Below are 115343 nucleotides of genomic sequence, written 5' to 3'. Positions count from 1 at the left end.
GGCCAGCGCGGCGGCGGCGCCGGTGAGCGACAACGCGCCCACCACGACGAGGGTGCCGCGGTGGGCGCGCAGGTAGGGCAGCAGAGCGGCGAGTCCCGGCGTCGGGCCGGCGTCGGCGGTCATGACCGAACGGTAGCCGGGCACCGCACCGGGGTCGGGCCCCGGTCAGCCGGTCAGCACCACCTGCAGCTCCGAGCGGCGACGCTCGGCCAGGTCGGTGAGCAGCGCCGGCGCCTCGTCCAGCGGCACCACCGCGGAGACGAGATGCTTGCGGATCTGGTCGCCGTACTGGCGCAGCAGCTCCACCGTCTCCGCGGAGAGCCGCTCCCGGTCCCAGGTGGGGGCCAGCCCGCGCGGCACCCGGCCGATCTGCGCGCAGCGCAGCGACAGTCCGTTGTGGTGGAACTCCTCGCCGAGCCGGACCGCGTCCGCGCCGCCCTGGTAGAACGCCAGGTCGATCACCGTGCCCTGGGGCCGCAGCAGCCGCAGCGCGAGCTGCAACGCCCAGTCCTGGCCGCGGCACTGGAAGACCACGTCCGCGCCGCGGTCGCCGGCGGCGTGGTTCCACCGGGTCTTGAGCACCATGGCCGGGTCGTCCGCCTCCGGGTCGAGCGTCTCCAGGCCGAGCGCCTCGGCCACCTGCCGGCGGGCCGGGGTGGGGTCCACCACGACCACCGAGGCGGCCCCGTGGCGGCGCGCGAACAGCGCGGTGAGCAGCGCGACCACGCCGCTGCCGACCACCGCCACCCGGCGGCCACGGACCCCGTCGCCCAGCGTCCGGACGTCGGCGCCGCACAGGTCGGCGGCGGCGTGCAGCAGACCGTTGGCGCAGATCGGTCCCATGTGCGCCACGTAGACGCCGAGCAGCGGATCGAGGTCGTCGGGCAGCGGCACGAACCGTTCGGCGACCGGATCGGCCACCCAGCCGCTGCGGTGCCCGTACGTCATCGCGCCGACCGTGCCCACCGTGACCGCCGGGGTCCGGCTCTCCACCACGCGGCCGACCTGCATGTAGCCGAGCCGGGTCACCGGGTACGGGGTGCTCGCCCCGCCCGGCTGGAACAGGCCGAGACCGGCGTTCCAGGTGACGTGCAGGTACGGGTTGGTGCCCTTGACGTAGCTCAGTTCGGTGCCGGCGGAGACGCCGCTGTAGAGCGTCTCCACCCGGAACGTGCCCTCGCGCAGCTCGGGCGCGTCCTGCTCGACCAGCTCGACCCGGCCCGGGCCGCTGACCACCACCACCCGGTCACGCATCGACTGTCACCCCCGCGTCGGCCACCGCGGCGGCGGGCCGGGCCGCCGGGCCGGTCGGCAGCGCCACCGGCCGGCCGGTCCGCGCCGACTCGGCCACCGCGAGCGCCAGCCGTTGGGTGCGCAGCGCCTCGGCGTACGGGACGCGGACGTCGTCGCCGACGCCGCGGACCGCGTCGACGAACGCCCGGTCGACGGCGACCCGCGCGTCGTCCGGGTCGGCGGGTACGTGCCGCTCGCCGTCGGCGTCGGCGATCGTCAGGCCGTCCTCGGCCAGTGACAGCGCCAGCCCGTCGGCGAGGATCTCCAGGCCGGCCCGGTGCTTCCAGGTGAGCACGCAGGCCGCGGCGAGCGTGCCGACCGCACCGGAGTCGAACCGCAGCGTGGCCGCGGTCACCGAGTCGATGTCGGCGCCGTCGACCGGTGGCGGGGTGCCGTCGCCGTACGCGGTCACCTCGGTGACCTCGCCGACCAGCACCCGGATCAGGTCCAGCACGTGCGCGGCCTGCTCCACCACCGGACCACCGGACCGGTCCCGCCGCGCCCACCAGGCCACCGGCGGCACCTTGTCCAGCCAGGCCCCGTTGACCATCCGCACCGGACGGTCGGCGAGCAGCCGCCGGGCCTCCTCCACCACGCGCAGGTAGCGCCAGTGGTGGCCGACGCCGGTGCGCAGCCCGCGCTGCTCCACCAGCGCCGCGACCCGCTCGGCCGTCTCCAGGTCGACCGCGACCGGCTTCTCCACGAACATCGGCACGCCGGCGGCGATCACCGCCTCCTCGGCCGGGCCGTGCGCGAACGGCGGCACGCAGACGTACACCGCGTCCGGGCCGGCGGCGAGCAGCTCGGCCACGTCGGCGAAGACCCGGCCGCCGTACGTGCCGGCGAGTGCCTCCGCCGCCGCCGGCGCGACGTCCGTCACGCCGAGTAGTTCCACGTCCTCGAAGCTCGTGAGCACCCGGGCGTGGCGTTGCGCCACCCCACCGGCCCCGACCAGTCCCACCCGCATCCTGCCGCCCTCTCGACGTGACTGAAAGACTGCGGACAGCACTCCCCCCGCTGCTGACGCGGCAAACGCGACCTCGCGCGCAACGTGACGTTCATCCCCGTGATCACAGCGTTGGGCAGGATCGGTTAGCGCGGGTCCGGAACTGGGAAACACATACTTGCGATTCCGCAATCAATGGGGGGTGCCCGTGCGGGAATCAGATTCGATCGTCTCACCTGTGGTGGAGGCGTGGGCCACGTACCGCACCAGTGCGGCCGACGACTGGCCGGCCGACCGGCTGGTGCGGGCCAAGGGAACCAGCCGGGTCAGCGTGGTGCTGCCGGCGCGTGACGAGGAGGCCACGGTCGGCGCGATCGTGTCGACCATCCGTGAGCACCTGATGGACCGCGTGCCGCTCGTCGACGAGCTGATCGTGGTGGACTCCCGGTCCACCGACCGGACCGCCCAGGTGGCCCGCGCGGCCGGCGCCGAGGTGGTGGGGCAGGACGCGATGACGCGCGGGCTGCCGCGGCTCACCGGCAAGGGCGACGCGCTGTGGGCCGGACTGGCCGCGGCCGAGGGGGACGTGGTCGCGTTCGTCGACGCCGACCTGCGCGAGTTCCGGCCGCACTTCGTCACCGGGCTGCTCGGGCCGCTGCTCACCGACCCGAGCGTGGAGTTCGTCAAGGGCTTCTACCACCGGCCGCTGGTCGGTGCCACCGGGGTCGAGCCCGACGGCGGCGGCCGGGTGACGGAGCTGATGGCCCGGCCGCTGCTCAACCTGTTCTGGCCGGAGCTGGCCGGCTTCGTGCAGCCGTTGGCCGGCGAGTACGCGGGCCGCCGCACCGTGCTGGAGCGGGTGCCGTTCGTCACCGGGTACGGCGTCGAGACGGCCATGCTCATCGACCTGCTGGAGCTGGTCGGGCTGGACGCGCTGGCCCAGGTCGACCTGGGCGAGCGCAAGCACCGGCACCAGGACACCGCCGCGCTGGGCCGGATGTCGGCGCAGATCATGCTGACCGCGTGGTCCCGGCTCCAGCGGCGCGGCTGGGCGATGCCCGGGACGATGCCGACCCCGCTGCTCACCCAGTTCCGCCGGGGCGGCTCGGAGGCCCTGCCCAACCTGGACCGGGAGATCGTGGTCAACGACGTCTCGGTCGAGGAACGCCCGCCGCTGGCCCAGTTGCGGCACCGCGTCCCGCGCCGCCGGGTCGCCGCGTGAACCCGACAGCCGAGAGAAGAGGCAGCGCATGACGCTCACCGTGCTGATGAACGCCGGCCCGTGGCTGTCCGTGCCACCGCCCGGGTACGGCGGGATCGAGAACGTGGTGGCCACGCTGGTGCCGGAGCTGCGCCGCCTCGGCGTCCGGGTGGTGCTCGCCTCGGTGGAGAGCAGCACGCTGCCGGTCGACGAGAAGATCGCGGTCTTCCCGGACGGGCAGTTCCACGCGTTGCAGCGGCCGTACAACCAGGTCTGCGGCGTGTCCCAGGCGCACCTGGCGCACGTGGTGCGGGCGGTGCACGCCCGCGACGACATCGACCTGGTGCACGACCACGTGGAGGCGGTCGGGCTGGCCACGCTGGCCGCGATGGGCCCGGACGCGCCGCCGGTGCTGCACACCCTGCACTGGGACCTGGCCAAGCATCCGGAGCTGTACGGCAACCTCGACGGCGGCGACCGGGTGCGGGTCAACGGGGTGTCGGCCTCGCAGCTCGCCCGCGCCCCCCGCGCGCTGCGGGAGCACTCGGTCGGTCACGTGCACCTGTCCACCCCGCTGGCGGTCGACGCGGACCGCCGTCCGGCGACGCCCAAGGGCGACCACGTGGTGATCCTCGGCCGGATCAACCCGGGGAAGGGGCAGGACCTGGGCGCCCGGCTGGCCCGGGAAGCCGGCTTCCGGCTGGTGCTGGCCGGCCCGGTCGGGCCGTACCACCGCCCGGAGGACCTGGCCGCGGCCGGCGACGAGGCGCGGCAGAACCCGGACGTGCGGTTCTTCCACGACCACGTCGCCCCGTACGTCGACGGCGACCGGGTGCGCTGGGTCGGCACGGTGGCCGGGCAGGAGCGCGACGACCTGGTCGCCTCCGCGCGTGCGTCGTTGTTCCCGCTGCGCTGGGAGGAGCCGGGCGGCACGGCGGTGGTCGAGTCCCTGTCGCTGGGCACGCCGGTGGTGGCCACCGCCCGGGGCTGCCTGCCGGAACTGATCGAGCACGGCCGCACCGGCCTGCTCACCGCCGACGAGGACGAGCTGGGCGACCTGGTGCTCGCCGCCGGCCGGCTGGACGCCGACGAGTGCCGGCGCGAGGCGGCCGACCGGTTCACCCCGGCCCGGATGGCCGAGCGTTACGTCGCGCTCTACGACCGGGTCCGCCGGGGCGCCGCACGCCCGTTGCAGCCGGCCTGATCAACGGCACACCGCCGGCCCGGCCGCCTCTCCCGCGGCCGGGCCGGCGTTTGCCGCCGGTGGGTCGGGGAAACCGTCGGCTTCCCCGCGGTGGCGAGGAGGCCGGCGTGACGAACTCGATGGCGCACTCCCGGGCGCGGCGCAACCCGGCCGACGGCCGGGCGCCGGTACGCCGGGCCGCCTCCGGTTTCGCGGTGCTCCTGTTGCTGCTCGGCGTGCTGGGCTTCGTGCCGGGGATCACCAGTTCCTTCGCCGACCTGCGGTTCGCCGGGCCGGCGTCCGGCGCCCGCCTGCTCGGCCTGTTCCAGGTCTCGGTGCTGCACAACGTCGTCCACCTCGCGCTCGGCGTCGCCGGCCTGCTGCTGGCCCGCACCGTGACCCGTGCCCGGGCGTTCCTGGTCGGCGGCGGCGCGGTGTACCTGGTGCTCTGGCTGTACGGCCTGGCCGTCGACCGACGTACCGAGGCGAACGTCCTGGCGGTCAACCGCGCCGACACCTGGCTGCACCTGCTGCTGGGCCTCGCCATGCTGGCGCTGGGTCTGCTCGCCGCCCGCCGCGACCACCACCGCTGACCCGCGCCCCGTCGACCTCCGAAGCGGGAGGGCCGCAGGTCGGCTCCGGGTCGACGGGCCGATCCGGCGCGCTCCGTGCGGGCCGCGTGGCGCCGCCAGCGTGACCTGCGACGGGACGCGCCGGATGGCCGGTTTCGGTGGTTCGAACGGCGGGTACGTCGGTAGCCTCCCGACGAGTTGGAAACGAGGGCCCGATGTCGACCCGGATCAGGTGCGAGGTCCGCGACGAGTCCCCGGTCACCGTCGTACGGCTGGCCGGGCTGCTCGACCTGGCCACGATGCGTGTGGTGCACGAGGTGCTGGACCGCTGCCTCGCCGCGCAACCGGACGCGCTCGTGGTCGACCTGGAGGAGATCGACGTCACCGACCCGCTGGCGCTGTCCGTGTTCGCGGCGGCGGCCCGGCGGGCGGCCGACTGGCCGGCGGTGCCGATGGTGCTCTCCGCCCCGCCCCGGGAGACCGCCGCCTGGCTGAACGAGACCACCGCCTGCCGGGTGGTGCCGGTGCGCCGGGACTGCGCGGAGGCGACGGCGCTGGCCGGCACCGCTGCCGCGCCCCGGCTGCGGGCCCGCCTGGAGCCGGTCGCCGGGGCCTGCCGGCGGGCCCGGGAGCTGGTCACCGAGGCGTGCGGCCGGTGGAACGTGCCGGAGCTGGCCGGCCCGGCCTCGCTGGTGCTCAGCGAGCTGGTCGGCAACGTGGTCCGGCACGCCGGCACGCCGATGCACGTCACGCTGACGCTGCGCCGACCGTATCTGCGGGTGGCGGTGATGGACGGCAGCCCCGCCGAGGCGTACGCGGCGACCGGCCGTGACCCCCGCGAGGAGGGCGGCCGGGGACTGATGCTGGTGCGGGAGCTGACCCAGCGCTGGGGCAGCACGCCGGTGGGCGCCGGCAAGGTCGTCTGGGCCATGCTCCCGGCGAACTGACCGAATTCTCCGCTCTCGCCTGGTTTCATGGGTAGCGGGGACGGGTACGCGCGCCCGTCCTGTCTGTCGTCACCTGGGGTGAGATGCCATGCCCAAGCGAGTAGTCACGGATCCGGCACACGACCGGGGGCCGGCGATCCTCGCGCCGGCCCGGTTCGGCGGATACCCCGGCCCGGTCCGGGAGGCGGTGAAGGGCAACTCGCTGTGGCGGTTGCTGCGCTCCACCGACGCCAAGTTGATCGGCCTGCTCTACCTGGGCACCTCGTTCGCGTACTTCATCATCGGCGGCTTCATGGCGATGCTGATCCGCGCCGAGCTGGCCCGGCCGGGGATGCAACTGCTCTCCCCCGAGCAGTACAACCAGATGTTCACCATGCACGGCACGATCATGCTGCTGCTGTTCGCGACGCCGATGGTGTTCGGGTTCGGCAACTACCTGGTGCCGTTGCAGATCGGCGCGCCGGACGTGGCGTTCCCCCGGCTCAACGCGTTCGCCTACTGGCTGTACTTCTTCGGCGCGGCCATCACGGTGGGCGGGTTCTTCACGCCGCAGGGCTCGGCGGACTTCGGCTGGACCGCGTACACGCCGCTGAGCACCGCGCAGCACTCGCCCGGGGTCGGCGCGAACATGTGGGTGGTCGGGCTGGCCGTCTCCGGTCTGGGCACGATCCTCGGCGCGGTCAACATGATCACCACGATCCTGACCCTGCGCGCGCCCGGCATGACCATGTTCCGGATGCCGATCTTCACCTGGAACCTGCTGCTCACCAGCGTGCTGGTGATCTTCGTGTTCCCGCTGCTGGCGGCCGCGCTGTTCGCACTCGCCTCGGACCGGATCCTGCACTCGCACGTCTACGATCCGACCACCGGCGGGCCGATGCTGTGGCAGCACCTGTTCTGGTTCTTCGGGCATCCCGAGGTCTACATCATCGCGCTGCCGTTCTTCGGCATCATCACCGAGATCATCCCGGTCTTCTCCCGCAAGCCGATCTTCGGCTACACCGGGCTGGTCCTCGCCACGCTCGCCATCACGGTGCTGTCGATGGCGGTCTGGGCACACCACATGTTCGCGACCGGCCAGGTGCTGCTGCCGTTCTTCAGCATCCTGAGCTACCTGATCGCGGTGCCGACCGGGGTGAAGTTCTTCAACTGGATCGGCACCATGTGGAAGGGACAGCTCACATTCGAGACGCCGATGCTGTTCGCCGTCGGCTTCCTGGTCACCTTCCTGCTCGGCGGCCTGACCGGCGTGCTGCTGGCCAGCCCGCCGGTCGACTTCCACGTCACCGACTCGTACTTCGTGGTGGCGCACTTCCACTACGTGCTCTTCGGCACCATCGTGTTCGCCGCGTTCGGCGGCATCTACTTCTGGTTCCCGAAGATGACCGGCCGGCTGCTCGACGAGAGGCTGGGCAAGATGCACTTCTGGACCATGTTCCTCGGCTTCCACGCCACGTTCCTGGTGCAGCACTGGCTCGGCAACGAGGGCATGCCCCGCCGGTACGCCGACTACCTGCCCGGCGACGGCTTCACCGGGCTCAACGAGATCTCCACCGTCGGGTCGTTCGTGCTCGGCGCGTCCACGCTGTTCTTCGTCTACAACGTCTGGAAGTCCTGGCGGTACGGCGCGATGGTCACCGTGGACGACCCGTGGGGGTTCGGCAACTCGCTGGAATGGGCCACCACCTGCCCGCCGCCGCTGCGCAACTTCGACCGGATGCCCCGGATCCGCTCGGAGCGGCCGGCGTTCGACGCCAAGTACGGCCCGCTCGTCTCCGACCTCGGCCGCGACCTGCCGCAGCGGACCACCAAGCCGCCGCAGAGCCTGGCCGAGGAGCTGCACCACGTCGCCCGGACGCCGGAGTCACCGGCCGCCGAGGGCGCGCACGGCGCCCGGGAGGCCGTCGAGTACCAGCCCGCGCCGCAGTCCGGCGCCCGGCCGGTGGACGTGCCGGAGCCCGAGGACGTGCGCCGCCCCAGCTTCGAGGAGACCGACGAGCCGGAGGAGACGATCCTCGGCGCCCCGCGCGAGGACCAGCCGAACGAGAGGTGGCGGCACCCGCGCGGCCACGGCGACACCCCGGACAACTGAAAGGAGGGGCCCCCGGTTAACGCCTCCGGCAGAGCAGGGGGCCCCGCTTAACAGCCGGCCGCGCCACCGCGCCGGCTCGCCGAAGGCGGCGGCCGGCGCGGGGGCGGGGTTGCTCAGTCGGCGGCGGGCAGGCCGGCGGCGGTGAGTGAGCGGCGTACCGCGGGCTGCACCCGGGTCAGCCGCAGCGGCACCCCGGTCCGGGCGGCGGCGTCCCGGCCGGCCATCAGCGCGGCGATCCCGCCGGCGTCGAAGCCGCCGGCGCCCACCAGGTCGACCACCACCTCGCGGGGTTGCCCGGTGACCGCCTCCAGCACCGCCCGGCGCAACTGGTCCGCGCCGGCCCGGTCCACCTCGCCGCCGACCTCGACGACCACCCGGTCGCCGTGCTGCCGCACCGAGATCCGGGATCTTGCCGGCTCCGCCTCGGCCGTGCCGTTCTGCCAGGGCGGCGGCGCGTCGGCGAGCATCGCCTGGCGTAGCCAGGTCAGCGCCCGGGACAGCAGCCGGGACACGTGCATCTGGGAGATGCCGAACCGGGCCGCGATCTCGGCCTGGGTCTGGTTGCCGTAGAAGCGCATGGCGAGGATGCGCCGCTCCCGCCAGGGCAGTCGGTGCAGCAGGCCGCTGACCGTGACCCGGTCGTCGACCGACTCCAGCGCGTTGTCGGACTCGCCGACCAGGTCGCCGAACTCGGCCGAGCTCTCGCCGCCGACCGGTGCGTTGAGCGAGGCCGGGCTGTAGCCGGCGGCCGACTCCAGCGCGGCGAGGATCTCCTCCTCCGGCGTCTCCAGTCGCTCGGCCAGCTCGGCGACCGACGGGGCCCGGGACAGCTCGCTGGTCAGCGTCGCGGTCGCCTGCCCGACCTCGAGGATCAGGTCGCGCAACCGGCGCGGCACGTGCACACCCCAGGTGCGGTCGCGGAAGTGTCGTTTGATCTCACCGACGATGGTGATCGCCGCGTACGCGGTGAACGAGCCGCGCTCCGGGTCGTACCGGTCGACGGCGTTGACCAGGCCGAGGCGGGCGACCTGTTCCAGGTCCTCCAACGGCTCCCCGCGACCCCGGTACCGGCGGGCCAGCCGGCCGGCGAACGGCAACGCGAAGCGGACCAGGTCGTCCCGTGCCTCCTGCCGCCGCTCGGGTGGCAGCCCCTCGATCCGGGCCGCGTACGCGAGCGCCGCCGCGTCGAGGTCCTCCAGGCCCCGCTCGGTGGTCGGTGGGGTGGGTGTGGTGGTCTGTCCGAACATCCGCGCCTCCCTCGCCGAAGATCCCCCGCCCGGCCGGAACCGGTTGCGCGCGTGGTCGGGCCACGCCCCGGGTGAGGACGTTGGTTACGTGACGGATACGTCGGAAGCGGTGGCTGCCCGCCGCGCGGCGTCGTGGGCCGGGTCGCGGCGAGCGGTCTTCCCGCTCCGTAGGTACTCAATCACGGACCGTCGGTTCGCGAGGATGTTTCGCCAGGTTGGCCGGCGGGCCGTGCCCGTCGGCGTGGTGGCCCGCGCTCAGCAGACGAGCAGGCCCTGGTGGGCGCCCGCGTCCCGAAGCGCGGCGAGCGCCTCCGCCATCGGCATCGGCGGCGGCGCGGGCAGGTCGCAGGGCTGGTTGCGCAACACCTCCGTGGCACGTCGGGTCGGTACCGAGGTGACCGGGTATCCGCGGGCCGCGCCCCGGTCCAGGGCGCGCCGCCGGCGCCCGAAGCCGGCCACCGCCAGCCACTGGGACAGGCCGGCGAGCGCCGGGGAACGCAGGCCTGGCGGTTCCGGCAGCACGTCCACCGAACTGAACGGCTCACTGCCGGCGAGCCACCACTCGGCGCCCTGCACCCGACGCCGGGTGGCGTTCTCGCACCAGTAGGGCACCAGGCCGGCGCGCAGCACCTGCCCCGGGTCGAGCAGCCGGCCGCACTCCACCACCAGCCGGTCCCCGGTCTTGCCGGCGCGCCGCAGCCAGCGTCGGTAGAGGTCCGCGGTGGCCGCGCTCAGCGCGTCCGGCTGCGGCACGACCACCCGGTGCAGCGGGTGGCCCCGGGTGTCGCCCCATCCCCGGGCGCCGTGCTCGAAACCGGACTCCACGCCGTGTTCGGCGAACGCCGCCGACGCCGTGACCTCCGGGGCGCGCCAGCGCGTCTCGTCGCCGCCGGCCGCGTGCAGCACGTGGCGCAGCGCCGGGGCGTCCGGGTGGAAGTCGACCGGGTCGAGGCCGCTGGCCGGGCAGCCGGCCTGGAAGCTGTGGCCGCTGCCGTCGTCCCGCACCGGCCACGTACGCGCGTCGTGCAACAGCAGCACCGGCGCGGCCGGCTCCAGCCGGTCGGCCAGGAACCGCGCGTACGCCTCGGGCAGGGTCCGCCAGCGGACCGCGAGCGTGACCGTGGCGCCGACCGCCACACCCCGGCTGGCCGGGCAGTGCACCTGCCGCACGTGCACCCGGGGGTTGCCGGCGAGCAGCCGGCCGGCCAGCGCCGCACCGTGGTCGAGCGCGGCGTCCGGGCGGTCCACCGCGCCCCGGCCCCACTGCCCGGCGAGTTCGAAGCCGGCGGGCAGCCAGGGCACGCCGAGCGCCACCGCGAGGTGGGCCGCCGCACCGTGCGGCGAGCCGAGCACCGCCCCGGGCCAGCGCCGGCCCGGGTACTGGGCCACGAACCAGTCGGCCACCCGCTCGGCGTCGACGCGGGCGACCTGGGCGGCGGTGAGCGCCGCCCGGCCGGCCGCGCGGCCGGCGGCGACGCGTCGTACCGCCTCCGGGGCCCCGCCGAGCCGGGACAGCGAGCCGGCGTGACCGAGGTCGCCGCAGTCGTCGCCGCGCAGCGCCCGGGCGGTCGCGGCGACCAGGATCCGGGCCGCGCTGCCCGCCGCGACCACCCGGTCACCGGGCAACGCGGTCCCGGCCGCCGGTCCGCGCTCCACTCGTTCGCTCACCACGCGGGCCGGCTTCCCGTCCGTCTGGGGTCTAAACGGGTCATCTCCCCACGCGCCGGACCAACCCCCGGTCGGGTGCCGTCGCGCCGCTCCCCCGCCGCTGTGGGCGCAACGGCACGCCGGGTGCGGGTTTGGGCCGCGGCGGGACGGGCACTGCACCGCGCATGCCCGACGACCAGAGCGCCCCGGCGGCGACCATCACCCCGTACCGGGACGGACCGCTGCTGGTGCGCGGCGACTTCGCGCTGGTCACGCCGGAGGGCGAGCCGATCGAGACGCGTCGGGGCACGGTGGCGCTGTGCCGCTGCGGCAAGAGCGCGATCAAGCCGTTCTGCGACGGCACCCACAAGGTCGCCGGCTTCCGCGCGCCCTGACCGCGCGGGCCAACGGGATCAGCGGGGCGTCAGGCGGCGGCCAGGGCGCCGGTGACCGGCCGCAGCGACGACCGTCCCGCCGACCAGGCGGACAGCAGGTGGGTGGCGAAGAGACGGTCCAGCGCCAGCGCGGCGGCGGCCCCGAACAGCACGTCCCCGGCGAGCGCCGGCTCCGCGCGGACCAGCCCGCCGCACAGGTCGTACGCCGCGATCTGCTCGTGCACCGCGTCCGCCTCGACGTGCTCGTCGTAGAAGCGGGTGGCGACCGCGTCGAAGCCCAGCCGGCGCAACCCGTTGCCGTACCGGCGGTTCGGTAGCGACGAGGTCATCTCGTACGCGGCCAGGTGGCCGAGCAGCGCCCCGCGCAGCCGCCGGTGCAGCCCGAACAGCGACATCAGGTTGTTGAGCGCCAGTGTCACCGCCGGCACCCGGTCCAGGTGGGCGGCGTAGCCGGTGTCCAGGCCGAGCCGGTCCATGGTGACCCGGAACAACTCCGCGTGCATCCGGTCCAGCCGGCCGTTGCCGTACTCGTCCATCTGGATCTCGACGAGCGCCGCCTTCGCCGGGCCGCCGAGCCGGGGCAACGCCCAGCTGTGCGGGTCGGCCTCCCGGAGGTGGTAGATCGAGCGGTGCGTGACGAACTCGCGGAACTGCGCCAGGTCGGCGCGGCGTTGCAGGGTGGCGGCGAGCGCGGGACCGTCGTCCGCGGCCACCACGTCGATCAGCGTCGCCGGCAGGGCGGCTGGCAGCACCGCCGGCAGCGGCCCGGCCAGCTCCCGCAGCGCCGCCATGAACGGGCGCTCCGCCCGGGCCCGCAGCGCCAGCAGGGACGGCTCCCACTCCCACTCGTCGGTCACGCCCCGCCACCCGCGATAGTGCAGCTCGTAGCAGAGGAAGAGGGTGAGCTGGAGGTCCTCGTCGGTCAGCGGCGCCGCCGCCTCGTCGAACCGGTCGCCCCACCCGGCCGGCAGCGTGCCGGGCGACCCGCGCAGCGCGGTGAGCAGCGCGGCCGAGACCGGCCCGCGGGCCGCCGGCAGCGGGGCGGGACCGTAGCGACGATCGGTGACGATGGACAAGCGGGACCTCCCGGGGACCGACGAACGCCTGGTCGCAGTGCCCCACCCGGGTCCGGCTAAACGAGGTCTTCGGCGGCGATGGCCCCGGCCTGGATCACCCGGTCCCGCACCCGCCGGGCCGCGTCGCCGTCCGTCATCAGGCCGCGCAGGTCGGCCAGCGCCGGCTCGGGCACGTCCAGCGGCACGGCCGGGTCCACCACCGCCTCCAGCACACTGGGCCGGTCCGCGGCGAGCACCTCGTCCCAGGCCGCTCCGACCAGGTCCGGCCGGTCCACCCGGACGCCGTGCAGCCCGAGCAGCCGGGCCCATCCGGCGTACGGCACGTCGGGTCGCCGGTCGCCCGGCGTACGTCCGCCGCCCACGCCGGACTGGTCGCGGTTGTTCAGCACCAGCACGACCAGTCGGGGGTCGCGCCACTCCGTCCAGTGGTGCGCCACGGTGATCAGCTCGGCCAGGCCGTTGAGCTGCATCGCGCCGTCGCCGAGCAGCGCCAGCACCGGCTGGTCCGACCAGGCCAGCTTGGCGGCCACCGCGTACGGCAGCGCGCACCCCATCGAGCCGAGCGTGCCGCAGAGCCGGGCCTGCACCCCGGGCGGCAGGTCCAGGTGGCGGGCGTACCAGTAGACGACCGAGCCGACGTCGACGGCGACCGCCGCGCGCCGCGGCAGCCGGGCGGACAGTTCGCGGAGCACGAGTTGCGGGTTGAGCGGCTCGGCCGGGGCGGCGGCGCGGTCGGCGGCGACCACCCGCCAGCGGTCCACCGCGCTCTCCACCATGCCGCGCCACTGCGTGTGGCGCCGTTCCGGCACCCGGGCCAGCAGCGCCCGCAGCGTCTCGCCGGCGTCGCCGACCAGGGGCACGTCGACCGGGTAGCGGGCGCCGATCCGCCGGCCGTCGATGTCGATCTGGATGGTGCGCACCTGGCCGGGCAGCGGGAACCAGTCGGTCCACGGATCGTTCGTGCCGACCAGCAGCAGCGTGTCGCAGCCGCCCATGAGCTGGGCGGCGGCGGTGGTGCCGACCTCGCCGAGCACTCCGGTGTGGAACGGCAGCCGCTCGTCCAGCACCGGCTTGCCGAGCAGCGACGTGGCCACGCCCGCGCCGAGCCGGTCGGCGAGCGCGACGACCTCCCCGGCCGCGCCGTGCGCCCCCTGGCCGACCAGCACGGCCACCCGCTGCCCGGCGCTGAGCAGCGAGGCGGCGGCGTCCAGGTCGGCGTCGTGCGGCAGCACCCGGGCCAGCGGCTCGCCGGGCGTCGCGGTGATGACGCCGGCAGTCGGTGGCAGCCGGTCGGGCACGGGCGTCACCTGCAACGCCCGGGGCAGCACCACGCAGGTCGGGCTGCGGGTCGCCGCCGCGGTCCGGAACGCCTGGTCCAGCAACGCCGGCACCTGGTCGGGCGTGCGACCGTACCGGACGAACTGGTTGCACACGTCGCCGAAGAGCCGGCTCAGCCCGATCTCCTCGTGCGCCCCGCCCAGCGGGCCACTGACGTCCTCCCCGATGATCGCCACCACCGGCTTGCTGTCCAGCTTCGCGTCGTAGAGGCCGTTGAGCAGGTGCACCGCGCTGGGGCCCTGGGTGGCCAGGCACACCCCGATCCCACCGGTGAACTTGGCGTGCCCGGTCGCCATGAACGCGGCGGTCTCCTCGTGCCGGGCCGGCACGAACGCCGGGTCGCCACCGGCGTCGTCGAGCGCGGCCAGCAGCGGGTCGAGCGCCGCGCCGGGATAGCCGAAGGCGCGCGGCACCCGCCAGGCCCGTAGCCGCTCGACCACCAGGTCGGCGACGGTACGGTCAGCCATCGTCCCGCCCCGGGGTGCCGGCGTCGACGTACCGCAGCACCGCGCCGACCCCGTCGGTCAGTTCCGGCGCCTCTTCCGGCGAGAGGACGGTCAGCTCCGCGTCGGTGCCGATCAGCGCGCGCAGCAGCGCGGCGTCGGCGCGTACCTTCTGCGGGTCGGCCACCGACATGTCGGCCAGTTGCGCCGGGTCGGTGGCGATCTCGGTCGGCTCGGGGCCGACCCACAGCTCGCCGTCGGCGGACGCGTCGTCGACGATCAGCATGGTGTCGACCTGGTTGCGTTGCAGCGCGGCGACCACCGCGTCGAGCCCGGCGCCGACGTCCTCCTGCACGCCGAACCGATCCAGCGCGGCGGCGATCCGCCGGTCGGCGACCTCGGCGACGGTCTGCACGGTGAGGTCGTCCATCAGCGTGTCCTCGGCTCCGCCGGCCCGCGAGCCGGCGTCGGTGCGGACCAGCACGTCCTGCCAGCGTTCCGGGAGCTGGGCGGCGATCATGCCGGTGGCCCGGATGTCGCCGGCCACCACGACCACGTCGGCGCCGACGCGGTCGGCCAGCTCGGCGGTGGCCGCGGCGGCGTCGCCGGCGTTGTGGTGCCACGCCTCCATGGCGGCCCGCTGGTAGCGGGACTGCGACCATCCGCCGGGCTGGACCCGGCGCACCTGGCGGCTCTGCCGGCCGGTCACCTGGGCCCGCCGGGGCACCCCGCCGGCGCTGACCGCCATCGCGTCGGCGCCGGTGCGGTCGGCCAGCACCCGCACCCAGGCGACCTGCTCGCCGCGCTGGGCGACCAGCGGCATGGTGTGCGGCAGCGCGGCCCAGGTGGCCAGGTCGCGCAGCGGCGGCGCGGAGAGGTACTCGGTGAGCACCACCCGGCCCCGGCTGGCGAAGACCGCGATGCCGTAGTCGCCGGGCATCGGCTGGTGCCGGCGGACCACCTCCTCAACCGCCTCGACGGTGACCTGATCGGCGCCCTGGGCCAGCAGGTCCCCCTTCAGGGCCCGCCAGCGCAGGTCGACCTGTGGACGCGAGTCGTGGGTGTCCCGGGAGGCGTCCAGGTAGACCGAGCACCAGGGCCCGGGACGGTCGTAGAGCGGGCGCAGGAAGGACAGCTGCATGCTCGACCCCTTTCCAGCTCGGCCGCACGCATACCCGCGCCCCGGCCGATGTCACCTTCCGGTCCGTCGGGCGTGACCGTTCGTTCATTCACGTCGTTCAACCTGAATGACCGATACCATCTGTGCACGGAACGGAACTCTCGGTGGTGAACATGGACACGGAGCTACACACCCGACGCGTCGTCCGCCCGACGGAACGCATCGTCACCGGGCGGCTGGTCCGGCTGATGGAGGGCTACGCCCGCGAGGTGCGGGTGGGGCAGCCGGTGCTGGTCACGGTCCTGACCGCGGCGGGCGTGGTGGGGCTGCTGCTACGGGTGCTCCGCGCGTTGCTCAGCAGCGGCGGCGGCGGCGCGAAGCGCAGCTTCAAGGACCTGAAGAAGGGGCCCGAGTTCCTGGTCACCCCGGTGCGGGTGCGCGACGCCGCGGACCGGCTGGTCGAGGTCGAACTGCACGGCCACCTGCCGCAGAGCGCGCTGCACCCCGGCGACCACGTGCAGCTCACGCTGCGCCCGCAGCGCGACGCGGACCTGCCGCCCCGGATCGAGCGGATCGTCAACCTGACCACCGGTCAGCTGCTCACCCCGCGTACCGCGACGCTCTGGTCGCACCTGGGCCCGGCGCTGCTGCTCCAGGCGCTGTTCGGCGTCGTCCTGGTGCTCGGCGTCGCCGCCTGCTCCGCCCTGACGTGAAAGGAGGGGCCCCCTTTTAACGTCTGCGGTAGAGGCGGGGCCCCCGCTTAACCACCGACATTCGCGAGCGGACGCTCGGCGGGAGCGGGGGCGGGGGCGTCGAGCAGGCCGCGGCGTCGCGCCCAGCGCTCGAACAGCACGGTGGCGAACGGCGGCACCGCGCTGGCCAGCGCCAGCCCGGTCCACACCAGCGACCAGCGTCGCCGTCGGGCCACCACGAGGACCAGCAGCCCGTACGCGACGAAGAGCGCGCCGTGGATCGGGCCGAACACCTGCACGCCGAGTTCGTTGCGCGGCGGCCCGTACTTGACCGCCATGCCGGCCAGCAGCGCCGCCCAGGAGCACGCCTCGGCGATCGCCGCCCACACGAACGCCCGGATCCACCCGTCGCGCATCACTCACTCCTTCTCCGTCGCGGCGGCCATGGTAGCCGGCCCGCCTGGCGACGAACTGTTAAGCGGGGCCCCCGCCTATGCAGAAGGCGTTAAAAGGGGGCCCCTCCTTGCCTCCCCCGGATGAGTGAGGGCAGTTCGGGGTACAGAAAAGATCCCTTAGACCTTTTCCTGACCCGTCACTCCGTGCGAGGTTGGGAAGACCAACGGTGACAAGGTGGTGACCATGGGCGAAGACGTCGGCGCGCGCACCTTCAGCCGGGAGGATAGGGCCCGCTACCGGGAGAAGGTCCGGCGCTGTCTGGACGTCTTCGCCGAGATGCTGCGCGAGTCCCGGTTCGACGTGGAGCGGCCGATGACCGGCCTGGAGATCGAGCTGAACCTGGTCGACGAGCGCTTCGACCCGGCGATGCGCAACGCCGACGTGCTGGCGGCGATCGCCGACGAGGCGTTCCAGACCGAGCTGGGCCAGTTCAACGTCGAGATCAACGTGGCGCCGCGCCGCCTCGCCGGCACCGGCACCGCCCAGTTCGAGGAGCACGTGCGGGCCAGCCTCAACGCCGCCGAGGAGAAGGCCCGCACGGTCGGCGCGCACATGGTGATGATCGGGGTCCTGCCGACGCTGCGCCCGGAGCACCTGACCGCCGAGTCGCTCTCCGCCAACCCCCGGTACGCGTTGCTCAACGAGCAGATCTTCGCCGCCCGTGGGGAGGACCTCCCGATCGCGATCAGCGGGGTCGAGCGGCTGGCCACCACCGCGGACACCATCACGCCGGAGGCGGCCTGCACCAGCACCCAGTTCCACCTCCAGGTCAGTCCGGCGCAGTTCGCCGACTACTGGAACGCGGCACAGGCGATCGCCGGCATCCAGGTGGCGCTCGGCGCGAACTCGCCGCTGTTCTTCGGCCGGGAGCTGTGGCGGGAGACCCGCATCCCGTTGTTCCAGCAGGCCACCGACACCCGGGCGGAAGAGATAAAGGCCCAGGGGGTACGCCCGCGGGTGTGGTTCGGGGAGCGCTGGATCACCTCGGTGTTCGACCTGTTCGAGGAGAACGTCCGCTACTTCCCGGCGCTGCTGCCGGTGTGCGACCCGGAGGATCCGGCGTCGACGCTGGCCCGGGGCGACGTGCCGAAGCTCGCCGAGCTGCGCCTGCACAACGGCACCATCTACCGCTGGAACCGGCCGGTCTACGACGTGTCGCGCGGGCGTCCGCACCTGCGGGTGGAGAACCGGGTGCTGCCGGCCGGCCCGACCGTGCTGGACACGGTGGTCAACGGCGCGTTCTACTTCGGACTGGTCCGGGCGCTGGCCGAGTCGGACCGTCCGCTCTGGTCGCAGATGTCGTTCAGCGCCGCCGAGGAGAACTTCAACGCCTGCGCCCGGCACGGCATCGACGCCCAGGTGTTCTGGCCGGGCCTGGGTTACCTGCCGGTGACCGAGTTGGTGCTGCGCAGGCTGCTGCCGCTGGCCCATCACGGTCTGGACCGGTGGGGCCTGGACCCGGCCGAGCGGGACCGGCTGCTCGGCATCGTCGAGCAGCGCTGCCTGACCGGCCGCAACGGCGCGACCTGGCAGGTGGAGACGCTGCACCGGTTGGAGTCCGCCGACCACCTGGACCGGCCGGCCGCGCTGCGCGAGGTGGTCCGGCACTACGTCGACCTGATGCACAGCAACCGTCCGGTGCACGAGTGGCCGATTCCCTGACCGGGTTCGGGCCGTCCCCCGGTGACCGGGGGACGGCCCGCGTGCGGTCTACGCGGTCGCGCAGATCGCGTACGACGTCAGGCTCCAGTTGCCGGCGAACGGATCCTCCTCGTAGGCGCCGGAGGTGACCGCGGTGGGCGGGGCGACGCTGCTGCCGTTGGGCCGGAAGTCGTCGACCACGCCCTCGCCGGTGACGCCGTTGAGTTCGTAGCCGGCGCCGGTGAGGACCTTGCCCGCCGGGCAGACCGCGATGGCGCTGCGGAAGTCGTTGGAGTTGCTCGCGCTGGTCACGGTGGCCCGCACCAGCCCGGGCACCGGGTTGGCACAGATCGCGTACCCGGTGAGGCTCCAGTTGCCGGCGAACGCGTCCGCCTCGTACGCCTCCACGGTGAGCGCGGTGGGCGCGGCGGCCACCCCGCCGTTGGGCCGGAAGTCGTCCACCACCGCCTCGCCGGTCGCGCCGTTGAGTTCGTAACCGGTGCCGGTGAGCACCTTGCCCAGCGGGCAGGACACGATGGCGCTGCGGAAGTCGTTGGAGTTGCTCGCGCTGGTCACCGTGGCCCGCACCAGCCCGGGCACCGGGTTGGCACAGATCGCGTACCCGGTGAGGCTCCAGTTGCCGGCGAACGCGTCCGCCTCGTACGCCCCGACCGTGACCGCCGTGGGCGCGGTCGCCACCCCGCCGTTGGGCCGCAGGTCGTCCACGATCGCCTCGCCGGCGGCGCCGTTGAGTTCGTAGCCGGTGCCGGTGAGAACCTTGCCCGCCGGGCAGGTCGCGGTGACGGTCTTGAAGTCGGTCGAGTTGGTGGCGCTGACCACGGAGATCCGCACCAGGCCGGGGACGGCGGCGGAGGCCGGGGTGGCGGGGGCGACCACCGCGACCGCGGCGGTGCCGCACAGGGCGAGGGCGAGCGTGGCACGGCGCCAGGGTCTGATGTGCTCGGACATGGGTTGCTCCTGTTCCCTACCGGCCAAGCGCGTGGTGGGCGACGGGCCGGGTGTACCGGAATGACGCCATCACGTTAGGTAACAGGGCGACCAGGGCATATCCAAGATCCGACTACGTTGGGTAGTCGACACTCGCCGCGGACATCGGGACTCGGGCACCGGTCACGGCGCGGGGAACGACCGGTCGCCGAAGAGGACACCCCGGGCCGCCGCCCGCCCGAGCGGCGTCCGCAGGAGCGTGAACGCCGCCGACGCGACGGCCGGGGTACGCACCTGGGCCAGCCCGTGCCGCAGCGTCAACCTGCCCCGGAACCGGCTCCGCAGGCTCGCGCCGTCGTAGCGGCTCACGACGTCCCGGCGACCCGTGCGCAGCGCCTCGTCGAGCACGACCGCGGCGTAGTTCGACAGCCGCAGGCACGGATCGAGGCCGCCGGCGGTGAGCGGACTGACCGCGCCCGCCGCGTCGCCCACCAACAGCCCGTCCGGACAGCCGATACGACGCAGCACCCCGCCGACCGGGATCGGCCCTCCACGCCGTTCCACCTCGTCGGGCCGACCGCCGGCAGGCAGCCCGGGGGCCGTGGCGGCGAACCGCCGCAACGCGTACCGCAGGCCACCGGGAAAGCGGTCGGCGTAGCCCGCAACCCCGACATGGGCGTGCCGGCCGTCGTTGACCACCCAGGCCAGATAGCCGGGCGCAAGCGTCGGGTCGAGCACGCAGTGGAACGTGGGCGGCCCGTCCCCCGCGGGAACGGTGAAGACCTCCTCGGCGCCGACCAGAAGGTGCCGGTTGCGGTCCAGGCGCAGATCCCGGGCCACTCGGGACCGGGCGCCGTCGGCACCGACGACGAACCGGGCCCGGACCTCGACCGGGCCACCCGGACCGGTCAGCGCGAAGGCCCCTTCCCGGCGACCGGCGTAACGGGTGCCGAGCGCGATCCGTACGCCGGCGTCGGCGGCGGCGCGAGCGGCGTCCGTGTAGAGGCCCGCCATGTCGCCCACCCGGTATTCGTCGCGCGCGCTGACCAGGGTCACCGGGCGACGCAGGCCGGGCGGGTAGAGCACCACCCGCCGGATGGGCGGCCCCAGGCGCCCGGCGGGCAGCGGGAAGTCGTCGAGCGTACGCCGCACGAAGATCCCGGTCGTCCGGATCGCGCCGGTCAGGGCGGGCCGGCGGTCGACCAGCAGCACGTCGTGCCCCCGCGCGGCGAGCAACGTGGCGGCGTGCAGCCCGGCCAGCCCGGCGCCGACGACCAGCACGTCCACGCTCACTCGAGCATTCATGCATCGAGTTTCGCTAGCTAGCTATCGAATGTCAATCGATTGGGCGGACCGTATGGAGGCCGCCTCAACCGGGGACGGCGACGAAGACCAGCGCGCCGAGCGCGGCCAGCGGCAACGCCACCGCCGAAGCGAGCAACCGGGTCCGGGCGGCGCGGGCGACGAGGAGGATCACCAGCGCGGCGAGCCCGAGGTCGATGGCCACGTTCCACCAGGCGCCGGGGTAGTAGCCGGTGCGCCCCCGTTCGGCGAAGCGCAGCGCCTCCTCGACGAACACGGCCGCCGGCAGCGCGGTCGCCACCACCCGCCGCCACCCGGACGACCGGGCCCAGACCCCGGCGATGCCGAACACCACGCCCGCGAGCACCCCGGACGCCATCCAGAGCAACGAGGTGGGCGCGGTGATCACGGCCAGGTCGTCACCCTGGAGCAGTGTCGCGGCCAGGTAGTAGCTGGGTACGGCGACGACCAGCAGGACCACGCCCGCCACGGCCGCCCGCAGCGCGCCCACCCGGACCCACCAGCCGAGCGCGAACGCGGCGACCGCCCAGGTGGCGGTGGAGTTGCCGAGTTCGGCCAGCGGGTACGGCACCCGCGTGATCCAGACGAAGTCGAGGAAGCCGAGCAGGAAACCGGCGAGGGGGGCGACGAGCGCCAGGACGCGACGGGTGGGCGGCATACCGGCGAGCATACTCGGTATGCACTCAGCGCATCGCTGCCAGGGTCGCCGCCGCAGCACCGGCCACCAGCGCGTCGTCCGGCGTCGGGCGCGGTCCGGGTGGATGCGCAGCCGGCCAGGAGGACGATCGCGAACGCCGCCGCTGCCTGCCGGACGTGCTTCATGGTGCTCCTCTCCACGCCGTCACACCGGCGGCGTCGACCGTCCTCAGGCGGGGGCGCACCGCTGACGCAGCGTGGGCACACCGGGCCCGGTCAGGTCATCGCAGTATGCCGCCCGGCCGGCCATCGCCATTGTCAGTGCCAGCGTGGTGCCGCTGACCAGCGGGCCGGCGCCGGCGGCGAACGGTCCGTCGGTGGCCGCCACCCGCAGCCCTCGGATGGCGCTGCGTCCGCTCACGGTGAAGTCCCGACCGGCGAAGAAACGGGCGACCGGCGTCACGGCCTCGACCGACGGCGTACGACCGAGGCCGAGCGGTCGCCGGATGTCCTGGGCGTGCACGACCACCTCACCGAGCCACGCCTCGGTCGGGCCGAACGTGGACGTGGTGCTGCGGATGATCCGACGGAACCGGTCGAGCGTCTCCGCCGGGTCGGCGCCCCGGTGCTCGGCCAGGCGACGGTCGTTGTGCTTGTCGAAGTCGAAGCGCGCGCCCAGCACGCTGGCCACCCAGCGTGCCCGGCCGACGCTCGCCGCCGCGGTCAGGTGCGCGACCACCTGCTCCACCGTCCACCGGCCGCACAGCGAACGGTGCGCCCACCGCGCCGCGTCGAGCCCGGCCAGGTCGTCGGCGAGGGCGGCCCGCTCGGCGTGCGCGAGCGCCCACAAGTCGCGTCGGGTGAGCGTCTCGGACATGAGCAACCTCCAGCGTCGGCCCCGTTCCCCCCACTCAGACCGCCCCCGTCCGGCGAACTCATCGCGAACCCGTTCACCGGGTCAGGCCGACCAGGGTCGCCAGGCGGGCCACGCCGGGTGGTACCGGGTGGGCGCGGGCGATCTCCGCGACGACGGTACGCGCCACCGGCCGCAGGCGAATCTCGGCCGGCGCGATGCCGTCCGCCTCCACCAGCGCCCGGCCGGCTCCGCGCAGGTCGCCCACCCGGACGTACGCCCGCGCGGCGTCCACCAGGTAGGCGGCCCGGAACTCGGTCGGCAGACGTCGCCACGCCTCCCTCCGATGCGCCCGCTCGTGCCGGCACACCGCTTCCCCAGCGTCACCCGACTCCAACGCCGCCACCACCCGGGCCACCTCGACGGCAGCCGGCCCGAACCCGCACCGCTGCGACTCGTCCCCGGACGGGTGTCGCGCGGCCATCTCGGCGGCTCGGACCAGCAACTCGTCCGAGCGGCGGACCTCGCCGCAGCCGGCGGCGGCGAGGCCGGCCTGAATCAGCAAGGACCAGTGCAAGTCGCTCACCGGCTCGGCAGAGATCGTCACGGTGAGGGCCAGTTGGTTCCGGCCCAACGCCCGGAGCGCCTCCCCCACGGACGCGACAGCCCGGACTGACAGCGCCGGATCATCACCCGCCCCGGCCACCGCCCGGTCGGCGGCCAGCCAGCCCAGATCCGCCTCCCCCAGCTTGACCAGCTCCGAGTGCCCGCTCGGCGAGGCCCGCGGCCCCGACACGGGCGTACGCCCAGGCGACCCGTTCCAGGAACAGCGCACGCCCAGTGGCCTCGGCGGCGTGCCGGCCACCGGCATGCGCCGACCGGGCCAGCGTGACAGCCACATGCTGGTCACCGACATTGGCCTCAAGGTAGGAAAGGCTGCTGAGGCAGTTCGCGGCACAGGCGGTGTCACCGCCCGCGTGAGCCGCGCGCATCCCGGCCAGGTGGTAGCGACGGGCTTCCGCCATCCGGCCCGAGTCCTCGGCGACGAAGCCCGCCAGTTGGCACAGGTCCGCGATGACGACCAGCAGCTCCCGGCCCACCGACTCGGAGTGACTGCTCTCCCGCAGCAACGCAACGGTCTCGGCCAGCTCGTCGGTGACCAACGTGTACGTCTCGCTTCCGCCAAGGTGATCGTCCAACCGGCGGAGCTGAAGAACCCGTCGTCGCACCCGCTCCACGGTGCTGTCACCGACGCGACGGCCGGCGTCCAGTTCGAGGCGCTGCGGCGGTTCGGCAATCAACCATTGGTGCGCCAGTTCGACGGCATTCTCCGAGGTGGGCGTCTCCGTGACGAGCAGGTCGGCCAGCCGTTCGACGTCGGACCGCTGCCAGGAACTACCGGAGACGACCGTCAGGCACTGTTCGTCCGGGCCCGAGATGGCGGCGAGTGCCACCAGGGCACCGCCCGCACCCAGTGCGCCGTCCAGCCGTTGAGCCACTTCCGGACTCGGAACCTTACGTCCGCAGGCGATGTCGTGCAGATAGCTCTTGCTTTAGTAGGTGCGCGTCGCGAGCGTGCGGTAGCTGAGTTCGCGCTCCTTCAGCAGAGCCCGGAGGCGAACAGCGAAGGGCGAAAGGCTCGCGGGCATCGCGGCTCCCAAGCGAGACTGACTAAATTTCTCCGCCAGGACTATACACCGAATACCGCATACCACGCAGCCCTTTCGTCCAGCGGAGTTATGGACATGCTTCACGACTGCGATTATTATGCGTTCGGCGAGCCAGGCGCAGCAGGCAACTGCATGATCGAGGGCAACCGCTGTGCATTAAACTCACCGGCGAATCACCGGGCGCAGTTTGAAGACATATCCGAAATCAACCCTCCCGCATCCGCCCAAACGCACTTGGCTTCAGCGTTCGAAGTGCTGGTCGAATGAAAGGGAGCACCTTTGTCGTCAACCACGACAGTCCCCACCTTGCCCTGAGATGACCAATCAACCTCAATCCGCCAATCCACGTCAAACTTCGACACAACTCCCGAAACAACGAAGCTTTCCGCTTCATCGATTGCGACCTGATAGGGAAATTTTGCCGGGTCAAGACGAGCGTCCGGCTCACCACTAATACTGCCAGTTGTTTTCGAAGTAACGGTGGGGGGATTGCGATCAAGATTTGCTTCTAAGTAACGATACTCAAAAGGCTCTCCACATAGAATATCAATCTCAGTTCCACGAACGGGCGATCGACGAGGTTCTAGCACTACAACGCGGATCCGATCAATAACCACTCGCGCCTGGGTAGTCCCCTGCACCGTAAGCACGACTTCATGGCGATTGCTGCGCACGGCTCCTGCTTGCCGTGCCCAGGCCGGCCAATCAATGGGCTCCCCAGCAGGTTCAGCAAGCCGGGACGGCTTCCCCGGCACCATCCACCCCTCCCGGCAGTATTCATCCGATTGTTGAACTGCTACGGTCAGCGGACCGGGCGCTTCCGGCGGTTGGCCTGTTTCCAAGCCTGCAGTCGTATTACCTTCGCCACCCGTCCGTTCCGGCTTAGTGAGCAGGGATGGAATTGCCGCAGCCGCTACGGCAGCCACTGCTGTGATGCCTGCGGCCGCCAGGGCGCCGAAGGTAGTCAGCCGAGCGATACGGCGGTTCTCGGAGGGCCTGGTCTGACCGGGGCGCCTTTGCTGAGGCGCTCTAGAGCGGGGCACTCGCAACCTCTCTGACGGTTGTCTACAAGGCACTGAAGGCGACTCGGTAGAAGCCGGAGAACTTCTCCAAAACGTCACGCCATCACGAACGAAAACTCAGCCGACCGGGATAGCGAATGGCCACTCAGGAGGCCATTCGCGGCCGGCTTCACGCCTCATCCGACCGCAGATCCTAGCGCAACCCAGGAGAGGATCAAATTCGCCCGCTTGGTCAGAGATTTCCTCTGCGAGGGCCATCGACTCTGCACATCGACATTTCGGCAGTCAGAAATCCGACAGCGACGCGCAGTCGTTCGGTTTAGGGGGATTCGGCAGAGCACGACTCCGGCCGTCTTGCCGCAGAAGGTGACGCCTGTGGACGGGGTGGGTGTCAAGGCCCGTCACGGGTCGGTCCGACGGCGACAAGCGCATGGTGAGTGCGGCGGGTCGCGAGACATTCACGGCGTTCCACATACCGTGTCGCTGGACAGTGAGCGGAACGCAAGGGGTCTCTACAGGGCTCCGAGGACACCCGTGCTGTTCTACTCACCGCTGCAGTCCTTGGGAAGCTCAGAGCGCGACGATCGCCGCGCTCTCCGCCGGCAGCTCGATGCCGCCGCGCATCACCGTCGCGCCCTCGGAGGAGGCGAGCAGCACCCGGCGTACCGCCCCGGGCACGTTCACCCGCTGCGGTCGCTCCGCCAGGTTGGCCACCACCAGCGTGTCGCCGCGTCGCACCACCAGGAACTGGTCTCCGTGGCGCACCTCGACCCGGTGCAGCCGCGGGTCGGACAGGTCTGGGCAGGACTTGCGCAGCGCGATCAGCCGCCGGTGGAACTCGTACATCTCGCGGTGGTCGGGCTTGTCCAGCTCGGCCCAGTCCAGCCGGGACCGCAGGAACGTCTGCGGGTCCTGCGGGTCGGGCACGTCGTCGGTGGCCCATCCGTGGTCGGCGAACTCGCGTCGGCGGCCGGTGGCGACCGCGACCGCCAGCTCCGGCTCGGGGTGGCTGGTGAAGAACTGCCACGGCGTGGTCGCGGCCCACTCCTCGCCCATGAACAGCATCGGAGTGAACGGCGCGGTCATCAGCAGCGTGGCGCCGACCCGCAGCATCCCGGTCGAGAGCGTGGCGGAGATCCGGTCGCCGGTGGCCCGGTTGCCGATCTGGTCGTGGTTCTGCAGGTAGGCGACGAACCGGTGGCCGGGCGTGCGCTGCCGGTCGACCGGGCGGCCGTGGCTGCGGTTGCGGAAGCTGGACCAGGTGCCGGCGTGGAAGAACGCGCCGGTCAGCACGTCGGTGAGGCACTCCAGCGAGCCGAAGTCACCGTAGTAGCCCTGCCGCTCGCCGGTCAGCAGCGTGTGCAGCGCGTGGTGGGCGTCGTCGTTCCACTGGGCGTGCAGGCCGTAACCGCCGGCCTCGCGCGGCGTGATCAGCGTCGGGTCGTTCAGGTCGGACTCGGCGATCAGCGACAGCGGCCGGCCCAGCGCTGTCGACAGCGACTCGACCTCGACCGCCACCTCCTCCAGCCAGTGGGTGGCCCGGCCGTCCGGCATCGCGTGCACGGCGTCCAGCCGCAGCCCGTCGACGTGGTAGTCGCGCAGCCACATCAGCACGCTGTCGACGATGTAGCGGCGCACGCCGTCGGAGTGCGGGCCGTCCAGGTTGACCGTGCGGCCCCAGGTGTTGCTCTGCTCGGCGAGGTACGGCGCGAAGCGCGGCGCGTAGGCCCCGGAGGGCCCGAAATGGTTGTAGACGACGTCGAGGATCACCCCCAGCCCTCGGGCGTGGGCGGCGTCCACGAACCGTTTCAGGCCGTCCGGCCCGCCGTAGGGCTCGTGCGGGGCGTACCAGCAGACGCCGTCGTAACCCCAGTTGTGCTCGCCGTTGAACGCGTTGACCGGCAGCAGCTCGACCAGGTCGACACCGAGCTCCACCAGGTGGTCGAGCCGGGCGATGGCGCCGTCGAACGTGCCCTCCGGCGTGAACGTGCCGATGTGCAGCTCGTACAGCACGCTGCCGGGCAGCTGCCGGCCGGTCCACGCGGTGTCGGTCCAGCCGAACGCCGCGTGGTCGTACACCCGGCTGGGGCCGTGCACGCCGGCCGGCTGCCAGGCCGACCTCGGGTCCGGCAGCGCCTGCTCGTCGTCGTCGAGCAAGAACGCGTAGTCGGCGCCCGGCCCGGCGTCGGGCGCCTCGGCCCGCCACCAGCCGTCCGGCCCGGGCCGCATCTCGTGGTCGGCCGCGCCGGGCAGGCGCAACCGCACCCGGGCGGCCTCGGGCGCCCACACCGTGAACTCGGTCATGCGGCGGCCTCCGCTGGATCGGTGGGTGCGAGGAGGGCGACGGGACAGGTGCTCAACAGATCGTCCAGGAGCACCTCCTCACCACTGTAGACCCGACCGGTGAACACGTCGGTCACCGGATGAACGGGAAGTGACAACGTCGTGCCCCGCCAGCCGCCGTCGCGGGCCAGCCGCACCGGCAGCCGGGTGGCCACCGCCATCGCGCCGCCCCGGTCGAACGCCACCGCGTGCGCGGCGGCCGGGCCGCGCGCCGGCACCGGCCGGTAGCCGGTGAACAGCTCCGGCCGGTCGCGGCGCAGCCGCAGCGTGCGGGAGACCACGAGCAGCTTGGCCGCGCCGTCCTCCGCCACCGTCGGCTGCCAGCCGGCGTCGAGCCGGGCCAGCAGCTCCCGGCGTACGGCGAAGTCGACCGGGCGGCGGTTGTCCGGGTCGACCAGGGAGTTCTCCCACAGCTCGGTGCCCTGGTAGGTGTCCGGCACGCCGGGCATTGCGAGCTGCACCAGCTTCTGCCCGAGCGCGTTGGACCAGCCGGCCGGCGTGATCTCGTCGACGAACGCGGTGATCTGGGCGTGCAGCTCCGGGTCGTCGTACATCCGGTCGACCACTGCGTGCATCTCGTGCTCGAAGGCCGGGTCGGGGTCGGCCCAGCTCGTGCTGACCGACGCCTCCCGGGCGGCCTTCTCGGCGTACCCGTGCAGTCGGTCCCGGTCCAGCGGCCAGGCTCCGACGGCGGTCTGCCAGAGCAGGTGGGCGAAGGCCGGGTCGGCCAGCGGCGCCCGGGACATCCAGTCGGTGACCCGCTCGGCCCACCGGTCGGGCAGTTCGCTCAGCACCGCGAGCCGGGCGCGGACGTCCTCGCCGCGCTTGGTGTCGTGGGTGGAGAGCGCGGTCATGCTCGCCGGCCAGCGCACGTGGCGGGCGGCGGCGAACCGGTGCAGCTCGGCCGGCGGCACCCCGAAGTGGGCCGGGCTGCCGCCCACCTCGTTGAGCGCGACGAACCGGCTCCACCGGTAGTAGGCGGTGTCCTCCACGCCCTTGGCCATCACCGCGCCGGTCAGCTGCGGGAACCGGGCGGCCAGCTCGTGGCCGGGGTCCCGGAGCCGGGCGGTGACCTGGTCCAGCACGGCGGTCAGGTCGGGTCGGCGGCGGCCGGCCTCGCTGCGGGCGGTGGCCAGGTGCCGGGCTCCCTCCGGCGGATAGCCGCGGTAGACCGGGAAGCAGGCGGCCAGCTCGGCCAACGCGTCGCGGACCTGCTCGCGGGGCAGCTCGGGCACGAGCGCGGCGAGGCGGGTCAGCTCGGCGGCGAGCAGCCGGGTGGCGGCCTCCAGCTTGGTGCCGTGGGTGAGGTCCTCCCAGGAGGTGTGCCGGCCGGTGAGCCGCCCGTCGAGCGCGGTGAAGTCCGGCTCGGCGGCCGGGTCGACGAAGAGGCCGGACACGGCGGCCAGCGCGTCGTAGCCGGTGGTGCCGTCGACCGGCCAGTCCGGCAGGTCCTCGCCGTACTCCAGGATCTTCTCCACCACCAGCCAGCGGTCCGGCGCGGCGGCGCGCAACCGGGCCAGGTAGCCGGCCGGGTCGCGCAGCCCGTCCGGGTGGTCCACCCGGATGCCGTCGACGTCCCCGGCGTCGGACCAGCGCAGGATCTCCGCGTGGGTGGCGTCGAAGACCGCCGGGTCCTCCACCCGCAGGCCGGCCAGGTCGGAGACGGCGAAGAACCGGCGGTACGTCAGCTCGGTGTCGCCGCGCCGCCAGTCGACCAGTTCGTAGTGCTGCCGGTCGTGCACCTGGCGGGGCGTGCCGTCGCCGGTGCCGTCCGCGATCGGGAAGCGGTGCTCGTGGTAGCGCAGCTCGCCGTCGACCAGCTTGAGGTCGTCCAGCGCGTCGGGGGCGTCGGCGAGCACCGGCAGCAGCAGCCGGCCGCGGTCCCAGTCGATGTCGAACCAGTCCGCGTACGCCGAGTCCCGCCCGGCCCGCAGCACGTCCCACCAGGCCGGGTTGGCTGCCGGCCGGGCCACCCCGGCGTGGTTCGGCACGATGTCCACGACCAGGCCCAGCCCGGCCGCGCGCAGCGCCCGGACCAGACGTTGCCGGCCGGCCTCGCCGCCCAGCTCCGGGTTGACCGCCCGGTGGTCGACCACGTCGTAGCCGTGCTGCGAGCCGGGGGTGGCGGTGAGCAGTGGCGCGGTGTAGAGGTGGGTGACGCCGAGCGCGGCCAGGTAGTCGGTCAGCTCGGCGGTGGCGTCCAGGTCGAAACCGGGCCGCACCTGGACGCGGTAGGTCGAACGGGGGGTGTCGGGCATGGTCAGGGCGTCCTCTCCAGGACCAGCAGCGAGCGGTCCGGCACGCACACCGTGCCGCCCGCCTCGACCACTGTCGTCTTCTCCGGATCCGGTTCCGCGGTGCTGATCACCAGCTCCCACCGGGGCCCGAACTCCTCCCCGGGCAGCGTGAAGTCCAACGCCGCGTCGTGCGCGTTGAACAGCAGCAGGAAGGAGCTGTCCCGGTGGCGCTGGCCGTACTGGCCGCGCTCCGGGATGCCGTCGCCGTTGACGAACAGGGCCACCGAGCGGCCGAAGTCGTTGCCCCAGTCCTCGCCGGTCATCTCCCGGCCGTCCGGGGTGTACCAGGCCAGGTCCGGCAGGCCGGAGCCGGCGGCCCGGCCGCCGACCGGCAGCCCGGTGAAGAACCGCCGACGGCGGAACACCTGGTGGCGGTTGCGGAACTCGGTGAGCCGCCGCACGAACGTGAGCAGCTCGTCGTCGGCCCGGTCCCAGTCCACCCAGGCCAGCTCGCTGTCCTGGCAGTAGGCGTTGTTGTTGCCGTGCTGGGTGCGGCCCAGCTCGTCGCCGTGGCCGAGCATCGGCACGCCCTGGGACAGGATCAGCGTGGCCAGGAAGTTGCGCCGCTGCCGCTCCCGCAGCGCGCGGACGCCCGGGTCGTCGGTGTCGCCCTCGACGCCGCAGTTCCAGGAGCGGTTGTGGCTCTCCCCGTCCCGGTTCTCCTCGCCGTTGGCCTCGTTGTGCTTGTCGTTGTACGACACCAGGTCGGTGAGCGTGAACCCGTCGTGGCAGGTGACGAAGTTGATGCTGTGGAACGGGCGGCGGCCGTCGTCCTGGTAGAGGTCGGCGGAGCCGGAGATGCGGGACGCGAACTCGGCGAGCGTGGCCGGCTCGCCGCGCCAGAAGTCGCGGACCGTGTCGCGGTACTTTCCGTTCCACTCGGTCCACTGCGGCGGGAAGTTGCCCACCTGGTAGCCGCCGGGGCCGATGTCCCACGGCTCCGCGATCAGCTTGACCCGGCCGACCACCGGGTCCTGCTGCACCACCTCGAAGAACGTGGAGAGGCGGTCCACCTCGTAGAACTCGCGGGCCAGCGTGGCCGCCAGGTCGAAGCGGAAGCCGTCGACGTGCATCTCGGTGACCCAGTAGCGCAGCGAGTCCATGATCAGTTGAAGCGAGTGCGGGCTGCGCACGTTCAGGCTGTTGCCGGTGCCGGTGTAGTCGACGAAGTAGCGCCGATCCTCCTCCGACAGGCGGTAGTAGCTCGGCGTGTCGATGCCCTTGAAGCTCAGCGACGGCCCGAGGTGGTTGCCCTCGGCGGTGTGGTTGTAGACCACGTCGAGGATGACCTCGATACCGGCGGCGTGCAACGCCTTGACCATGCCGCGGAACTCCTGCACCTGCTGGCCGAGCCGGCCCAGCGCGGAGTAGCCGTGGTGCGGGGCGAAGAACCCGATGGTGTTGTAGCCCCAGTAGTTGCGCAGCCCCAGGTCGACCAAGCGGTGGTCGTGCACGAACTCGTGCACCGGCATCAGCTCGACCGCGGTCACCCCGAGCCGCTGGAAGTGCTCGATCATCACCGGCGAGGCGATTCCCGCGTACGTGCCGCGCAGCTCCTCCGGGATGTCCGGATGCCGCATGGTCAACCCGCGCACGTGCGCCTCGTAGATGACCGAGTGGTGGTACGGGGTACGCGGCGGCTTGTCGTTGCCCCAGTCGAAGTAGGGGTTCACCACCACCGACTTCGGCATGTGCGGCGCCGAGTCAGCGGTGTTCATCCGGTCCGGGTCGCCGCCGACCTCGTAGTCGTAGACCGCCGGGCTCCAGGAGACCTCGCCGTCGACCGCCTTCGCGTACGGGTCGAGCAGCAGCTTGCTCGGGTTGCACCGCACCCCGTTGGCCGGGTCCCACGGGCCGTGCACCCGGAAGCCGTAGCGCTGGCCGGGCTCGATGCCGGGGATGTAGGCGTGCCAGACGTACGCGTCGACCTCGCGCAGCTCGACCCGACGCTCGGTGCCGATGTCCCACTCGTCGAACAGACAGAGCTCGACCCGCTCCGCCACCTCGGAGAAGATCGCGAAGTTGGTGCCCATCCCGTCGTAGGTGGCGCCGAGGGGGTAGCTGTCGCCCGGCCAGACCTGCATGTCGCTCCTTCGGCCCATGATCGTGAGCGCGCCGGACGGGCGGCCGACGCGCACGCCGTTGATGCCCCGCCGTCCCCGCCGCCAATCCACCCGTTCGGACGGTAACCGAAAGGTTCTGGTGTCGTCCGTCACGATCGACCGTTTGGAGGTGCGGGTTCGCGCCGGATGGACTTTCCTGGACCGCGGACGCGCGCCCGCGCGTGTCCACCCGGCCGCTCGGCCATTCCCCACCACCCGCCACACCGCCGCCACCGATGCCGGCGTGTCCCACCCTGCATGGACGGAGAACGACACGTGACCACTCTGCGGGTCGGCGCGCCTACCGCCACCGCGACGGACCGGCTCCACCGGCCCACCCTCACCTCCCGCCCGAGCGTGCCGCCGCAGTCCGGCGCCGCGTCCCGGAAGCGGCGCATCCTGATGCTGTCGTGGGAGTACCCGCCCGTGCTCGTCGGCGGCCTCGGCCGCCACGTGCACGCGCTCTCCGTCGCCCTGGCCGCCGCCGGGCACGAGGTCACCGTGGTCACCCGGCACGCCGAGGGCGCGCCGCTGGAGGAGTACGCCGACGGCGTACGCGTCGTCCGCGCCGCGGAGGACCCGGTCACGTTCCCGCTCGCCACCGGGTCGCTGCTGGCCTGGACCATGGCGTTCAACCACACGCTCACCCGGGCCGCGCTGCGCGCCGCCGAGTCCGGCGCGTACGACGTGATCCACGCCCACGACTGGCTGGTCGCACACACCGCCATGACGCTGCGCGAGCACCTGGACGTGCCGCTGGTGACCACCATCCACGCCACCGAGGCGGGCCGGCACCAGGGCTGGCTGCCCGAGGAGATGAACCGCACCATCCACGGCGTCGAGCAGTGGCTGGCCAGCGAGTCCGGTCGGGTGATCGTCTGCTCCGGCTACATGCGCGACGAGGTCGGCGCGCTGTTCGGCGTGGACGCGGCCCGGGTCGACGTGGTCCCCAACGGCGTCGAACCGCACCGCTGGCGGGTGTCCGCCTCGGCGGTCGCCGCCGCCCGGACCCGCTTCGCCGCCGACGGGCCGCTCGTCACGTTCGCCGGTCGGCTGGTCTACGAGAAGGGCGTGCAGCACCTGCTCGCCGGGCTGCCCCGGCTGCGGGACCGGCACCCCGGGCTGCGCGCGGTGATCGTCGGCGACGGGCCGTACAAGGCGGAGCTGGAGGCCGAGGTGCACCGGCTCGGGCTGGGCGGCACGGTCAGCATGCCCGGGTTCCTCGGCGGCACCGACCTGCCCGCGGTGATGGCCGCCTCGGACTGCTTCGCGGTGCCCAGCATCTACGAGCCGTTCGGCATGGTCGCGTTGGAGGGCGCCGCCGCGGGCGCGCCGCTGGCGGTGTCGCGTACCGGTGGGCTGGCCGAGATCGTCGAGCCGGGCGTCACCGGGATGACGTTCGCCCCGCAGGACCCGGACGGGCTGGCCGAGGCGGTGCACGCGCTGCTCTCCGACACCGACCGGGCCCGCGCGCTGGCCCGCCGGGCCCGCGCCATGGTGCACGAGCAGTACGGCTGGGCCGCGATCGCGTCCCGCACGGGCGCCGCGTATGCCGCCGCGATCACCGGCGACCCGGCGTTCACCGCCGCCCGCACCGAGCAGCGGATGGCCGCCGGCCGCACCCTCCCCCCGCTCCCCACCGGCAACCTCCTGACGGCCGCCGGCCTGCGGTGAAAGGCGGGGGCCCCGCTTAACGCTTTTGGTAGAGGCGGGGGCCCCGCTTAACAGCCGCACCCACCCGAGCACGCGAAAGGCCGCCGACCCGTGCGGGTCGGCGGCCTCACTCGTCGACGGTGTTAAGCAGGGGCCCCGCCTATACCAAAAGCGTTAAGCGGGGGCCCCTCCTTGCACGTCAGCGGTCGGCGGCGGGGACGTAGGTCCGCTCGGGGGCGCCGGTGTAGATCTGCCGCGGGCGACCGATCTTGGTCTCCGGGTCGTTGATCATCTCGCGCCACTGGGCGATCCAGCCGGGCAGCCGGCCCAGCGCGAACAGCACCGTGAACATCTTCGTCGGGAAGCCCATGGCCTTGTAGATCAGGCCGGTGTAGAAGTCCACGTTCGGGTAGAGCCGCCGGGAGACGAAGAAGTCGTCGGCGAGCGCGATCTCCTCCAGCTGCATCGCGAGGTCCAGCAGCGGGTCCGGCTTGGCCATCCGGCCGAGCACGTCCTGGGCGGCCTTCTTCACGATCGCGGCGCGCGGGTCGTAGTTCTTGTAGACCCGGTGGCCGAAGCCCATCAGCTTCACGCCGTCCTGCTTGTCCTTCACCTTCTGCACGAAGGTGCGGACGTCTCCGCCGTCGGCCTGGATCTTCTGGAGCATCTCCAGCACGGCCTGGTTGGCGCCGCCGTGCAGCGGGCCGAACAGCGCGTTCACGCCGGCCGAGACGGAGGCGAACAGGTTGGCGTTGCTGGAGCCGACCAGCCGCACCGTCGAGGTGGAGCAGTTCTGCTCGTGGTCGGCGTGCAGGACGAACAGCATGTCCAGCACGCGGGCGACGACCGGGTCGACCTCGTACTGCTCGGCCGGCACGCCGAACGTCATCCGGAGGAAGTTCTCGACGTAGCCGAGCGAGTTGTCCGGGTACAGCAGCGGCTGGCCGATCGACTTCTTGTAGGCGTACGAGGCGATGGTCGGGACCTTCGCCATCAGCCGCACCATGGACATCTCGACGTGCTCGGAGTCGAACGGGTCCAGGCTGTCCTGGTAGAACGTCGAGATGGCGCTGACGGCCGAGGAGAGCACCGCCATCGGGTGCGCCTCGCGGGGGAACCCGTCGAAGAAGCGACGCATCTCCTCGTGCAGCAGCGAGTGCCGCCGGATCCGCTCGCTGAAGTCGGCGAGCTTCGTCTGGGACGGCAGCTCGCCGTAGATCAGCAGGTAGGAGACCTCCAGGAAGGAGGACTTCTCGGCCAGCTGGTCGATCGGGTAGCCGCGGTACCGCAGGATGCCCGCGTCACCGTCGATGTAGGTGATCGCGGACGAGCAGGACGCGGTGTTGACGAAACCGGGGTCGTACGTGGTCATCCCGGTTTCCTTGAGCAGCTTGCTCACCCCGATCCCGGCGGGGCCCTCGACCGCGGACTGCACCGGCATCGACAGCTGCCCACCGGGGTGGTCGAGCTTGACTTCCGTCATCTGTTCCTCGCTTCGCCGGCAAGATCTTCGTTGAATTGCCTTCGCTTCTACCGTAATCACGGTATGGGGGACAACGCTCGGCATGGTTTCGCAGGTGAGGTATGCGTCACTGATTCCCGACCTGCCGGTGCGGAAACCGGCCGCCGGGACCGGTCAGGACAGGTCGAGCCGCCGCGGCGTCCCGCCGGCGTCGAGGCGGTACAGGTCGAGCCGGTTGGCGCCGGCGGCGAAGATCCGGTCGTCGGGGAGGAACGCGGCGAACCGCCGGCCGCCGGCGTCCGGCGGCACCACCGGCACCACGGCGCCGACCGTGCCGTTGACCGCCACCGCGAGCCGGGTGCCGTCCGGCACGGTGTCGGGCACGGTGCCCCAGACCAGCGCCGGCAGCCCTCGCGCCGGGTCGACCGCGGCGAACGCGGCCCGGTTCGCGACGGTGGCCGTGCCGCCGGGGGGCGCGCCGGAGAGCCGCGTGCCGACCAGCGGGTCGACGGCCGGCAGCGGCACCGGTGCGGGCACCCGGCCGGTGATCGTCACCGGCTGGCCGGGCCGGTCGTAGAAACGCTTGTCGGCCCGCGCGCGCGGAGCGGCCCGCGCCGGGACGCCGTCCATCCGCCAGGGCACCCGGACGTGGGTCTCGTCGGCGATGGTGGGCAGCAGGTCCACGTGCTCCCAGTTGCGGTCGTCGACCCGGCCGGCCCGTTGGCCGGGCTCCTTGACGAACATCGGCACCCAGGCCACCTCGTTCGCGGCGTGCGTGATGGCGTCCATCCCCCGGCCCTGCCAGTCCCGGCGGAAGCTCACCCCGTGGTCCGCGGTGACCAGCACCAACGCCTGGTTGTAGAGGCCGGTGGCGCGCAGCGTCCGTAGCGTCTCGCCGATCAGCCGGTCGGTGTAGCCGAGCTGGGCCAGGTGCCGGGCGCGGGCCACGTCCACCCAACCGGCGCCGTCGTTGGGCAGGTCCTCCGGCGCGTCGTAGTGCGCCCCGGACGGCAGGTACGCCCACGGTGAGTGCGGCATCAGCAGGTGCAGGAAGTGCAGCGTGGGGCGGTCGGCGGGGCGCAGCCCGGCGAGGAACGAGGTGAACCGGGCCGGCTGGTTGTCGTCGAGCGTGTCCCAGCGGAACTTCGGGTCGTCGGGCACCGGTTCGGCGGCGTCCAGCCCGGCCTCGGCCACGGTCTGCTCCCGGTACGAGTCCTCCGGGTCGACCCGGCTGTCCACCGGCGCGGTGAGCTGGCGCAGCAGCTTGCCGCTCTCCCGGGCCAGCACGCCGATCCCCTGCTGCGGGCTGGCCGGCTGCTCGCAGCGGCTGGGCGGGCAGAGCCGGGTGATGCTCTCCTGCGCCTTGATCTGGTAGAGGCCACCGAGCGCGGTGAACAGGTTGTCCGGGTACTGCGAGTAGTGCGGCGCCACGGCCCGGTCCGGGTAGCGGCCGGTGAGCATGGCCGGCAGCGCGTAGGGCGTCCAGCCGCTGACGCCGGTGGCGTTGCGGTACCACGTCGAGCCGGCGGCCAGCGCGGCGAAGTTCGGGTAGCGGGCGGCGTCGATCCGCCCGTCCGGGCCGAGCAGCGACACCAGCGGCAGCTCGTCCAGCACGATCATGACCACCGGCGGGTGGCTGCCCGCGCCGGCCGTGCCGGCGGCGCCGCCGTCGCCGCGGGGCAGCACCACCGCCGAGGCCGGCGACGCGAACAGGAACAGCCCGACGAAGACCACCGGGCCGGCCGCGGCCACCCGCAGCACCCGGCGCAGCGCCCGCCACCGCCGGTGCGCGACCGCCGCGAGCGCGCCGGCGCCGCCGGCCACCACCAGCAGCGGTACGCCCCGAAGCGGCGTCAGGTGGCGGCCCACCTGGACCGCGAGCGCGGCGAGCAGCAGCCCGATCAGCGCGGTGTGCACCGCCGCCCGGGTGACCCGGCCGCCGAGCAGCGCCAGGGCGCCGAGCGCCGCGAACGGCAGTGTGGGCGCCAGCGCGATCAGCGCGACCAGGAGCAGCACGTCGGCCCGGGAGGCGCGGTGGAACAGGAAGAAGTCGGGGCTGCGACCGAGCACGTCCAGCAGCGGCTGGGTGACCACGAGGCCGACCAGCGCCGACACCTCGGCCAGTCGCGCCGCCTCGGCCCCCCACGGGCCCCGCCGCCGGGGCGCGTCGGTGCCGGCCGGGCGGTCCCGTGGTGGGGCGAGGGTGTCCTCAGCCACCCATCACCACCTGGTAGAGCGTGCGGGTGCCGGAGGGCAGTTCGGCGCGCGCCACCACCCGCCCGCGGCGGGCCAGCAGCGCCTCGAACGCGTCCCACCGGTAGTCGGGGAAGAGGCCGTCCGGCTTGTTGGCCAGCAGCCGGCGGGCCATCGGGTCGTCCGGGTGGACGAACTCCACCACCAGGCTGCCGCCGGGCTCGGTGAGCGCGGCGAGCTGGTCGAGCACGTCGGGCAGCGGCACGTTCCGACCGATCGCCAGGTGGTGCACCAGGGCCAGGGCGAGCACCAGGTCGGCGCGTGCCCGGTCGACGAACGCGGCCCGCTCGACGCCGCGCCAGCCGCCGCCCGGCGACGGGTCGGCCAGGTCCATCACCAGCGGCAGGATCCGGCCCTCGCCCTCGTCGCGCAGCGCGCGGTAGAGCACGTCGACCACGCCCGGGTCCTGCTCGACGGCGACCACGTACGCGGCGTGCCGGGCCGCGATGCGGGCGTACCGGCCGTCGTTGGCGCCCAGGTCCAAGGCCGAGTGCGGGGCGGTGGCGGCCGCCGCCCGGTCGACGAAGTCCTCCTTGGCCTGCCGGTCCGGCACCGAGTACGCGCAGGTGCGCTGGTAGTCCGTCCAGTGGCTGTCGCCGGGCCGGTGGTCGAGCCGGCGGACCAGCCGGGTCAGCCCGCGTACGGTGGCCAGGGCCAGCTCGCGGGAGAACCCGGCGGCGCGGAGCTGGGCGCGGACGTCGCTGCTGCTGGCGTCGGCGTGGCGGGCCTGCATCGCGCCGTGCAGGTGCACGTGGGTGGGCACCCCGGCCCGCCAGCGGCGGGTGCCGGCGAACAGGCGGCGCATCTGGTCCGGCTCGACGCCGTCGATGCGGGCCCGCAGGAACGGCTGGAAGTCCAGCCCGAGGTGGGCCTGGATCAGCAGCGGGTAGAGCAGCGTCTGGCAGAACTGCCGGTAGCCGGCCCAGGGTTCGCCGTCGCGCAGCGCCTCGAACGAGCCGACGTCGATGAACACCGGCCGGGCGCCGCGCCACTGCACGTTGTAGGCCGACCCGTCCTTGGTGGTGAAGCCGGCCTCCAGCGCGGCGCGCAGCACGTCCAGGTGCAGCAACGCCGCGTCGCGCAGCATCGCGTACGACCACTCGTAGGGGTGGGAGACGAACGGGATGCGGTCGTGCCGCAGCACCGCGGCCCAGGGCACGTCGACCGGGGTCGGGACGAGTTCCTCGGTGCCGACCAGGTGGCCGGCGGCGGTGAGGTCGCGGAACAGGTCGCTGGCGGACAGCGCCCGCCAGTCCCGGGCGGACCGCTCGTCGAGGCCGCGCAGCACCTCCCCGGCCCGGTGGAAGACCCGGTTGCCGGGGTCGCGGAAGGAGCCGGGCTCGACGCGGACGCCGGTGTCGGGAACCGTCATGCCGTCAGCCCTGGTCGGTGGGCTGGCGACGGAACCGGGTCACCAGGCGCCGCCAGTAGAGCTTGGCGGCCACGGCCACTCCGGCCACCCCGCCGACCACCGCCTGCACGATGAGACTGCCGGATCCCGCGTCCAGGTAGGCCAGGTGCGTCACGGCTGCTTTCCTTCCCTCGCCGGTCATCGGAGCACCGCCCGGAACGCGAGCTTTACTCCTCAACGTCGGGCTTGTCCCCTACGGTACGCGCCTGACCGGACACGCGCGGCCACACCGGGCACTCCTCCCCCGTCCGATCCGTTCAAGACGCGCCGGCCCGGGGCCGCCTACCGTGGCGGCATGACACCGCAGTTCGATCTCGTCGGGACCGTCGTCACCGACATGGCCCGCACCCTCGACTTCTACCGCCGGCTGGGGCTGCCGATCCCGGCCGGCGCCGAGACGGAACCGCACGTGGAGGTCACCCTCCCCACCGGCGTACGGCTGGCCTGGGACACCGTCGAGACCATCCGCGGCTTCCATCCCGGCTTCACGCCGCCCGCCGGCAGCCCGCGGATGAGCCTGGCCTTCCGCTGCGCCGACCCGGCCGAGGTGGACCGGTGGTACGCCGAGCTGACCGCCGCCGGCCACCACGGGGAACTGCCGCCGTGGGACGCGGTCTGGGGCCAGCGGTACGCGGTCCTGCACGATCCGGACGGCAACGGTGTGGACCTGTTCGCGCCGCTGCCGGCCGGCTGACCGGCGCACGCCGCATCGTTCGCCGGCCGACCGGGCGAGCCACCCGGCCGGCCCCGCGCCGGCGCGCTCCGGCCCGCCGGTCAGTCGGCGGGCGGGGTGAGCAGCCGGGTCGGTGGGACGCCGGCCAGCTCGCGCACGTCGCGGGTGAGGTGGGCCTGGTCGGCGTACCCGGATCGTGCGGCGACCTCGGCGAGCGGCACACCGCGCCGCGCCAGGTCCAGCGCGCGCCGCATGCGCAGGATGCGGGCCAGCGTCTTCGGCCCGTACCCGAAGAGGGCCCGGCTGCGCCGGTGCAGCGCCCGCGCGCCGAGGCCGACCTCGGCGGCGGTCGCGGCGACCGTGGCCCCGGCGGCCAGCCGGGCGGCCACGTGCGCGCCGAGCGGGTCGGGCCCACCGGCGCTCCGGAGCCGGTCGAGCGCCGCTCCCTCCAGGATCGTGGCGCCCGCCGCCGACCAGCCCGTCACAGCCAGCTCCGCGGCCGGGCCGCCCGGGTCGGCCGTCGCCGCCTCGACCCGCTCGGCCAGCTCGCCGGCGGCGCGGCCCCACAGCTCGGCGAGCGGGACACGGCGGTCACGCAGTTCCTCGGCGGGCACCCCGACCACGGCCGGCCCGACGCCCGGGGGCAGCCGTAGCCCGATCCACCGCTCCCCCGGCGCCGAACGGCCCACCTGCGCGGTGCGATCCGGTCCGGCGACCAGCAGCCCGGACCGGCTGGACCACAGCAGGTCCAGGCAGCCGTCCGGCAGCACCCGCACCGTCCCGCCCCCGACCGCGACGCTCGCCCACCGCACCGCCCCCCAGCCCGCCTCCCGTTCTCGATACACCCCACCCACCCTGCCACCCCACCGTCGATCATGAAGTTGGCGGCAGTCTCCACGGCGTGTCGCCACCGCCAACCTCATGATCGACGCGGTGCGGGTCACGGGCGGTGGTGCAGTGCCAGGCGGAGCAGCAGGAAGCGCAGCGCGGTGGCGGCCAGGTTGGCCGCCACCAGGACGGCCAGTTCGACGGCGCGCGGCGGGACCGTGACGGCGTGCAGGACGGCCAGCGAGCCGCTGGTCAGGGCCAGGCCGAGCGCGAACGCGAGCAGCCCCTGGAGGTGGTGCCGGCCGGCGTGGCGACGGCCGGTGACGCCGAACGTGAGCCGACGGTTGGCCGCCGTGTTCGCCACCGCGGTCAGCAGCAGCGCCAGCAGGTTCGCCGGTTGCGCGCCGAGCGGGCCGCGGGCCAGCAGGAAGAGCACCAGGTACGCGAGCGTGCTGGCCACCCCCACCGCGGCGAAGCGGACGAGCTGGCCGGGCAGCCCGACCGGCACCTGGGCCGGGGGCGCCGGCAGCGGCGCGCGGCCGAGCTGGGCACGCAGCCGGGCCAGCGGCAACGCGCCGGTGACCAGCGCCCGAGCGAGGCGCCCGATGCCGCGCAGGTCGGCCAGGGCGGTGGCGACGATGTCGACCCGGCTGTCCGGGTCGTCCACCCAGTCCACCGGCACCTCGTGGATCCGCAGCCCGGCCCGCTGGGCCAGCACCAGCAGCTCGGTGTCGAAGAACCAGCCGGTGTCCTGGACCAGCGGCAGCAGCTCGGCCGCCACGTCGGCGCGGATCGCCTTGAACCCGCACTGCGCGTCGGAGAAACGCACCGCCAGCGTGCCGCGCAGCAGCAGGTTGTAGCCGCGGGAGATCACCTCCCGCTTGGCGCCCCGGACCACCCGGCTGGTGCGGGCCAGCCGGGTGCCGATGGCCAGGTCGGAGTGGCCGGACAGCAGCGGCGCGACGAGCGGCAGCAGCGCGGCCAGGTCGGTCGAGAGGTCCACGTCCAGGTACGCCAGCACCGGCGCCGGTGACACCGACCAGGCGGCCCGCAGCGCCCGGCCCCGGCCCTTCTCCGCCAGGTGCAGCACACCGACCTCGGGCAGCTCGGCGGCGAGCGCCTCGGCCACCGCCAGGGTGCCGTCGGAGCTGGCGTTGTCGGCCACCGTGATCCGGAACGGGTACGGGAACTGGGCGGTCAGGTACGCGTGCAGCCGCCGGACGCAGGGGCCGAGGTCGACCTCCTCGTTGTGGACCGGGACCACCACGTCCAGCACCGCGCCCTCGGCGGTGGGCCGGGCCTGCACGGCGGCCCGGGGCTCCGGCATGAGGATCATGGGTCAGCCCTGCTTTCCGCTGCTCAGGTCGTACACGGTCACCCCGTCGACGGTGGTCGCGGTGAAGTTCTCGGCCACCCAGGCGGCGATCTCGGTCGACGCGCTGCTGCCGCCGTTGGCCCGGAACCCGCCGCCGCCGAGGAACCAGTGGATCCGGCCGTCGGACACGTACCGCTGGAACTCGGCGAGCGTCGGCGACGGGTCGCTGCCGTTGAAACCGCCGATCGGCATCACCGGCTCGCCGGTGGCGAGCTGGTAGCCGGAGGCGTTGTTCGAGCCGATCGTGGCCGCGACCCAGGTGTAGTCCTCGGCGTCGGCCTTGAGCAGCGCCGTCATTTCGGCGCTCGGCTCGCGCGCGTCGAGCAGTCCGCCCGGGCCGCCGCCGCGTTGCCCGCGCCCGCCGTCCTGACCGGCCCCGCCGTTCGGTCCGGCCCCGCCGTCCTGACCGGTGCCGCCGTCCTGACCGGTGCCGCCGTCCTGACCGGTGCCGCCGTTCGGTCCGCCGGGAGCGCCGGGTGCCTGGCCGCCGTCGGGGAAGCCCGGGAACGCGCCGTTCCGGCCGCCCGGGAAGCCCGGGAACTGACCGTTCCCCCCGTCCGGGAAGCCCGGGAAGCCGGGGAACGCGCCGCCGGGGAACTCCCCGCCGCCCGGCATCCGCCCACCGGGGAAGCCGCCCCGGCCGAAGCCACCCACCACGTCGGGGCCCGCGTTCGGGATCGAGCCGGTGTGCGGGGTCGCCGCGGTCTGCACCGCGTACGCGGCCGGCCCGGCCACTCCCGCCGCCATCCCCAGCGCCGCCACCCCGGTCACCACCACGCGTGTCCACCACCGGCCCGCCCGGCCCGAGGTGACCAAGGAGTTCGCGTCACCGTGCGGCGCCCTGGCCGACCCGAAGTCCTTGATCACCGGGAGGTCGAGGAGCGCCAGGAGGACGGCGGCGGTCAGGCCGGTCGCCAGCACGGCCGGGCGCAGCCAGGGCTGCCAGTCGGGGCTACGGCCGAGCAGGCGCCAGGACCACCAGGCGGTGACCGCCAGCGTGCCGGCCAGCACCAGCGTGGCGGCGTATCCGCGCCAACGGTTCCGCGCCGGGACGCGCCCGGCGGGCGTGGTCGTCGGGACGGAGCCGGCGGCGGACCGGGTGGGCGCCGTGCGGGCCCGCCAGAGCTGGGTGGTCCCGATGCCGACCAGGGCGCCGACGGCGGGCGCCAGCGCGACCGTGTAGTAGGCGTGGAAGATGCCGGACATGAAGCTGAAGATCAACCCGGTGACCAGCAGCCAGCCGCCCCAGAGCAGCAGGCCGGTCCGCCGCCGGTCGGTACGCGCCGCCCGACCGGTCAGCCACAGGCCGGCGACCAGCAGGATCAGCGCCGCCGGCAGCAGCCAGGAGATCTGCCCGCCGACCTCGGTGTCGAACATCCGCAGCAGGCCGGTCTGGCCGGAGAACGGTCCGCCGCCCCCACCGCCCGGCCGACCGCCCCCGCCGACGCTGCCCACCTCGTCGCCGGTGATCCGGCCCAGGCCGTTGTACCCGAGCGTCAGCTCCAGGATGCTGTTGTGCTGCGAGCCGCCGACGTACGGGCGGGCGCTCGCCGGCACCAGCTCCACGACCGCCAGCCACCAGCCGGCGGAGACCAGCACCGCCAGCCCGGCCAGCAGCAGTTGCCGGATCCGCCGGCCGGGTCCGGTCGGCGCGGCCAGCAGGTAGACGGCGGCGAACACCGGGATCACCAGGAACGCCTGGAGCATCTTGGTGAGGAAGCCGAGGCCGACCAGCACGCCGGCCAGCGCGAGCCACCGGGTGCTCGCGGTCTCCACCGCCCGGACCGTGGCGTACGCGGCGGCCACCAGCAGGAACACCAGCAACGCGTCGGGGTTGTTGAACCGGTACATCAGCGTGGCCACCGGCGTGAGCGCCAGCACCGCGCCGGCGAGCAGGCCGGCCGTCGGGCCGTACCAGCGGCGGACGATCGCGTACAGCACGGCGACCGAGGCGACGCCGAGCAGCGCCTGCGGCACCAGGATCGACCAGCTGCTCAGCCCGAAGACACGGACCGACAGCGCCATCAGCCAGAGCGAGGCCGGCGTCTTGTCCACGGTGATCGAGTTGGCCGCGTCCGAGGAACCGTAGAAGAACGCCTGCCAGCTCTCCGAGCCGGCCTGTGCGGCAGCCGAGTAGAACGCGTTGCCCCAGCCGGAGGCGCCCAGTCCCCACAGGTAGAGCAGGCCGGTGGCGACCAGCAGGCCGACCAGGGCGGGACGCGCCCAGCGCGGGTCGCGGCCGGGCGGGTCCGCCGCGGTGGGGGCCGACTCCGGTACGGGGGTGGGGGCCGGCCCGGTCGCGGACGGTCCACCCGTCGGCGCGGTCAGCAGGCTCTCGGTTCTGTCCATGCCGGCAAGCCTCGGAGGGCCCGCTGACCCACCCCCGTGAACGACCTATGCGTCCGCTGTGGATCCCGGCAGCCAGACGGTGAACGCCGTGTGGCCGGGACGGCTGGCCACCTCGACCCGGCCGTGGTGGGCCTCCACCACGGCGGCGACGATGGCCAGCCCCAGGCCGGTGCTGCCGTGCGCGCGGGAGCGGGAGCTGTCGCCACGGGCGAACCGTTCGAACACCTCCGGTTGCAGCTCGGCCGGGATGCCCGGCCCGTCGTCGGTGACCCGCAGCTCCACGCCGTCCGGGGCGGGGGACAGCCGGGTGGTGACGGTGGTGCCGGCCGGGGTGTGCACCCGCGCGTTGGCGAGCAGGTTCGTCAGCACCTGGTGCAGGCGGTGGCCGTCGCCGGTGACGGTGAGCGGCTCGTCCGGCAGGTCGAGCTGCCAGTGGTGCTCCGGGCCGGCCACGTGCGCGTCGCTGACCGCGTTCACCGCCATGGCGGTCAGGTCGACCGGCTCGGCGGCCAGCGGTCGGCCGGAGTCCAGCCGGGCGAGCAGCAGCAGGTCGTCCACGAGGCTGGTCATCCGGGTGCTCTCCGACTCGACCCGGCGCAACGCGTGCGCCACGTCCGGTGGCACCTCCTGCCGGCCGCGCCGGGCCACCTCCGCGTACCCCCGGATGGCGGCCAGCGGCGTCCGCAGCTCGTGGCTGGCGTCGGCGACGAACTGGCGTACCCGGGTCTCGCTGGCCTGCCGGGCGGCGAGCGCGGCGGCGACGTGGCCGAGCATCCGGTTGAGCGCGCCCCCGACCTGCCCGACCTCGGTGCGCGGGTCGGTGTCGGCGGCCGGCACCCGGACCGACAGCGCCACCTCGCCCCGGTCCAGCGGCAGCTCGGCGACCCGGGCCGCGGTGGCCGCGACCCGGTTCAGCGGCCGCAACGTGCCCCGGACGATCAGCGCGCCGAGGCCGCCGGCGATGACCAGGCCGGCGCCGATCACCCCGGCCTGGGCGACGACCATCCACATGACCGTCTCGTCGACCTCGGACAGCGGGATGGCGAAGACGAGGACGTCGCCGTCGGGCATCTGCCGGGCCACCGCCCGGTAGTCACCGCGCCCGGCGAGCGCGACCGTGCGCGGCGCGTCGTCGGGACGGAGCCGGGCCAGCGGCGCCACCTCCCCCACCGGCACCGCGGCCGGCTGCGTGGCCGCCTGCCGGAACGCCAGGTCGACCTTCCCGTCGACGACCCGCGCCGCCACGGAATCGGCCGGGTAGCCGGGCGGGAACCCCGGGCGGAACGTGCTCGGTCGCTCCTGCGGCAGCTCGAACGGCGAGGGCTGCCGCACGTGTCGGCGGGACTCGCCGCCGGTGAGCTGGTCGTCGATCCGCCCGACCAGGAAGTGTCGCAGCGCGACAGTGGTCAGGCCGCCGATGCCGACGCTGACCAGCGCCAGCAGCGCCACCACGGAGAGCACCAGGCGGCGGCGCAGCGACCAGCCGGCCAGCCGGCGACGCAGCCGCCCGCCGTGGTCACTCCGCGGGCTTGAGGACATAGCCCGCGCCGCGCAGCGTATGGATCATGGGCGCGCGACCCGCGTCGATCTTCTTGCGCAGGTACGAGATGTACAACTCGACCACGTTGGCCTGGCCGCCGAAGTCGTAGTTCCAGACCCGGTCGAGGATCTGCGCCTTGCTGAGCACCCGGCGCGGGTTGCGCATCAGGTAGCGCAGCAGCTCGAACTCGGTGGCGGTGAGCGTGATCAGGGCGTCGCCGCGGCGCACCTCGTGGCTGTCCTCGTCGAGGCTGAGGTCGCCGACGGTCAGCACCGCCTCCTCCCGGGCGGCGACCGCGAACCCGGAGCGGCGCAGCAGGGCGCGCAGCCGGGCGATCACCTCCTCCAGGCTGAACGGCTTGGTGACGTAGTCGTCGCCACCGACGGTGAGCCCGGCGACGCGCTCCTCCACCGCGTCCCGGGCGGTCAGGAACAGCACCGGCACGCTCGGCGACTGCTCGCGCAGGCGACGCAGCACCTGGAAGCCGTCCAGGTCGGGCAGCATCACGTCGAGCACCACGGCGTCCGGCCGGAACTGGCGGGCGGCGCTGATCGCCGCCATCCCGTTGCCGGCGGTGGTGACCTGCCAGCCCTCGTAGCGCAGGGCCATCGAGAGCAGGTCGGTGAGCGTCGGCTCGTCGTCCACCACCAGCACGCGCACCGGCTCGCCGTCCGGTCGGCGCAGCTCGATCCGGCCCTGCGCGGCCTGCCCGTTCATGACCATGCTCCCCATCGTGGGCGCGCCGGCTGGACCGGCGCTGTCCCGTTCCTGTGTACCAGCTGTGCGGGGCTCCCGGTGGGTCGATCGAGGCTTCCCCGGCGGGCTACCCGGTGGTAACTTGCCGGCATGTCCATCGACGGTGGTCCCACCGGCCGGTTGGCCGGCCGGGTGGTGCTGGTGACCGGGGCGGCCCGGGGCATCGGCGCGCACACCGCCCGGCTCGCCGCGGCCCGGGGCGCACGGCTCTCGCTGGTCGGGCTGGAACCCGACCGACTCGCCGCGCTCGCCACCGAGTTGGGCCCCGGGCACGCCTGGTTCACCGCCGACGTCACCGACCAGGCCGCCCTCGCCCGGGCGGTCGACGGGACGGTCGCCGCACTCGGCGGGATCGACGCGGTGGTGGCCAACGCCGGGGTGGCGAACCGGGGCACCATCGCCGTCGGCGACGTCGAGGCGCTGGCGCACACCGTCCAGGTCAACCTGGTGGGCGTGATGCGGACGGCGGCGGCGACGGTGCCGGCCCTGATCGACCGCGGCGGCTATCTGCTGATCGTCTCGTCGGCGGCGGCGTTCGCCGCGCTGCCGGGCATGGCCGCCTACTGCGCCTCCAAGGCCGGCGTCGAACACTTCGGCACCGCGATCCGGCTGGAGCTGGCGCACCGCGGGGTGGCCGTGGGCACCGCCCATCCGTCCTGGGTGGACACCGACCTGGTCCGGGAGGCGCGGGCCGACCTGCCGGCGTTCGACACCGCACTGGCGAAACTGCCCTGGCCGATGCGGCGCACCACCACGGTGGCCGAGTGCGCCGAGGCGTTCGTCCGGGCGATCGAGCGCCGCAGCCGCCGCGTCTACGTGCCGCGGGCGGTCGGCGCGGTGCAGGCGGTGCGGTCGCTGCTGGTCAGCCCGCTGGCCGACCGCCTGGTGGGGCGCACCGCCCGGGTCACCGTGCCGTTGATCGAGGAGCAGGCCCGGGCGCTCGGCCGGGGTTTCGGGGTGAGCACGCCGCAGGTCCGGCCGTGACCGCCCCGGTGGAGGTGGTCTTCGAGCGGCGCGGCGCCGGGCCGGCGTTGGTGCTGCTGCACGGCATCGGCCACCATGGCGGCGCCTGGCTGCCGGTGCTGGACCGGCTCGCCGGGACGCACGACGTGATCGCCGTCGACCTGCCCGGCTTCGGCCGCTCCCCGGTGCCCGCCGCCGGCCTGCCCGCCGACATGCCCGGGCTGGTGGCCGGCATGGTGGAACTCTTCGCCGCGCTCGGGCTGGACCGGCCGCACGTGGCCGGCAACAGCCTCGGTGGGGCGATCGCGCTGGAGCTGGCCGCCATCGGCGCGGTCGCCTCGGCCACCGCGCTGTCGCCGGCCGGCTTCTGCACCGCACGCGAGCTGCGCTGGGCGCTCACCGTGCTCAGCCTGCACCGCGGCGCGGCCCGGCTGCCCGAGCCGGTGCTGCGTCACCTGTTCGCCGCGCCGGCGCTGCGGGCCCTGGCGATGGGCATGATCCTGGCCCGGCCGGACCGGTTGACGCCCGACGTGGCGCTCGCGGACGCCCGCGCGCTGCGCCGGGCACGCGCGTTCCGCGCCGTCGCCCGGGCCGGTCGGGGCTACGCGTTCGCCGGCACACCCGTCGTCCCGGTGACGGTGGCGTGGGGCACCCGGGACCGGATCCTGCCCTACCGACAGGCGGCGCTGGCCCGCACCCGACTGCCCGCCGCCCGGCACCTGGACCTGCCCGGCTGCGGGCACGTGCCGATGCACGACGACCCGGAGCTGGTCGCCTCGGTCATCCTCGCCACCACCGGCGTCCGGCCGGGCTGACCCGTCCGCGCCGCCACTTCCGGCGCGTCGCCGCCTCACTCGGTGGCGCCGAACGGGTCGGTGCGCACGTAGCGCATCGTCCAGCCCTCCGGGCCGGCCCGGTCACCCCGCTCGTAGAGGTGGTCCGCCACGTCGGTGGGTGGCTGCTCGGGGAGGCGCAGGATCCACCGGCGCGGCGGCGCGCCGTCCGGATCCGCCGGCAGGTCCCGGGCCACGTCGTCGGCCGGGCCGCCGACGAACCGTACGCGCACCAACGCCACCGCTCACTCTCCGTTCCGACGTCGACACTCCCGCTCGCGAAGCTACCCCGCCGGCCGGCCCGCTCCCGGCGGTTTGCACAGCTCGGAGCCCGGGTAGCGGGTCCGGGGGGACCGGACGAGACAGGGAGTGGTCGATGAGGACGCTGGGCGGGCGGTACGAGCTCGAACAGCGCGCGGCCGTGGGCGGCATGTCGGAGGTGTGGCGAGCACACGACCGGGTGCTGGACCGGACCGTCGCGATCAAGCTGATCTCGCCGGGGCTGGACGGCGACGCCGGTTCGGTGGACCGGATCCGGGCCGAGGCCCGCTCGGCGGCGCGCCTGGTCCACCCGAACGTGGCCAGCGTGCACGACTTCGGCACCGCCACGCTGCCGGACGGCCGGCCGGTGCCCTACATCGTGATGGAGCTGGCCGAGGGCGAGACGCTCGCCGCGCACCTGCGCGCCGGCCCGCTCGACTGGCGCATCGCGGTGCGGGTCTGCGCCGAGGTGTGCGCCGCGCTGGCCGCCGCGCACGGGCACGGCATCGTGCACCGGGACGTGAAGCCGGCGAACGTGATCCTCACCCCGTCCGGTGTGAAGGTGCTCGACTTCGGCATCGCCACCCCGGCTGGCGCACCCGACCACACCCCGGCGGGAATCGTGGTGGGCACCCCGGCGTACCTCGCCCCGGAGCAGCTCGACCGGCAGCCGGCCACCCCGGCAGCCGACATGTACGCGCTCGGCGTGCTGCTCTACTACTGCCTGAGCGGCCGGCTGCCGTACGACGCCGCCAGCACCACCCAACTGCTCGGCGTGCGCCGCCGCCTGCCGCCCCGGCCGCTGCCGGAGGTTCCCGGGCTGCCGGCCGAGGTGGCCGAGCTGTGCGAGCGCTGCCTCGACTCCGATCCCGCCGCGCGACCGACGAGCCCGATGGCCGCGCTGCTGCTGGCCGAGGCGGTCGACGCCCGCATCTACGTGCCGATGACAGTGGTGCTGCCCCGGCAGCGGATCGGCGAGACCTCGCCGTGGACCGGGCGGGCCGCCGCCGAGGCGACCGAGGCGATGGCCGTGGACGCCGCCACGAGCGGGCGGATCCGCTGAGCGTACTGCGGTTTCGCCCGTCGGCGGCCGGGAACGCCTGCCGGTGAGTGACGGGAGGAACGCGATGCCGGATCCGAGTTCCTGGCTGGCCGAGACGGCCACGGCGACCGCGGCGGGCGGTCACGTACGCACCGACGACGGCGGTCTGTCCTCCGCCCTGGCGTCCCCGCTGGCGCCGCACTGCTCCGGTCTGACGCCGGAGCAGTTGCTGGCCGCCGCGTTCGCCTCCTGCCTGCACCACGCCGCGGTGGAGGCGGCCGGCGAGATCACCGACGAGGCGCACACCGTGCAGGTGACCGCCGAGGCGAAGCTGGGTCGCGACGACGACGGCCGCTACCGGGCCGACGTGCACGCCGAGATCTCCTCGGCCGGGCTCAGCCGGGACCAGTTGGCCGAGTTGGTCGCGTACGCCGACCGGCTCTGGCCGTTCTCCAGCGGTGACCCGAGCCGGCACCGGCTCACGGTCACCCCGGCCGAGAACGGCCGGCACTGAGCGCCCGGCTCACCACCGGAAGCCGGCGGTCACCGCGCGGTGGTCGGTGTCCGGCGTGTGCACCACGCCGGCTGCGGTCGGGGTGAGCCCCCGGTAGAGCACGTGGTCCGGGCGGGTCACCGGCACCTCCGCCGGCCAGGTGAAGCCGAAGCCCTGCCCGGCCTCGGCCTGCGCGTCGCCGAGCAGTCGGCTCAGCGGGTCGAAGACCCGGTCGGTGGTGGCCGTGTTCAGGTCGCCGAGCACCACCAGCCGGTCGGCCGGGTCGGCACGGACGGCGCGGGCCAGCGCCGCCACCGTCTCGTCGCGGGTGGTGGTGTGGCCGGCGCGGGCGGAGCCGAGGTGCACGACGTACACGGTCAGGTCGCCCTGCGGGGCGGCCACCACGGCGCGCAGCGCGCGGTTCCAGCCCAGGCCGGTGTCCACGCCGTGCGTCTCGCGGATCGGCCAGCGGCTCCACAGCGCCACGGTGGAGACGGCCGTCCGGTGCGGGTAGCGGCCGGCCAGCGCGGGCGCGATCCGCTCCCCGTCGTCGACCTCCTGCAACCCGATCAGGTCCGGCGCGTCGGCGGCCAGCGCGCCGACGGTGGCGGCCGGGTCGGGGTTGCCGGCCCGCAGGTTCTGGCTGGCCACCCGCACCGCGGTCCCGTCGGCGCCGGCCGCCGGGGGCAGCCAGGCCCGGCCGAAGAGCCCGGCCCAGACCAGCGCCGGCACCAGCACGGCGAGCAGCGCGCGGCGGGAGCGGCGCAGCAGCGCCGCGAGCCCGAGCAGGGGTACGCCGAGGCCGAGCAGCGGGGTGGCGCTGTCCACCAGGCTGCCCAGGCCGTGCACGTTGGGCACCGCCCGGTGCCCGACCAAGAGCACGGTGAGCAGCACGGCGCAGGAAACGATGATCAGGCCCCGCCGTCCCCGCCGGCCGGCGGGCTCACCGGCGGCCCGGTCGTCGACCATCTGCTCCGTCACCGTCGGAATCGTATCGAGCGCCCGGGCGGCCGGTGCGCCGGATTCCGGTACCCGCACCGGCCCTCCGACGGTGGCGGGTGGGGACGGCCGGCCTCGGCGGGTCGGAGTGGATCACGTGGCCGGGCGACCCGGCGGCTCCTCCCCCGATCGGAGGAGGTCGCCTCGACGCGACGCGACGCCGGTCAGGCGCCCGGATCATCACGCTGAATCCGTCATGGCCGACTTGACGGAGACCAGAGGTTCGGCAGTTTGGTGATCCACTGACGGTTATGCGGTGGTGGATTCCGGCAAACTGTGGCGCATGCCACCAACCATCCCGATGGCAAACGCCGAGGAGCTTTCTAGCCTCGGCGGGTGCATCCCGACCACCGCGCCCCCCAGTCATCGCCCGCGAACCGCCCGGTTGGCCGAACGATCGACCCGGCATCGGCCGAACGGCGGGTGGGACGGCACCGCGCCCCGGAGCCACCCCGGCGCGGCGCGGCCCGCTCCGTCCCCGCCCGGATCGCGGTGGCCACCGGCGTCACCTGCTGCCTCGGCCTGATCGGCGTGGCCGGCGTCGGCGAGGCCGCCCCGTCGACCGTGGAGGTACGCGAGGCGCTCGCCGACCGGGCCGCCGTCGAGCAGCGCGCCTCCCGCGACTTCACCCGGGCGGCGCCGCCCGCCGTCGCCCCGGCGTCACCCGCCCCGGTCGCCACGCCGAGCCCGACGCCGGCCCGCACGACGCCACCGCGGAAGGTGGTCCGCCCGAAGCACCCGCGTCCCGTCGCCGGCCTCGACCAGCGGCAGATGGACAACGCGAAGGCCATCGTCGACGTCGGCCGGGACATGCGCCTGCCGCGCCGGGCGATGGTGGTGGCGGTGGCCACCGCCATGCAGGAGAGCGACCTGTACAACCTGGCCAGCGACGTGCTGCCCGAGTCGTTCGACCAGCCGCACCAGGGCAGCGGCTCCGACCACGACTCGGTCGGGCTGTTCCAGCAGCGCCCGAGCAGCGGGTGGGGCACGGTCGCCGAACTCATGCGACCGGCGTACGCGGCCCGGGCGTTCTACACCGCGCTGGCCGACGTGCCGGGCTGGGCGGACATGAGCGTCACCGGCGCGGCCCAGGCGGTGCAGATCTCCGCGTTCCCCGACGCGTACGCGAAGCACGAGAGGCGGGCCACCACGGTGGTGGCGGCACTGTCCTGAGGCCCGGAGCGTCTCACCGGCCGGCGGCGGCGGTGGGCGTGTCGGCGGGCACGCGGGCGCCGGAGAGGATCTCGTCGACCCGGGCCTCGCGGCGGCGGCGGGCCAGCAGCGCGGCCTCGAACTCGCGGCGTGCCCGCAGCGCCTCCGCGTACGCCGCCTCCCGCACCAGGCGGGCCTCCTCGCGCGCGGCGTCCAGCTCGGCGCGCGCCCGGGCCAGCAGGTCGGCGGCCGCCCGCTCAGCGGACGACGGGCCGGCCGGGACGTCGGCGTCCGACGGGTCGGCCGGCGCGGCACGGCGGCGCAGATAGTCGCAGAGGTGCCCCGCGTCCAGCCGGATGACGTCCCCCTCCCGACCCGCCCCCGCGACGCTCTCCGCACGCGCCGCCAACCGGCGCAGCCGCAGATCCAGCTCGTCCAGGCAGGCATCCACCTGACGCCGGTCGTAACCGGCCTCCACCACCGAGAACCTCATGCTGTCGCCCCCCAGGCAGCCGCCGTGCGTCCCCCACCTGACGATCCTGCGGGGCGGATCGGACCGCCGGCGGCCGTTCACCGGAAATGTTCAGCATCCGGACACCGGGACGCGCGGGTCGTCAGGAGCGCTTGGGGAGCACGACCACCCGGCCGAAGAACTCGTCGATGCGGCGCACCACGTCGTTGAAGTCGTCCAGGTCGATCGGCTTGGTCACGTACGCGTTGGCCTGGAGCGTGTAGCTGCTCACCACGTCCGTGTCGGCGTTGGAGGTGGTCAGCACCACGATCGGGATGCTCCGGAGGTTCTCGTCCCGCTTGACCTCGCCGAGCACCTGCCGCCCGTCCATCCGGGGCATGTTGAGGTCGAGCAGGATGACGTCCGGGCGCTGCGCCCCGGTGTGCCGGCCCTCGCCACGGAGGAACTCCATCGCCTCCTCGCCGTCGGCGACCACGTCGATGACCTTCTCGACGTCCGACTCCTCGAGCGCCTCCTCGATCATCAGGACGTCACCCGGATCGTCGTCCACCACCAGGATGCGGACGGGGCTCGTACTGGGCTGACCCATGGGGCTACCTGCTTCGTCTCGGGGAGGGCACCGGCCGCGCAGCCGGACGCTGGCGGGGAAATCTATCCGATCAGGAGCCGACCGACCGCGTCGGGTCGGCCGTGTCGTGGCGCAGCACCTCGGCCAGCCCGGTCACCTGAAGCACCCGGGCCACCCGGCCGGTCGCCCCGGTGAGCCGCAGCCAGCCACCGTCGGCGGCGACGAGATTGTCCCCACGGACGAAGGCGGCGATGCCCGTCGAGTCGCAGAACGTCAGCTCGGTGAGGTCGAGCAGCAACTCGCGGTGGCCGTCGGCGACCAGCCGGTCGATCTCGGCGGTCAGCCCCCCGGCCGTGCTCAGGTCCAGTTCACCGGCGAGCCGGAGGCAGGTGACTCCCTGGTCCCGCTGGGCGGACGTGACGGTGAACGTCACCGTGGCCCCTCTCACTCCCACCGCAGGCGAACCCTTGCAGTGCAGCAAGTATAGGGGGCGTCCGGGCCGATCCGGATCAGCGGCCCGCCGTCGCCGCCACCCGGCCGCCCACCACGGCCCGCCCCCGCTCCAGGAAACCGGCCGCGCGGGGGAAGTCCCGCAGCTGCTGTCCATAGTGGTCGAGCGTGAGACCGATCGCGCCCGCCGGCACACCGCGGCTGACCAGGATCTCCACCAACCACTCGACGAACTCGGCGAACAGCGTCCCGTCGTCCACATAGAGCGCGGCCGCCAGGAAGTCGACGATGTAGCCCAGATCGCCCACTGTCGAGTCGAGCTGCGCCGGCGTGTAGTCGACCACCGCCGGCACCCGCTCTCGCAGGTCGGCGAGGGCGCTGTCGATCAGCTCGCCCCGCCGCTTGACCAGGCTGGCGTACTCGTCGTCGGCGAGGTGGTCCAGCCGGGCGGGCGGCGTCGCGCGCAGCGCCCGGTCGTCGGCGACCAGGTCGGCCGCGGCCGGCGCGTCCGGCGCCCAGGCCACGCCGAGCACCCGCGCCCAGCGGCCGTCCGCGCCGAACCCGCGCCCGCCCACCACCACCGGCACGTCGGACCGGCGGCACGCCTCGATCATGCGGTGGGCATGCGGCAGTCGCATCGGCAGCGCGCAGGCCAGGGCCACCGCGTCGGCGTCGTACCGGTGCAGGTAGGACACCAGGTGCGCGGCCGGCACGCTGGCTCCGAGGAAGACCACCTGCCAGCCGCGCAGCCGCAGCACCTCGGCGACCAGCCGGGCCGGCAACGCGTGCCACTCACCGTCCATGCAGGCCATCACGATCCGGCCGCGGGTCACACGCGGATCGGCGTACGCGGCGACCGCCGCCACCACCCGCTCGCTGATGTGGGTGGCGGCGTGCTCCTGGGCCACGCTCCACTCGTTGCGCGCCCACCGCTCGCCCACCTCGGCCTGTGCCGGGGCGACCAGGTCGAGCAGCACCCGCTCGGCCGGTGCGCCCGCCTCCAGCAGCCCTCGGGCGACCGCCACCGCGCCCTGTTCGTCGGCCTCGGCCAGGCACTCCAGATAGCCGGCGAACGCGTGCGCCGGGTCGGCTGCGGTGGTCGTCGCGGTCACTCGGGCAGCTCCCTCGTCGGTTCGGCGCTCGTCGGGCCGGGCACCGCGTGCAGGTGGCGGGACGCGCGGCCGGCCGCACCGGTCGCCCGGAGCGCCAGCACCGCGATGTCGTCGTGGTCGCCGTGGGCGAGCCAGTCGCCGGTCACCTGCTCGACCCGCTCGGCCAGCGCCGGGGCGGGCATCCGGTGACAGCCGGTCACGGCGGTGAGCAGCCGGTCCGCGCCGAACTGCTCGTCGCCGCGCCACCCGCCCCGCGCCTCGGTCACGCCGTCGCTGTAGAGCAGGCAGGTCTCGTCCGGCGCCAGGTGCACGGTGGCCTCACCGATCCGCGGGTCCGGCACCACGCCGATCAGCATGCCGCTCAACGGCACCACCTCGACCTCGCCGGAGGCGCGCAACACCAGCGGCGGCAGGTGACCGCCCCCGGCCAGCGTCAGCGTCAACCCGCCGTCGCGGTGCGGCCGGGCCACCCCGAGCACCATGGTGGCGAACCGACCCTGCCCGTGGGCCTGGGTGGTCTCCAACAACGCGTCGTTGAGCAGCTTCAGCAACCTCCCCGGCTGCGTCTCCACCCGGTGCAACGCGTGCAGGCACTGGCGGAGCTGGCCGGTGAAGACGGCCGCCTCCACGCCCTTGCCCGACACGTCGCCGAGGAAGAAGACCGAGCCCCCGTCGGGCAGCCGGTGCGAGCCGTAGAAGTCGCCGCCGATGCGCAGACCGGCCTGCGCCGGCCGGTACGCCGTGCCCCACTGCACGCCCGAGGCCGGCGCCGGCTCGACCGGCACCAGACTGGCCTGCAACGTGTCGGCGACCTCGGCCTGGTCGCGGTAGAGCATGGCGGTGGTCAGCGCCGCACCGGCCCGGGCCGCGAACGCGCGCACCAGGTCGAGGTCGGCCTCGTCGTACCAGCGGCCGGCCCGGCGGGCCACCAGCAGCACGCCGACCGGGTCGTCCCGGCCCGGCAGCGGCACCACCCGGGCGGTGGCGCCGGTCACGTCCAGACCGGGCAGCCAGCCCGCCTCGGCGGCCTGCTCGACGAGCCAGTCCAGCGCGTGCGGCTCGGTCCCGGCGAGACCGGTCTCGATGGCCGAGGGCAGCGCGGCGGCGGGCAGCACACCGCTGTCCACGGCGGGCACCTCGTCCTCGGCGCGTACCGCCCGCCACCAGCGGGCCCGGCCGGAACGCGGGGCCAGCACCAGCACCGCCACGTCGGCCGTCGTGGGCACCGCCAGCCGGGCCACCGCGGCGGCGGCCCGGTCGGGGTGCAGCGGGTTGCCGAGCTTCTCGCCGACCACCGCGAGGAACAACGAGCGGGCCCGCTCGGCGAGCAGGGCGTCGGCCCGGCTGACGCTCTCGGTGACGTCCTCCACGTACCAGCAGCGCCGGGCGTGGGACAGCGCGACCGGGCGCAGCCGCAGCCGGCGGCCGTGGTGGGTGAACTCGAACCGACCGTCGCCGTCCAGCGCCGCCACGCCGGCGGCGGCGAGCACCTCGCCCGACACGACCTCGGGGACCAGCCGCTCCGCCACCGGGCTCACGTGCCGCACCACGCCGTCGGCGTCGCAGACGATGAGGCCCTCACGGAAGTGCTCCACGACCTCGGACCAGTCGGGGACGATCGGCGCGTCGTGGTCGGGGGCCAGCGGTGGGAGCGCAGACGTCGTGGGAGCGTCGGCGGACCACACCCGGGCCCGGTCGGCACTCGGCGTGGAGATCCGTCCGTCGCCCGGGTCGGAACCCCTGACGTCGGCAGCAGTCACCAGCTGAGCCCCACTCTCCTCGTCGACATCGGCGGAGCGCCGGAAGTGGCGCGTGTGGTCATCTCTCCGCTCCCCCACCCTACGCCGGTATGCCCGCGGCGCCACCCGACGACGGTCCCTGGCCCGCTCACACACGCCGAGCGCGCCGGCGGTGGGGTTGTTACGATCCGGGCGTCCCTGCCAGACCGGCAGCCTGCGGAAAGGCGTGATGGTGGTTCCTCAACGGAGAAAGCCCGAAGCGACACCGCTGAGCATCTCCGTGGACCGTTCCGACCCGGACGTCCCGATCGTCCGCGTCGGCGGTGACCTGGCCTACGCCACCGCGACGCCGCTGCGCGCCGAGATCGACCGCCTGCTCGCCACGCGTCCCGCCCGGCTGGTGCTGGACTTCGGCGACCTCGTCTTCCTGGACAGCACCGGCCTGTCGGTGATCGTGCACGCCTGGCGCGAGGGGCAGCACGCCGGCACCGGCATCGAACTCCGGGCGGTCCCGCGCTTCCTGGCGACCATCCTCGACATGACCGGCGTGACGGGTCTGCTGGACCGCCGACCGGCCGACGGTCGGGCATCCGGTTCCACCGCGTCCGCCTGACCCCGGAGGTTTCCCGACCACCGGCGGCTGGGAACATGGTCCTGTGCTCTCCCCGCTGTTGACCATCGAGGTGGACCGGCCCGACGCCGGCTCCGCCCGGCTCCGGCTGGCCGGCGAGCTGGACTTCGACACCGCGCCGGAGCTCGTCGAGGCCGCCGCCGGGCTGCGCCGCGACGGCCGTCAGGAGCTGTGGCTCGACTTCACCGACGTGACGCTCTGCGACTCCTCCGGCCTGAGCGCGCTGGTGCTGATCCACCGCGCCGGGACCGGCGCGATCCACCTGCGCGGCATGAACGCGCAGATCCGACAGCTGCTGGACCGCACCGGGCTGGCCGAGCTGCTCGTCGCCCCGCCGCACACGGCAGCGGGCGACGCCCGCGAGGTGGGCTGACCGACCCGCGTCCCGTCCCGGGCAGGGGGCGGCCCCCGACCCTGGGACCAGGGGCCGGGGGCCTGGAGGAGGGCTCAGACGACGGGCGCGACGGCCGGCCGGCGGGAAGCGCCGTCACGCGGCTCCCCCACCGCCGACGGGTCGGCGTCCTCCGGCACACCGGAATCAGGCGTCTGGAACAGGTAACGGACGAAATCTCCGGCCCCGTCGTCGTCCGCGCCGGGCCACTGCCCGACGCAGTCGACGCCGACCACCTCGCGTCCACCGCCGTCCGCGCCCTCCAGCAGCGCCCAGAGCGTCACCGGGTAGCAGCGGGTGACCTCCGGGCCGACGCGCCAGCGGGCGTACCAACCGGGACGAGCGGGGACGATCTCCACGATCCGTTTCATGACGACCTGCCCTTCCGCGTGCGTCGGAAGTTGTCCGGTCCGCCCCGATCGTGCGACCCCATCGGGTGACCGCCCCTCACCCGCAGCGAATGAAGCGGGTAGCCCCGCCGGACGTCGTTAGCTTCCCGGCGGCACCGGGAAGGCGACCGGCGCAAGCCCCACCGACCAGGAACGAGGTGCGACGATGCGCAAGCAGATGGAGGGCGACAACCAGCGCCGCCGGGCCCTCGCCCGTCAGGCCCGGGAGCAGGGACGGCGGCCCAGCCAGACCGGCGCCAGCCTGAGCGCGTCCAAGCAGGTCACCTCGCTGGACCAGCACGAGCGGTCCGGCCCGCCGCCGGCCGGTCGACACAAGCCGGACAGCACGCGGGGCGGGCCGGCGCCGCCCGCGGTCGGGGCGGCGGAGCGACCGCGACCGCTGCCGGACCCGCCGTCCGGCCGGGGTGTCACGCTGGGCTACCGGGACCTCGTCGACGACGTGAGCCGGCGCGCCGGCGTCGACTTCGCCGAAGCGAAGGTCGCGGCGGAGGCCACCGTGCTGGCCCTGGCCTGGGCGCTCGACGAGGCGGAGCGGGAACGGCTGCTCGCGGCCGTGCCGGTGAAGCTGCACGACGTGGTCCCGGTGGACGGCGTCGAACGGCGGCAGGACCTGCCGGGCTTCCTGGCCGAGGTCGGCCGGCGCAGCCGGCTCACCCCGGAACAGGCGCGCTACCAGGCGCAGGCGACCCTGGCCGCGCTCGCGGACGCGGACGCCGAACTGGTCGGGTCGTTGCGCGTCCCCGACGGGTTGCGGGACCTGCTCGGACCGGCCGACTACGGCGGCGGCCTGGTGGGCGCCACCTCGGCCACCGCGCCGCTGACCGAGTCGGAGCTGCGCGACGCGCTCGCCACGCTGCCGTACTGGTCCAGTGACCGGCGCTCGCTGGTGCGCACCATCGAGTTGCCCGGCGGCAACCTGGACCGGGTGCTGGACCGGCTGGACCGGCTCCGGGCCGAGGGCGGGCGCGGTCCGCAGATCGGCCGGCCGGACCCGGACAACGCGGTGCTCACCGTCCGGACCCAGCAGACCGACGGCGTCACCACGGCGGACGTAACCCTGGCCCACCAAGTCGACGACGCCATCGACGAGGCCGGCGCCGGCATGGCCGCCGGCTGACGCAAGGAGGGGCCCCCGCTTAACGCCTCCGGTAGAGGCGGGGGCCCCGCTTAACACCGAAGCCGCGCCGGTAGCGTTCCGCAGGTGGAGAGCGACACCGAGGTGTTGGAGATCGTCGTCGACCCGGCCCGCCCCACCGGGCGTACGCTGCTCGCCGATGGGGTCGAACAGTCCTACGTGGACGTCGCCGACGCCCGTCACCTGCACTTCGAGTACGTGCGGCGGATCGCCACGGTGATCGACCTGAGCGCCCCGCCCGGGCAGCCGGTGACCGCCCTGCACCTGGGCGGTGGCGCGCTCACGCTGCCCCGCTGGCTGGCCGCCACCCGGCCCGGTTCGGCGCAGCGGGTGGTCGAACGCGATCCCGGCGTGGTCGAACTGGTCCGCCGGACGCTGCCGCCGCTGCCGCCCGAGGTGGTGGTCACGCTGGGCGACGCCCGCGACGCGGTGACCGGGGCGCCGGACGCCGCGTACGACCTGGTGGTGGGCGACGTCTACCGGGCGGCCCGGATGCCGACGCACGTGGCGGCCCTCGAGTTCGCCGTCGAGGTGGCCCGGGTGCTTCGCCCGGACGGCGTCTACCTGGTGAACCTGACCGACCTGCCGCCGCTGGCGCACACCAGGGCGCAGGTGGCCACGCTGCGCGCCGTCTTCGCCGAGGTGTGCCTGCTCGCCGACCGGCGGATGCTGCGCGGCCGGCGCTACGGCAACATGGTGCTCGCCGGCGTGCTCCGGCCGGGGCGACTGCCGGTACGCCGGCTCGCCGCGCGGGTCGCCGGTGACCCGGTGCCCGGCACCGTGCTGCACGCGGCGGCACTCGACACGTTCGCCGCGGACGCCTGGCCGGTCACCGACGCCGACCTGGGGTGAGCCCTCGGGCCCTTCCGCCGGGTGGGCCGAGCCGCGCGCTGGATGATTGACGCCAACCCGGGGTGAGCCCCGGGTTTCTGCACCGGCAGGGCGGGTAGCCGCGCCGGATGAGCGTCGCCGACGACCGGTCCACCGCCCGCCGGACGGTGATCGTGATCGGTCTGGTGCTGGCCACCGTGGTCGGGTTGGCGCTGGTCTGGGCGACCCGTCGGGTGCTCGTCTGGGGCCTGGTCGCGGCGTTCCTCGCGGTCGCGCTCAAGCCGCTCGTCGACCGGCTGGAGCGTCGGGTGCACCGGCGGGCGCTGGCCACCCTGCTGGTCTTCCTGGCCACGTTCGTGCTGCTCGCGGCGTTGGGCACGGTGATCGTCCTGCCGCTTGTGGACGAGTTGGGCCGGCTCGCCGACCGGGTGCCGGAGCTGGTGCACGACGCCCAGGCCGGACGGGGACCGGTCGGCCGGCTGCTGGACCGCCTGCACCTGCTCCGGTACGCCGAACCCGGACAGTTGCGCCGCTACGGCTCCCGGCTCAGCGAGCCGACCGTCGGGCTGGTCCGGGGCGTGGCGCAGGCCGTCGCCGCGTTGGTCACGGTGGTGGTGCTGGCGTACCTGATGGTGCTGGAGGCGCCCCGGATCGTGGCGACGACGCTGCGGCTGGTCGGGGACGGCCCCGCCGAGCGGTTGCGGCGCATCGGGCGGGACTCCTCCCGGATCGTCACCGGCTACCTGAGCGGGAACCTGGTGATCAGCCTGATCTGCGGCGGCCTGACCTTCGTGGTGCTGCTCCTGCTCGGGGTGCCGTTCGCCGCGGTGATCGCGCTGGTGGTCGCCGTGTTCGACCTGATCCCGCTGGTCGGCGCCACGTTGGGCGCGATCGTCGCGGCCGGCGCGGGCTTCGCGAAATCCCCCACCGCCGGCGCCGTGGTGCTGGTCTTCTTCGTGGTCTACCAGCAGGTGGAGAACCATCTGCTGCAACCGGTGATCATGGCCCGCGCGGTCCGGCTGAACCCGCTGACGGTGCTGGTCAGCGTGCTGCTGGCGGCCGAGCTGGCCGGTCTGGTCGGTGCGCTGCTGGCGATCCCGGCGGCCGGCGTGGTGCAGGTGCTGCTACGCGAGTTCGTCCCGGCCGGGCGGCTGGCACTGGGCACGCCGGCCGACGGCACGGGCACGGGCACGGGCACGATCGACGGTGTGGGCACGATCGACGACGACACCGGGCCGGCCGGCGGGCCGGATCCCGTGCCGCGGGACCGGCCGCCGGCCGGCGGATGAGCTTTCCGGATGTCAGGGCCGGCGGACCAGCTCCGGCGATTCGCTCTCCAGCGGCACCGCGTTGGCCGGTACGAGGCCGAGCTGCACGGCCGGCCGGGGCAGGGCCGCGTCGAGCGCCCAGTCCGCGGCGACGCGGGGCCGGTTGCCGGGCATCGCCAACAGGTGGTAGCCGCGGGTGACCGCCTTGGCCGGCAGGCCGGACAGCGGCACGTGCAGCGGGTTGGCCGCCGCGTCCTTGCCGCCCAGGTCCACCACCCAGCCCAGGTCGTGGTGCTGGTAGGACTTGCGGGTGCCCTGCCCGTACGAGGCGGCGATGTTGTGCGCGGCCAGCTTGCCCTGCCGCTGGGCGTGCTGCGCGGTCATCGCGCACACCTGACCCGGGCGGGTCGGGTCCGGGACGGCGGCGGCGTCGCCGCAGGCGAACACCTCCGGGTACCCGGGAACGTTGAGGAACTCGTCCACCACCAACCGCCCCTTCTCGGTGCGCAGGCCCAGTTCGGCCACGAACGGGTCGGGGCGTACCCCGACGCACCAGATGAGGCTGCACGTGGGCACGTACTCGCCGTCGGTGAGCATCACGCCGTCCGGGGTGGCCTCGCCGACCGAGGTGCCCATCCGCACGTCCACGCCCCGGCGGCGCAGCACCCGGTCGGCGGTGACGGACATCCGCCGGTCCAGTTCGGGCAGCACGCGCGGGGCGACGTCGAGCAGCATCCAGCGGGGCCGGACGTTCAGGTGCGGGCGCTGGGCCACCAGCCGGTCGGTGAACAACTGGCCGTGCGCGGCGACCTCGGTGCCGGTGTAGCCGGCGCCGACCACCACGAACGTGGTGCGGGCCCGCTGCTCGGCCGGGTCGTCGGTCAGCTCGGCCAGCTCGACCTGCCGGACCACGTGGTCGTGCAGGTAGAGCGCCTCGGGCAGGCCGCGGAAACCGTGCGCGTACTCGGTGACCCCGGGGATGGGCAGCAGCTTGTTGACGCTGCCGACGGAGAGGATCAGCCGGTCGTACGCGAGCTGGCCGTGCTCGCCCTCGGCGGAGCGGTAGCCGACCCAGCGGTTCTGGAGATCCACCCGGTCGGCTTCGCCGACCACCACCCGGACGCCGTCGAGTGTGCCGGCGAGCGGCACCGAGATCCGGGTCGGCTCCACCACGCCGGCCGCGACCTCGGGCAGCAGCGGCAGGTAGAGAAAGTAGTCGGTCGTGTTCAGCAGGACGATCTCGGCCCGGTCGCGGGCCAGCCGGCGCAACGTCTTGGCCGCGTGGTACCCGGCGAACCCGGCCCCCACGATCACCACACGTGGTTTCGTCATGTCCGCTGCCGTTCCCGGGAAGACCTCCGACAAACGTGCCGACCAGTCCATCCACGGTGAACGATATGGACATTCCTCGTGATCGGCGCGAGGATGCCGGGATGGGAAACCACGAGACCGCCGAGGGCCGACCCACGAGGTCGAGCCGGCGTACCTTCCTCACCGCCTCGGCCGCGGCCACCGCCGCCGCCGTCGCGACGCCGCTCGCCGCGAGCCCGGCGGGGGCGGCGACCGACGCGCCGCGCGGTCCGGGGCGGCCGGCCCGGCCGCAGCCGCCGGACCGGGAGCTGACCGCGCTGCTGCGCGAGATCGACCGGGCCCGGATCGAGGCCACCGTCCGCCGCCTGGCCGCGTTCGGCACCCGGCACACGCTCTCCAGCCAGACCGATCCGGTACGCGGCATCGGCGCCGCCCGCGACTGGATCCACGCCCGACTGACCGGGTACGCCGTCGCCTCCGGCGGCCGGATGACCGTGGAACTCCAGTCGTACGTGCAGGAGCCCGCCTCCCGGATCCCGACCGCCACCACCATCACCAACGTGGTGGCCACGCTGCGCGGCGACGTCACGCCCGAGCGGGTGTACGTGATCACCGGCCACTACGACTCCCGCGCCACCGACGTGATGGACGCGGTCAGCGACGCGCCGGGCGCCGACGACGACGCGTCCGGCGTGGCCGTGGTGCTGGAGCTGGCCCGGGTGCTGGCGAGCCGGCGCACCGAGGCGACGATCGTGCTCGCCGCCGTCGCCGGCGAGGAGCAGGGCCTGTACGGCTCGGCGTACCTGGCCGGCCGGTTGAAAGCGGCCGGCGTGGACGTGCAGGGCATGTTCAGCAACGACATCGTCGGCAGCAGCACCGCCGACGACGGCACCCGCGACCCGCGGACCGTGCGGCTGTTCGCCGAGGGCGTGCCGACCGCCGAGACGCCGGCCGAGGCGAGCGTGCGGCAGTCCGTCGGCGGCGAGAACGACTCCCCGTCCCGGCAGCTCGCCCGGTTCGTCACCGACGTGGCCGACCACGGCGTGACCGGGATGGACGTCCGGGTGATCTACCGGCGGGACCGCTACCTGCGCGGCAGCGACCACATCTCGTTCCTGCGCGAGGGCTGGCCGGCCGGCCGGTTCACCGAGCCCGCCGAGGACTTCGCCCACCAGCACCAGGACGTCCGGGTGGTCGACGGTGTGCAGTACGGCGACCTGCCGGAGTTCTGCGACTTCGACTTCATCGCCCGGGTGGCCCGGGTGAACGGCGCGGCGCTGTGGTCACTCGCCCAGGCCCCGGGCACGCCGAAGGGCGTCACCGTGGTCACCACGAACCTGACCAACGACACCACGCTGCGCTGGCAGCGCGGCCCCGAACCGGACCTGGCCGGATACGAGGTGGTGTGGCGGGAGACCACGGCCGCCGAGTGGCAGAAGGTGCTGGCGGTCGGTGACGTCACCGAGGTGACGATCGACCTGTCCAAGGACAACGTGTTCTTCGGCGTACGGGCGGTGGACCGGGCCGGGCACCGCAGCCCGGTCGCGTTCCCGAAGCCGGGAAGCTGAGGCGGGTCGCCGGTCAGGGTGTCGGCGGGGCCGTGATCGCCCAGCGCTCGTGGTCCCGCCACGCGCCGTCCACGAACAGGTAGTCCGGGGAGAACCCCTCCAGCCGGAACCCGAGGCGGCGGGCCAGTCGCTTCGACGGCGCGTTGCCGGGCTGAATGTTCGCCTCCAACCGGTGCAGCCCGAGCGTGCCGAACGCGTGCGCGATCACCAGCCGCACCCCGGCCGAGGCGTGCCCGGTGCCCGCGTACGGGCGGAACGCGGCGTAGCCGAGGTATCCGCCGCGCAGCGCGCCCAGGACGATGCCGCCGATGTTCGCGTACCCGGCGATGTCGCCGCTGGCCCGGTCGCAGAACAGGAAGCCGGAGGTGTCCTGCCGGCGGATCCGGCGCAGGTACGCCGCGTACCGTTCGGCGTCGTCAGGTGCGGTCAGCCACGGGTGGTGCAGGTCGCGGCTGCGCCGGGCGGCGGCCACGAACTCCGTCTCGTCGTCGGCCCGGGGGCGGCGGATCGCGACGCGACCGTCACTACGCAGGTATCTCACGAGGCACCACTCTCACCCATCCGCCACCCACACCCACACCCTGTGTCCGATTTGCGGGGATATGGGGTGGCCGGGGTCACCGGCGCGGCGGAATCGGGGCCGGGGAGCGGGCGTTGTACCGGGCAGACCGCGAGGCCCCCGGCCACCCCTGGCCGTGACGAACCCGGTCGGAATGTGCGGCCACCGGCCGTCGTTGCACCCCCCAGCCGCCGAGCCGGCCACCCCGTGGCCCCGCCCGTGCCGGCAACCGGGCCCCGCGCCGGCACCCTCGTCCGCCGGCCGGGCCTGTCCCGAGACGTCCCCCGCACGCGGCATCCCGCCGCGTCTTCCCCCTGGGAGGCAACCATCATGGCTACCACCCTGCTGCGCAAGACCGTGCTGACCGCCGCCGGTATCGCCGCGACCGCCGGTGGCGTCGCCGGCCCCGCCATCGCCGCCCACGCCGCCCCCACCGGCCCGACCGACGCCGTGGTGACCGACCGCAAGGGTCACGGCGAGCGGGAACTGGACGTGCGCTACGAGGCCCAGCCCAACTTCTACTTCTGCGGCCCCGCAGCCGCCCGTAACGCCCTGTCCGTGCTGGGCAAGGACATCGACGTGCACACCATGGCCAAGGAGATGGGCACCACCGAGGCCGGCACCAACAGCATCAACGACATCACCCCCGTGCTGAACAAGGAGACCGGCGCCAAGGACGCCTACCGGTCGGTCGAGATCAGCACGCCCAAGGCCGACGACAAGCAGACCGACAAGCTGCGCGCCGACGTCGTCCGCACCGTCGACGCCGGCCGGGCCGTGGTCGCCAACATCGCCGGCACCGCCACCGACACCGACGGCAACACCCACTCCTTCGAGGGCGGCCACTACATCAGCGTCATCGGCTACCGCGACGACGGCAGGACCGTCACCATCGCCGACAGCGCCGACCCGACCATGGCCTCCTACCGGATGAGCATCGACAACCTCGCCGACTGGATCGCCACCCGCGGCTACAGCACCAGCTGAGCAGCACCGAGCGGGCCCGACCCCCACGCACCGGGGGTCGGGCCCGTTCGGCGTATCCAACGGCTGCCTGCCGGTCATCTGGCCGTCACGTCGGTGTCGTCACCCGGACCGGTCGCTCCACCACGCTCGGTCGCGTCGGACAAGCCGCGCGACCAACGGAGGATCAGCTGTGGCAGCCGAGGAGGCGACAGACCGCCCACCGACCACCCGACCCGACGTGAGCGTGGTCGTGCCGGTCTACAACACGCTCCGCTACCTGCGGCCCTGCCTCGACTCGCTGCTGCGGCAGACCATCGGACCCGGCCGGATGGAGATCGTGGCGGTGGACGACGGGTCCACCGACGGCAGCGGTCGCCTGCTGGACCGGCTCGCCGCCCGGCACCCCGGCACGCTGCGGGTGGTCCACCAGGCCAACTCGGGCGGCCCGGCCGCGCCCTGCAACCGAGGGCTGGAGCTGGCCACCGGCCGGTACGTCTTCTTCCTCGGCTCGGACGACCGGCTCGGCCCCGAGGCGCTGGAACGACTGGTCGCCACCGCCGACCGGTACGGCTCCGACGTGGTGCTCGGCAAGGTCGTCGGCGTCAACGGCCGGCACGTCTTCGCCGACGTGTTCGCCGCCGGCAACGCGGTCGACGTGAGCCTGTTCGACTCGGCGCTGCCCTGGTCGCTGGCGAACACCAAGCTGTTCCGCCGCGACCTCGTCGACCGGCTCGGCCTGCGGTTCCCCGAGGACATGCCGGTCCTCAGCGACCAACCGTTCACGCTGGCGGCCTGCTACCACGCCCGCCGGATCTCGGTGCTCGCCGACTACGACTACTACCACGCGGTACGCCGGCTGGACGCCCGCAACATCACCTACCACAGCCGGGTCGACCAGCGGCTGGTGAGCGTGGAACGGCTGTTCGCGTTCGTCGCCGACCTGATCCCGGCCGGCGAGCGTCGGAACGCCGTGCTGAGCCGGCACGTCGGGCTGGAGCTGGCCAACCTGGTCGGCGACGACTTCCGCCGGCTGGACCGGGCCACCCAGGAACGGGTCCACGCGACGGTCCGCCGGCTGGTCGACCAGCACGTCACCGACGGGGTCCGCGACCGGCTCGACATCGAGGCCCGGCTGCGTCTGGGCGCGGTGGCCGGCGGCGGCGTCGACGAGTTGCTGGCGGTCATCGCGCAGGACACCGGCCGGGGCGTACCGGCGACGCTGGTGGCGGCCGGGCGGTGGCACGCCGGCTACCCGGGTGCCCCGACGGCGTGGACCGACGTCACCGACGTCCGCGCCGACTGGCTGGCCCGGCTGGACACCGTCGAGGTGAGCTGGGTCGACGGGCGGACCGTGACGGTGACCGCGCGCAGCCCGTACCCCCGGTTCGCCGCGGAGGCCGGGCCGGTCCGGCTGGTGGCCGGCCCGGTCGCCGGGACCACCCGGCTGGACGCCACCGACCCGACCGGGCGGACCGTGCGCACCGACTTCCCGGTCGACCGGCTCCTCGCCGCCAGCGCGGCCAGCGGCCAGCGGCATCCGGTCCGCGCCGACGTGGACGGCGGGCACGGCCGCGGCGGCGCGCCGGTCCGGGCGCCCCGACTGGCCGCCGGCCGGCCCCGGCTGCTGCGGCACGGCGCCCGGCTGTACGGGGTGGCCGCGACCGTCGATCCGCGCAACGGGCAGCTCGTCCTGTCGGTGGTGCCGGTGACCGTGGGGCAGCTCGTCGGTCGGGTACGACGTCGCCTCTCCGGCGCGACACGGCCGGCGGGCCCGCCGCCCCGGCCCGGGGCGGTCCCGGCGGGGAGCGTCCCCGAACGCGCGGGCCACCACGCCGAACCCGCGCCGGCGAAGCTGGGCCACCTGACCGTCGCGTCCTGAGGCCGGCCGCGTCCGGTCAGGGGGCGGGGCGGAGGCGCTGCTCCAGCGGCATGGGAACCTGGAGGTACGTGGTGCCGCGCAGGTCCAGCCAGGCCCGCTCCGGCGCGCGGACCAGGCGCACCATCACGCCGGTGCACGCCGGGCACCGCCCGACCAGGCCGGGTGCGTGCGAGTAGACGTGCAGGCCGGCCATCGGGCCGGTCATGCCGCAGGTGTCGCACCGCCCGGTGGTGGCGCTCAGGTCGACCGCGAGGAGTTCCCGCAGCGGTCCGTCGAGCATGTTGCCGTCCAGGTAGGACAGTTCCGTCATGCGCCCTCCTCGGGTCGTCAGCCGGTCGGGCCGAACCGTTCGGTCCGCACCCGCCGCGTCGGATGGCCGAGCCCCACCAGCAGGTCGGCCACGGTCTCCACGAATCCGGTCGGACCGCAGACGTAGCAGAGCGGCTCCAACGCCGGCGGCCAGCCGTGACTGTTCACGTCGGCCAGCCCGATCCGGTGCGGCTCGCCCCGCCACCCCTCGGGCGCCCGCCGGGTGTAGACGTACGCGACGTCCAAGCCCTGGTCGTCGCGGGCCCGGCGGCGCAGCTCGTCGGCGTAGATCACGTCGTCCGCGGTCCGGACCGAGTAGACCAGCCGGAACGGCGTCCGGCTGCCGGCCGCCCGGCGGGCCCGGATCATCGCCATCAGCGGCACCACCCCGGAACCGCCGGCCACCAGCAGCACCGGCGCGGTCCCGTCGGTCCGCCAGACGAACCAACCGCCGACCGGGCCGCGGACCTCCACCGGGTCGCCCTCGGCGTACGTGTCGACCAGGTACGGCGACACCTCGCCGTCGGTCACCCGCTGCACGGTCACCTCGATCCGCCCGTCCTGCGCCGGGGCGGCGAGCGAGTACGAGCGGGCCGCCTGGTAGCCGTCGGCGGCGGTCAGCCGCAGGTCGACGTGCTGACCGGGCAGGTGCCCCGGCCAACCGGGCACGTCCAGCACCAGCGTCTGGGCGGTCGCCGTCTCGACCCGCCGCTCGACCAGCCGGGCCACCCGCCAGGTCAGCGGCGCCGCCCGGCCGCCGGCGGTCGGCGCGGTCACCTCAGTCGCCCTGGTAGCGCTGCTCGCGCCACGGGTCGCCGTAGTCGTGGTAGCCGGCGGTCTCCCAGAAACCGGGCCGGTCGTCGACGAGCAGCCGGATGCCGTGCACCCACTTGGCGGACTTCCACAGGTAGAGGTGCGGCACGAGCAGCCGGGCCGGGCCGCCGTGCTCGGCGGGCAGCGGGCGCCCGTCGTACGTGTGCACCACCCAGGCCCGCCCGCCGCGCAGGTCGTCCAAGGGCAGGTTGGTGGTGTAGCCGCCGTACGAGTGCGCCAGCGCGTAGCTCGCGTCGGTGTCCACGCCGTCGAGCAGCGTGTCCAGCGAGACGCCCTGCCAGGTGGTGCCGAGCTTGGACCAGCGGGTGACGCAGTGCAGGTCCACCGTCGGCGTCTCCTGCGGCAGGCGCATCAGCTCGTCCCAGGACCAGCGGTGTTCCGCGCCGGTCTCGCTGGTCAGCACGAACTCCCAGGTGTCGGGCGCCACGCGCGGCGTCGGGCCGGCGGAGAGCACCGGGAAGTCCTCGGTGAGGTACTGCCCCGGTGGCAGGTCCGGCGCTGACGAACGGGGCCGGCCCTGAAATCCCGGCGACACGATTCCCACCCGTCAGTCCTACCACCCCCGGCCGCGACGGCACACCGCTTCCCGGGGCACGGCGTCAGGCGTGGCCTCCGCCCTGCGTCTCGTGCACGACGGTGCGGTCGCCGTCGCCGCTGCCCCGGGTGGCGCGGAGGCTGGTGATGGTGACGATCACCAGGACTCCGATGATCACGCCGAGCGAGGCCAGCGTCGGGATCTCCGGCACGCCCTTCCAGATGCCGTGTGCCCAGTGCAGGCCGAGCTTGATCCCGATGAACGCCAGGATGACGGCGAGCCCGTAGCTGAGGTGCACCAGCCGGCTGAGCGCCGCGTGCAGCACGAAGTAGAGCGCGCGCAGGCCCAGCAGCGCGAACGCGTTGGTGGCGAAGACCAGGTACGGGTCCTCGGTGATGCCGTAGACGGCGGGCACCGAGTCGACCGCGAAGACGATGTCGGTGGCCAGCACCGCGACCACGACCAGCGCGAACGGGGTTAGCGCCCGCCGGCCGTGCTGCCGGATGGTCATCCGGGTGCCGTGGTACTCCTCCACCACCGGCATGACCTTGCGCAGCAGCCGCACGGACCGCATCTTGTTGATGTCGACCTCCTGCTCGTGCCCGGAGAGGGCGTCGCGCAGCAGCTTGACCGCGGTGGCGATCAGGATGAGCGCGAAGAGCAGGAAGGCGAAGTCGAGCGTCTGGAGGGCGGCGGCCCCGAGCGCGATGAAGATCGCGCGCAGCACCAGCGCGCCGGCGATGCCGTAGAGCAGCACCCGCTGGGCGAGCACGGCGGGCACCGCGAACGCGGCCAGCAGCAGCATGAAGACGAACAGGTTGTCGACCGAGAGCGACTTCTCGACCAGGTAACCGGTGAGGTACTCGACGCCCTGCTGGCTGCCGTAGCGGGACCAGATCCACGCGCCGAACGCGAGCGGCAGCGCGATGTAGAAGGCCGACCAGCCGAGCGCCTCCCGGATGGAGACCTCGTGCGGCTTGCGGGTGACCAGGAAGTCCAGCACCAGCAACGCGAGCACGCCGGCGATCGTCACCGCCCACAGCGTGGGCGTGCCCACCGACGACAGGCCGGCGGCGGACAGGTAGGACACTTCGGTCATGGGGCCTCCTCGAACACCGTGTCATGTTCGAGGTCTCCTTCACCCACGATTTCGTGGGCAACCACCCGAGGCTCGCCCCCGGGGCTCGCCGTACTGACCGGAATGGTTCGTGGGAAGTACTCCCCTCGCGGTTCCAAGGCTAGGCCACCCGGAGCCGGACGCCAAGTCGAGGCTCGGATGATTGCCCTGGTCAACCGCTGTGCGGGCGGTCGGGGCCGTGGCGTGCCGGGGTCCGGAGCCCTAGGGTGACGCGGGTGACCACCACCACCGGACCGCTGACCGGCGTACGGGTGATCGAGCTGGCCGGCATCGGCCCGGGGCCGTTCGCCGCCATGATGCTTGCCGACCTCGGCGCGGACGTGGTCCGGGTGGACCGGGTGGGCGGCGGCGGGTTCGGCGCGTTCCCCGGCGACCTGCTGAACCGCAACCGACGCTCGATCGCGCTGGACCTCAAGCACCCGGACGGCCGGGAGCTGCTGCTGTCGCTGGTGGCCGGTGCGGACGCGCTTGTCGAGGGCTTCCGGCCGGGAGTGGCCGAGCGGCTCGGTCTCGGCCCGGAGGAGTGCCTCGCCGCCAACCCGCGCCTGGTGTACGGGCGGATGACCGGCTGGGGGCAGGACGGGCCGCTCGCCCGGACCGCCGGCCACGACATCGACTACCTGGCGCTGACCGGCGCGCTGCACGGGGTGGGCCGGGCCGGCGAGCGTCCGGTGCCGCCGATGAACCTGCTCGGCGACTTCGGCGGCGGCGGCATGATGCTGGCCCTTGGCGTGGTCGCGGCCGTGTACGCGGTCCGCGGTGGGGCGCCCGGCCAGGTGGTCGACGCGGCCATCGTGGACGGTGTGTCGGTGCTGGCCACCCAGATCCACGCGCTGCGCGGCCTCGGCCTGTGGCAGGACCCACGGGGCGCGAACCTGCTCGACGGCGGCGCGCCGTTCTACGACACGTACGAGTGCGCCGACGGGCGCTACGTGGCGGTGGGCGCGTTGGAGCCGCAGTTCTACGCCGAACTGGTCCGGCTCACCGGTTTCCCGCTGGACGGCGACGACGCGCCGGACCGCGACGACCCGGCGAACTGGCCGGCGTTGCGGGCGGCCTGGGCGCGGCTGTTCCGGACCCGGACCCGGGACGAGTGGGCGGAGCTGCTGGCCGGCACGGACGCCTGCGTGGCGCCGGTGCTCGACTGGGCGGAGGCGCCCCGGCATCCGCATCTGGCCGCCCGGGACGTCTTCGTCGCGCCGGACGGCGTCGTGCAGCCGGCCCCGGCGCCACGCTTCTCGGCCACGCCGACCGCGGTCCGGCGCCCGCCGCCGCGACCGGGCGAGCACACCGACGAGGTGCTGGCCGACGCCGGCGTGGACGCCGCCCGGATCGCCGCGCTGCGCGCCGCCGGCGCGGTCGGCTGAGCGCGCGGCGCGAACCGCCCGAACCGCGACACCTCACTCTGCGCAACTGCCGCCGTGGTCACTCTCCGTTTCCCCGCGGCACGGGCGGCAGGTGCCGCCAGCGGCCCCTTTGCTCTGCAGCCATCGGCGCAGCGGGGCCGTGAGCTGGTCGTCGAGGGTGTCCGTGCGGGCGGACGATGGAACCGGCGTGGTTACTCCCGGTGTGTGATGCGCCCGTGGCTGCAGAGCAAAGGCGGTTCCGGGTGACAGTGCCGGCCCCGGCCGCCGTGACGGACGGTGTCCATCTTCGGTGCGGGCCGGATCCAGCGTGGTCCCACGCCGGCCATTGCCGGGCAATGGCCGGGCAATGGCCGGCACCGGACGGCGTCAGCGTCGGCGGGTGGTGACGGGCGCGAGCGCCGGCTCCACCAGGTCCCGGTAGTCCCGGGGCAACTGCACCACCACGTCGGCGAACTCGCCACCGCTGATCGCCTCGCGCAGCGTGGCGAACACCGCCCGCGCCGCGCCCCGGGCGGTGTTCTCGTCGCAGCCGGCCCGGCGGGCGACCCGGGCGACGAACTCGACCGCCCCGAACCGTTCGGCCGCCTCGGTGTGCGGCTGCGGGTTGAGCGCCCCCCGCAGCGGCTTCGGCAGTTGCGCGGCGAGGTCCAGCGCCTCGCCGCCGGTCAGCCGCTCGGCGAGCGTCCCCAGCGTGGCGGCGGTGAGCGTCGCGGCCCGGTCCTCGGCGGTGCCGGTGCGTCCGGCGACCCGGGCCACGAACGTGTGGTGGTCCATCGGTGGTACCCCCTTCGGTGCGCGCAGGCGGCTACCCGTCCCGGCGCGGCGGAAACGCGCGAGACCGGGGCGTGAGCCGCCGCGTTGCGGGTAACCGCCGCGCGGTCACGACCCCGACGACTGGCGCGAGGAGCCCGACCCATGGCGAGCTATTCGGACGTCCTTGAGTACCTGTCCGCGCTGGACTACCCGGCCGGGAAGAACGACGTCATCCGCGAGGCGGAACGGGAGGGCGCGCCGCCCGACGTGTTGCGGGCGTTGCGCGCGTTGCCGCCGGTGGACTACGCCAACGGCACCGAGGTGGCGCGGTCGGCCGGCATCGACGCGGCCCCCGAGGTCAGCCGGTCACAGCGGGCCGCCCAGGCCCGGGACGACCATTCCCGCGTCTCACAGCACGTGCGCCGCATCTGAGCCCGTCCGGCACCGCCCGGTCGCGTCGCGGCCGGGCGCGACGCCGTGCGCGACGGCGCACCGGTTGGCGGGGCCTGGCGGGGCCCGGCCGGGCCCGGCGACAGGCGGGCGCCCCGGGTCACGAACCGCGACCTGGGGCGCCACGCAACACCTGGCCCTGACGGTGCGCGCCCGAACCGGGTCGCGATCACCAGGCGGTGGATGTTCGCCCGAACCGGGCGGGCATCACTGCCACGATCATCATACGACGGGCCATCAGCCGAACGGGTGAGATTCCGGAAAGTGTGTCCGGCGGCACGTGCCTCAGCCGCGGACGCCGCCGCTGCGGTCGCGGGCCTTGAGCCGGGTGGTGGGCAGCGCGGGCGCGGGCAGCGGAGGGGCGTCGTCGGCGGCGACCGTGCCGAACCGGCGACCGGCCATCCAGTCCTCCCGCGCGGCGGCGACCTCCTCGTGCGAGCGGCCGACGAAGTTCCACCACATCACCAGTGGTTCGTCGAACGGCGCGCCGCCGAGCAGCAGCAGCCGGCTGCCCGGCGCGGCACGCACCGTCAGCGCCGTCCGGCCGGCACCCAGGTAGAGCAGCGCTCCCGGGGCGAACGCCACGTCGTCCGCCTCGGCCGAGCCGGACATCGCCAGCAGCGCGTACTCGAAGTCGGGCCGCAACCGCAGCGTGGCCGCCGCCGGACCGTGCGCCTCGAGCTGCGCGCCGAGCAGCGGGGTGTGCGCGACGGCCGGTGAGCGTACCCCGCCGAACTCCCCGACGAGCAGCGTCAGGTCCAGGTCGCCGTCGCGCCACCGGGGCAGCTCGGCGTGGTGGGCGAAGTCCGGGTCGCCGGCCCGGGCCGGGTCGGGCAGCGCGACCCAGAGCTGCACGCCGTGCATCAGCGGCGGGTGGACCAGCGGTGAGCGCTCCGAGTGGGCGATGCCCCGGCCGGAGGTCATCACGTTGAGCTGGCCGGGGCGGATCGGTTGCACGTTGCCGAGGCTGTCCCGGTGCAGGATCTCGCCGTCGAGCAGCCAGGTGACGGTCTGGAGGCCGGTGTGCGGGTGCGGCGGCACCTCCATGCCGGGCCGCTGCGCCACGTCGTCCGGGCCGAAGTGGTCGACGAAGCACCACGCGCCGACCATCCGCCGCTGCCGCTGCGGCAGCAGCCGACGAACCGTGGTGTAGCGGCCGAGCGGGACGTCGTGGCCGGGCAGCAGCACGCTGCCCGGGTCGGTGGCGCCGACGCCGGGTGGAAGCGTCTGCGCGGGCAGCGATTCGGTACGGTCCACCGCCCGAACTGTACGCTCAGTCCGCGGTGACGCTCACCGCGTTCGCGCCGGCCACCAGGTCGAGGTAGAGCCGGTCCGCCGCCCGGTCCCAGCCCGGTGAGCTGACCACGTCCCCGGCGGCGATGCCGGCGCGGCGCTCGTCGTACACGGCCAGCGAGCCGGCGCCGGACGCCACCCGCACCCGGGCCGGTGGCCCGCCCGGCACGGTCACCGTCAGCTCACTGACCCCGCCGGTCATCCGCACGGTGAGCGTGCCGTCGAGCGGCGGCAACAACAATCGGGTACGCGACGCGCCGCCGATCAGCTCGACCCCGGCGAGCCGGGCCGCGCCCAGGTCGAGCCGCTGCTCACGCACGCCACCGACGAGTCGTACCCGCCAGGTCAGCCGGGCGTTGAGCACCACCTCGACGGCGGCCGGCCCGGCGCGGCCGTTCTCGACGATCCGCAGCCGGACCCGGTCGCCGTCCACCCGCGGGCGGGGCGTCACGCCGGCGTCGTCCGGCGCGCCGATCCGGTACAGGTCGTCGCCCAGGTCGGCGGCCCGCAGCGTGAAGCTGGTCAGGCCGTCGACCAGTTCGAAGTCGGCCCGCCGTCGGTCCCCGCGCGGCGCGGTGAGCGTCTCGGTGGCGGCCACCTCGGCACCACCGACACCGCCGGAGCCGCCCGGGTCGGCGGCCGGCGAGGGCGGCGGGCCGCCCGAGAAGACCACCCCGAGACGGGCCGGGTTGGACAGCGTCACCGCGACCGCCACCGCGCCGAGCACGACCACCAGCACGGCGGCGGCGGACAGCCAGCGGGCGGCGCCGGACCACCGGGTGTCGGGCAGGTCGGCGTCGTCCCCGGATGCCGTCATGGTCGTCCCCTCTCGCCGGTCCCCACCGGGTCATACGGCTCCGTTTCCGCCACGGTTCATTCCGGCGGCGGCCGGTCCGTCAACGATTGACAGCCCTCGACGCCCGGCCTAGGTTCAGGTCGCTACCGGCCGGTAGGCATCCGTCCCGCCCCGCCGCCCCGCGCCCCGGGGCGGCACCCGTCCCCGGGGAGCAGCGATGCAGACCTCACCCACCCGCCGGCTGCTCGCCGCCGGCGCCGCCCTCGCGCTCGCGCTCGGCCTGGTCGGCGCGGCGCCCGCGCACGCCGCCGGCCACGACGACGGCAACCAGCCGCTGCCCGGCTACACCATCGTCAACCCGCCGCTGCCGCCGCTTGTCGTGGACGGCGCCGCCACCACCGTCCGGCAGGGCGTGCACGCGCACGCCGGCTACGTCGTCGAGGTCCCGGCGACGTGGAACGGCGACCTGGTGATGTGGGCGCACGGCTACCGCGGCCAGGGCACCGAACTCTCCCCCGAGCCGCCCGCGTTCGACCTGCGGCAGCGCCTGCTGTCCCAGGGGTACGCCTGGGCGTCCTCCTCGTACGACCGCAACGGCTACGACGTCCGCTCGGGCGTGCTCGGCACCCGGGCCCTCGCCGACCTGTTCGCGCGCACCGTGCGACGGCCGCACCGGGTGCTCATCGCCGGCGTCTCCCTGGGCGGGCACGTCATCGGCCGCTCGCTGGAGCAGTACCCGGGCTACTACGCCGGCGCGCTGCCGATGTGCGGGGTGCTCGGCGACCAGGAGCTGTTCGACTACCTGCTGGACTACAACCTGGTCGCGCAGGCGCTGACCGGCGTGCGCGCCTACCCACCGCCGGCCGACTACCTGACGAACGCGGTGCCCCGCATCCAGGTGGCGACCGGGCTGGCCGGCCTCACGCCCACCGGCCCGGACACCACGAACGCGCTCGGCAAACAGCTGCGTGCGGTCACCGTGGCCCGCTCCGGCGGCGTCCGGCCGGGCACCGACGCGGCGTTCGCGGTGTGGAAGGACTTCCTGTTCGGCATCGCCACCACCAACGGCGGCGACTCCCCCGCCCAGCGGCCCGGCCAGCTCGCCACGAACCTGTTCACCAGGTACGCCCCGAACCAGCCGGTGGACCTGAACGCCACCGTGCAGCGGGTCGCGCCGGAGAACCTCCGGCAGCGGCTCTCCCCCGGCCTGACCGAGGTGCCCCGGATCGCCGGCCGCCCCACCGTGCCGGTGCTCAGCCTGCACGGCCTCGGTGACCTCTTCGTGCCGTTCCGGATGGAGCAGGCGTACGCCCGCGACGTGGCCCGGCACGGCCGGTCCCGGCTGCTGGTGCAACGGGCGGTCCGCAGCACACAGCACTGCGAGTTCAGCCCCGCCGAGGCCGGCGCCGCCTGGGACGACCTGACCCGCTGGGTCCGCACCGGCCAGCGCCCGGCCGGCGACCCGGTCACCGATCCCCGGGCGGTGGCGGCGCCGGGCTTCGGCTGCCGGTTCAGCGACCCGGCCGCCTGGGCCGCCGGCACCGGCACCCGCCGCCTCTACCCGGCCTGCTGATCGTCGTCGGCGCCGTACCAGCCGCCCCGGTAGACCGTGCCCGGCCGGGGCGGGGCCGCCGGCGCGTCCGGGGTGGACCGGCGGTTGCGGCGGACCCGGCTCACCACGAACCAGCCGACACCGCCCACGACCGCCAGGATGACCACGTTCTGGAGCGTGCCGACGTACGCCTCGACCACGTGCCAGTTCTCGCCCAGCAGATAGCCGGCGAGCACGAACGCGGAGTTCCAGATCAGGCTGCCCAGCGTGGTGAAGAGCAGGAACACCGGCACCGGCATCCGTTCCACGCCGGCCGGGATCGAGATCAGGCTTCGGAAGATCGGGATCATCCGGCCGAAGAAGACGGCCTTGACGCCGTGCCGCAGGAACCACGCCTCGGTGCGATCCACGTCCGCCAGCTTGATCAGCGGCAACCGGCCGGCCAGGGCGCGCATCCGGTCCCGCCCGAGCGCCGCCCCGACGTAGTAGAGCGCCAGCGCGCCCAGCACCGACCCGAGCGTGGTCCAGGCGATCGCGCCGAACAGGCTCATCCGGCCCTGGCTGGCGGTGAACCCGGCCAGCGGCAGGATGACCTCGCTGGGAATGGGCGGGAACAGGTTCTCCAGCGCCACCGCGAGCCCGGCCCCGGGGCCGCCGAGGCGTTCCACCAGGCCGGTGACCCAGCCGACGGGTCCTTCGCCGGCCGGCTCCGCGGCCCGCGCGGCACTCACCCGGGGGCCGGCGAGCAGCTGTGCGTTTCCGATCATCCGACCACGGTACGGGGCAACCCGACCGGCGACCACGGAAAGCGGCACCGGTTACGGCCGAACCGCGGATCGCCCGGCCGGGTCGCGGTCACCCGGCCGGACCGTCCGACGCCGGCCGGTCAGCCGCCCGCCACGCAACCGGTCGTAGGCGTCGAGCAGCCGGCGCAGCGCGGCGGCGGTGGCGCCGTCGAGCTTGTCGTCCTCGGCCGCGTCCTCGATCCGCTCGTGCAGGTCCTCGACCCGCTTGGCACGGTCCCTGAGCTTGCCCCGGTCCAGCTCGGCTGCCTTCTTCCGCAGGTCGTCGGCGGTCTTGCGGTCGATCAGCCGGGCCGCCTCGGCGCGGTCCAGCAGAGCGGTGAAGCGGTCCGCGAGCTGTCGGGCGGTGACCGGCTCGGTCGCCGCCGACGACGGCGCGACGCGGGTCGGCGCCGGGCGGGCGCTGCTCGACGCGGACGCGGGCGGTGGGACCACGACCGACGGCGTGGCGGCCCGCGGCGTCCCGGCGCGGCTGTCGAAGACCAACGCGCCGACCAGCGCGAGCAGCAGCACCACCGCGCCGGCGACCAGCACGCCGGTGAGCCGGTTCGGCGGGACCTCCGGGCGGGTCGGCGGGACCGGGCGGGCCCCCACGGCGGGCCGCTCGATCAGCGTGGCCGGGTGCGCCACCCGGGAGACCGTGGGCAGGACCGCGGTCGGCGGGTCGACCGGGCGGCCGGCGCCGAGCCGGTCGGCGACCCGGGCGGCGGTGGGTCGCCGGGCCGGGTCGAGGGCCAGGCAGTCCAGCACCAGGTCGGCGACGTCGGCGGGCAGCCCGGGCACCCGCAGCGGCGGCACCGGGGGACGCCGGTCCCGCAGGTCGACCACGTCGTCCCAGGTCCGCACCGGCAGCGGGGGCCGACCGGTGAGGCTGCGGTAGAGCAGCGCGCCGAGCGCGTACACGTCACCGGCCGGGTGGGTGGGCCCGGGATCGAGTCGTTCCGGGGCGAAGTAGGCAGGGGTGCCGGCCAGCGGTTCACCGGCCGGCCCGGCAGCCGGTTGGTGCGGGCCGGCCGGCGCGGCGATGCCGAAGTCGAGCACCTTCGCGCCGGTCTCGGTGAGCATCACGTTGGCCGGCTTCACGTCCCGGTGCACCACGCCGATCCGGTGCGCGGCGGCCAGCGCGGCGGCCACCTGCCCGGCGGTCCGGAGCGCGTCCGGCCAGGCCAGCGGCCCGCCGGCCAGCCGGTCGGCAAGTGTCTGACCGGCCACCAGCTCCATCACCAGGTACGGCGTCACCACCCCGCCGGGCAGCGTGGCCTCGCCGTAGTCGTACACCTGGGTCACGTGCGGGTGGGTGAGCCGCGCGGCGGCGCGGGCCTCACGCTGGATGGTGGCGCGCAGCTGCGGGTCGGCGGCGAGCCGTCCGGCGAGCGCCTTGACCGCGACCGGACGGTGCAACACCTCGTCGTCGGCGCGCCACACCTCGGACATCCCGCCGAGCCCGATGCGCTCGCGCAGGACGTACCGGTCGTGCAGCCGGAGGTCGGGCGTGAACGGCGACATGATCCCCCAGTCTGCCCGGCCACCCCCGGGCCGCACCAACCCGCATCCGGCTCGTGCCGGGCGGCGCGTCGGTCAGGGCTTGCGGGCCACCCCGCCGTACATGCTGACGTCGGCCGCCGAGGGTCGCGGCTCGGGCTCGCCGTCGGCGCGCCACTCGGCCACCGAGCAGACGCCCGGCTCGACCATGTCGAGGCCGGCGAAGAAGCGCACGAACTCGTCCCGGCCACGCAGGTTGATGGTGCCGTGCGGGCCGCCGCGGGCCGCCGCCCTCGCCTCGTTCGCGAGCGGGGCCGGCAGGTGGTCGTGGGTGGCGTGCGAGGCGACCAGGTAGCTGCCGGAAGGCAGCGCGTCCAGCAGCCGGCCGACCGTGGCGTAGGGGTCGTCCGGGTCCGGCACGAAGTGCAGCACCGCGATGAGCATCAACGCGACCGGCTCGGACAGGTCCAGCGTGCGGCGCAGGTCGGGGTGGGCGAGGATCTTCTCCGGGTCGCGCAGGTCCGCGTCGAGGTAGGCGGTGGCGCCCTCGGGTGAGCTGGTGAGCAGCGCCCGGGCGTGGGCCAGCACGATCGGGTCGTTGTCGACGTAGACCACCCGGGCGCGCGGGTCGGCGGCCTGGGCCACCTCGTGCGTGTTGTCCGCGGTCGGGATGCCGGTGCCGATGTCGAGGAACTGGCGGATGCCCGCCTCGGCGGCCAGGTGCCGGACCGCGCGCCGCAGGAACCGCCGGTTCTCCAGCGCGCTGAGCCGGATCGTCGGGAAGGCGGCGGCCATCGCGTCGCCGGACTCCCGGTCGGCCTGGAAGTTGTCCTTGCCGCCGAGCCAGTAGTTGTACCGCCGGGCCGGGTGGGCCACCGAGGTGTCGATCCGGTCGGCCGGGTGGCCCGGCTCGGTCGCCGTGCCGCTCGTCTCGCTGGTCAAGGCCGCCTCCACGACTCGCACGCCACCGTTGCGGGGCGGACGTGCGTCCACTGTCTCCGGTCGCCGGTCATGGTATAGCCCGCCGCGGCGACGGTCAGGCCGGGTAGAGCTCGTCGCGGACCCGGGCCAGCAGCTCCGGGGTGCGCTCCGGCGGCGCGGCCTCGACGCACAGCCGCTCCATCGCCTCGGCGTAGTAGTCGAGGTCGTCGCGCTTGTCGAGGTAGATGGCGCTGGTCAACTGCTCGATGTAGACGATGTCCGGCAGGTCCTCGTCGCCGAAGCGCAGGATGCTGAACGCGCCGCTGGCGGCCGCGTGCCCACCGGCGGTGAACGGGACGATCTGGAGCCGCACGTGCGGCGCGGCGGTCGCCTCGATCAGTGCGTCCAGCTGCTCACGCATCACCGCGGCGCCGCCGATCGGCCGCCGCAGCACCGCCTCGTCCAGCACCGCCCACAGCTGCGGCGGGTTGGCGCGACGCAGCAGCTCCTGGCGCTCCATCCGCAGGTCGACGCGCCGGTCCAGCTCCATCGGCGCGGCGCCGCGGTGCCCGAGCAGGATCACCTCCCGCGCGTACGCGGCGGTCTGCAGCAGGCCCGGCACGAACTGCACCTCGTACGTGCGGATCAGCGCGGCGGCGGCCTCCAGCCCCAGGTAGGACTGGAACCAGGCGGGCAGCACGTCGCCGTAGCGGTGCCACCAGCCCGGGCTGTTCGCGTCCCGGGCCAGCTTGAGCAGCGCGGCGCGCTCGTCCGGCGCGGTGACGCCGTAGAGCGTGAGCAGGTCGGCGACATCGCGTTCCTTGAAGCCGACCCGACCCAGCTCCATCCGGCTGATCTTGGACTCGGAGGAGCGGATCTCCCAGCCGGCACCCTCCCGGCTGACTCCGGCGCCCTCCCGCAGGCGGCGCAGCTGCGCACCGAGCAGCATGCGCAGCACCGTGGGACCACTTGTCGGTCCACCCTCGACGGGCACCGTGACCACCTGACCGCCCTCGCATCCCGGCTGCTCCCGACCGGGTGCCCTCCCGGCCGACGAGTAAGCATGCCATGAACCGACAGTGAGGTGAACTCCTCCGGACGGTGGAATCAGTCCCGTCCACGGGACGGCGGGATCAGGTGGTCGAAGTCCCCGTCCCGGGCGCCGAGCACGAACGCCTCGATCTCGTCCACGGTGTAGATCAACGCCGGCCCGTCGGGGTGCCGGGAGTTGCGTACCGCGATGCCGCTGCCGCCGGGCAGCTCGGCCAGCTCGACGCAGTTGCCGCTGGGATTGCTGCGGCGACTCTTCAACCACTGCATCGGGGGCAACTCGGTCACGGGTACGCCGTTCGGGGGCGATTGCATGGGCGTCCTTCGGGAAGAGCCAGCCGAGGCCGCGGGGAGGGGCGGTGGGTGGCGACGTCTGTCGACTGAGGTTTGGAATGCACGTGCATCTGCTATTGCATCTGCAATGGACAGCGAGCATGATAACCGAACTACGGTGTGCCGGGTCGCTCACTTTCGGTGACCTGAACCCGGCCCTCGGAAGCCGCTGCGCGCGGCCGGGGACTGGTGAGGAGGGCGCGTGCCGGATCCGATGACCGTCGCCTCCGGCATCTCCGCCGCCGGCGCGCTGCTCTCCGCCTGGCAGCTCCGCCGCCGGGCCGTCCGCGCCGAGGCCGAGCTGGAACTGCTCCAGGCGGAGCTGGCCGCCGAGCGGCACGCCGCCAGCCACGACCCGCTCACCGGGCTGCCCAACCGCCGCGCCTTCTTCCGGCTGGCCGCCGCCCTGCTCACCGATCCCGCCGGGCAGCCCCTGGTGGCGGTGGTGCTCGACCTGAACGGCTTCAAACAGGTGAACGACCGCTACGGGCACGCCGCCGGGGACCAGGTGCTGGTCAGCGTGGCCCAACGACTGGCCGCCTTCGCCGGCAACAACCTGGTGGCCCGACTCGGCGGTGACGAGTTCGCCGGCCTGCTGGCCAGCCCCACCGCCGACCGGCGCTGGATCGAGCACGCCACCCGCCGGCTCTGCGAGGCGCTGGCCGCGCCGATCCCGCTCGGCGGGCGCAGCATCCGGGTCACCGCCTCGGTCGGGCTCGCCCCGGTGCACGGCCCCGCCCAGCTCACGGACGCGCTGTGCCGCGCCGACGCCGCCATGTACGAGGCGAAGACGCTCGGCGCCGTCCGCCCACCCCGCCAACTCGTCGCCGAGCACTGACCCGGCCGAGGGTCAGCGCCGTCCGGCCCTCCGGGCGGGCGTGGACTCCGGGCGGGCGTGAACTCCGCGAGCCGGTGGCTCAGCGCCAGCCGTAGCCGGCGCGCAGCGCCTGGCCGACCCGGTCGAACCGGGGCCGGTCCAGCACCGCGCCCTCCCGGCGGATGCTGTCCTCGCGCATGGTGAGCACCCGGTCCAGGCGCACCCAGCTCGGCCGTCGGTCCCGGTCCCACTCCCCCGGGCCGAGCGACAGCCAGTGCCGCTGGCCGTCCCGCTCGCCCTGACTGGACAACATCAGCCCGAACAGCGTGCGGCTCTGCCGGCCCACCACCAGCACCGGCCGGTCCTTGCCCTGCCGCGGGTCGTCCTCGTAGGGCACCCAGGTCCAGACGATCTCCCCCGGGTCGGCCTGCCCGTCCGGCTCCGGCGCGTACGACAGCTCGCGGCGCTGCAACGCGCTGACCTGGCGCCGGCGCGCGACCTGCGCCGGAATCGGTCCGCCCGGGCGGGCCGGCGCGGCGGCACCCCCGGTGATCCGACCGAGCCGGGACGCCACGTTCCTCAACAGACCTGCCACGTCCGGCAGCCTAGCGGGTCGGCGCGCGGGGGAAACCGGTGGCGGGCCCACCGCCCGGTTCGCCACCATGCGGCGGTGACCGTTCCCCGCCACCAGATCCGGGCCGCCTTCACCGACGGCACCGTCACCGTCTACCAGGCGTACCCGGCGGAGATCGCCGACGCGGCGCTGGCCGCCGGCCGGTTCGTGCCGCCGTTCAAGCGGGAGCGGATGACCTGGGTCAAGCCGTCGTTCCGCTGGATGATGTACCGCTGCGGCTGGGCGCTCAAGCCCGGCCAGGAACGGGTGCTCGCGGTCGAGATCAGCCGCGCCGGGTTCGAGTGGGCGCTTCGGCACGCCTGCCTCAGCGACCACGACCCGCGGCTGCACCCGGACCGGGACGCCTGGCGTCGGGCCCTGCGGGCCAGCCCGGTTCGCGTGCAGTGGGACCCGGAACGGTCGCTGCGGCTGGCCCCGCTGTCCCACCGGTCGGTGCAGGTGGGCCTCTCCGGCGAGGCGGTCCGGCGGTACGTCGACGAGTGGCTGGTCGGCCTCACCGACGTCACCGCGCTGGCCCGGTCGGTGCACGGCCGGCTCACCGCCGGCGACGAGGCCGGCGCGACGGCGCTGCTCCCGCGGGAACGGCCGTACCCGTTGCCGCCGGAGGTGGCGCGCGTGATCGACGCCGACTGACCGTCCGGGTCGGCGGCACCCCTGCCGGCGGTCCGGGTGGCGGGCCCGGCGGGCGGTCAGCCCGGGCGGCGGGCCAGGACGAGCGTGGTGCGCAGGTCCAGCAGGACCGTGCCGCCGAAGCCGTCGACCGCGGCGCCGACCGCGGCGCGGACCCGCTCGCGCAACTCGGGCGGACGGCGCAGCTGCGGTGAGAACGTGTCGACGAGTCGCAGGTAGGCGGCGGTGTCCAGCGGCACCGACCGGCGGAACCGGGACAGTCGCAGGTCGGTGAAGCAGCCGCTGTCGGCGATGTCGTCGTGGAACCAGCCGTCGGCGCGGTCGCCCCGGTCGCCCGGGTCGGCGGAGGTGAACGCGGCCCGGATCGCCTCGGCCTGCGCCGCCTCGACGTAGGCGTAGCGGTGGCTGAGGACGGCGAGCGTGCCGCCGGGACGCAACGCGTCGTGCGCGCGCCGGTTGCGGGTGGCCGGGTCGAGCCAGTGCCAGGCCATCGCGCAGGCCAGCACGTCGACGCCGCCGGCCGGCGGGGGCCACTGCTCGAAGCTCGCGGTCACCACGCGGACGCCCGGGAACCGCTCGGCGAGCACGGTGGCCATCCGCGCGTCCGGCTCGACGCAGGTCGTGGTCGCGCCGAGACCGAGCAGCACGGCGGTGGCGAGTCCGGTGCCGGCGCCGATCTCGACCAGGGTGCCGAGCGGTCCGCCGTGGTGGGCGCGGATCGCGTCCGCGAGCTCGGTCGGGTAGCCCGGTCGGGCCTCGTGGTACGTGCCGGCCGTCTCCCCGAACAGTTGCGACATGGCCGCCATCCTCCCAGATCCGGACGGGGTCGCACCCGGTCCCGCCGGACTGTCCGCGCTGCGGTGGGTACGGAAGCGCGGAGCGGGTCCCTGTCTACGCTGCCCGGCATGGAGTTGCCACGCGATCTGCCGCTGTTCGAGCGCCGCGCCGTGCGGCTGGTGGTGCTCGACACCGCCGATCGGCTGCTGCTGTTCCACACCCGCGACCCGGAGCATCCCGACCTGGGGGTGTGGTGGGAACTGCCGGGCGGTGGGCTGGACCCGGGTGAGACGTACCGGGAGGCGGCGGTGCGGGAGCTGCGCGAGGAGACGGGCATCGTGGTCGCGCCGGCTGCGATCGGCGCGCCCAGTTGGCGACGGCGGGCCAGTTTCCGGCACCGGCAGCGCCGGCACCTCCAGGACGAGGTGGTGGTGCCGGTGCGGCTGCCCGGGCCGGGACCGGACGTGGACGGCGCCCAGCGGATGGACTACGAGGTGGAGGACTACTTCGGGTTCCGCTGGTGGCCGGTGGCCGAGGTGCTCGCGGAGCGGCCGCGCTGCTATCCCGGCCGGCTGCCTGAGCTGCTGCCGACGTTCCTGGCCGGCGAGGAGATCGACGAGCCGTTCGAACTGTGGTCCTGAGCCGGCGTGCCGACGGGTGCCTCAACCGGCAGAGTGGGACGGATGAATCCACTCCACGCCCCCCTGGCCCGGTACGCCGAACGGCTGCACACCGCCGCCGGCGACACCCACCACGTCGCGTCGCCGCTGGGCGCCTGGCTGCTGCTGGCGCTCACCGGTCCGGCCGCCACCGGACAGGCCCGGGCGACGCTCGGCGAGGCGCTCGGGGTCGACCCGGACGACGCCGCCGCGTCGGCCCGGGCACTGCTGGCCGCGCCGCACCCGATGGTCGCCGCGGCCACCGCGCTGTGGGAGCGGACGCCGTTCGAGGAGTTGACCGGGTGGCGGGCCGGGCTGCCCGAGCGGACCGAGCGCGGACCACTGCCGGACCAGGCGGCGCTGGACGCGTGGGCCCGGGACCGCACCGGTGGCCTGGTGCGGCGGTTCCCGGTCGACGTCGCGCCGGAGACGCTGCTCGTCCTGGCGAGCGCGCTGGCCACCCGGGTGTCCTGGGCCGACCCGTTCGAGCTGGCCCCGGCCGGGGAGCTGGGCGCGGGCAGCGCGTGGGCCGGCCGGTTGCGGCAGGTGCTGCGGACGCCGCCGGTCGGGCACCGCTGCGCGGTGGTGGGCACCGAACGGGCCGGTGACGTCGCGGTGCACGTGGCGCCGGCGCGCGCGGGCGACGACGGCGCCGGGATGCTGGTGGTGTCCGTGGCCGCCGCGCCGCAGGTGCCGTCCGACGTGGTGCTGGCCGCCGCGCAGCAGGTGGCCGTGGCCGCCGCTGTCGCGCCGGACGGGCCGGTGCCCGGGCAGCGGTCGTTGTTCGACCTGCCGCTGGGCGAGGGCCCACTCGGGACGGTGCGTGAGCAGCCGTCCCGGACGTTCGCCCGGGACGGCCGGGAGGAGCGCGCCACCGCCGTGCTGCCGTGCTGGGCGGCGGAGAGCCGGCACGACCTGACGTCGGCCGGGTTCGGCTTCGACGCGGCGGCGCGGGCGCTGGGCGGACTGCTCGGGTTGGCCGAGCCGCCGTTCTCCGCGGCGCAGTCGGCGGTGGCCCGGTTCGGTCGCTACGGCTTCGAGGCCGCGGCGGTGACCGCGTTCGGGATGGTGGCCGGGCTGCCTCCGGAGGGTGTGGCCCGGGTCGCCGACCTGCGCTTCGGCCACCCGTACGCGGTGGTGGCGGTGGCCACGGACGCCGCCGGCGGCCCGTGGCACGCCCTGCCCGTCTACTCCGCGTGGATCACGGACCCGGCGGAGGTCCCCGCCGACGAGGCCGCCTGACGCGGGCGGCTCGTGCCCCCGGGCCGACGGGTCGCGTTCCGCGGCCCCGGGTCGGCGGCGCTGCGGATCGGCTCAGGACGCCGTCCGCGGCCCGTACCGTTCGGCGGCCCGCGCCCTGGCCTTCGCGGCCTCCACCTCGCGGTCCCGGGACGGCGCCGTCGTCACGAGGCCGTCCAGCAGGGTCCGGGTGGCGGCCGCGACGGCACGGACCGCCTCGTCGAACGCCGCCTGGTTGGCCGCGGACGGCCGGGTGGCGCCGCTGACCTTGCGCACGTACTGCACGGCGGCGGCTTCGATCTCGTCATCGGTCGCGGGCGGCTCGAAGTTGTGGAGCACGCGAATGTTCCGGCACATGCCTCCACCATGCCAGCCCGCACCGACACCCGCACCGACCGAGGCTTGACAGGCCGCCGTCGGGTGCGGCACCGTTGCCCCGACCACGCGATCGGCGTGGCACCACGCATGAGGGAATGACGCCTGTGATCCAGGTAGGCCGAGCGGCCGCCTGAGTGTCGACCGCGTGACGGATGACCCGTCGCGCCGTACGGCCACGGTTCGGCGGTCCGACGCATGTCCGTCCACCGTCGTTTCTCTCCTGCATCGGAGCATTAAGTTGATCATGGATGCTCGCATCCAACAAAGCGTCGTCGCCACTCTGTCGACGCGCCCCGCGGCCCTGGACGTGGGGCCGTTCGTGGTGGGTGTCGACCCGACCACGGCCAGCCCGCACATCAACTACGCCACGCCGCGTCCCGGCGAGGCCGTCACCGCGGCCGACGTCACCGCGCTGATCGACGCCTTCCGGGCGGCGGGGCGTCGCCCCCGCCTGGAGTACGTCGCCAGTTGCGCCCCCGCCCTGGAGGCGCTGCTGCTCGCCGCCGGGTTCGTCCCGGAAGCCCGGCACACCTACCTGCTCTGTGTGCCCGACACCCTGCGGACGCCACCCACGCCCGACGACGTCGCACTGGTCGAACCGGACGACGACGAGCAGCGCGCCGCGTTGATCGGCGCACAGAACGACGCCTTCGGCGAGGCCGCGCCGGCCACCGCCGCGGACGTCGCCCGGCTCCGGCGCCAGCAGGAGGCCGGCGGCGTGGCCGTCATGGCGGTCGCCGGGTCCGGCGCCTGCCTGGGTGGCGGCGGGGCGGCCCGGCCCACCGACGGGGTGAGCGAGGTGGCCGGCATCGCCGTCCGCGAGCCGTACCGCCGCCGGGGGCTGGCCGGCGCGATCACCGCCGAGACGACCCGGCGACTCTTCGCCGCGGGCGCCCAGGTCGCCTGGCTGGAGGCCGGCGGGGCGGAGTCGTGGCGGGTGTACCAGCGCGTCGGCTACCTACCCGCCGGCGAACGCCTCTACCTCGCCATGACCTGACCCCCGGCGAACAAGGAGTTCGCGTCGGCCCCGGGCTCGGGAACCGACGCGAACTCCTTGATCAACAGGGCGGAACAGGCCCGGTCAGACCGGGACGGCCTCCCGGGTCTCCGCCTTGGCGGCCAGGCGCTTCTCCCGCTCCTGGGCGCCGATCAGGTCGTCCGGCAGGGAGTCCTCGACCTCCAGGTCGAAGCGACGCAGCAACCGGATCCCGAAGCCGCCCAGGGTGATCAGGATCAGGATCACCCCGAAGCAGACGTACGCGAAGCCGATGCCCCGGCCCGGACCGGTACCGATCACCGCGCCCACGCTGCCGGCCAGCGACCCGCCCGGGGCGAGCATCGGCTCGAACAGCGCGGTGGCGGCCGGTGCCAGCAGCGCGAACCCGATCGGCAGCGTGGACCACGAGATGGTCTGGTTCAGGCTGAACACCCGACCGTGGAAACGCTGCGGCACCTTCACCTGAACGATCGTCGCGTAGATCGACTGCGCGGTGGTCATCGCCATGGCCAGCCAGCAGAAGCCCACGCAGATCATTACGATCGAGGCGTCCAGGCCGATCAGCACGCAGCCGATCGCGGTGCCCAGGTTGCCGATCAGCACGCCGATCATCCGGCGCTTGCGCGGCCCGCCCCACAGCGACATCAGTACGCCACCGAGCACCGCGCCCACCGCCTCGGCGAGCGCGACCTGCGCCACCTGCGTCGGGCTGCCGAACGACAGCACCAGCGGGGTGGTCAGCACCAGCGCCGGCGCCAGGAAGATGTTGCCCAGCGCGAAGTAGCCGAGCATGAGCCGGAACCCGCGGTGCTGCCACGAGTAGCGCATGCCGTTCGCGATGGCCACCAGCAGCCGTTCCCGGGGCCGCCAGCCGAGCAGGTCCGGGAAGCGGACCACGGCCAGCGTGAGCACCGCGACCACGTAGCTGGCCACGTCGACGATCAGGATGCCCTTGAGTTCGATGGCGGCGAGCAGACCGGCGGCGAACGCCGGCATGAGCAGCGTGGCCACACCGGTGGAGAGCTGGGTGATGCCCATCGCGTGCCCGAGGTAGCGCTTGGGCACGAGCTGCGGCACCGCCGACTGGAACGCGATCCGTTGGAACGAACCGGCCACCGAACTGAACGCCACCAGCAGGTAGATGTGCCAGAGCACCAGGTTGTCGGTCCACAGCAGGGCGGCCAGCACCAGCTGGATCGAGCCGGCGACGCTGCTGGCCAGCATCATGATCCGGCGTCGGCTGACCCGGTCCACGAGGGCGCCGGCCACCGGCAGCATGAGCACGCCGCAGATCAGCGCCAACGCCCAGAGCAGACCGAGGTCGGCCACCGAGCCGGTGCGGTTGAACAGCCAGATCGGCAGCGCGAACGCGGTCAGCGCCGAGCCGGTGCTGGAGACGAGCTGCCCGACGGTGACCGCCAGGAACCGGCCCATGCTCGGCTTGACAGTGGTGGCCGGCGTGCGCTCCTCGCCGACCCGGAGCATGTCGTGCACCGCCCAGCCGGCGTCCTCGCCCCGGGCCGCCGGATCCAGCCCGGTGAGGTCACCGGCCACCACCGCGGGATGCGCGCGGGTGACGATCTCCGCCAGCTCCTCGGCCCGGTACTTCAGGAAGAAGTGCCCGGCCTGGTCGAGCACCACCAACCCCAGCGTGTCGCTGAGGAACTGCCACTCGGCGTACCGCTCGCGGTAGTAGTCGGTGACCGGGTCCTCGGAGCCGACCACCGAGATGATCGGCGCGCGCAGCTTCGTCGCCTGCCGGTCCAGCAGCCGGGTGAAGTACTCCTCCGAGGCGCGGGAGTCGGCCCGCATGTTGCTGATGATCCGGTCGGCCTGCTCCGGGTCCAACTCGTCGGTGTCCACGCCCATCGACTTCAGCCAGCTCGCGTAGTGCTTGTTGCTGCGGAGCTGCTCGAGGCGGTTGCGCGCGGCGGCGAACGGGCCCTTCGGGCGGGCGAACGGGAACATCGCGCCGATGTAGACGGCGGCCAGGTCCCGGCCGGCCGCCTCCACCTTGCGGGCCACCTCGGCGACGATCGCGCTGCCCACGCCGCAGTGGCCGTAGAGCGCGATCGGGCCCTCGACCCGCTCCACGATCTCGTCCGCGACCCGGGTGGTCAGCTCGTCGAACGGCAGCGCGTCCTCGGTGAGACCGACGTCGTGGCCGGGGATGGCGAGCGACCACAGCCCGTACCCGGCCGGCAGCGCGTCCGCGAGCGGCTGGTAGACGATGGCGCTGCCGCCGCCGTACGGGACGCAGACGTACGTCAGCACCCGCTTGGCCACCGGGATCGGCTTGGTCAGCTCGTAGAGCAGCCGGCGCGGCCCCTCCTGGGTGGCGTCGCCGGAGATGAACGCGGCCAGGTCCCGGATGGTGCGCTTCTGGAACAGGTCCATCACGCCGACCGCCCGGCCGCCCAGCTCCGCCTTGCGGATCTTGGCGACCACCTGGGTGGCGAGCATGGAGTGCCCGCCCAGGTCGAAGAAGTCGTCGTCGATGCCGAGCGTCTCCACGCCCAGCACCTCCGACCAGATCGCCGCGAGGGCCCGCTCGGTGTCGTCGCGCGGCTCGACGAGCGCCACCGACGCCTCGCGGGTGACCACCGGCGCGGGCAGCGCCTTGCGGTCGAGCTTGCCGTTCGGGGTCAGCGGCAACGCGTCGAGCGTGACGAACGCGGCCGGCACCATGTACTCCGGCAGCGTGTCCTTGAGCGCCGCCTTCAGCGCGGCGTGCTCGGCCGCCCCCACCAGGTACGCGGTGAGCCGCTTGTCGCCCGGGCTGTCCTCGCGGACGATCACCGTGGCCTCGGTGACGTCGGGCTGCTCGCGCAGCGCGCTCTCGATCTCGCCCAGCTCGATGCGCAGGCCGCGCAGCTTGACCTGGTGGTCGATCCGGCCGAGGAACTCGATCACCCCGGCGCCGTCCGGCCCGACGACCCAACGGGCCAGGTCGCCGGTGCGGTAGAGCCGGGCCCCCGGCTCGCCCGAGAACGGGTCGGGCACGAACTTCTCCGCGGTCAGCGCCGGCCGCCGGTGGTAGCCGCGGGCCAGGCCGACGCCGCCGATGTGCAGCTCACCGGCGACACCGACCGGGCACTGCGCTCCCGACGCGTCGAGCACGTGCAGCCGCAGGTTCGCGATCGGCGCGCCGATCGGCACGCTCGTCACCTGCGCCAGCCGGTCCGGCTCACACGCCCAGGAGGTGACGTCGATGGCAGCCTCGGTCGGGCCGTACAGGTTGTGCAGGCCGCACCAGGGCAGCCGGGCGGTGAAGTCGACCGCCGAGGTCAGCGGCAACTCCTCGCCGGAGCAGATCACCCGCCGCAGCGCGGTGGCCGCCTCGACGCCCTCCTCGGCCAGGAACACGGTCAGCATCGACGGCACGAAGTGGGTGGTGGTGATCCGTTCGGACACCAGCAGGTCGCGCAGGTAGCCGGCGTCCTTGTGCCCGCCGGGCTTGGCCAGCACCAACCGGGCGCCGGTGCGTAGCGGCCAGAAGAACTCCCAGACCGACACGTCGAAGCTGGCCGGCGTCTTCTGGAGCACCGCGTCGTCGGCGCCGAGACCGTACGTCTGCTGCATCCAGTCGAGCCGGTTGACGATGCCCCGGTGGGTGTTCGGCACCCCCTTCGGGCGGCCGGTGGAACCGGAGGTGTAGATGACGTACGCCAGGTGTTCCGGCCCGGCCAGCGGCGTCGGGTCGGTGACCGGTTGGTCGGCCCAGACCGTCGCGTCGTCGAGGTCGAGCACGGTGGCCGAGGTGGCCGGCAGCACGTCACGCAGGTGCGACCGGACCAGCACCACCGGCGCGTCCGCGTCGGTGACCATGAAGGCCAGCCGGTCCGCCGGGTACTCCGGGTCCAGCGGCAGGTAGGCGCCGCCGGCCTTGAGCACGCCGAGCAGGCCGGCGACCAGCTCGACCGAGCGTTCCGCGCACACCCCGACCAGCGTCTCCGGGCCGACGCCGGCCGCGCGCAGCCGGTGCGCGATCCGGTTGGCCTCGGCGTTCAGCTCCGCGTACGTGCGGCTGGTCCCGTCGATGGTGACCGCGACCGCGTCCGGGGTGGTGGCGGCGCGCTCCTCGACCGGGCCGTGCAGCGTCTCGTCGCGGGGGAAGTCCGCCGCGGTGTCGTTCCAGCCGGCGAGCAGCTCCCGCTCGACGTCGGACAGCAGCGGCAGCCGGGACACCGGAGTGTCCGGCGCGGCGACGATCGCGTCCAGCAACGCGGTCCACCGCCGGGCCATCCGCTCGACAGTGGCCCGGTCGAACAGGTCGGTGTTGAAGACCAGCTTCCCCCAGAGCCCGTCGACGGTCTCCACCGCGTGCAGCTCGAAGTCGAACCGGGTGGCCTGCAGCTCCATCGGGGTCCACTCGAACGTGACCTCGTCGGAGCGGGACACGCCGCGGAACCGGCCCATCTCGTAGTTCTGGAGCACGAACATGGTCTGGAACACCGGCGAGCGGCTCACGTCGCGCGGCAGACCCAGCTCGTGCACCACCTTGGCGAACGGCACCTCGGCGTGCTCGAAGCCGTCGAGCACGTTGCGCCGGGTGCGGGCCAGCAGCTCGGTGAAGGTCGGGTCCCCGGCCAGCTCGGTCCGCAGCGGCAGCATGTTGATGAACATGCCGACCACGTTCTCCAGCTCCGGCGCGGACCGGCCGGCCACCGACGCGCCGACCGCGAAGTCGTCCTGACCGGCGTGCCGGGCCAGCAGCACCTGGTACGCCGACAGCAGCGTCATGAACAGCGTGCCGCCGCTGTCCCGGGTGAGCGCGTTGAGCGCCTCGGTGGCCGCCGGGTCGAGCTGGAACTCGACGAAGTCGCCCCGGTAGGTCTGGGTGGCCGGGCGGGGCCGGTCCAGCGGCAGCTCCAGCGGCGTGATGCCGGCGAGGCGCTCCTTCCAGTAGTCGACGTGTGCCCGGGCCTGCGGACCGTCCAGCTCCCGGGCCTCCCAGACGGCGAAGTCGCCGTACTGGATCGGCAGGGCCGGCGGCTCGCCGCCCCGGTACAGCGTGATCAGGTCGCGCAGCAGCACGTCCACCGACCAGCCGTCACCGACGATGTGGTGCTGACCGAGGAACAGCACGTGGTCCTCGGCCGAGAGCCGGATCAGCAGCGCGCGCAGCAGCGGACCGTGCGCCAGGTCGAACGGCTCGGCCGCCGCGGCGTCGACGAGCGCCTGCGCGGCGGTCTCGTCGGCGGCCTCCACCACGGTCAGCGGCACGTCCGGGGTGTCGGCGACCACCACGGTGGGGCGGCCGTCGGCGTCGGCCGGGAAGCGGGTGCGCTGCGACTCGTGCCGGGCGGCGAGCGCGGCCAGGGCCGCGCGCAGCGCGTCGACGTCGAGCGGTCCACGCACCCGCAGCGGCACCGCGATGTGGTACGCGGCCTCGCCCGGGGCGATCTGGTCCATGAACCAGACCCGCTCCTGGGCGTAGGACAGCGGCACCGGCGCGCCGTCGGGCCGGGGGGTGATCCGGGCCGCGGGGGCGGACTGGCGGGCGCGCAACCGCTTGGCGATCAGCGCCTGCCGGGCCGCCTCGCGGGCCGGATCCTTCAGGTCGGTCATCAGTTGGTTCCCTCTTCCGCCGCGAGCAGCGCGGCGACCTCGGTGTCGGAGAGGCCGTCGAGTTCGGCGGCGATCCGCTGTTCGATCTGGCCGGCCAGGTCGGCCACCACGGGGCTGGAGAACAGCGCCCGCATGGGCAGGTCGACGTCCACCTCGGCGCGGATCCGGGCCATCGCCCGCATGCCGCGCAGCGAGTTGCCGCCGAGCGCGAAGAAGTCGTCGAGCGCGCCGACCTTCTCCACCTGGAGGATGTCGGCGTACACCTCGGCGACCAGCGCCTCGGCCTCGGTACGCGGGGCGACGTAGCTGTCCTCGGCCGGTTCGGTGGCCGCCGGGGCGGGCAGCGCGGCGCGGTCCAGCTTGCCGTTCGGGGTCAGCGGCAGCGCGTCCAGCCGGACCAGGGCGGCCGGCACCAGGTGCGCCGGCAGCTCGCGGGCCAGCTCGGCGCGGACCGAGTCCTCATGGGCGGGCCCGACCAGGTAGCCGACCAGCGTCGGCTCGCCACCGTCGGTGCGCACCGCGGCGGCGGCGGCTCGCACGTCCGGGTGGGCCAGCAGCGCGGCCTCGACCTCGCCCAGCTCGATCCGCATGCCCCGCACCTTGACCTGGTCGTCGCGGCGGCCCAGGTAGTCGAGCGTGCCGTCGGGACGCCAGCGGGCCAGGTCGCCGGTGGCGTACATGCGCGCGCCGGGCGGGCCGTACGGGTCGGGCAGGAAGCGCTCGGCGGTGAGGCCGGGCCGGTCGTGGTAGCCGCGGGCAAGCTGCGCGCCGGTGACGTACAGCTCCCCGACCACGCCCGGTGGGACCGGCTGGCCCGCGGCGTCGAGCAGCAGCGCGCCGGTGTTCCAGGTGGGCGTGCCGATCGGCACCGGGCCGGGCGGGACCGGTTCGCCGGGGGCGATCCGGGCCGCGACGCAGCCGACGGTGGCCTCGGTCGGGCCGTACTCGTTGACCACCGCCACGTCGGGGTACGCGGACCGCCAGCCGGCGAGCTGCTCGCCGCTGAGCGCCTCGCCGCCGATCACCAGGTCGACAGTCGGCGACAGCTCGCCGTCGAGCAGCGGCAGGTGGCTCGGGGTGACCTTGAGGAAGGACGGCCGGCCACCGACCCGCGCGGCCGGGGAGTCGATCGCGGCGAGCCGGACCGTGCCGCCGGCGGTGAGCGTGCCGAGCAGGCCGGTGACGGTGAGGTCGAACGAGACCGGCGAGTGCAGCAGCGCGGTGCCGGCCAGCCCCGGGTAGGTCGCCCGGGCCCAGGCCAAGTAGGCGGTGACCGCCCGGTGCTCGACCACCACGCCCTTCGGGCGGCCGGTGGAGCCGGAGGTGTACAGCACGTACGCCGGGTGGTCGGGACGCAGCGCGGCGACCCGGTCGGTGTCGGTGAGGTCGTCGCCGGGCTGGTCCGCGCCGATCTCCCCGTCGAGCACCAGCGCGTCGCCGGGCACCAGCGCGGCGGTGTCCGCGGTGGCCACCACCAGCGCCGGCGCGGCGTCGGCCAGCAGGTAGCCGATCCGCCCGGCCGGGTACGCGGTGTCCACCGGCACGTACGCGGCGCCGGACTTGAGCACCGCGAGCATCGCCACCACCAGCTCGCAGGAGCGGGGCAGGGCGAGCGCGACCCGGGTCTCCGGGCCGGCGCCACGCGCCACCAGCAGCCGGGCCAGCCGGTTCGCGGCGGTGTTCAGCTCGGCGTAGCTGAGCGTGACGCCGTCGCAGACCAACGCCGGCGCGTCCGGAGTGGCGGCGGCCTGCCGCTGCACCTCGTCGGTGAGGGTGACCGCCGGCAGGTCGTGCGCGGCGCCGGCAGCGGCGCGCAGCACCAGGTCCCGCTCCTCGTCGGTGAGCAGCGGCAGCGCACCGACCGGGCGCTCCGGCTCGGCCACCGCGGCGGTGAGCAGCCGCACGTAGCGTCGCGCCACCGTCTCGGCGCTGGCGTGGTCGAACAGCGCGGTCCGGTAGACCAGGCGGCACTCGCCGGTGGTGATGTCGAACGCCAGGTCGTCCTTGGTGGTGCCCAGCTCGATCGGGTCGAGGCCGGAGTCCGGGATCCAGTTCAGCGCGGTCTGGAAGATCGGCTGCACGGACGGGTCGCGCTGCGGGTCCACCGCCTCGACGATCTTCTGGAACGGGGTCTGCCCGTGTTCCATGGCGTCGATCAGGCCGTTGCGCACCCGGCCGAGCAGGTCGGCGAAGGTCGGGTCGCCGGCGACGTCGCAGCGCAGCGCCACCGGGTTGACGAACATCCCGATCAGCGACGCCAGCTCCGGGTTGTCGCGGCCCGCGGTGGAGACGCCGACCACCACGTCGGTCTCCCCGGAGATCCGCGACAGCAGCGCCGCGAAGCCGGCCAGCAGCACCATGTACGGGGTGGCCTGCGCGCCGAGCGCCAGCGTGCCGACCCGGTCGAGCAGCCCGTCGGGCAGCGTGAAGCGCACCTCGTCACCGGCGAAGCCGAGCTGGGCCGGGCGGGGCCGGTCCAGCGGCAGGCCGGTGACCGCCGGGGCGCCGGCCAGGTGGCCGGTCCAGAACGCGAGCTGCCGGTCCAGTTCCGCGCCGGTGAGCTGCTGACGCTGCCAGACCGCGAAGTCGGCGTACTGGATCGGCAGCTCCGGCACGGCGGGCTCGGCACCGGTGCGCGCGGCCTCGCAGAACGCGACGAGTTCGGCGTGGAACAGCACCGCCGAGTGGCTGTCGAAGACCGCGTGGTGGGCCACGAACGCCAGCGCCCAGGCGTCGTCGAGGCGGATCAGCCGGGCCCGCCACGGCGGCGGCGCGTCCAGCGGGATCGGGGTGCGGGCCAGGTCGGTGCGGAGCCGCTCGAACTCGGCCAGCCGCTCGTCGGCCGGCAGGTGGCTCAGGTCGGTGGTGGGCAGCGGCACCGGCTCGTGGGCGCGCACCACCTGCACCAGCGCGCCGTCGTCGACCCGCAGGTGGGTCCGGAGCGTCTCGTGCCGGGCCGCGATCCGGTTGACCACGTCGCTCGCCGTCTCGGCGTCCACGCCAGCCGGGAACGCCCACGGGACGGAGACGTTGAACACCGGCGAGCCGGCGTCGAGCTGGTTGGCCATCCACACCCGCTCCTGGGCGTACGAGGCCGGGAACGTCCACTCCCGCTGACTCATGAGAGCGCCTCGCGTACCGAGCGGGGGCGCATGTCGGTCCAGACCTCGTCCACGTGGGCCAGGCACTCCTCGCGGCTGCCGGCGAAGCCGGTGTCGTGCCAGCCGGCGGGCAGCTCCCGGTCGGCCGACCAGATCGAGTACTGCTCCTCGTCGTTGCGGACGACCAGGAATCGGGATTCGGCCATGTCAGTTCGCTCCAGCGGTGTCGGGGGTGTACGCCTCGGCCATCGCCACGGCGATCTTGCGGGGGCCGGTGAACGGCTCCCGGCCGTGCGCGGCGGTCATGTTGTCGACCACCAGCACGTCGTCGCGCTGGTAGTCGAAGCGGACCGTGGCCGCCCGGTAGGCGGCCCGCAGGTGGTCCATGACGTCGGCGGGGATCTCGCCGCCGTCGCCGTAGTAGGTGTTCGACGGCAGCCCGTCGGCGCCGAACATGGCCAGCAGCCCCTCCTGGTAGTCCGCCGGCAGCGTGCTCAGGTGGAAGAAGGTGGCGTGGTTGAACCAGCGCGGCGTGTCCGAGCCGGGCCGGTGGTGCACCGCGTCGCGGACCGCGCGGGTACGCAGTCCGTCCGTGCCGACCCACTCCACGGTGATGCCGTTGGCCGCCGCGTACGCCTCCACCTCGGCGCGGCTCTCCGTGTTGAACACCTCCTGCCAGCGGGTGCCGAAGTCGCCGTGGAAGTTACGCATCAACATCCAGCGACGCCTGACGAACTCCTCCCGGACCGCGGGGTCGATCAGCTCGTACACCCGGCGCACGTCGGCCAACGGGGTGGCGCCCCGGGTCTCCGGCGGGGTGACGCAGTAGAAGAACAGCGTCAGCGGCCACCGCGCCTGGTACGAGTTCTCGTTGTGCAGGAAGATCTCCTCGTCCGGCGGGTAGTCGGTCGAGGTGTAGACCCGGCCCTTGATGGAGTGCCGGGGCGAGGAACGCTCGGTGTAGGTCAGCGGCTCGCCGGCCAGCGCGCGCACGGCGGCGTCGAAGCCGTCCACGCCGCCGAGGTCGAAGCCGCGGAACAGCAGCCCGCCGCTGGCGACGAGCGTGTCCCGCAGCTCGGCGCGCCGGGCCGCGATCAGGTCGGTCAGCGCCCGGCCGTCGTTCTCGACGACCACCGGGAGCGTGGCGGTTGTCTCGCTCATGGTGCGGTGTCTCCTTGTTCCGTCGGGGGATGTCAGCCGCGGGGCAGCCGCGGAATGGCCGGGATCGCCGCCGGGGCGGCCGGTTGGTCGGCGGGCGCCTCGGCGCGCAGCTCCTCGATCCGGGCCGCCAGGCCGGCCACGGTGGGGGTCTCGAAGAGGCTGCGCATCGGCAGCCGCACGCCGGTCGCCTTGCGCATCGCGGCGATGAGCTGCACGGCGACCAGCGAGTTGCCGCCGAGCGCGAAGAAGTCGTCGTCCACGCCGACGTCGGTGACGCCGAGGCCGTCCCGCCACACCTGGGCGACGGTCTTCTCCAGCTCGGTACGCGGGGCGGCCGAGCCGCCACCGGTGGCGGCCGACGCGACGACCGGGGCGTCGGTCTCCTCCGCCAGACTGTCCGTGGTGACCCGGCCCGCCCGACGCCGGATGTCGGCGACGGTGCGGGTGGCGATCACCACCTGCGCGCCGAGACCCGCGCCGAGGCTGCGGCGGAACGCCTCCGCGCCGTCGACCGGCCGGATGTCCTCGGTGACCGCGTCCGGTGCGTCGGCCGTCGCCGGGGCCTCGGCGAGGTTGCCGGTGACCGCGCTCTGGTCGACCCGGCGCAGCACGAAGTCGCTGATCGCGACCAGTTCCCCACCGTCCGGGTCGCGCAGCGACAGGTCGGCGGCGACCACCTCGTCAGTGGCGGCCGGCCGGTGCCGCAGGTGACTGTGGAACGTCGCCGGCAGCGTCCCGCGCACCGTGATCCGGCCGTACGACAGCGGCAGGTACGTGCCGTCGCCCTGCCCCCGGCCGAACGCGGTGGCCACGTCGAGCAGCGCCGGGTGCAGCCCCCAGGACGGCAGGTCGGCCAGCGCCGCGGCGGGCGCCTCCACCCGGGCCAGCTCCTCGCCGTCGGCGAGGTGGTGCTCGGCCAGCGCCGCCCAGCGCGGCCCGAACGTGAGCATGCTGGTACGGCCCCGGCCGAACGAGGCGTCGTCGTCGACCCGCCGGCCGGCCACCTCGGCCGGGGCGGCCGGCGGCGCGGGCTCGGTGCTCCAGCCGGCCGTGCCGCGCACGTGGGCGCGCAGCCGGCCGGCGGCGAGGCTGGCCACGGTGAAGTCCACGCCCTCCTCGGTCGGGGCCAGCTCCACCCGGTACTGCGCGACGGTGCCGTCCGGCACCGAGAACGGCTCCAGGAAGACCACGTCGCGCAGCTCCACCGCGGCGTCCGGGGCCGGCGCGGGCACCGCGGCGACCACGGCGGCGCGCACCGACTCCAGGTGGGCGGTGCCCGGCACCACCGGCACCCCGCCGATCCGGTGCTCGTCGAGCAGCCAGTGGGTGTCGGCCGCGACCAGGCCGTGCAGCACGGCCCCGTCCGGACCGGTGACCATGGTGGTCAGCACCGGGTGGGTGACCGGGCTGGTCAGGGTGTCCCGACCGGCGGCCCGGAACGCGGCCGGCGCGGCCGTCTCCACGGCCATGCCGACCTCGGCCCAGCCGCCCCAGTTCTGCGACACCACCGGCGCGCGGAACCCGGCGCCGGAGCGCGCGAACGCGTCCAGCACGTTGTTCGCGGCGCAGTAGTCGACCTGACCGAAGCCGCCGATCACCGCCGTGATCGACGAGCAGAGCACCACGAAGTCCAGCGGCAGGTCGCCGAAGACCTGGGCCAGGGCCAGCGTGCCGGCCAGCTTCGGGGCGAGCACCCGCTCCGCCTCGGCCCGCTCCTTCACCTCGGCCATGCCGCCGCCGGGCAGGCCGGCGGCGTGCACGATGCCGTCCAGCCCGCCGAACCGGCGCTCCGCCTCCGCACGGACCCGGCGCAGGTCGTCGGCGTCGGTGACGTCCGCGGCGAGCACCAGCACCTCGGCGCCGGCCGCCTCCATCCGGCGGATCGCCGCGATGGCCCGGCCGGCCCGGTCGGCGCCGCCGTGCACCGCCAGGTGCGCGTCCCAGTCGTCGCGCTCGGGCAGGCCGGAGCGGGCCAGCAGCACCAGCTTGGCGCGGGCCCGGCGGGCGAAGTCCTCGGCCAGCGTGACGCCGATGCCGCCGAGCCCGCCGGTGATCAGGTAGCGGCCCTCCTCGCGCAGCACGCCCGGCTCGTCCTCGGCGGCCACGGTCACCTGCTCGTAGCCGCCCACCCAGCGCCGGTCGCGGCGCAGCGCCACCTCCGGGTGCTCCGGGTCGACCGGGCTGCGCAGCTCCACCGCGAGGGCGGCCACGCCGCGCGCGGCCGGGTCGGCGTCGAGCAGCCGGACGGTCAGGCCGGGCAGCTCGGCCGGCAGCACCCGGGCCAGACCGGCCAGCGCGGCGTGCTCCGGCCGGACCAGGTCGTCGCCGCGCACGTCGCCGATGCCGGCGGTGACCAGGTCGAGCCGGATGCCCGCCTCGTCGCTGGTCAAGCCGGCGCCGGCGAGCGCCTGCACCAGGTGCAGCGCGCCGAAGAAGCCGCGCTCCTGGGCGGCCCAGGCGGCGGCGATGTCGGTGCCGGCCGGCTCGCCGTCCAGCGCGAACGCGTGCACGATCCGCCGGGGCAGATCCGCGCCGAGCGCGGCGACCAGCGCCTCGGCGTCCTCGCGGGCGCCGGGACGCAGCCGGAAGCCGGTGGCGGTGGCGGAGAACATGCCGCCGGCGCGTACCTCGACCGGGTCGTCGCCGGCGGCCCGCAACGCCGCGACGAGCGCCTCGCCGCGCGGGCCGTCGGCCAGCACCAGGCACCGGCCCAGCGGCTCGACGGTGCGGGCCGGCGCGGCCTGCCGCCACACCGGCACCGCGAACCACTCCGGCAGCGGACGCGGGCCGGTCTCGGCCGGGGCCGCCGCCACCTGCTCCACCGGGTCCGGCTCGACCCAGTAGCGGCGACGCTCGAACGGGTACGTGGGCAGCGGCACCCGCCGCGCGTCGGGGTCGACGGCGAGCGTCACCGGCACGCCGGCGCACCAGAGCGCGCCGGCGGTGCCGAGCAGCGTGGCCAGGTCACCGGTCGGCTCCCCCGGCCCGGGCAGGCTGCCCAGCGGGGTGAGCGCGCGCTGCGCCTCGCCGGCCTTCGCGACCTGCATCCGGGCCAGGTTGGCCAGTTGCCGGCCCGGGCCGCACTCGACGAACGCCCAGGTGCCCTCGGCGAGCAGCGTGGCCACGCACGCGCCGAAGCGGACCGGCCGGCGCAGGTGCGCGGCCCAGTACGCCGGGTCGGTGGCCTCCGCCTCGGTGATCCAGGTGCCGGTCACGTTGGACACGAACGGCACCGCCGGCGCGCGCAGCGGCACGCTCGCCATCAACGCGGTGAACTCGTCCAGGATCGGGTCCATCATCGGCGAGTGGAACGCGTGCGAGGTGCGCAGCAGCTTCGACTTCTGCTTGCTGCCCAGGCTCTCCGCGAACGCCTCGACCAGCGCGGTCTCGCCGGCCACCACGCAGGTGCCGGGGCCGTTCACGGTCGCCACCGACAGGCCCTCGGGCAGCCGCTCGGCCACCGCCGACTCGTCGAGCGTGACGGCCAGCATGGACCCGGCCGGCAGCGCGTGCATGAGCCGGCCCCGGGCGGCCACCACCTTCAGCGCGTCGGCCAGGTCGAGCACGCCGGCGAGCGTGGCGGCGACGTACTCGCCGATCGAGTGGCCGACCATCGCGGCCGGGGTGACGCCGGCGGCCCGCCAGGCGGCGGCGAGCGCGTACTCGACGGTGAACAGGGCCGGCTGGGTCCAGCGGGTCTCGGTGAGCTTCGTCGCCGCCTCCGGGTCCCGGCCCAGGACCAGGTCCCGGATGTCCAGGCCCAGCTCACCGCGGAGCAGCTCGGCGCACTCGTCGACGGCGGCGGCGAACGCCGGGTCCTCGGCGTACAGCTCGGCGCCCATGCCGGCGTACTGCGCGCCCTGCCCGCTGAACAGGAAGGCCACCCGGGGGGCCGGGCCGTCGGCGACGCCCCGGTGCGCCTTGCGCTTGTCGCGCAGCGCGGCGGCGGCGTGCTGCGGGTCGCCGGCGACCACGGCGGCGCGGTGGGCGTAGCGCTGACGGCCGACGCGCAGCGTGTGCGCGACGTCGGCGAGCAGGTCGGGGCCGCCGGCGGTGGCGCGCTCCAGGTGGTCGGCGAGGTCGCGCACGGCGGTGTCCAGCGCGGTCGGGGTCTTCGCCGACACCTGGAGCAGGTGCGCCGGGCGCACCCGCCGCTCGGCCCGGTACGCGGCCGGCGCCTCCTCCAGCACCACGTGCGCGTTGGTGCCGCCGATGCCGAACGAGCTGACCCCGGCCCGGCGCGGCCCGCCGTCGGCGTCCCACTTGGTCAGCGTGTTCGCCACGTAGAACGGGGTGTCGGCGAAGTCGATGGCCGGGTTCGGCGACTCGTAGTTGATGGTCGGCGGGATCAGCCCGTGTTCCATGGCGAGCACCGTCTTGATCACGCTGACGATGCCGGAGGGCTGGCTGAGGTGGCCGATGTTGGACTTCACCGAGCCGATGCCGCACCAGCCCCGGTCGTCGGTGTCCTTGGTGTAGACGGCGGAGAGCGCGGCGACCTCGATCGGGTCGCCCAGCGCGGTGCCGGTGCCGTGCGCCTCGACGTAGCTGATGGTGCGCGGGTCGATCCCGGCCAGCCCGACGGCCTGGGCGACGGCCTCCATCTGCCCGTCGATGCTGGGGGCGGTGAAGCCGACCTTGCCGGCGCCGTCGTTGTTGATCGCGTTGCCGAGCACCACCGCGCGGATCGTGTCGCCGTCGGCGATCGCGTCGGAGAGACGCTTGAGCAGGGTGACGCCGACGCCGCTGCCCCACACCGTGCCGTTGGCCTCGGCGTCGAACGGCCGGCACCGGCCGTCCGGCGAGGTGAAGCCGTCCATGCCCAGGTAGCCGGCGTGCGGCAGCTCGATGTTGACGCCGCCCGCGAGCGCCATGTCGCACTCGCCGTTGCGCAGCGCCTCGCAGGCCAGGTGGAACGCGACGAGCGAGGTCGAGCAGGCGGTGTGCACGGTCATGCTCGGGCCGCGCAGGTCCAGCCGGTACGACACGTTGGTGGCCACGTAGTTCGGCGAGTTGCCGGTGGCGATGGAGACCGCGCCGTGCGGGTTGCCGCCGACGCGCTTGTTGCGCAGCACGTAGCGGTTGAGGTAGGTGGTGCCGCCGCTGCCGGCGTAGACGCCGACCGCGCCGTCGTAGCGACCCGGGTCGTAGCCGGCGTCCTGCAACGCGGTGTAGCAGGTCTCCAGGAACAACCGGTGCTGCGGGTCGGTGGTCTCGGCCTCGCGGGCGGTCATCCCGAACAGGCCGGCGTCGAACTCGTCGTAGCCGTCGACGAGCGGGGCCCGGTTCACCCAGCTCGGGTCGTCGACCTCGTCGGCGCTGACGCCCCGGGCGAGCTGCTCCTCGCGGGTCAGCTCGGTCGTCGACTCCACGCCGTCGACCAGGTTGCGCCAGAACTCGTCGATGTCGGCCGCGCCGGGCAGGCGGGCGGCCAGCCCGACGATCGCGATGGGCTCGATGCCGTCGTCGTCGGCGGCGGAAATGTCGTTCTGCATGGGAGGTCCTTCATTCACAAGGGGTTGCGGCATCACGGCTGGTGCGGTCGGCGGGGTGGCGGGGTACGGCGGGCACGGCCCCGCCGGGCGGCCGCGCGCATCGCGGCGCGGGCCAGCTCCGGCCGGTCGGTGGCGCCGTCGAGGCTGGCGGCGAGCGCCCGCACGGTCGGGTGGCGGAACAGGTCGAGCATGGTGATCGAGCGGCCGGTGGCCTCGACGAGCCGGGCGTGCACGGCGGCGAGCGCCATCGAGTGGCCACCGATGTCGAAGAAGTTGTCAGTGACGCCGACCGTCTCCCGGTCGAGCACGTCCCGCCAGATGCCGGCGATCAGCTCCTCGGTCCCGGTGAGCGCGTCCGACCCGACCGGCAGCGGCGCCCGGGCCGGCTCGGCGGTGGCCACCGTCATCGCGCCCAGCGCGGCCACCCGGACCGCCGGGCGGGGCAGCTCGGGGGCCACCTCGCCGGCCGGCGCGTCCGGGTCGGCGGCGAGCGCGCCGACCAGGGCGGTCAGGTCGGCCAGCAGCGCGGCGATCCGGTCGCCGTCGAACAGGTCCGGGTTGTAGACCACCTCGACGCCGGCCCGTCCGTCCCGCTCCACCACGTAGACGGTCAGGTCGAACGGCGAGCCGGGCTTCGGCACCGGCACCGGCTCGACGGTCAGGTCGGCCAGCGTCAGCCGGGGCGGAACGAAGTTGAGCACGTTGAACAGCACCTGCACCAGCGGGGCGCGGGAGGTGTCCCGGCCGACGCCGAGCGCCTCGACGAGGCGTTCCAGCGGCGCGCCCGGATGCGCGGTGACCTCGTGCAGCTCGGCGGCGCACCGGTCGACCTGCGCGGCGAAGCTGCCGCCGGCGCGCACCCGCACCGGCACGGTGTCGATGAAGAAGCCGATCACCTCGTCGAACGCGGCCAGCCGCCGGTCCGCGACGATCGCGCCGAGCACGTGGTCGTCGCCGCCGGTGAGCCGGCGCAGCAGCTCACCGAAGCCGGCCAGCAGCACCGCCGCGACGGTCGTGCCGCGCCGGGTGGCCAGATCGCGTACCGCCCGGTCGGCGGCGGCGTCCAGCCGGACCGCGGCCTCCGCGCCGGCGTACGTCTGCACGGCCGGGCGGGGCCGGTCGCGGGGCAGCTCCAGCACGGTCGGCGCGCCGGCCAGGTGCCCGGTCCACCAGGCCAGGTCGGCCTCGCCCCGACGCCTGTCGCGTTCCTCCCGCCAGACCGCGTAGTCGGCGTACGTGGCGGGCAGCGGCGGGCGGCCCGGCGTCGGCCGGCCGAGCGCGCGGGCGTACGCGGCGGCCAGCTCGTCGTAGAGCAGCGCCTCGGACCAGCCGTCGAAGACCGCGTGGTGCACGGTCACCGCCAGCACGTGCTCCTCGGCCGCGAGCCGGTAGGCGGTGACCTGCCAGGGCGGGCCGGTGGCCAGGTCGAACGCGTGCCCGGCGCCGGCCGTGAGCATGGTGGCCAGCTCGGTGTCCGGGTCGGCGACGGTGGTCAGGTCGACCACCGGCACTGCCACGTCGGTCGGTTCCTCGCGGACCGCGTACGGCACGCCGCCCTGCTGCGGGATGCGCCACCGCAGCACGTCGTGGCGCTCGGCGACGGCGCGCAGCGCGGCGCCGAGCGCGCCGGTGTCGAGCGGCCCGCGCAGCCGGTGCGCGACCGCGATGTTGTAGGGCGCGCTGGACGGCGCGAGCTGGTCCATGAACCACAGTCGCCGTTGTGGCGGCGACAGCGTGGGCGGGTTGCCGGTGGTCAGCCCGTCGCCGCCGGCCGGGTCGGCGGCCCGGACCCGGTCCACCAGCGCGGCGAACGTGCGGTCGGTGAACAGCACCCGGGTGTCCACCTGCCGGCCGGTCTCCGCGCGCAGCGCGGCGACCAGCCGCATCGCGGCGATCGAGTTGCCGCCGGCGGCGAGGAAGTCGGCGTCCGGGGCGGGGGGCGCGCCGAGCAGCCGGGTCCAGACCCGCCGGACCGCCGCCGCCACCGGGTCGCCGTCGTCGGGCAGGTCGTCGGGCACGTCGTGGGCCTGCGCGGCGGCCGTGGCCAGCTCGCGCAGCGCGGACCGGTCCAGCTTGCCGGTGACCGGGCTGGCCGGCAGCGCGGCCAGCCGCACCGTCCGGGCCGGCAGCATCGCGGTGGTCAGCCGCTGCTCGGCGTACGCCCGCAGCGCGTCGTCGTCCGGCGCGTCGGCCGGAGTGAGGAACGCGACCAGCTCGGTGCCGGCCGGGCCGGGCAGCGCCTCCACGGCGGCCCGCTCGACGCCGGGGTGGTCGGCCAGCACCGCCTCGATCTCGCCCAGCTCGATGCGCTGGCCGCGCACCTTGACCTGCCGGTCGGCCCGGCCGAGGTAGACGATCCGGCCGTCCGGCGCCTGCCGGACCAGGTCGCCGGTGCGGTAGAGCCGCTCGCCGGGGGCCGCGCCGAACTCGTCGGGCACGAACCGCTCGGCGGTCAGGCCGGGCCGGTTCAGGTAGCCGTCGGCCAGGCCCGGCCCGCCGATCAGCAGCTCACCGGTCTCCCCCGGCGGCACCGGCCGCAGGTCGGCGTCGACCACGTACGCGCGGTGGTTGGCCAGCGGCCGGCCGATCGGCGCCGGGTCGGCGTCGGCGGGCGTGAGGTCGCCGAGGACCACCAGCACGGTGGTCTCGGTCGGGCCGTAGCCGTTGAGGAAGCGCCGGCCCGGCGCCCAGCGGGCGGCCAGTTCGGCCGGGACCGCCTCGCCGCCGCAGAGCAGCACCCGCCACGACGGCAGGTCCGCCGGGTCGAGCAGGGCCAGCACGGTGGGGGTGACGAACCCCCAGTTCACGTCGTGCGCGGCGACGAACCGGGCGAGCCGCACCGGGTCGGCCCGGTCGTCGGTGCCGAGCAACTGCACCGTGCCGCCGAGGATCAGCGGCACGAACAGGTCCATGGTGGCCGCGTCGAAGCCGAGCGAGGCGATGCCGAGGCTGTGCGTGGACGCGTCCGCGCCGGTCAGTGCCGTGATGCCGGTGACGAACTGGACCGCGTTGCGGTGCGTGGTGAGCACGCCCTTGGGGCGGCCGGTGGAGCCGGAGGTGAACAGCACGTACGCCGGGTCGCCGGGGCGGGCCGGGCAGGGCGCGAGCGGGGCCGGGCCGGGCAGGCCGAGCGCCTCCACGCCGGGCTCGTCGCCGAACTCGGCCGCCGCCGCGTCGCCGACCACCACCCGGATGTCCGCGTCGCGGACGATCTCCCGCAGCCGGTCACGTGGGCCGCCCGGCTCCAGCGGCACGTACGCGGCGCCGGCCAGCAGCACGCCGACCACGGTGACCACCAGGTCGGGGGTACGCGCGCCGCACACCCCGACCCGGTCGCCGCGGCCGACGCCGTGCGCGCGCAGCGCGGCGGCGACCCCGGCGGCCCGGTCGACGAGCTGCCGGTAGGTGAGCCGGGTGTCCCACTGGCGCACCGCCACCGCGTCCGGGACGCGGGCCGCCCGGTCGGTGATCAGGTCGGCGAGGGTGGCGTCCGGCCAGGGCAGGTCCGGCCCGGAGACGGCGCTGACGGTCAGGGTGTGGGTCACCGGTGTGCTCCCAGGTGCTCGGCCGGATCGGTGATCTGGAGGCGGAGTTCGCTGACGTAACCGTGGCCCCGGGCGTCGGGCACCCACGCCTCGTCGGGGGCCGGCAGCAGTTCGGAGACCACCACCGGCACGTCCGGGCCGGTGCGCAGCGCGGCGTCCACCATGGCGCAGAGCGACTGCGCGTACAGCGGGCCGGTCAGGTCCACGTAGCAGGGTTTGATCTCGGTGCCGATCTTGACGAACACCCGCTCGGGCAGGTCGGCGGCCGCCCGCCAGCGGCGTACCGCCAGGTAGCGGGCGGTCTCGTCGGCGTGACCGCCGAGCCCGCACGCGCCGGCCGTGGTGCGCCAGGTGCGCCGCGCCACCACCAGCCGGTCGATGGTGATCCGGGGTGTGTGCGCCGCGGCGCCGAACAGCTTGAACGCGTCCAGCAGCAGCGAGCCGAGCAGCGTGGCGAAGACCTCCATCAGCGGCCAGCGGGCGCCGTCGGGGAAGACCGCGGTGAGCCGGTCGCCGGCGCGCTCCACCAGCACCGCGGTGGCCGGGACCAGCCGGTCGGCGTCGGCGCCGTACGCGGTGTCGATGCCGAGCTGGCGGTCCGCCGGGCCGGTCAGCGCGTACGTGGTGCGGGTGGTCCGCCGGGGGAAGCTCTCCGGCCAGAGCACCCGCAGCCGCACCGGGCCCAGGTCGGCGTCGAGGTCGGCGCGCAGCGCCGCCGGGTCGCTGTGGAACGGGCTGAGCACCGCGCTGTCGAACGCGACGGTGGCCGGGTGCAGCTCACCGAGCACGAGCAGGAAGTCGCCCCGCGCGACCGCCTCCGGGGACGCGGCGCTGAGCTGGACGTCCGGGTTGTGCAGCCGGGCCGACGGCCAGCCGGGCCCGGACGCCGGGAACAACTCCGCCACCCGACCGGCCAGGTCCGCCGCGCGGACCCCCAGCTCGGCCTGGTCGGCGGGCAGCTCACGCAGGTCGAACAGCTCGGCCCACCGGCGGGTGAGTTCCGCGCCGGCCCCGGCGATCGGGCCGTCCGACGCGATCAACGTGCCCTGGGCCAGCAGCCACAGGTCGGCCAGCCGCACCGGCTCGCCGCCGGTCGCCAACTCCTCGTGCAGCTCGGTGAAGAGTTCGGCGCACCGCTCGGCGACCTCGACGGTGAACCAGCGGGCCGTGCGCAGCACCACCGCGAGCGGCTCGGCGAGCGCCTCGGTGACCGCGGCGCCGACCTGGAAGTCCAGGTCACGGGCGGTCTCCTCGTAGCAGATCGTGCGGCCGGCGTACATCTGTCCGCTGTTGCGGGTGGCCGGGCGGCCGGTGACGGCGGTGAAGCCGGCGTTGAGCGCGGCGAGCGCGGCGCCGAGCCGGTCCGGGTCGCCGGCCGCGGCGGCCACCTCGTCGCGGGCGGCGCGGAGCCGGTCGAACTCGGCCGCCGTGGCGGCGCGCACCGACTCGTCGCCGATCGCGGCGATCCGCGCGGCGAGCACGTCCTCCGCGTCCGGGGCGACCGGCAGGTTCGCACCCCAGCTCAGCTGGCCGCGTTCCACCCACCGGTCGAGCAGCAGGTAGACGTCGTCGACGCCGTGCACCACGCCCTCGGCGCACAGCCGCTCGGCCAGCTCCACCGCCGGGGTGCGCCCGTCGGCGGCGGCGAGCAGCCGGGCCTCGACCGGCGTCAGCGCGATCGGCGGGTGCAGCGGCCAGCGCAGCTCCCGCCCGACCACGGTCAGGTGTGGTTGCCGCGCCGGCGCCCACCAGCGGCGCACCGCCAGGTCGTCGGCGAGCCGGTCGGCGTACGCGATGAGCGCCCACGCCTCGAAGAACACCCGGCGGCGGCGCACCAGCGCGGCGCCCGGCACGGTCCGTACGCCCGGCACGGCCGGGTCGAACGTGCCCCAGCAGACCGGGCCGAAGAAGCCGATGGTCTCCGCCTTGCCGCAGTACCGCTGCCAGTAGCGCAACAGGCTCAGCTCCCGCTTGCGCCGGCGCACGTTGCGCACCTGCGGGTCGGTGCGCAGCAGACCGTCCAACGCGATGAGCATGTCCGGGTTCTGCCAGGTGACCGCCTCGCGCAGCAGCGGGTCGGCGGCGAGTTCACCGGCCACCGCGGACGACTCGGCGAACGCCTCCCCCAGCGTTTTCTCGAACACCTCGGCGCTGCTCGCGCCGGCCAGCAGCGCGTCCGCGGCGACCGCGCAACCGGGCGCGGCGAACCGGTCCAGACCGGCGGCCGGGAACCCGGCGGTCCGCAGCACCACGTCCCGCCACACCGACCAGCCGGTCGTGCCCAGGGGCAGCAGATGGCTCATCGCGCGTCCTCCACTCCGCTGTCCGTGCCGAGCGCTGCGGTGTCGGTGAGGTGCAGGCGCAGCTCGCTGAAGTAGCGGCGCCCCGCGCCGTCGGGCACCCACGCCTGTTCCGGGTCGGGCAGCATCTCGCTGACCGTGAGCGAGACGTCGTCGCCGCCGTCGACCCGGGCGGCGCGCACCAGCGCGCAGAGCATCGCGGCGAACCCCGGCGCGGCCAGGTCCACGAAGCAGGGCTTGGTCTCGGTGCCGAGCTTGACGTAGACCCGCTCGGGCAGCCCGAGCCGGCGACGCCAGGCGCGTACGGCCAGGAACCGCTGCTTCTCGCCGGTGACGGCGGCCAGGCCGCTCTCCCCGACCGTGGTCCGCCAGGTCTGCCGCGCCACCACCAGCCGGTCCACCGTGATGCGTGGCGTGTACGGCGCGGCGGCGACCAGTTTGAAGCCGTCCACGGCGTGCGCGCTGAACGGCTCGGCGAAGATCTCCGCGAGCGGCCAGCGCTGCCCGTCCGAGGCGGTGGCGACCAGCTCGCCGTCCACGTCGTCGACGGTGAGGTCCACGGTGGGCAGCACCCGGGCCGGGTCCGCGCCGGGCGCGTCGAGGAAGGCGAGCTGCCGGTCGGTCGGGCCGGTCAGCGACTCGGCGGTGCGGCTGGTGCGGCGCGGCCAGTCGGCCGGGAACAGCAACCGGACGCGCCGCTCACCGAGGTCCGCCGCCAGCGCGTCGCGCAGCCGCTCGACGTCCCGGTGCGACGGGGTGAAGACCGCGCAGTCGAACGAGGACCAGGCGGCGTGCAGTTCGCCGAGCACCACGGTGTAGTCACCGCGCCGCAGCGCCGCCTCGTCGGTGGCGCAGATCTGCAGGTCGGGGCTGTGCATGACGGCGTTGGACCAGGTCGGCCGGTCGCCCGGGAAGACCGCGTCGATCTTCTCGGCCAGGTCGGCCGCGCGCAGCCGCACGTCGGTGGTGCCGGCGGGCAGCGTGTCCAGGCCGAACAGGCCGGCCCACCGGGCGGCGAAGTCGGCGGCGACCGCGTCGACCGGCCGTTCGCCGCCGCCCCAGAACAGGCCCTGGGCCAGGAACCACAGGTCGGCCAGCGCCACCGGGCCGCCGGACTCGGCGCGCAGCTCGTCGTGCAGGCCGCGCAGCACCGCCAGGTACGCGTCGGCGAGCGCGTTGGCCAGCCAGCGGGCGGCGCGCAGCAGCACGTCGAGCGGGGCGGCCAGCTCGGCCAGCAGCGGGGCGCCGAAGACCACGTCCAGGTCGCGGGCGGCGTCCTCGTAGCAGATGGTGCGGCCGGCGTACATCTGGCCGGCGCGGCGCACCGCCGGCACGCCGGTCAGCTCGGTGAACGTGGCGTCCAGGGCGTCCAGCGCGGCGCGCAGCGAGTCCGGGTCGCCGGCCGCCGTGGCCACCGCGTCGCGGGCGGCGCACAGCCGGTCGAAGCCGGCGCGGGCGGCGGCGCGGGCCGGCTCGTCACCGATCGCCGCGATCCGCTCGGCCAGCACCCGCTCGGCGTCCGGGCTGACCGGCAGCGCCGCGTCCCAGGTGATCAGCTCCCGTTCCACCAGCCGGTCGAGCAGCGCGTAGCCGTCCTCGGGCCGGCGCAGCCCGATCGCCGGGTCGGCGACCAGGGCGGCGGCGTGGCGGCGACCGTCGGCGGCCCGCAGCAGCGCCGCCTCGACCGGGGTCAGCGTCAGCGGCGGGCGGCCGGGCCGGAGCACGTCCCGGTCCCGGATCGCCAGGTGCGGCCGGAGCGTCGGCGGCCACCAGCGGCGGACCGCCAGGTCCGCGCCGACCCGGTCGGCGTACGCGGCCAGCGCCCACGACTCGAACCACACCCACCGTCGCCCGGTCAGCCCTTCCCCGGGGTTGACCAGGGCAACCTCCGGCTGGTCGGGGTCGACGGTGACCCAGCAGGCCGGCCCGAAGAACCCGACCGTCTCGTTCTTGCCGCAGTAGCGCTGCCAGTACTTCAGCAGCGCCCGCTCCCGGTCCCGTCGCCGCACGTTGCGGGGCGCGTCGGGGCCGCCGCGCACCAACCCGTCCAACGCGACCAGCGCGCCCCGGTTCTGCCAGGTGACCGCCTCGCGCAGCAGCGGGTCGGCGGCCAACGCGTTGAGCCGCGCGGCGCCGGCGCGTAGCGCCTCGTCGAACTCCTTGTCGAACTGTTCCTCGCCGGTGCCGGTGGCCAGCAGCGCGTCGGCGGCGGCGGCGGCCCGGGGCGCGCTCAGCGCCACCAGCCCGTCGGCGGGGAAGCCGGTGGTCCGCAGCATCGCGTCGCGCCACACGGACCACCCGGTGTCCCCGAGCGGCACCCGGTGCGCACCGCCGGCGGTCCCGCGGCCGACGGCGCGCACCGGGCCCGGACCCGCGTCCGGGGTTCCGGCGCGGGCGGTCGAGGTGCCGGGCCCGGCGGCAGCGACGCCGGGCGCGGTGGTCGAGGTGCCGGTGGCGGTGGTCAGGCCGCCGGGCGCTGTCGTCGTGGCACCGGGCTCGGCGGTCGTGGCACCGGGCGCGGCGGCCAGGTCGGCCCGGATCAGCGCGGCCATCTCGGCGAGCCGGTCGTGCAGGAAGAAGTGCCCGCCGGACAGCTCGTGCAGGGTGAAACCGGCCGCGGTGTGCTCGCCCCAGGCGGCGGTCTGGGCGCGGCTGACCGCCGCGTCCGCGTCGCCGCCGAACGCGACGATCGGCACCGGCAACGGATCCTCCGGGACGTGACGGTAGTCGTCCACCCGGCCGAAGTCGGCGCGCAGCAGCGGCAGCATCAGCTCCAGCAGCTCCGGGTGGTTGAACGCTTCGGCGGGGAGGCCGCCGCCGTCGCTGAGGCGGCGCAGCAGCTCGTCGTCGCTGACCCGGGACAGCCCGATGAACCCGCCCGGCTCGGTGATGTGCGGCGCGCGGGCGCCGCCGACGTAGAGCCGCAGCGGCAGCCGACGGCCGGTACGGCGCAGCTCGCGGATCACGTCGAACCCGAGCCGGCCGCCCATCGAGTGGCCGTAGATCGCGTACGGGCGGTCGGCCCGGGCGGCGATGGCGTCGGTGACCTCGGCGACGGTGAAGTGCGGGTCCTCGCTGATCCGCTTCTCCCGGCCGGGCAACTGCACCGGCAGCACCTCGACGTCGGGACCGAACGCGGCCGGCCAGTGCCGGAACGCGCTGGCGCCCGCGCCGGCGTACGGCAGGCAGAACAACTGCACCGGCGCCTCGGGGCGGCTTCCGGTGGAGGCGAACCAGTTCACCGCGGACCTCTCTGCACGGGGTCGATCCAGTGCCGGCGGCGCTGGAACGGGTAGGTGGGCAGCCCGGTACGCCGGACCGTGCCCTCGGGGTGCAGGGCGTCCCAGTCGATGTCGTGGCCGGCCACCCAGTCGGCGGCCGTCTCGCGCAGCGGCCCGGCGTCACCGGCGAGCCGGGCGTCGGTGTCGAGCAGTACGTCCAGCGCGGACAACGCGGCGGGCAGGTCGGCGGCGACCACCGCCGCCCGGTACGCGAACGGCCGGCGGCCGAGCGCCAGCGTGGCGGCCACCTCCGGCAGCGCCGGCGCGGTGCCGGCCAGGTGGGTGCGCAGCCGGACCAGCGCGGCCCGCAACGCCGCCGGGGTACGCGCGGAGACCGGCAGCAGCCACGGCCCCTCCCCCGGCGGGTCGGTCGGCTCGACCGGCGGCGGCTGTTCCACCACCACGTGCGCGTTGGTGCCGCCCAGGCCGAACGCGCTCACCCCGGCCACCCGGCGTCCGCCGTCCGGCCAGTCCCGGGCCTTGGTGGGCACGTAGAACGGGCCGGCGGCCAGGTCGATCTCCGGGTGCGGGCGGGTGAAGTGCAGGTTCGGCGGGATCACGCCGTGCCGGACGGCCAGCACGGTCTTGATCAGCCCGGCGACGCCGGCGGCGGCGTCGAGGTGGCCGATGTTCGTCTTCACCGAGCCGAGCGCGCACGTCTCGGCCGGCGCGGCGCCGGCGTACACCTCGTGCAGCGCGGCCACCTCGATGGCGTCACCGAGCGGCGTGCCGCTGCCGTGCCCCTCCACGAGGCGGACCTCGCCGGGGGCGACCTCGGCGGTGGCGAGCGCGTTGGCCACGGCGGCGGCCTGCCCGGCCGGTCCGGGTACCGCGAAACCGGCCCGGTCCGGGCCGTCGTTGGTGACCGCCCACCCGGGCAGGATCGCGTAGATCCGGTCGCCGTCGGCCTGCGCGTCGGCGAGCCGGCGCAACGCGACCACGCCCGCGCCGGAGCCGAACCCGGAGCCCTCCGCGGCCTCGTCGAAGGCACGGCACCGGCCGTCCGGGGAGGCGAGCCCGCCCGGCGTGGCCCGGTGCCGGGGCCACATGACCGTGGACCCGCCGGCCAGCGCCAGGTCGCACTGGTAGTCGGCGAGGCTCTGCGCGGCCAGGCAGACCGCGACCAGCGAGCTGGAGCAGGCGCTCTGCACGGCCAGCGCCGGGCCGGTCAGGCCGAGCCGGTAGGCGACCTGGCCGGGCAGGTGGTCGGGGAACTGCCGGCCGACCAGCCGCGCCTCCCAGTCGTCCGGGTCGACGTCGCCGACCACCGCCGGGTTGTCCATCAGATGGAACAGGAAGTACCGGTTGGCGGAGGTGGCCGCGTAGACGCCGACCAGCCCGGGGAAGCGCTGCGGATCGTGCCCGGCGTCCTCCAGCGCCTCCCACGCGGTCTCCAGGAAGAGCCGGTGCTGCGGATCGGTGCGGGCGGCCTCGTCGGCGCCGAAGGAGAAGAACTCGGCGTCGAAGTCGGCCACCCCGTCGAGCCGGCCGGCGGCGCGGACGTGCCGGGGGTCGGCGCGCAGCCGGGGCCCGATGCCGAGCGCGGCCAGTTCCTCGTCGGTGTGGTCGTGCACCGAGTCGACCCCGGTGCACAGGTTCCACCAGAACGTCGCCACGTCCGGCGCGCCGGGGAACCGGCCGGCGATCCCGACCACGGCGATCTCGTCGCCGGTGTACTCGCGGGACGCGCTGACCGGCGCGGCGGGCGCGGGCAGCACCGGGGCGCGGACCGCCTCCGGCGGCGCGTCGAGCAGCGCCGCCTGGGTGGCCACGGTCGGGTGGTCGAACAGGCGCAGCATCGGCAGCCGGACGCCGAACCGCTCGGCGATCCGCTGCTGCACCCGGCCCAGCAGCAGCGACTGCCCGCCCACGTCGAAGAAGCTGTCGGTGCGGCCGACCGCCGGGCGGCCCAGCACCGCGCACCAGATGTCGTGCACGACGCGTTCGGTGTCGGTGGCCGGCGTCGCCCCGGCGGGCACCTCGACGACCGGGTCGGGCAGCGCCCGCTCGTCGACCTTCCCGCTGACGGTGAGCGGGAACTCGTCCACCACGACCACCGCGCGCGGCACGGCGTAGTCGGGCAGCGCGGCGGCGAGCGCCGCGCGTAGCGCCGCCGGGTCGGGGCGGGCGCCGGCCGGGCGGGCGTACGCGAGCAGTTCGCCGTCGCGGGCGATGGCGCGGACCCCGGCGACGCCGGGCTGGGCGGCGAGCACGGTCTCGATCTCGGTCAGCTCCACCCGGTGCCCGCGCACCTTGACCTGCCGGTCGAGGCGGCCCAGGCAGACCAGTTCCCCGCCGGGCAGGCGCGCGCCGAGGTCGCCGGTGCGGTACGACCGCGTCCCGTCGGCGTCCGTGGTGAACCGGTCGCTGTCCTGGTTGAGGTAGCCGGCGGCGAGGTGCCGGCTGCGGACCACGATCTCGCCGGTGCCCGGGGCGAGGTCGAGGCGGTAGCCGGGGAACGCGTGGCCGACCGGCAGCGGCCCGACCCTGGCCGGGTCCACCTCGGACAGCGGCAGCACGTGCCGGGCGGCGAACGTCATCTCGGTGGCGCCGTAGCCGTTGACCAGCACGCAGTCGCCGGCGAACCGGTCCCGGCCGCGGGCCGCGTCGGCCCAGGTGGCCTGTTCCCCGCCGAGCAGCACCGCGCGCACGGTGGCCAGCCGCCGGTCGTCGAGCGTGTCGAGCAGGAAGCGGTAGACGGTCGGCGTGCAGTGCAGCACGGTGACGCCGTGCCGGTCGAGCTGCTCCACCGCGTACGCGAGGCCGTGCCGGCGCAGGTCGACCGGGACGACGGCGGCGCCGGTGAGCAGCGCCGGGTAGAGGTCCGGGATGGCGGCGTCGAAGCTGAACGAGGCGAGCAGGCTGAGCCGGTCGGCCGGGCCGACGGCGAGCGCGTCGATCTGGTTGTCGACGACGTGCGCCAGGTTGCGGTGGGTCTGCCCGACCGCCTTGGGCACGCCGGTGGAGCCGGAGGTGAACAGCACGTACGCCAGCGCGTCCGGGTCGACCGGCACCGGACGCAGCGGGGCCGGCGGCACCTCGTCCAGGGGCACCACGGCACGACCGTCGGCCACCGTCAGGGCCAGTTCGCGGTGTTCGGCGGCGCAGGCCACGGCGGTGACGTCGGCGGCGGCGACCATGTGTCGCAGCCGGGCGACCGGGAAACCCGGGTCCAGCGGCACGTACGCGCAGCCGGCGGCCAACGTGCCGAGCAGCGCGGCGACGGTCGGCGCGCCGTGCGCGGTGAGCAGCGCGATGCGGTCGCCGGGCCGGAAACCGGCGGCGACGAGCACGGCAGCGTACCCCCCGGCCGTCTCGGCCAACTCGGCGTAACCGACCTCGTGGGTCTCGCCGAGCAGGGCCGGACGGCCACCGTGGACCGCTGCGACCGCGCTGAAACGATTGATGATCATCGTCTCTGCCATCAGGAAACGGGATGTGCTCCACTGACGGTGGGCGCGCAGCAGCAATCGACGAATGTGACCATTGATCCCCCCCAGGACTTCACATTGGAAGCAGAATAAAGCTCAATCTCTCGACCGGAAGAGGATCGATCCGGGTCGAGCCGAAGGGGGGACGACCCCTGGTACCTGGGACGGAGGAATTCGTCCGATCATCCCTCTAGCGCGTAGACGATTTTCAGCGTAGGTGGCTACTCGCGAGTTATTTTACGGTGAAAGTACTTCTGGGCGGTGAAATCTTCGCCTCATGGGCGGCCGCGCCGCAGCTCGACCCGGGTCGCGGGGAGCCTGCTCAGACATCGTACGGCGGACGCGGAAGCGGGTCCACCATCGCGTCGAACCCCCGGGGCAGCTGCGCCACCAGATCCTGGAACTCGCCGACCGTGACCGTCTCCCGAAGCGTGGCGAGCACCGCCCGCGTCCCCACCTCGGCCAGCGCCGGATCCACCGCGGCCCGGTCGGCCACCCGGTAGAGGAAGTCCACAGCGGCCCCGGTCGCCGGCGGCCCGGCCGTCGCGAGGTAGCCGCCGACGTCGTCGGGGAGCTGGGCGGCCAGGTCGGCCGACTCGTCGGCGGTGATCCGCTCGGCGAGCGTCTGCAACACCGCGCGGGAGATCGTCGCCGCGTCGTCGGTGGGCAGCTCGGCACGACGCGCCACCGCGTCGACGAACAGCGGAAACCGCATCCCGCCCTCCCCTGGCAGCCGGTCGCCGACGTCCCGGGAAACCCCCGCCCCGTGGCCGTGGTCAGCGCAGCAGCCGCAGCGCCGCCGGCACGGCGGTGACGGTCACCGGCAACGGGAACGCCCGCTCGCCGTCCGCGTACGTGGTGATGCCGTCGGCGGTCAGCTCCACCGTCCGCGCCC

At 74.6% G+C, this 115343-nt stretch carries 94 protein-coding genes and 1 pseudogene (1 of these 95 running past the window's edge); 31 read left to right on the top strand and 64 right to left on the bottom strand.

Annotation, left to right across the window (positions count from 1 at the left end; genetic code table 11):
* The 3 genes in view from C8054_RS05000 to C8054_RS04990 are tightly spaced (at most 42 nt apart) and all read right to left on the bottom strand, a layout consistent with a single transcriptional unit that may run on beyond the window.
* Window positions 1–123, bottom strand: the beginning of a protein-coding gene (locus C8054_RS05000; RefSeq protein ID WP_107155654.1) for an ABC transporter ATP-binding protein. Its footprint begins 1623 nt before the window's first position; 123 of the gene's 1746 nt are visible here — the first part of the coding sequence; its start codon is at window positions 121–123; the stop codon falls past the left edge of the window.
* Between the two features lie 42 nt (window positions 124–165).
* Complete coding sequence (locus C8054_RS04995; protein ID WP_107155530.1) at window positions 166–1254, bottom strand: zinc-binding dehydrogenase; 1089 nt, start codon at window positions 1252–1254, stop codon at window positions 166–168.
* Entirely contained in the window at window positions 1247–2260 is a 1014-nt protein-coding gene (locus tag C8054_RS04990) for a Gfo/Idh/MocA family protein (RefSeq protein ID WP_107155529.1), read from the bottom strand. The genes C8054_RS04995 and C8054_RS04990 overlap by 8 nt, the downstream gene beginning before the upstream one ends.
* Window positions 2261–2480: 220 nt before the next feature.
* Here C8054_RS04990 and C8054_RS04985 point away from each other — a divergent pair, with 220 nt between their 5' ends.
* The 5 genes from C8054_RS04985 (at window position 2481) to ctaD (ending at window position 8234) form a co-directional block, all read left to right on the top strand.
* Window positions 2481–3461: a glucosyl-3-phosphoglycerate synthase gene (locus C8054_RS04985; protein WP_233219503.1), complete on the top strand. Its 981-nt coding sequence runs from the start codon at window positions 2481–2483 to the stop codon at window positions 3459–3461.
* A 28-nt stretch (window positions 3462–3489) separates the two neighbouring features.
* Window positions 3490–4644 carry a glycosyltransferase gene (locus C8054_RS04980; protein ID WP_107155527.1) on the top strand — a complete coding sequence of 385 codons (1155 nt, stop codon included), beginning with the start codon at window positions 3490–3492 and terminating at the stop codon, window positions 4642–4644.
* A gap of 119 nt (window positions 4645–4763) precedes the next feature.
* Entirely contained in the window at window positions 4764–5216 is a 453-nt protein-coding gene (locus C8054_RS04975) for a DUF4383 domain-containing protein (RefSeq protein WP_107155653.1), read from the top strand.
* A 194-nt stretch (window positions 5217–5410) separates the two neighbouring features.
* Window positions 5411–6142 (top strand): ATP-binding protein, encoded by a 732-nt coding sequence (locus C8054_RS04970; protein ID WP_107155526.1) that lies wholly within the window; start codon window positions 5411–5413, stop codon window positions 6140–6142.
* Between the two features lie 88 nt (window positions 6143–6230).
* Complete coding sequence (ctaD, locus tag C8054_RS04965; RefSeq protein ID WP_107155525.1) at window positions 6231–8234, top strand: cytochrome c oxidase subunit I; 2004 nt, start codon at window positions 6231–6233, stop codon at window positions 8232–8234.
* Between the two features lie 113 nt (window positions 8235–8347).
* Here the strand turns inward: ctaD and C8054_RS04960 are convergent, their stop codons facing one another.
* Together C8054_RS04960 and C8054_RS04955 are read right to left on the bottom strand one after the other, a co-directional pair.
* Window positions 8348–9481: a SigB/SigF/SigG family RNA polymerase sigma factor gene (locus C8054_RS04960; RefSeq protein WP_107155524.1), complete on the bottom strand. Its 1134-nt coding sequence runs from the start codon at window positions 9479–9481 to the stop codon at window positions 8348–8350.
* Window positions 9482–9736: 255 nt separating this feature from the next.
* Window positions 9737–11152 carry a hypothetical protein gene (locus C8054_RS04955; protein ID WP_107155523.1) on the bottom strand — a complete coding sequence of 472 codons (1416 nt, stop codon included), beginning with the start codon at window positions 11150–11152 and terminating at the stop codon, window positions 9737–9739.
* A gap of 161 nt (window positions 11153–11313) precedes the next feature.
* Here C8054_RS04955 and C8054_RS04950 point away from each other — a divergent pair, with 161 nt between their 5' ends.
* On the top strand, window positions 11314–11523 hold the full coding sequence (locus tag C8054_RS04950; protein WP_107155522.1) for a CDGSH iron-sulfur domain-containing protein: 210 nt from the start codon (window positions 11314–11316) through the stop codon (window positions 11521–11523).
* Window positions 11524–11552: 29 nt separating this feature from the next.
* Here the strand turns inward: C8054_RS04950 and C8054_RS04945 are convergent, their stop codons facing one another.
* Genes C8054_RS04945 through C8054_RS04935 form a run of 3 tightly spaced genes read right to left on the bottom strand, consistent with a single transcriptional unit; the run spans window position 11553 to window position 15521 of the window.
* Window positions 11553–12599 (bottom strand): iron-containing redox enzyme family protein, encoded by a 1047-nt coding sequence (locus C8054_RS04945; RefSeq protein WP_107155521.1) that lies wholly within the window; start codon window positions 12597–12599, stop codon window positions 11553–11555.
* Between the two features lie 56 nt (window positions 12600–12655).
* Window positions 12656–14404: a thiamine pyrophosphate-binding protein gene (locus C8054_RS04940; protein WP_107155520.1), complete on the bottom strand. Its 1749-nt coding sequence runs from the start codon at window positions 14402–14404 to the stop codon at window positions 12656–12658.
* Complete coding sequence (locus C8054_RS04935) at window positions 14397–15521, bottom strand: Vms1/Ankzf1 family peptidyl-tRNA hydrolase (RefSeq protein WP_107155519.1); 1125 nt, start codon at window positions 15519–15521, stop codon at window positions 14397–14399. Before C8054_RS04935 ends, C8054_RS04940 begins: the two co-directional genes overlap by 8 nt.
* A gap of 143 nt (window positions 15522–15664) precedes the next feature.
* Between C8054_RS04935 and C8054_RS04930 the strand changes: the two genes are divergently transcribed.
* Window positions 15665–16213, top strand: a complete 549-nt coding sequence (locus C8054_RS04930; protein ID WP_199199534.1) for a hypothetical protein — start codon at window positions 15665–15667, stop codon at window positions 16211–16213.
* Window positions 16214–16260: 47 nt separating this feature from the next.
* Here C8054_RS04930 and C8054_RS04925 read toward each other — a convergent pair whose 3' ends face one another.
* Window positions 16261–16608: a DUF3817 domain-containing protein gene (locus tag C8054_RS04925; RefSeq protein ID WP_107155518.1), complete on the bottom strand. Its 348-nt coding sequence runs from the start codon at window positions 16606–16608 to the stop codon at window positions 16261–16263.
* A 223-nt stretch (window positions 16609–16831) separates the two neighbouring features.
* On the opposite strand from C8054_RS04925, the gene C8054_RS04920 reads away from it, so the two are divergent.
* The gene (locus tag C8054_RS04920) at window positions 16832–18310 is read left to right on the top strand and encodes a glutamate--cysteine ligase (protein WP_107155517.1); all 1479 of its coding nucleotides are present in this window, start codon (window positions 16832–16834) and stop codon (window positions 18308–18310) included.
* A gap of 48 nt (window positions 18311–18358) precedes the next feature.
* Here C8054_RS04920 and C8054_RS04915 read toward each other — a convergent pair whose 3' ends face one another.
* From C8054_RS04915 to glgX, 10 genes are all read right to left on the bottom strand, one after another.
* Window positions 18359–19258, bottom strand: a complete 900-nt coding sequence (locus tag C8054_RS04915; protein ID WP_107155516.1) for a hypothetical protein — start codon at window positions 19256–19258, stop codon at window positions 18359–18361.
* A 162-nt stretch (window positions 19259–19420) separates the two neighbouring features.
* Window positions 19421–20542 (bottom strand): NAD(P)/FAD-dependent oxidoreductase, encoded by a 1122-nt coding sequence (locus C8054_RS04910; RefSeq protein WP_107155515.1) that lies wholly within the window; start codon window positions 20540–20542, stop codon window positions 19421–19423.
* A gap of 64 nt (window positions 20543–20606) precedes the next feature.
* Complete coding sequence (locus tag C8054_RS04905; protein WP_233219499.1) at window positions 20607–21218, bottom strand: DUF6518 family protein; 612 nt, start codon at window positions 21216–21218, stop codon at window positions 20607–20609.
* A gap of 207 nt (window positions 21219–21425) precedes the next feature.
* Window positions 21426–22073, bottom strand: coding sequence for a maleylpyruvate isomerase family mycothiol-dependent enzyme (locus C8054_RS04900; protein ID WP_107155513.1), 648 nt, complete (start codon window positions 22071–22073; stop codon window positions 21426–21428).
* Between the two features lie 73 nt (window positions 22074–22146).
* Window positions 22147–22635, bottom strand: coding sequence for a hypothetical protein (locus C8054_RS04895; protein ID WP_146179870.1), 489 nt, complete (start codon window positions 22633–22635; stop codon window positions 22147–22149).
* A 103-nt stretch (window positions 22636–22738) separates the two neighbouring features.
* Window positions 22739–23548, bottom strand: a complete 810-nt coding sequence (locus C8054_RS04890) for a hypothetical protein (RefSeq protein ID WP_107155511.1) — start codon at window positions 23546–23548, stop codon at window positions 22739–22741.
* Window positions 23549–23892: 344 nt separating this feature from the next.
* On the bottom strand, window positions 23893–24393 hold the full coding sequence (locus C8054_RS31660) for a hypothetical protein (protein ID WP_146179869.1): 501 nt from the start codon (window positions 24391–24393) through the stop codon (window positions 23893–23895).
* Between the two features lie 918 nt (window positions 24394–25311).
* The gene (gene treZ / locus C8054_RS04885) at window positions 25312–27045 is read right to left on the bottom strand and encodes a malto-oligosyltrehalose trehalohydrolase (protein WP_107155510.1); all 1734 of its coding nucleotides are present in this window, start codon (window positions 27043–27045) and stop codon (window positions 25312–25314) included.
* Window positions 27042–29342: a malto-oligosyltrehalose synthase gene (gene treY, locus C8054_RS04880; RefSeq protein WP_107155509.1), complete on the bottom strand. Its 2301-nt coding sequence runs from the start codon at window positions 29340–29342 to the stop codon at window positions 27042–27044. The genes treZ and treY overlap by 4 nt, the downstream gene beginning before the upstream one ends.
* A 2-nt stretch (window positions 29343–29344) precedes the next feature.
* The gene (gene glgX, locus C8054_RS04875) at window positions 29345–31465 is read right to left on the bottom strand and encodes a glycogen debranching protein GlgX (protein WP_107155508.1); all 2121 of its coding nucleotides are present in this window, start codon (window positions 31463–31465) and stop codon (window positions 29345–29347) included.
* Between the two features lie 294 nt (window positions 31466–31759).
* Here glgX and C8054_RS04870 point away from each other — a divergent pair, with 294 nt between their 5' ends.
* A complete protein-coding gene (locus tag C8054_RS04870) occupies window positions 31760–33157 on the top strand; it encodes a glycosyltransferase family 4 protein (RefSeq protein WP_107155507.1) in 1398 nt (465 codons plus the stop codon).
* A 178-nt stretch (window positions 33158–33335) separates the two neighbouring features.
* Here C8054_RS04870 and C8054_RS04865 read toward each other — a convergent pair whose 3' ends face one another.
* From C8054_RS04865 to C8054_RS31940, 4 genes are all read right to left on the bottom strand, one after another.
* Window positions 33336–34619 (bottom strand): citrate synthase, encoded by a 1284-nt coding sequence (locus C8054_RS04865; protein ID WP_107155506.1) that lies wholly within the window; start codon window positions 34617–34619, stop codon window positions 33336–33338.
* A gap of 153 nt (window positions 34620–34772) precedes the next feature.
* Window positions 34773–36815, bottom strand: coding sequence for a sulfatase-like hydrolase/transferase (locus C8054_RS04860; RefSeq protein ID WP_107155505.1), 2043 nt, complete (start codon window positions 36813–36815; stop codon window positions 34773–34775).
* On the bottom strand, window positions 36808–38223 hold the full coding sequence (locus C8054_RS04855; protein WP_107155504.1) for a bifunctional 2-polyprenyl-6-hydroxyphenol methylase/3-demethylubiquinol 3-O-methyltransferase UbiG: 1416 nt from the start codon (window positions 38221–38223) through the stop codon (window positions 36808–36810). Before C8054_RS04855 ends, C8054_RS04860 begins: the two co-directional genes overlap by 8 nt.
* A gap of 4 nt (window positions 38224–38227) precedes the next feature.
* A complete protein-coding gene (locus C8054_RS31940; RefSeq protein WP_158273809.1) occupies window positions 38228–38404 on the bottom strand; it encodes a hypothetical protein in 177 nt (58 codons plus the stop codon).
* A 153-nt stretch (window positions 38405–38557) separates the two neighbouring features.
* On the opposite strand from C8054_RS31940, the gene C8054_RS04850 reads away from it, so the two are divergent.
* Complete coding sequence (locus tag C8054_RS04850; protein ID WP_107155503.1) at window positions 38558–38956, top strand: VOC family protein; 399 nt, start codon at window positions 38558–38560, stop codon at window positions 38954–38956.
* 80 nt (window positions 38957–39036) lie between these two features.
* Here C8054_RS04850 and C8054_RS04845 read toward each other — a convergent pair whose 3' ends face one another.
* The 5 genes from C8054_RS04845 to C8054_RS04825 all read right to left on the bottom strand — a co-directional run bounded on the left by C8054_RS04845 (window position 39037) and on the right by C8054_RS04825 (window position 45759).
* The gene (locus C8054_RS04845) at window positions 39037–39780 is read right to left on the bottom strand and encodes a helix-turn-helix transcriptional regulator (protein ID WP_107155502.1); all 744 of its coding nucleotides are present in this window, start codon (window positions 39778–39780) and stop codon (window positions 39037–39039) included.
* A gap of 95 nt (window positions 39781–39875) precedes the next feature.
* Window positions 39876–41090 carry a glycosyltransferase gene (locus C8054_RS04840; RefSeq protein ID WP_107155651.1) on the bottom strand — a complete coding sequence of 405 codons (1215 nt, stop codon included), beginning with the start codon at window positions 41088–41090 and terminating at the stop codon, window positions 39876–39878.
* Window positions 41091–41102: 12 nt separating this feature from the next.
* Window positions 41103–43487 (bottom strand): glycosyltransferase family 39 protein, encoded by a 2385-nt coding sequence (locus tag C8054_RS04835; protein WP_107155501.1) that lies wholly within the window; start codon window positions 43485–43487, stop codon window positions 41103–41105.
* Window positions 43488–43532: 45 nt separating this feature from the next.
* Window positions 43533–45026, bottom strand: a complete 1494-nt coding sequence (locus tag C8054_RS04830) for an ATP-binding protein (RefSeq protein ID WP_107155500.1) — start codon at window positions 45024–45026, stop codon at window positions 43533–43535.
* The gene (locus C8054_RS04825; protein ID WP_281940605.1) at window positions 45004–45759 is read right to left on the bottom strand and encodes a response regulator transcription factor; all 756 of its coding nucleotides are present in this window, start codon (window positions 45757–45759) and stop codon (window positions 45004–45006) included. The genes C8054_RS04830 and C8054_RS04825 overlap by 23 nt, the downstream gene beginning before the upstream one ends.
* Window positions 45760–45873: 114 nt before the next feature.
* Here C8054_RS04825 and C8054_RS04820 point away from each other — a divergent pair, with 114 nt between their 5' ends.
* Both C8054_RS04820 and C8054_RS04815 read left to right on the top strand, forming a co-directional pair.
* Complete coding sequence (locus C8054_RS04820) at window positions 45874–46767, top strand: SDR family oxidoreductase (protein ID WP_107155499.1); 894 nt, start codon at window positions 45874–45876, stop codon at window positions 46765–46767.
* A complete protein-coding gene (locus tag C8054_RS04815) occupies window positions 46764–47561 on the top strand; it encodes an alpha/beta fold hydrolase (RefSeq protein WP_107155498.1) in 798 nt (265 codons plus the stop codon). The genes C8054_RS04820 and C8054_RS04815 overlap by 4 nt, the downstream gene beginning before the upstream one ends.
* 35 nt (window positions 47562–47596) lie before the next feature.
* On the opposite strand, the gene C8054_RS04810 is transcribed toward C8054_RS04815, so the two are convergent.
* Entirely contained in the window at window positions 47597–47812 is a 216-nt protein-coding gene (locus C8054_RS04810) for a hypothetical protein (RefSeq protein WP_233219498.1), read from the bottom strand.
* A gap of 143 nt (window positions 47813–47955) precedes the next feature.
* Here C8054_RS04810 and C8054_RS04805 point away from each other — a divergent pair, with 143 nt between their 5' ends.
* On the top strand, window positions 47956–48903 hold the full coding sequence (locus tag C8054_RS04805; protein WP_107155496.1) for a serine/threonine-protein kinase: 948 nt from the start codon (window positions 47956–47958) through the stop codon (window positions 48901–48903).
* Window positions 48904–48967: 64 nt separating this feature from the next.
* The gene (locus C8054_RS04800) at window positions 48968–49396 is read left to right on the top strand and encodes an OsmC family protein (RefSeq protein ID WP_107155495.1); all 429 of its coding nucleotides are present in this window, start codon (window positions 48968–48970) and stop codon (window positions 49394–49396) included.
* 9 nt (window positions 49397–49405) lie between these two features.
* On the opposite strand, the gene C8054_RS04795 is transcribed toward C8054_RS04800, so the two are convergent.
* Window positions 49406–50356, bottom strand: a complete 951-nt coding sequence (locus C8054_RS04795) for an endonuclease/exonuclease/phosphatase family protein (RefSeq protein ID WP_233219497.1) — start codon at window positions 50354–50356, stop codon at window positions 49406–49408.
* 441 nt (window positions 50357–50797) lie between these two features.
* Here C8054_RS04795 and C8054_RS04790 point away from each other — a divergent pair, with 441 nt between their 5' ends.
* A complete protein-coding gene (locus tag C8054_RS04790) occupies window positions 50798–51547 on the top strand; it encodes a hypothetical protein (RefSeq protein WP_107155494.1) in 750 nt (249 codons plus the stop codon).
* A 13-nt stretch (window positions 51548–51560) separates the two neighbouring features.
* On the opposite strand, the gene C8054_RS04785 is transcribed toward C8054_RS04790, so the two are convergent.
* The 5 genes from C8054_RS04785 to C8054_RS04765 all read right to left on the bottom strand — a co-directional run bounded on the left by C8054_RS04785 (window position 51561) and on the right by C8054_RS04765 (window position 55888).
* Window positions 51561–52019, bottom strand: a complete 459-nt coding sequence (locus C8054_RS04785) for an ATPase (RefSeq protein WP_107155493.1) — start codon at window positions 52017–52019, stop codon at window positions 51561–51563.
* Window positions 52020–52140: 121 nt separating this feature from the next.
* Window positions 52141–52587, bottom strand: coding sequence for a response regulator (locus tag C8054_RS04780; RefSeq protein WP_107155492.1), 447 nt, complete (start codon window positions 52585–52587; stop codon window positions 52141–52143).
* A gap of 70 nt (window positions 52588–52657) precedes the next feature.
* Entirely contained in the window at window positions 52658–52999 is a 342-nt protein-coding gene (locus C8054_RS04775; RefSeq protein WP_107155491.1) for an STAS domain-containing protein, read from the bottom strand.
* A gap of 76 nt (window positions 53000–53075) precedes the next feature.
* On the bottom strand, window positions 53076–54128 hold the full coding sequence (locus C8054_RS04770; protein WP_107155490.1) for a B12-binding domain-containing protein: 1053 nt from the start codon (window positions 54126–54128) through the stop codon (window positions 53076–53078).
* The gene (locus C8054_RS04765) at window positions 54125–55888 is read right to left on the bottom strand and encodes a PP2C family protein-serine/threonine phosphatase (protein ID WP_107155489.1); all 1764 of its coding nucleotides are present in this window, start codon (window positions 55886–55888) and stop codon (window positions 54125–54127) included. Before C8054_RS04765 ends, C8054_RS04770 begins: the two co-directional genes overlap by 4 nt.
* Window positions 55889–56147: 259 nt before the next feature.
* Here C8054_RS04765 and C8054_RS04760 point away from each other — a divergent pair, with 259 nt between their 5' ends.
* Both C8054_RS04760 and C8054_RS04755 read left to right on the top strand, forming a co-directional pair.
* On the top strand, window positions 56148–56480 hold the full coding sequence (locus C8054_RS04760) for an STAS domain-containing protein (protein WP_107155488.1): 333 nt from the start codon (window positions 56148–56150) through the stop codon (window positions 56478–56480).
* A gap of 43 nt (window positions 56481–56523) precedes the next feature.
* Entirely contained in the window at window positions 56524–56871 is a 348-nt protein-coding gene (locus tag C8054_RS04755; RefSeq protein ID WP_107155487.1) for an STAS domain-containing protein, read from the top strand.
* Between the two features lie 74 nt (window positions 56872–56945).
* Here C8054_RS04755 and C8054_RS04750 read toward each other — a convergent pair whose 3' ends face one another.
* Window positions 56946–57260, bottom strand: coding sequence for a hypothetical protein (locus C8054_RS04750; protein WP_107155486.1), 315 nt, complete (start codon window positions 57258–57260; stop codon window positions 56946–56948).
* 184 nt (window positions 57261–57444) lie between these two features.
* Here C8054_RS04750 and C8054_RS04745 point away from each other — a divergent pair, with 184 nt between their 5' ends.
* The 3 genes from C8054_RS04745 to C8054_RS04735 all read left to right on the top strand — a co-directional run bounded on the left by C8054_RS04745 (window position 57445) and on the right by C8054_RS04735 (window position 60554).
* A complete protein-coding gene (locus tag C8054_RS04745; protein WP_107155485.1) occupies window positions 57445–58416 on the top strand; it encodes a DUF2267 domain-containing protein in 972 nt (323 codons plus the stop codon).
* A gap of 84 nt (window positions 58417–58500) precedes the next feature.
* Window positions 58501–59286: a spermidine synthase gene (locus C8054_RS04740; protein ID WP_107155484.1), complete on the top strand. Its 786-nt coding sequence runs from the start codon at window positions 58501–58503 to the stop codon at window positions 59284–59286.
* A 107-nt stretch (window positions 59287–59393) separates the two neighbouring features.
* Window positions 59394–60554 (top strand): AI-2E family transporter, encoded by a 1161-nt coding sequence (locus tag C8054_RS04735; protein ID WP_107155483.1) that lies wholly within the window; start codon window positions 59394–59396, stop codon window positions 60552–60554.
* Window positions 60555–60566: 12 nt separating this feature from the next.
* Here C8054_RS04735 and C8054_RS04730 read toward each other — a convergent pair whose 3' ends face one another.
* Complete coding sequence (locus C8054_RS04730; RefSeq protein WP_107155482.1) at window positions 60567–61865, bottom strand: NAD(P)/FAD-dependent oxidoreductase; 1299 nt, start codon at window positions 61863–61865, stop codon at window positions 60567–60569.
* Window positions 61866–61966: 101 nt separating this feature from the next.
* On the opposite strand from C8054_RS04730, the gene C8054_RS04725 reads away from it, so the two are divergent.
* Window positions 61967–63412, top strand: coding sequence for a M20/M25/M40 family metallo-hydrolase (locus tag C8054_RS04725; protein WP_107155481.1), 1446 nt, complete (start codon window positions 61967–61969; stop codon window positions 63410–63412).
* Between the two features lie 13 nt (window positions 63413–63425).
* Here C8054_RS04725 and C8054_RS04720 read toward each other — a convergent pair whose 3' ends face one another.
* On the bottom strand, window positions 63426–63953 hold the full coding sequence (locus C8054_RS04720) for a GNAT family N-acetyltransferase (RefSeq protein WP_107155480.1): 528 nt from the start codon (window positions 63951–63953) through the stop codon (window positions 63426–63428).
* 348 nt (window positions 63954–64301) lie between these two features.
* Between C8054_RS04720 and C8054_RS04715 the strand changes: the two genes are divergently transcribed.
* Entirely contained in the window at window positions 64302–64958 is a 657-nt protein-coding gene (locus C8054_RS04715; protein WP_107155479.1) for a C39 family peptidase, read from the top strand.
* A 169-nt stretch (window positions 64959–65127) separates the two neighbouring features.
* Window positions 65128–66816 (top strand): glycosyltransferase family 2 protein, encoded by a 1689-nt coding sequence (locus C8054_RS04710; protein WP_199199526.1) that lies wholly within the window; start codon window positions 65128–65130, stop codon window positions 66814–66816.
* Between the two features lie 16 nt (window positions 66817–66832).
* On the opposite strand, the gene C8054_RS04705 is transcribed toward C8054_RS04710, so the two are convergent.
* From C8054_RS04705 to C8054_RS04690, 4 genes are all read right to left on the bottom strand, one after another.
* Window positions 66833–67126 (bottom strand): DUF6510 family protein, encoded by a 294-nt coding sequence (locus tag C8054_RS04705; protein WP_107155648.1) that lies wholly within the window; start codon window positions 67124–67126, stop codon window positions 66833–66835.
* 17 nt (window positions 67127–67143) lie between these two features.
* Entirely contained in the window at window positions 67144–67902 is a 759-nt protein-coding gene (locus tag C8054_RS04700; RefSeq protein ID WP_107155478.1) for a ferredoxin reductase, read from the bottom strand.
* 1 nt (window position 67903) lies between these two features.
* Window positions 67904–68494, bottom strand: a complete 591-nt coding sequence (locus C8054_RS04695) for a sulfite oxidase-like oxidoreductase (protein WP_199199524.1) — start codon at window positions 68492–68494, stop codon at window positions 67904–67906.
* 64 nt (window positions 68495–68558) lie between these two features.
* Window positions 68559–69593, bottom strand: coding sequence for a TerC family protein (locus C8054_RS04690; protein WP_107155476.1), 1035 nt, complete (start codon window positions 69591–69593; stop codon window positions 68559–68561).
* A gap of 254 nt (window positions 69594–69847) precedes the next feature.
* Between C8054_RS04690 and C8054_RS04685 the strand changes: the two genes are divergently transcribed.
* Window positions 69848–70999 (top strand): CaiB/BaiF CoA-transferase family protein, encoded by a 1152-nt coding sequence (locus C8054_RS04685; protein ID WP_199199523.1) that lies wholly within the window; start codon window positions 69848–69850, stop codon window positions 70997–70999.
* 366 nt (window positions 71000–71365) lie between these two features.
* Here the strand turns inward: C8054_RS04685 and C8054_RS04680 are convergent, their stop codons facing one another.
* Window positions 71366–71773: a DUF2267 domain-containing protein gene (locus C8054_RS04680; protein WP_107155474.1), complete on the bottom strand. Its 408-nt coding sequence runs from the start codon at window positions 71771–71773 to the stop codon at window positions 71366–71368.
* A gap of 141 nt (window positions 71774–71914) precedes the next feature.
* On the opposite strand from C8054_RS04680, the gene C8054_RS04675 reads away from it, so the two are divergent.
* The gene (locus C8054_RS04675) at window positions 71915–72184 is read left to right on the top strand and encodes a DUF2795 domain-containing protein (protein ID WP_107155473.1); all 270 of its coding nucleotides are present in this window, start codon (window positions 71915–71917) and stop codon (window positions 72182–72184) included.
* A gap of 303 nt (window positions 72185–72487) precedes the next feature.
* Here C8054_RS04675 and C8054_RS04670 read toward each other — a convergent pair whose 3' ends face one another.
* Window positions 72488–73459: a pirin family protein gene (locus tag C8054_RS04670; RefSeq protein ID WP_107155472.1), complete on the bottom strand. Its 972-nt coding sequence runs from the start codon at window positions 73457–73459 to the stop codon at window positions 72488–72490.
* A 16-nt stretch (window positions 73460–73475) separates the two neighbouring features.
* On the bottom strand, window positions 73476–74312 hold the full coding sequence (locus tag C8054_RS04665; RefSeq protein ID WP_107155471.1) for a hypothetical protein: 837 nt from the start codon (window positions 74310–74312) through the stop codon (window positions 73476–73478).
* A gap of 196 nt (window positions 74313–74508) precedes the next feature.
* On the opposite strand from C8054_RS04665, the gene C8054_RS04660 reads away from it, so the two are divergent.
* On the top strand, window positions 74509–75864 hold the full coding sequence (locus tag C8054_RS04660; RefSeq protein ID WP_107155470.1) for a S9 family peptidase: 1356 nt from the start codon (window positions 74509–74511) through the stop codon (window positions 75862–75864).
* Here C8054_RS04660 and C8054_RS04655 read toward each other — a convergent pair.
* The 5 genes from C8054_RS04655 to C8054_RS04635 all read right to left on the bottom strand — a co-directional run bounded on the left by C8054_RS04655 (window position 75849) and on the right by C8054_RS04635 (window position 80414).
* A complete protein-coding gene (locus tag C8054_RS04655; protein WP_107155469.1) occupies window positions 75849–76610 on the bottom strand; it encodes a DedA family protein in 762 nt (253 codons plus the stop codon). The two genes, C8054_RS04660 and C8054_RS04655, sit on opposite strands and share 16 nt — an antisense overlap.
* Before the next feature lie 51 nt (window positions 76611–76661).
* Window positions 76662–78152 carry a serine/threonine-protein kinase gene (locus tag C8054_RS04650; protein WP_107155468.1) on the bottom strand — a complete coding sequence of 497 codons (1491 nt, stop codon included), beginning with the start codon at window positions 78150–78152 and terminating at the stop codon, window positions 76662–76664.
* Window positions 78153–78224: 72 nt separating this feature from the next.
* Entirely contained in the window at window positions 78225–79070 is an 846-nt protein-coding gene (locus tag C8054_RS04645; protein ID WP_107155647.1) for an SAM-dependent methyltransferase, read from the bottom strand.
* Window positions 79071–79164: 94 nt separating this feature from the next.
* On the bottom strand, window positions 79165–80052 hold the full coding sequence (locus tag C8054_RS04640; protein WP_107155467.1) for a helix-turn-helix transcriptional regulator: 888 nt from the start codon (window positions 80050–80052) through the stop codon (window positions 79165–79167).
* A 104-nt stretch (window positions 80053–80156) separates the two neighbouring features.
* Window positions 80157–80414, bottom strand: a complete 258-nt coding sequence (locus C8054_RS04635; protein WP_107155466.1) for a DUF397 domain-containing protein — start codon at window positions 80412–80414, stop codon at window positions 80157–80159.
* A gap of 220 nt (window positions 80415–80634) precedes the next feature.
* Here C8054_RS04635 and C8054_RS04630 point away from each other — a divergent pair, with 220 nt between their 5' ends.
* Window positions 80635–81270, top strand: coding sequence for a GGDEF domain-containing protein (locus tag C8054_RS04630; protein ID WP_107155465.1), 636 nt, complete (start codon window positions 80635–80637; stop codon window positions 81268–81270).
* 79 nt (window positions 81271–81349) lie between these two features.
* Here the strand turns inward: C8054_RS04630 and C8054_RS04625 are convergent, their stop codons facing one another.
* On the bottom strand, window positions 81350–81844 hold the full coding sequence (locus C8054_RS04625) for a type II toxin-antitoxin system PemK/MazF family toxin (protein WP_107155464.1): 495 nt from the start codon (window positions 81842–81844) through the stop codon (window positions 81350–81352).
* A 75-nt stretch (window positions 81845–81919) separates the two neighbouring features.
* Between C8054_RS04625 and C8054_RS04620 the strand changes: the two genes are divergently transcribed.
* A complete protein-coding gene (locus C8054_RS04620) occupies window positions 81920–82516 on the top strand; it encodes a DUF4291 domain-containing protein (protein ID WP_107155463.1) in 597 nt (198 codons plus the stop codon).
* Between the two features lie 56 nt (window positions 82517–82572).
* Here C8054_RS04620 and C8054_RS04615 read toward each other — a convergent pair whose 3' ends face one another.
* Complete coding sequence (locus C8054_RS04615) at window positions 82573–83310, bottom strand: trans-aconitate 2-methyltransferase (RefSeq protein ID WP_158273808.1); 738 nt, start codon at window positions 83308–83310, stop codon at window positions 82573–82575.
* A gap of 108 nt (window positions 83311–83418) precedes the next feature.
* On the opposite strand from C8054_RS04615, the gene C8054_RS04610 reads away from it, so the two are divergent.
* Together C8054_RS04610 and C8054_RS04605 are read left to right on the top strand one after the other, a co-directional pair.
* On the top strand, window positions 83419–83931 hold the full coding sequence (locus tag C8054_RS04610; RefSeq protein ID WP_107155646.1) for an NUDIX hydrolase: 513 nt from the start codon (window positions 83419–83421) through the stop codon (window positions 83929–83931).
* Between the two features lie 42 nt (window positions 83932–83973).
* Entirely contained in the window at window positions 83974–85191 is a 1218-nt protein-coding gene (locus C8054_RS04605; RefSeq protein ID WP_107155461.1) for a hypothetical protein, read from the top strand.
* Window positions 85192–85263: 72 nt separating this feature from the next.
* On the opposite strand, the gene C8054_RS04600 is transcribed toward C8054_RS04605, so the two are convergent.
* On the bottom strand, window positions 85264–85545 hold the full coding sequence (locus C8054_RS04600) for a DUF2277 domain-containing protein (RefSeq protein WP_107155460.1): 282 nt from the start codon (window positions 85543–85545) through the stop codon (window positions 85264–85266).
* A gap of 265 nt (window positions 85546–85810) precedes the next feature.
* On the opposite strand from C8054_RS04600, the gene C8054_RS04595 reads away from it, so the two are divergent.
* Complete coding sequence (locus C8054_RS04595; protein ID WP_107155459.1) at window positions 85811–86563, top strand: GNAT family N-acetyltransferase; 753 nt, start codon at window positions 85811–85813, stop codon at window positions 86561–86563.
* A gap of 84 nt (window positions 86564–86647) precedes the next feature.
* Here the strand turns inward: C8054_RS04595 and C8054_RS04590 are convergent, their stop codons facing one another.
* The 11 genes and pseudogenes from C8054_RS04590 to C8054_RS04540 all read right to left on the bottom strand — a co-directional run.
* Window positions 86648–92134 carry a non-ribosomal peptide synthetase/MFS transporter gene (locus tag C8054_RS04590; RefSeq protein ID WP_107155458.1) on the bottom strand — a complete coding sequence of 1829 codons (5487 nt, stop codon included), beginning with the start codon at window positions 92132–92134 and terminating at the stop codon, window positions 86648–86650.
* Window positions 92134–95256: a non-ribosomal peptide synthetase gene (locus tag C8054_RS04585; RefSeq protein WP_107155457.1), complete on the bottom strand. Its 3123-nt coding sequence runs from the start codon at window positions 95254–95256 to the stop codon at window positions 92134–92136. Before C8054_RS04585 ends, C8054_RS04590 begins: the two co-directional genes overlap by 1 nt.
* Window positions 95253–95441 (bottom strand): MbtH family NRPS accessory protein, encoded by a 189-nt coding sequence (locus tag C8054_RS04580; protein WP_043324625.1) that lies wholly within the window; start codon window positions 95439–95441, stop codon window positions 95253–95255. The genes C8054_RS04585 and C8054_RS04580 overlap by 4 nt, the downstream gene beginning before the upstream one ends.
* Window position 95442: 1 nt before the next feature.
* Window positions 95443–96396: a TauD/TfdA family dioxygenase gene (locus C8054_RS04575; RefSeq protein WP_107155456.1), complete on the bottom strand. Its 954-nt coding sequence runs from the start codon at window positions 96394–96396 to the stop codon at window positions 95443–95445.
* Window positions 96397–96428: 32 nt separating this feature from the next.
* A complete protein-coding gene (locus tag C8054_RS04570; protein ID WP_107155455.1) occupies window positions 96429–101891 on the bottom strand; it encodes a type I polyketide synthase in 5463 nt (1820 codons plus the stop codon).
* A 32-nt stretch (window positions 101892–101923) separates the two neighbouring features.
* A complete protein-coding gene (locus C8054_RS04565) occupies window positions 101924–105436 on the bottom strand; it encodes a non-ribosomal peptide synthetase (RefSeq protein WP_107155454.1) in 3513 nt (1170 codons plus the stop codon).
* Window positions 105433–107739: a lantibiotic dehydratase gene (locus C8054_RS04560; protein WP_107155453.1), complete on the bottom strand. Its 2307-nt coding sequence runs from the start codon at window positions 107737–107739 to the stop codon at window positions 105433–105435. The genes C8054_RS04565 and C8054_RS04560 overlap by 4 nt, the downstream gene beginning before the upstream one ends.
* Window positions 107736–110978, bottom strand: a complete 3243-nt coding sequence (locus C8054_RS04555; protein ID WP_107155452.1) for a thioesterase domain-containing protein — start codon at window positions 110976–110978, stop codon at window positions 107736–107738. The genes C8054_RS04560 and C8054_RS04555 overlap by 4 nt, the downstream gene beginning before the upstream one ends.
* Window positions 110975–114442, bottom strand: a complete 3468-nt coding sequence (locus tag C8054_RS04550; protein WP_107155451.1) for an AMP-binding protein — start codon at window positions 114440–114442, stop codon at window positions 110975–110977. The genes C8054_RS04555 and C8054_RS04550 overlap by 4 nt, the downstream gene beginning before the upstream one ends.
* A 328-nt stretch (window positions 114443–114770) precedes the next feature.
* Window positions 114771–115163, bottom strand: a complete 393-nt coding sequence (locus C8054_RS04545) for a DUF2267 domain-containing protein (RefSeq protein WP_107155450.1) — start codon at window positions 115161–115163, stop codon at window positions 114771–114773.
* A 61-nt stretch (window positions 115164–115224) separates the two neighbouring features.
* Window positions 115225–115343: pseudogene (locus C8054_RS04540) on the bottom strand (sphingosine kinase); the annotation flags it as partial.

This window comes from Micromonospora sp. RP3T, assembly GCF_003027925.1.
Classification (GTDB): domain Bacteria; phylum Actinomycetota; class Actinomycetes; order Mycobacteriales; family Micromonosporaceae; genus Micromonospora.
The sequence above is the reverse complement of the archived record's forward strand: the minus strand, read 5'-3'. Positions and strand labels throughout refer to the sequence as shown.

What these genes read in the sequence shown, in the direction of transcription:
- C8054_RS04865 (WP_107155506.1), bottom strand. Translation starts at nt 34,619, where the DNA reads ATGACGGAAGTCAAGCTCGACCACCCCGGTGGGCAGCTGTCGATGCCG.
- C8054_RS04805 (WP_107155496.1), top strand. Translation starts at nt 47,956, where the DNA reads ATGAGGACGCTGGGCGGGCGGTACGAGCTCGAACAGCGCGCGGCCGTG.
- C8054_RS04590 (WP_107155458.1), bottom strand. Translation starts at nt 92,134, where the DNA reads ATGACCGACCTGAAGGATCCGGCCCGCGAGGCGGCCCGGCAGGCGCTG.
- C8054_RS04560 (WP_107155453.1), bottom strand. Translation starts at nt 107,739, where the DNA reads ATGAGCCATCTGCTGCCCCTGGGCACGACCGGCTGGTCGGTGTGGCGG.
- C8054_RS04615 (WP_158273808.1), bottom strand. Translation starts at nt 83,310, where the DNA reads ATGTCGCAACTGTTCGGGGAGACGGCCGGCACGTACCACGAGGCCCGA.
- C8054_RS04935 (WP_107155519.1), bottom strand. Translation starts at nt 15,521, where the DNA reads ATGCAGCTGTCCTTCCTGCGCCCGCTCTACGACCGTCCCGGGCCCTGG.
- C8054_RS04655 (WP_107155469.1), bottom strand. Translation starts at nt 76,610, where the DNA reads ATGATCGGAAACGCACAGCTGCTCGCCGGCCCCCGGGTGAGTGCCGCG.
- C8054_RS04960 (WP_107155524.1), bottom strand. Translation starts at nt 9,481, where the DNA reads ATGTTCGGACAGACCACCACACCCACCCCACCGACCACCGAGCGGGGC.
- C8054_RS04745 (WP_107155485.1), top strand. Translation starts at nt 57,445, where the DNA reads ATGCGCAAGCAGATGGAGGGCGACAACCAGCGCCGCCGGGCCCTCGCC.
- C8054_RS04550 (WP_107155451.1), bottom strand. Translation starts at nt 114,442, where the DNA reads ATGGCAGAGACGATGATCATCAATCGTTTCAGCGCGGTCGCAGCGGTC.
- treZ (WP_107155510.1), bottom strand. Translation starts at nt 27,045, where the DNA reads ATGACCGAGTTCACGGTGTGGGCGCCCGAGGCCGCCCGGGTGCGGTTG.
- C8054_RS04660 (WP_107155470.1), top strand. Translation starts at nt 74,509, where the DNA reads ATGCAGACCTCACCCACCCGCCGGCTGCTCGCCGCCGGCGCCGCCCTC.
- C8054_RS04905 (WP_233219499.1), bottom strand. Translation starts at nt 21,218, where the DNA reads ATGCCGCCCACCCGTCGCGTCCTGGCGCTCGTCGCCCCCCTCGCCGGT.
- C8054_RS04580 (WP_043324625.1), bottom strand. Translation starts at nt 95,441, where the DNA reads ATGGCCGAATCCCGATTCCTGGTCGTCCGCAACGACGAGGAGCAGTAC.
- C8054_RS04820 (WP_107155499.1), top strand. Translation starts at nt 45,874, where the DNA reads ATGTCCATCGACGGTGGTCCCACCGGCCGGTTGGCCGGCCGGGTGGTG.
- C8054_RS04545 (WP_107155450.1), bottom strand. Translation starts at nt 115,163, where the DNA reads ATGCGGTTTCCGCTGTTCGTCGACGCGGTGGCGCGTCGTGCCGAGCTG.
- C8054_RS04950 (WP_107155522.1), top strand. Translation starts at nt 11,314, where the DNA reads ATGCCCGACGACCAGAGCGCCCCGGCGGCGACCATCACCCCGTACCGG.
- C8054_RS04900 (WP_107155513.1), bottom strand. Translation starts at nt 22,073, where the DNA reads ATGTCCGAGACGCTCACCCGACGCGACTTGTGGGCGCTCGCGCACGCC.
- C8054_RS04925 (WP_107155518.1), bottom strand. Translation starts at nt 16,608, where the DNA reads ATGCGCGACGGGTGGATCCGGGCGTTCGTGTGGGCGGCGATCGCCGAG.
- C8054_RS04600 (WP_107155460.1), bottom strand. Translation starts at nt 85,545, where the DNA reads ATGTGCCGGAACATTCGCGTGCTCCACAACTTCGAGCCGCCCGCGACC.
- C8054_RS04570 (WP_107155455.1), bottom strand. Translation starts at nt 101,891, where the DNA reads ATGCAGAACGACATTTCCGCCGCCGACGACGACGGCATCGAGCCCATC.
- C8054_RS04595 (WP_107155459.1), top strand. Translation starts at nt 85,811, where the DNA reads ATGGATGCTCGCATCCAACAAAGCGTCGTCGCCACTCTGTCGACGCGC.
- C8054_RS04575 (WP_107155456.1), bottom strand. Translation starts at nt 96,396, where the DNA reads ATGAGCGAGACAACCGCCACGCTCCCGGTGGTCGTCGAGAACGACGGC.
- ctaD (WP_107155525.1), top strand. Translation starts at nt 6,231, where the DNA reads ATGCCCAAGCGAGTAGTCACGGATCCGGCACACGACCGGGGGCCGGCG.
- C8054_RS04665 (WP_107155471.1), bottom strand. Translation starts at nt 74,312, where the DNA reads ATGACGGCATCCGGGGACGACGCCGACCTGCCCGACACCCGGTGGTCC.
- C8054_RS04830 (WP_107155500.1), bottom strand. Translation starts at nt 45,026, where the DNA reads ATGTCCTCAAGCCCGCGGAGTGACCACGGCGGGCGGCTGCGTCGCCGG.
- C8054_RS04750 (WP_107155486.1), bottom strand. Translation starts at nt 57,260, where the DNA reads ATGAAACGGATCGTGGAGATCGTCCCCGCTCGTCCCGGTTGGTACGCC.
- treY (WP_107155509.1), bottom strand. Translation starts at nt 29,342, where the DNA reads ATGCCCGACACCCCCCGTTCGACCTACCGCGTCCAGGTGCGGCCCGGT.
- C8054_RS04970 (WP_107155526.1), top strand. Translation starts at nt 5,411, where the DNA reads ATGTCGACCCGGATCAGGTGCGAGGTCCGCGACGAGTCCCCGGTCACC.
- glgX (WP_107155508.1), bottom strand. Translation starts at nt 31,465, where the DNA reads ATGCAGGTCTGGCCGGGCGACAGCTACCCCCTCGGCGCCACCTACGAC.
- C8054_RS31940 (WP_158273809.1), bottom strand. Translation starts at nt 38,404, where the DNA reads ATGACCGGCGAGGGAAGGAAAGCAGCCGTGACGCACCTGGCCTACCTG.
- C8054_RS04610 (WP_107155646.1), top strand. Translation starts at nt 83,419, where the DNA reads ATGGAGTTGCCACGCGATCTGCCGCTGTTCGAGCGCCGCGCCGTGCGG.
- C8054_RS04635 (WP_107155466.1), bottom strand. Translation starts at nt 80,414, where the DNA reads ATGCAATCGCCCCCGAACGGCGTACCCGTGACCGAGTTGCCCCCGATG.
- C8054_RS04780 (WP_107155492.1), bottom strand. Translation starts at nt 52,587, where the DNA reads ATGGGTCAGCCCAGTACGAGCCCCGTCCGCATCCTGGTGGTGGACGAC.
- C8054_RS04730 (WP_107155482.1), bottom strand. Translation starts at nt 61,865, where the DNA reads ATGACGAAACCACGTGTGGTGATCGTGGGGGCCGGGTTCGCCGGGTAC.
- C8054_RS04980 (WP_107155527.1), top strand. Translation starts at nt 3,490, where the DNA reads ATGACGCTCACCGTGCTGATGAACGCCGGCCCGTGGCTGTCCGTGCCA.
- C8054_RS04705 (WP_107155648.1), bottom strand. Translation starts at nt 67,126, where the DNA reads ATGACGGAACTGTCCTACCTGGACGGCAACATGCTCGACGGACCGCTG.
- C8054_RS04825 (WP_281940605.1), bottom strand. Translation starts at nt 45,759, where the DNA reads ATGGGGAGCATGGTCATGAACGGGCAGGCCGCGCAGGGCCGGATCGAG.
- C8054_RS04800 (WP_107155495.1), top strand. Translation starts at nt 48,968, where the DNA reads ATGCCGGATCCGAGTTCCTGGCTGGCCGAGACGGCCACGGCGACCGCG.
- C8054_RS04910 (WP_107155515.1), bottom strand. Translation starts at nt 20,542, where the DNA reads ATGAATGCTCGAGTGAGCGTGGACGTGCTGGTCGTCGGCGCCGGGCTG.
- C8054_RS04650 (WP_107155468.1), bottom strand. Translation starts at nt 78,152, where the DNA reads ATGTCGCCGTTCACGCCCGACCTCCGGCTGCACGACCGGTACGTCCTG.
- C8054_RS04840 (WP_107155651.1), bottom strand. Translation starts at nt 41,090, where the DNA reads ATGCCGGAGCCCCGGGCCGCCGTGCAGGCCCGGCCCACCGCCGAGGGC.
- C8054_RS04680 (WP_107155474.1), bottom strand. Translation starts at nt 71,773, where the DNA reads ATGGACCACCACACGTTCGTGGCCCGGGTCGCCGGACGCACCGGCACC.
- C8054_RS04850 (WP_107155503.1), top strand. Translation starts at nt 38,558, where the DNA reads ATGACACCGCAGTTCGATCTCGTCGGGACCGTCGTCACCGACATGGCC.
- C8054_RS04725 (WP_107155481.1), top strand. Translation starts at nt 61,967, where the DNA reads ATGGGAAACCACGAGACCGCCGAGGGCCGACCCACGAGGTCGAGCCGG.
- C8054_RS04605 (WP_107155461.1), top strand. Translation starts at nt 83,974, where the DNA reads ATGAATCCACTCCACGCCCCCCTGGCCCGGTACGCCGAACGGCTGCAC.
- C8054_RS04920 (WP_107155517.1), top strand. Translation starts at nt 16,832, where the DNA reads ATGGGCGAAGACGTCGGCGCGCGCACCTTCAGCCGGGAGGATAGGGCC.
- C8054_RS04940 (WP_107155520.1), bottom strand. Translation starts at nt 14,404, where the DNA reads ATGGCTGACCGTACCGTCGCCGACCTGGTGGTCGAGCGGCTACGGGCC.
- C8054_RS04995 (WP_107155530.1), bottom strand. Translation starts at nt 1,254, where the DNA reads ATGCGTGACCGGGTGGTGGTGGTCAGCGGCCCGGGCCGGGTCGAGCTG.
- C8054_RS04915 (WP_107155516.1), bottom strand. Translation starts at nt 19,258, where the DNA reads ATGTCCGAGCACATCAGACCCTGGCGCCGTGCCACGCTCGCCCTCGCC.
- C8054_RS04715 (WP_107155479.1), top strand. Translation starts at nt 64,302, where the DNA reads ATGGCTACCACCCTGCTGCGCAAGACCGTGCTGACCGCCGCCGGTATC.
- C8054_RS04675 (WP_107155473.1), top strand. Translation starts at nt 71,915, where the DNA reads ATGGCGAGCTATTCGGACGTCCTTGAGTACCTGTCCGCGCTGGACTAC.
- C8054_RS04835 (WP_107155501.1), bottom strand. Translation starts at nt 43,487, where the DNA reads ATGGACAGAACCGAGAGCCTGCTGACCGCGCCGACGGGTGGACCGTCC.
- C8054_RS04855 (WP_107155504.1), bottom strand. Translation starts at nt 38,223, where the DNA reads ATGACGGTTCCCGACACCGGCGTCCGCGTCGAGCCCGGCTCCTTCCGC.
- C8054_RS04585 (WP_107155457.1), bottom strand. Translation starts at nt 95,256, where the DNA reads ATGAGTCAGCGGGAGTGGACGTTCCCGGCCTCGTACGCCCAGGAGCGG.
- C8054_RS04785 (WP_107155493.1), bottom strand. Translation starts at nt 52,019, where the DNA reads ATGAGGTTCTCGGTGGTGGAGGCCGGTTACGACCGGCGTCAGGTGGAT.
- C8054_RS04735 (WP_107155483.1), top strand. Translation starts at nt 59,394, where the DNA reads ATGAGCGTCGCCGACGACCGGTCCACCGCCCGCCGGACGGTGATCGTG.
- C8054_RS04975 (WP_107155653.1), top strand. Translation starts at nt 4,764, where the DNA reads ATGGCGCACTCCCGGGCGCGGCGCAACCCGGCCGACGGCCGGGCGCCG.
- C8054_RS04690 (WP_107155476.1), bottom strand. Translation starts at nt 69,593, where the DNA reads ATGACCGAAGTGTCCTACCTGTCCGCCGCCGGCCTGTCGTCGGTGGGC.
- C8054_RS04990 (WP_107155529.1), bottom strand. Translation starts at nt 2,260, where the DNA reads ATGCGGGTGGGACTGGTCGGGGCCGGTGGGGTGGCGCAACGCCACGCC.